This is a genomic window from Streptomyces sp. NPDC058457, assembly GCF_042720695.1.
Taxonomy (GTDB): Bacteria; Actinomycetota; Actinomycetes; order Streptomycetales; family Streptomycetaceae; genus Streptomyces.
The window spans coordinates 1-90,330 of sequence record NZ_JBHXLU010000044.1 but is presented as its reverse complement, the minus strand read 5'-3'; the positions used below and the strand labels follow the sequence as shown (position 1 = coordinate 90,330).

Genomic DNA, 90,330 nt, shown 5'->3' with positions numbered 1-90,330 from the left:
GTGGTCGCCGTCCTCATGTGCGCCCAGAAGCTGCTGCCCGCGAAGAGCGCGATCGACGTTCCGGTGGCCGTGGCGATCACCGGGCTCGGACTGGTGATCGTCGTCGCACCCTTCCTGGTCCCGGGGCTCGCACCACCACCGATGTGATGTCAGGAAAGCAAGACAAGTACATCGAAAAGAAACAGGAAACAAGACAAGGGGACAGACGATGGCGACTCATAAGACGGGGACACGCGGGGAATGGCTGGCCGCGCGGCTGGAACTGCTCAAGGCAGAGAAGGAGCTGACCCGGCGCGGTGACGAGCTGGCCCGGCAACGGCAGGAGCTGCCCTGGGTCCGGGTGGACAAGGACTACCGCTTCGAGACCGGCGAGGGCGCAGTGTCACTCGCCGACCTGTTCCAGGGACACTCGCAGCTGCTCGTCTACCATTTCATGTTCGGGCCCGAGTACACCGCCGGATGCCCGTCCTGCTCGGCGATCGCCGACGGCTTCGACGGCTCCGTGGTCCATCTCGACCACCACGACGTCGCGTTCTGGGCGGTGTCACGGGCCCCGCTCGCCAAGCTCCAGGCGTACCGGCAGCGGATGGGCTGGAGCTTCCCGTGGGCGTCGTCCTACGGCAGCGACTTCAACTTCGACTTCGGGGTGGCACACACCGAGCAGGAGTGGGAAGCGGGAGCCGTCGCGTACAACTTCGGTGAGCAGGACTTGCGGCCGGCGACGGCCGACGAGAAGGGCTCCCGCGACGCCTACACCCAGTCGATCGTAGACACGGACTGGCAGACGTACCGGCGAGAAGGCCCCGGCATGAGCGCGTTCGCCCTGCAGGACGACGCCGTCTACCACACCTACTCGTCGTACTCCCGCGGCCTGGACGGCCTGTGGGGCATGTACCAGTGGCTCGACCGCGCCCCCCTCGGCCGCAACGAAAACGGTTTCTGGTGGCGGCGCCATGACGAGTACGACAACCAGTGAGCGAGGTCACGGAAGTCGCTCACTTCGCCTCCTCCAACTTCGAACTCGCAGGTCATCGAGGCTGGTGTGAGTCGCTGAACTCGTACTCGGGCTGGTCGCGGGCGGCCGCTTGCTCCCGAGACCGGCTGTCAGCGGGCGACTTCGGTGTTGGTCAGCACGAGCAGCGCCCGCAGCAGCGTGGTGGCATCCGGAGCTGGGCGTCCTTGGCTCGGCGCGCCCGGTTCTTCTCGTCGATCGGGCACTCGACCACCCGGCCGGTCATCCGGTGAAGCTCGACCTGCGCCGCAGCTCCAGGAACAGGAAGTACGTGGTCAGTGCCTGGCCGGGGCACCCGCGGTCGATCGGATGAGGCAGGCCCTGGCAGAGGCACTCCAGGCTGGCGGGTGAATGCGGAACCTGTCGTGGCAAGGGGAGCGAACCGCCGTGAGCGACGACGCACAGGAACTGGCCGAGACCCAGCGGCAGCACTGGCAGCACACCTACACCGCACACCCGGGCATGTACGGGGAGAAGCCCTCCGCCCCTGCCGTCCAAGGTGTGGCCGAGCTGGTGACCACCGTCGTGCACGACGTGCGCGACCCGCTGCCGTTGGCCGACGCCTGCGTGGACGCGGTGTTCGCGCACATGCTGCTGTGCATGGCCCTGTCGACAGAGGAGATCCACGCCCTGGTCGGCGAGGTCCGCCGCGTCCTGCGACCGGGCGGGGTGCTCGTCTACACCGTCCGGCACACCGATGACGCCCACTACGGTGCCGGAATCGCGCACGGCGACGACATCTTCGAACACGACGGCTTCGCCGTGCACTTCTTTCCCCGCCGTCTGGTCGACGCCCTCGCCGACGGCTGGAATCTCGCCGAGGGCCGATGCACCCGCTCCGAAGCGGACCGTGACCGGGGCGTTGCAGTCGCTCGCGGCGCGGACGGTTGCCTGACCCTCGGAGCGCGCGGGGTGGCACCTGTCGAATTCCTGTCATCCCTGCGGTGTTGTTGCCCCTGGCTGTCACTCGTCACTAGCGTGCTCATTGAGATTTCACAGAGAAATCCGACGGAGGGGTCAGCCATGTCCCTGACGGAATGCCCGGATGCGCCACCCCCAGGTGCCACTCGCTGCGACTGCCTTCCGGACCGCGCCCCACGCCTGTGAAGCATCGCAGTTCGGGCCTGCCGACCGGACCGCTTCAGCCGAGACTGTCGGTGGGCCCATGTCCAGGGACTCTCCTCCTACGACAGCGCCCGGCCGCTACGCGCAACCGCACTCTCCCATTTCGCACCCCCCACCAGCCTCCAGGCATGTCTTCGCCCGAAGCATCCCGAAGCATCCCGAAGCAGCCCGGAGCACAAGGAGAGATCCATGCCCCCCATGCACAGCGAGCCTCTTGATTACCTTGTCGTCGGTGCCGGTCCCGCCGGGCTCCAACTCGGGCAGTTACTCCAGGCGGCAGGGCACGGCTATCGGATCCTGGAGAGTGGCCACGCTCCCGGCACCTTCTTCCGCGCCTTCCCCCGCCACCGCAAGCTGATCTCGATCAACAAGGTGTACAACGGCACCGATGATCCCGAGCTCAACCTCCGGATGGACTGGAACTCCCTGCTGTCCCCGGACCCGCAGTTGCTCTTCAGCCGCTACAGCAGGCGCTACTTCCCGCACGCCGACGATCTGGTCCGTTATCTCGCCGACTTCGCCGAGGCGTTCAAGCTGGACATCGCCTACGGCACCCGGGCGGAGCGGATCCGGCGCGACGAGGACGGCTTCACCGCCACCGATCAGCACGGCTGTGAACACCGCGCCCGCCGACTGGTCGTGGCCACCGGACTGACCCGGCCCAACACCCCCGACATTCCCGGCATCGAGACCGCCGAGGACTACTCCGCCGTCTCCGTGGACCCCGAGGACTTCACCGACCGGCGTGTCCTGATCATCGGCAAGGGCAACTCCGCCCTGGAGACCGCTGACAACCTTGTCGAGACGGCCGCGGTCATCCATGTCGCCGGCCCGCACTCCGTCCGGATGGCCTGGAACAGCCACTACGTCGGCCATCTCCGCGCGGTCAACAACAACTTCCTCGACACCTACCAACTCAAGTCGCAGAACGCCCTGTTGGACGGTCACGTGCTGTCCGTGGAGAAGGACCCCGGCGACGGCGGGTACCGGGTCCGCTTCAGCTTCTCCCGGGCCGACGAGGTCGTGAAGGAACTGCGCTACGACCGGGTGATCGTCTGCACCGGATTCCGCTTCGACGCCTCGGTGTTCGACCCGGAGTGCCGCCCCGCCCTCGTCATCGACGACCGCTTCGCCGCCCTCTCCCCGGCGTACGAGTCGGTGAACGTGCCGGGTCTCTACTTCGCCGGAACGCTCATGCAGCAGCGCGACTTCAAGAAGTCCACCGGCGGCTTCATCCACGGCTTCCGGTACGCCGTCCGCGCCCTGAGCCGCATCCTCGACGAACGCCATCACGAACGGCCCTGGCCCCACCGGCAGTCGGAGAGCGACCCGGGCGCACTGGCGGACGCGGTGGTGGCCCGCGTCAACCGCAGCTCTGCCCTCTGGCAGCAGTTCGGTGTCCTCGGCGACCTGATCGTCACGCCACCCGGCGAACCGGCCCGCTATCACGAGGAGATGCCGGTCGCCCACGCCCACGAACGCCAACTCGCCGACGGCGGCGATTACTTCACGGTCACCCTGGAGTACGGCCCCGACCACGACAAGGTCGACCCCTTCGACATCACCGTGCGCCGCACCGCCCAGAACTCGGTCGACGACGCCTTCGACGCGGCGTACCTCCACCCGGTGATCCGCCACCACCGCGACGGCCGGCTCCTCGGCACCCACCACATGGCCGAGAACCTGGAGAACCACTGGGACCACCCTGAGGTCCACCATGCCCCGCTGGCCGAGTTCTTCGCCCGCGAGCTGGACCGCCGGCCGAGCCCCGCGGGGCGGTGAGCGCGGTGCAGTACACCGTCCATGACTTCGAGGCCGCGGCGCGCGCCGAACTGGACCCCGTGTATGCCGACTTCATCGCCGGCGGAGCGCGGGACGAGATCACCGTACGGGCCAACGAGGCGGCGTTCGGGCGGCTGCAGCTGCTGCCGCGGGTACTGCGGGGCAGTGCGGTACGAGAGCTGGGCATCACCCTGCTCGGCAGCCGGGCGAGCCTGCCGATCCTGCTGTCCCCGACCGCCTTCCACAAACTGGTCCATCCGGAGGGGGAGGTGGCGACCGCGCGGGCCGCGGCCGCGGCCGGCGCCATCATGATCGCGTCCATGGCGTCCACGGTGGCGGTGGGCGAGGTCGCCGACGCGGCCCGCGCGGCCGGTGACGGCGTGCCGCTGTGGTTCCAGCTCTACATCCAGCCCGATCTGGAGATCACCGAGGCGCTGGTACGGCGGGCCACCGACGCCGGATGCACCGCCCTGGTGGTCACCGTCGACTCCCCGGTGCTGGGCGCGGGCGAACGCAACCGGCGCAACGGCTTCCACGACCTGCCGCCCGGCCTGCGCTGCGAGAACCTGGTGGACCTGCGCGACGGCGAGCGCGGCCACGTACGCCAGATCGCCATGTCCCCGGAGCTGAACTGGGAGCACGTCGACTGGCTGCGCCGTATCACCGCGCTGCCCATCCTGCTCAAGGGCGTACTGCATCCCGAGGATGCCCGGCTCGCGGTCCGCCACGGCGTCGACGGGCTACTGCTGTCGAACCACGGCGGACGCCAACTCGACACCGTCCCCGCTACGTTGGAACTCCTGCCCGAGATCCTCGCCGCGATCGAGGGCCGCATCCCGGTCGTGCTCGACGGAGGCGTGCGGCGCGGTACCGACGTGGTCAAGGCGCTGGCGCTCGGCGCGTCCGCGGTGGGTATCGGCCGGCCCGTGATGTGGGCGCTGGCCGAGGGCGGCGAGAAGGGGGTACGACATCTCCTTGAGCTGTTGCGCGACGAACTCGATGACAGCCTGGCCTTGTGCGGGGCGTCCGGGCTCGCCGACCTGACGCCCGATCTGGTCCGGGTGCCCACGTGGGATCCGGTACCGGGTCCCGGCGTGAGGCCGGGGGCGGACCGGCGATTCGGTGGGGTGGTCGCATGACCACCGCCGGATGGCTCGTCACGGGCGCGGCCGTGGCCCTGGTGGCCGGTCTGCCGTACTGGCTGCCCAGGTCGGTTGTCGCGCTGCGCGTACGCATCTTCGCCCGGGTCGGCGGTGAGGAGGGCATCCGAGCGCCCGGCCGGGAGGTTCCCGCCGCGGAGTTCAAGAGGGTGTACGGGCATCCGGCGGCCAACGGCCGCAGCCGGGGCGCCGCACTGTCCGACCTGTTCTGGTACTGGCTCTCGCCCGGCCCGGAGGTGCACCAGGAGCACCTGGAGCCAGGACCGCGCTACGACGACGTGGCCCGCACCACCCGTCAGATCCTGGCCGGGCTGTCCCGGGACCAGTGGACGGAGCTGGTCGGTCGCTGCACCCGCCGGGTGCTCGACGAACTCGACGGCCACGCGCGCGTGCACCGGGTCAGACTGCGCGACCTGATGATGCCCGTCTGGGCCGAGATCTACTACGAGGTGGTCTTCCGCGCACCCTGCCCGCGGCACGTCCGGGACCTGATCACCGGCAACGCGGACGACGTGGTCACCGCCCTGAAGTGCACCGGCCTGCGGCACATGGACCGCCGGGCCCGCCTCACCGCCCACCTGCGGGACCGGCTCGCGCACGACCCGCCGCCCGTGCCGCTGCCGTCCTCGCTCTCCGAGCGGGAGCAGGCGTACTACCTGCAGGGCACGTTCTTCAACACCGCGGTCGTGCAGATGTCGGAGGCGATGGCCCATCTGCTGCTGGCCCTCGCCACACACCTGCCGGTGCAGGACCGTCTGGCGGGTGGCGAGGAGGACCCGGACTTCCTCGACCGGGTCGTCAACGAGACTCTGCAGCACTTCCCGCTCTTCGGCGTGGCCCACCGGATCACCTCGGGGGAGATCCCCCGGGACGGACGGGAGCCCATCCCGGCCGGTTCGGTCCTGCTGTTCGACTACCCCGAATACCAGGGGTCCGGAGGCGACCCCTTCGACCCGGACCGCTGGCTGAACCCGGACACCAGACCGTCCGCCTCCATCCCGTTCGGCGTGACCGCCAACCGCCCCTGTCCGGCGCGCGGTTTCGCCGTCCTCACCATGCGGGTCGCGGCCGAGGCGACGCTGCGGCGGTTCCGGCTGGAGTCCTCGGCGGAGCACACCCGGTCGCTGCCCAGCCGCGGTCCCTGCCTGCTCGTCCCGCGTACCGGAGGTTCCTGGAGTCCCGTCCGTCGGCGGATCCGGCTCGCGGCGATGCGGCTGGCCGACCGCTGGGCGGCCGTCCCGCGCAGCCTCACCCAACTCGTGCTCGGCAGCTACATGGTGTGGGACGCCCGACGCCAGGGCCTGTGCCGGAACTACTTCGCCGCTTCGTCCGGCGGCTCCGCCCCCTCCGTCGTCGTCGGCCGTTGAAAGGACCGAGACCATGACTCCCGTGGAGCTCGCTCCCGCCTTCTTCCTGGCCGTCGTCGTGATTCTGCTGACGTGCCGTCTGGTCGTCCTGGCGGCCGGCCGCTTCGGCCAGCCGCCCGTGGTCGGCGAGATGATCGCCGGGGTGTTGCTCGGCCCCTCGCTGTTCGGGCTCGTCGCCCCGGGGATCTCCGCCGACGTCTTCCCGCCGGAGCTTAAGCCGGTGCTGTACGTGGCCGGCCAGATCGGCCTGGTGGCCCTGATGTTCGGCGCCGGCTACGAGTTCCGGGCGCACGCCGGGCGCGGCCTGGCCGGTACCGCCGTCGCGATCTCCTCGGCCGGGGTGGGGATCCCGCTGGCGTTCGGGGTGGGACTGACCCTGGTGGCCCACGGCCATGTCGGCATCTTCGTCGACGGCGTCTCGGTCTGGGTGACGGCGGCGTTCGTCGGCGTCGCCCTGGCGATCACGGCCTTCCCGATGCTGGCCCGGATCATCACCGAACGGGGACTGGCCGGATCACGGTTCGGCTCGCTCGCCCTGGCCTCCGGGGCCACGGACGACGCCGTCGCCTGGATCCTGCTCGCGGGCGTGCTGAGCGCGGCCTCGGGCGAGGCGGGGCCAGTCCTGAAAGCGGTCGGCGGCTCCGTACTGTTCGTGGCCGTCCTGTTCCTGCTGGGACGCCGGCTGCTGGCGTGGATCGTGACCCGGCCGGGCCTCGGCGACGACACCCGGCTTCTGTTCATCGTCGCCGTGTTGTTCTGCGCCGCCTGGTTCACTGACACGATCAACCTGTACGCCGTGTTCGGGGCGTTCTGCGTGGGGATGGCCATGCCGCGCGGTGAGGCGTCCGAACGGCTGGTGCGGACCACCCAGTCCGTGACCCAGGTGGTGTTCGTGCCGATGTTCTTCACCTACTCCGGCCTGAACACCCGGTTCGACGTCTTCTCCGACCCATCCGTGATGGCGTTCGCGGCGGTTGCGGTCGCCCTGGCGGTGGCCGGGAAGTTCGGCGGCTGCTGGGCCGCCGCCCGGCTGCGCGGCGAACCCGGCCCGGTGGCCGTCCGGGTCGGTGCCCTGATGAACGCCCGTGGCCTGATGCAGCTGATCGCTCTGAACATCGGGCTGGCGGCCGGCATCGTCAGCGAAGAGCTGTTCACCGTGCTTGTCCTCGTCGCCCTCGTCACCACGGTCATGACGGTTCCGGTACTGAGCTGGCTCGACCGCCGCGACATCGGGCCCCGGGCGGCCGAGGAGACACACGAGGGTGAGGAGGCGGAGGCGATGTCGAGTTGAGCGGGGCTCAGACGTCGATCTTCCTGCGGTGGGGGCCGGACCCGGGTCCGACCCCCACCGGGGCGGCGACGAGCCGCAGTCGCGTCTGAAACCGGTCAGAAGCCGTTCCTTTCGCCTACGGTGTGAATCTGCGTTCGCGGTCGGGTGCCGATGCCGGTTCACCGCACGCGACGGCGACCGCCGCACCGCGGTCGCTTGGCAGGCGGACGACTGTGTGACTCGTGGTCGGCCCTGGACCGCCCCGGGAGCCGACGGAAGCCACCGTGCGGACCGTGATCGTTACTTGGGTGGCAGGCTCGCCGCAAAGGCGCGGCCTTCGTCGATCCACTCGCCGAGCACGTCGTCGTCCTCCGCGACGGAGGAGCCCGCGACCACGATCCAGCCGCGCATCGGGCGGCCGACGCGGAGTGTCTCGGGCAACTGGAAGGTCGGCATCGTCATCGACGCCGGAGCCGGCGACGCCCAGGCCGACGCGCTCGGGCGCATCGTGTCCGGGCGTGGGGAACGAAGGGCCGGCGTCAGTGTTCATGGACGGACCTCGTTCTGTGTGACGGGGCGGAGGCGGCTGAGCAGGTCGCGTCGGCCCCGGGCGGACAGGCCGAGTTGGCCGGCGCGTTCGAGATCGATCACGCCGCTGAGCAGTCCGAGGACAGCACGGGGCGGTCCGTCCAGGACGAGGTCCGGGTCGGTGGCGCGGCCGACCCGGGTGTGGATCTGACCGCTTCCCAGCTCGATGACGGCCAACTCGTCGGACGCGACCAGCTGAATGACTGCCGGGGGAGCGTCGGGATCGGCGTCGGTGGTGAACCACGCCGGGGCGTAGGCCAGCCACTGCGCCCGGAACGCGTCGTCCGGCCGTTCGTCCGTCATGAACTGCAGGCCCCACAGCCCTAGCGCCTTCAGTACCGGCTCCAGGGCCAGGCCGGTTTCGCTCAGGGTGTAGAGGGCCGTGGCGACTGGCGGCGGTGCGTCCTCGCGAGTGATCAGTTCGGCGGTCTCAAGATCTTTGAGTCGGGCTGACAGCAGGTTCGTCGCGACGCCCGGCAGCCCGTTCTTCAGGTCGGTGAACCGGCACGGGCCTCGCACTAGCAGCTCCCGGACGATCAGCAGTGTCCAGCGGTCCCCCACGACGTCGAGGGCACGGGCGATCGAACAGTACTGGCCATAGCTCCGCATGCGCCCACCCTAACCTGTGGATGGTTTATTTTCCAAATTGAGCAGTAGAAAAAATAAACTAACTGTGTCTAGTCTTCCACCATGACTCGTACACCGTCGAAACCACTCGTGCTCGTCGCGCTCCTGGCGGCCTCGTTCGTGATCAACCTCGACACCACGCTGGTCAACGTGGCACTGCCGACGCTGACGCGTGAACTGGGCACCTCCACTGCCCAGTTGCAATGGGTTGTGGACGCCTACAACCTCGTGTTCGCCGCCCTGCTCCTGACATCGGGGAGCCTGTCCGACCGCTTCGGCCGCAAGGGCATGCTCATGGCCGGTCTGCTGGTCTTCGGCGTGGCCAGCTTCGTCGGGGGATACGCCAACACCCCGGGGGAGCTGATCGCGGCGCGGGCCGTGATGGGCCTGGGGGCCGCCATGACGTTCCCGGCCACCCTCTCCCTGCTCACCGGCGTCTTCATCAGCCGCAAAGAGCGGGCGCTGTCCATCGGCCTGTGGGGCGCGACAGCCGGTCTGGCCATCGCGCTGGGACCGATCGCGGGCGGCTTCCTGCTGGAGCACTACAGCTGGTCGAGCATCTTCTCCACCCTCGGCCCGGTGTCCCTGGCCGTCATCGCCCTGGTGGCACGATTCGTCCCCAGGGCGCGAAACCCGCTCCGGCACCGCCTGGACTTCTTGGGCCTCGTCCTCTCCGGCGGTTTCATGGGACTCCTCGTCTACACCATCATCGAGGCCCCGGACCGGGGCTGGGCATCACCGGCGTCCCTTGCCGGCTTCGCCGGCGCCGTGCTGCTGCTGGTCGCGTTCGTCGTCGGCGAGCGTCGCACCGGCGAACCGATGCTCGACGTGCGGCTCTTCAGCGACATGCGCTTCAGCGCCGCCAGCGCCTCGGTCACGATCGCGTTCTTCACGCTGTTCGGATTCATCTTCCTGATGACGCAGTTCTTCCAGTTCGTCCGGACGTACAGCCCCCTGTCCACCGGCGTCCACCTGCTGCCGGTCGCGGTCTCCGTCGCCGTCGGATCAACCCTCGGGACCCGGCTGGCGGTCCGGGTCGGCACCAAGGCGATCGTCACGGCCGGGCTGGCCCTCCAGGCGATCTTCTACTTCTGGGTCGCCGGCGACATCTCCCCGACACTCGGCTACGGGATCATCGCCATCCAGATGGTCGTCTACGGCCTGGGCATGGGCCTGACCTCCGCGCCCGCGACCGAGTCCATCATGGGAGCGGTCGCGGCAGACCAGGCCGGCGTAGGGTCCGCCGTCAACGACTCCACCCGCCTGCTCGGCGGAACCCTTGGTGTCGCAGTCATCGGCAGCGTGTACGCCTCGCTGTACGACGCGCGGCTCGACACCGCCCTCCCGGCGGCGCTGCCCCCCGCGCTGACGGACCTCGCCCATCAGTCCGTCGGGGCGGCGTTCGGCGTCTCCGGCCAGCTCGCCGCCCAGGGGCAGTCCGCCGCGGCCGAAGTCGTACGGCAGGCCGCGATCGGCGCCTTCGACCACGGCCTCAGCGTCGGGTGCATCGTGGCCGGAGTCGTCGCGGTCGCCGGTGCGCTGCTCGCCGGCGTCTTCCTCCCCGCCCAGCCCCCGCAGCAGCCCGAACCGGCACGCCTACCGGCCGAGTTGGCCGACACCACCAGCGACCGAAAGGACCCGGTGTCATGACCTACGGAGAAACCGCCGTCGACCAGACCATCGACCGACTCCTGAGCGACCGTCACGATCTCGACGCCTCCGCCGATGGAGCCCTGGACAACCTCGACCAGTTCCACATCGGCGGCGCCGACGCCGTCGAACGGCTCATCCCCACCCTCGCCCTCGCGCACGGTGACGTCGTCCTGGACGTCGGCTCCGGATTCGGCGGCCCCGCACGCCAGATCGCCCGCCGCACCGGCCACCGCGTCGTTGGCCTCGACATCACCCCGGCCTATGTCGACGCCGCACGCGACCTCACCGCCAGGGCCGGACTCGGCGACATCGTCCAGTTCCACGCGGGGGACATCGCCGACTTTCAGCCCGATGCGGCCTTTGACGCTGCGTTCACCATGCACGTCCAGATGAACGTGCGGGACAAGACCACCTGGTTCCGCCACATCGCCGAACGCCTCGCCCCCGGTGCGCGCCTGGCCGTCTGGGAAGTCTGCCAACCGCACCAGGCCGACCTGTCCTGGCCCATGCCCTGGTCGCTCGACGGCACCGACAGCTTCGTCGTGCCCGCCGGCACACTCCTCGCCTGCATCAAGGACGCGGGGCTCGCCGCGGCCGAATGGACGAACGAGTCGACATGGGTCCAGGACTGGATCACCAAAACCTTCGCGAACGGCCTGCCCGCCGGCCCCGCACTCCCCATGCTCCTCGACGACGGCTACACCCGCGTCATCAACTACACCACCGCGCTCGCGGAAGGCTCCCTCGAAGTCTGGCGCGGCTGCTTCACCAAGGACGCCGCCGACTGACTCGCCGGCCGGCTCCCGGGAACGGGCTGGAGGATGTCGCCGCAGTCAGTAGTGGCCGCCCGAAGTCGCCTGTCGGCCGACCTGGGAGAATCCAACTGTGACCACTCCTTACGACACCCGCGCGACTACGCTCCGCCGGGGTTTCCTGCTGGAGTACGCGACGCTCGGCTGGAACGTGATCGGCATCGCGGTCCTCGCCGTGGCGGCCGTCTCGGCGCGCTCGGTCGCGCTCGCCGGGTTCGGTCTCGACTCGCTGATCGAGATCGGCGCCTCCACGGTGGTGATCTGGGAGTTGTCCGGCACCGGCGAGGCTCGCCGGCGTCGTGCGCTGCGGTTGATCGGCGCGGGCTTCGCGGCACTGGCCCTCTACCTGCTCGTGCAGTCCACCTGGGTGCTGGCCACCGGCTTTCACCCGCGCACCTCGCCGCTGGGCATCGGCTGGACGGCGATCACTGCTGCCGTGATGTTCACGCTCGCTTTCGGCAAGGCCCGCACGGGAGCCGCGCTCGGCAATCCGGTGCTGACTACTGAGGGCAGGGTGACGCTGATCGACGGCTTCCTCGCCGCGGCCGTCCTGCTCGGCCTGGTCCTCAATAGCGCGTTCGGCTGGTGGTGGGCCGATCCGGCTGCCGGATACGTGCTCGTCTACTACGCGATCCGCGAGGTGAGAGAGATCTTCTCCGGCCACTGAACGCGCCGACGCCTCAGGAGACGGCGGGCGGGCCGGCTTGAGCCGTGGGACGGTCCCGCTCGGCGCAGGGACCGCCGACCGCGTACGGCACCCTTCGCAGCGAAGAACGGGCCGGCCGGGGCCAGATGCGTCCAGGCCGTCAGGCAGGCGAGGGCCCCGGTCGCCAGAGTTACAGAGCGATCCTGGAGACGTCGTCCTGCCACCACCCTGCCCGCTGATGCACGGATCGCTCCGAACTGCATCTCCGCCTGTGGCAGTGCAGTGGGCGGATCTGACTCGCGGGACACGGCCATTGCCGGGCGCTCGCACCACCGACCGCGACGCGGCCGGCGCTACGGTGCCGTGCCGCTGCTTGCACAGTGAACGCCGGACTATGCCGAGGGAAGAGGCGGGAGAGGGCGGCCATGGGCGGAGTGCACGGTCGGCTGCCACGCGTGTACGGGACGGCGAAGGGGTATCCCAGGTCGAGGACTGGAAGCTGGTCCTTGAGACTCCGGATGCCGCGGCGGGCGATGGCCGGCACGATGCCGCGATCACGGACCTGGTCTCGGTAGATGTCCTGGTCGTAGCCGCGATCGGCGAAGAGGGAGTCGGGTCTGCGACGCGGGCGACCGACGCTGCCGCGGACCGGCGGGATCACGTCGACCAGGGGCAGCAACTGGGTGACATCGTCAGCCGTTGTAAGTAGGAGCGCAGGTCGAGGTGGCGGGGAAGGTATTGGCGGGCAGGACCACGCACTACCTTTTAGTGAATGCGTAGCCGTCCAGGACTGCGCCGCCGAAATAGGTCAGTGGGAAGGCTCCGAACTCGACGAGGGACTGGCCGTTGACTGGGTCGAGGATCAACAGTCCTTCGCCTTGGACCCCGGCGATGACGACCACGTGTGAGCCCCCGGAGTTCCAGGTGATATCGGCGGCGACCGGGCGGCCGGCATTGATCTCGTCGGCGATTTGCGAGAGGTTCAGGCCAGCGGGCTGGTAGCTGGCGTAGTTGCCGACGGTCTTGAGAGCATCTGTCACGCCGCCGGACTTGAGATAGCGCCGGTCGATCCCGAGGAGGGGATCGTCGAGGACATACAGAGCGTCGCTGCTATACGGGTTGGCGTAGCGGTTCGCGAGGGGCGGGTTGTCGGTGAGGGCTGCCTGGGTCGGGCAGGCTTCGGTGTTCGCTGGAAACCCATTGATCTTATGCCCGATCTCGGTCATGACTTGGCACTGAGTCCAGGTGCTCGCCGGGTTGTAGAAATGGTTGACGCTGGTGCTTGCAGCGATCCAGCACCATTCGTTGCTCTCCTGGTACTGCATCCGCATACCGAGGTTGTGGCTGACGTCGGGTACATAGGTCTGTGTCTCACGGGGCTTGGCATCCAGGACCGTGATATCGGTGACAATGTTCAGGGGCGTGCCCCAGTCGACGTCCACGACGAAGGTGACGCCGTGGTTCGGGTCGTAGGGCGGCCCGTGCGGAGCGATGTTCGCCACCGTGATGGACGCCGCACCGATGAAGCGCACGTTCTGCGGCGTGTACTCCGACACGGTGACGATCACAGCCGAGTCGTGATCGATGGCGCCCCAGTTGTAGTTCAGGGTGACCCGGCCTTTGAAGGCACCCCAGTACTTCCGGATGGTCTGTGGCATCGGTGGCATCCCCGTCCTGGCGCTAGAAGTCCACCTCGACTGGCGGGCTGTCGAGAACGGTGATGTCGGTGACAATAGTCAGCGGCGCACCCCAGGCAACGTTCACCACGAAGGTGACGCCGTGGTTCGGGTCATAGGGTGGTCCGTGCGGAGCGATGTTCTCCACGGTGACGGACGCCGCGCCGATGAAGCGGTGCTCGGCGCTTGGCGGCGTGCTCACCAGGTACTCCGACGCGGTTACGATCACCACTGAGTCGTGGTTGATGGCGCCCCAGTTGAAATTCAGCGTCACCCGGCCCTGGAACGGCCCCCAGTACTTCCGAATGGTCTGCGGCATGGCCCGGTGTCCCCGTTCCGAAGTCCGCGAGCAGTGATGCCCGCCATGCATATTGTGGGATACGTCGCGCTGTCCTGTCCACGAACTGGCATGAGTTGCGAACGATTGCGTAATTCGTGTTCACTCACACGAGTGAACCCATTAACAACGGCTAGCACAATGAGCCGAGTTGTCGGTGGGCGATGAGGCAGCAGGCGAGTTTGAGCAACGCATGTCCGCACCGAAGGCCAATGTCTCCCCGGGGATGAACACGCCCGTGTTGGCCGAACGCGGCGAGACCTCGAGGGCGACGACGCAGGAACGCGGATCACCGCCCGGCCCGTTCATGACCACGCTGTCTTGCACCCCGAACGCGGAGGTGGCGGCCGTCGCAGCCGTTCGACTCGGCGGCTTTGGCCTCCGTGTCGACTGCGCGTACAACGCCGGCCGTGGGGTGGCCCGGCGACGTTGCGTAAAAGCTGAATCGACGTCAGAAGTCCCCACTCAGACGCTGGTCAGCGGTATGACCTGGCGGTACACGGGCACGGCGATCGCAGCGACGGCCACGTGCATGAGCAACCGGGCCGGCGCACCGAACCCTCCGCCGTCGCCGGAAAGGAAGAAGTCGGGAACGAAGGACAACACGACCACGGCCGGGACGAGCCACCGGAACAGGGCCTGAGGATCCCTTGCCGCCCTACGTACCACGGCCCAGCCGACCGCGCAGGGCCACGGCCCAGCCGACCGCGCAGGGCGGGTGACATACGGGCGAAGGCAGACATGACCTCCTCGGGTTCTGTTCGAGAGACATCCCGTGAATTCCCGTGAGCCCTGCCGAGTCCCTGGTCCCGTGGCCCAAGGGGGGCTCTTCCACTCTCGAGTGGCCTGCGTCTCTGTGACGAAGCTTCGGGATTCTTGAGTGTTGTCACCTCGTTCGACCGACTCGCAGCGGGCCGAAGGCTAAGAGGCTCGGGTTGCCGGAGCTAGCAGTCGTACGGGGACTTGCTGGAGCACTGGGCGCCCGCGTCGGCGGACTAACTGGAGTCCGACACGTGCGTCGTCGAGTTGGTGGAGCAGGCATTTCAGGTTGCGCCGACCCGGCGGTAAATCTGGAGAATCGCGCAATGATGATGCATTCGTCGGGGTGGACGAACCGGACGGCTGCGTCCCGGGCCGGTCTTGGACTGGTGGTGGGATGTCGAGGAAGATCGTGTGGCAGCCGACGGTGAGGCGAACACCGGCTTCTTCGGGGTGAGGGTCACGCACGAGGGCGAGCCTGTAGCCGATGAGGCGGGCGGCCATCATGGGACTCCGGCGACGAGCCCGGTCAGCCTCAGGCCCCTGGACGACCTTCAGATCGCCGAGCTATTGCTCACCCTCGGCATCCGCAATGGAGATGCCCGGCCCCATATACGCGGCAAGCTCCGCGAGTACATGGCGGTGTAGCTGCCCTGCCCCGCCAAGGGCGGTTTGTCCCGACAGGCTGTCGTCGGCAGCCACATGCCGCCACACTGTGGGGAGCGGCTTCGCGACAACTCGCTGGCGGGGGGATGGGATGCGGGACGACGCTGTGCTCAGACGCGACTACACGGTGGGCCGGGCAGACAGCATGCTCGATGTGCTGCTTCTCCTGGCGCCCGACCCCGAAATGGACCCGGAAGCGGGCGAGCGGCTGACACGCCGGTTGCGGGCCGAGATCGCCGAACTGGACATTGAATCGGTCCATCCCGCGCCCGGCGGCACGGCTCCCTATCGTGCGAAGGGCAGCGATGCGGTCATGGTGGGGGCGATCGTCGTGGCGCTGAGCGCGTCCAGTGGCGTGTTCACTGCCCTTGTCGAGACCGTGCGCGACTGGCTAGAGAGGTCCTCCGCTCGGCATCGCGTCTCGTTGACTATCGACGGTGACACGATCGAGCTGGAGCGGGCGTCCGCCGCCGAGCGGCACGACCTGATTGACGCTTACATCCGTCGTCACGCGGGCAGTTAGCCATGGGACGTCGACTGGCGCTGCTGATCGCCACTTACGACTACCAGGACACCGGGCTGCGGCAGTTGACCGCGCCGGCGCACGACGCGGACGGGCTCGCCGCGGTGCTGCGGGACCCGGCCATCGCCGGGTTCGAGGTCACCACGCTGGTCAACGAGCCGCATCATGTCGTCGGCCGGGCCATCGGTGACTTCTACCGCGACCGGCGCCGCGACGACCTGACCCTGTTGTATTTCACCGGCCACGGCCTCAAGGACGACACCGGTCGGCTGTACCTGGCGATGACCGACACCCATCGAGACAGCCTGCTGTTCACCGCGCTGTCCGCCGAGCAGATCGACCAGGCGATGGAAGGCTGCGTCTCGCGTCAGAAGGTTCTCATCCTGGACTGCTGCTACAGCGGGGCGTTCCCGGCCGGCCGCCTCGCCAAGGCCGACACCGCGGTGCACGCGCTGGAGCGGTTCCAGGGCCGCGGCCGCACCGTGCTGACCGCGTCGGACGCCACCCAGTACTCGTTCGAGGGAAACCAGCCGCACGGCGAGGCAGCGCAGTCGGTGTTTACCCGCTACCTGGTGGCGGGCCTGCGGGACGGCAGCGCGGACCTCGACGGGGACGGCGACATCACCGTCGACGAGTTGTACAGCTACGTCCACGACCGGGTCGTCGAGGAGATGCCGCAGCAGCGCCCCAAGAAGCAGGACAACGTCGAGGGCCGCACCGTCATCGCCCACAACATCAACTGGACGATCCCGGCCCACCTGCGCAATGCCATCGGCAGCCCGATCGCCAACGACCGCCTCGGCGCCCTCGACGGACTCGCCCACCTGCACCGCATAGGCAACGAGACCGTCCGTAGCGCTGTCCTCGACGAGATCCGCCGCCTCGTCGGCGACGACAGCAGACGCGTCTCCGCAGCCGCCACTGAGCGGCTGCAATCCCTCCTTCCCCAACCGGCCGAAACCTCCGCCAAGCAGCCGACCGGTCCACACCCTCACCTTCCGGAGCCGGTCCCAGAGCCAGCACCGATGCCGGCCCTGGAGCGAGAGCCAGAACAAGAACCGGAGCTGGTCCAGGAGCCTGAGCCGGAGGCGGTCAGCACGGCGCCCCATCCGGCGACCACACCACATCTCACACCCGTCGAAGCGGGCAGTCCCCCGTCACCGGATGTCTCCGTCGGCGAGAGCAACCGACCGGAGGCATCTGCCGAGCGCGCCGTCCGCAGGTCTCGCCTCGTTCTCCGGACCCGCCGGGCCAAGGTCCTCACCGTCGCTGCTTCCGTTCTGGCCCTGACGGTGGCCGCAGTGGCGGTGTTCCTGACCACCAGGGACACGAGCGAACCCAATGACCCCACCGTCCTCGCGGCGGCGGCTTTTTCGACGCAGTTCAGCCCCGACGGCAAGATCCTCGCCACCAACACCGGAACCGGCTACCCGCTTTTCGAACAGTCGGAGCCGGCGGCCACGGTGCGGCTGTGGAACGTCGCGACCGGCAAAGTAACCGCCACCCTCACCGAACAGGATTCTCGTATGGCGTTCGGGGCCGATGGTCAAACCCTCACGACGGTCGACCGCACCGACGACTTCTCCAGTGGGCCAAGCAAGATCACGGTGCGGGTTCGGAAGGTGCCCACCGGCAGGACAATCGCCACCACCACCATCCCCACAGACCCCGACCGCAGAGTGACGTTCGCGCTCAGTGCCGACGGCAAGACCCTTGCCACCGGCGGTATGGACAACGCCGACAAGAGCTACAGCAACCCGATACGCCTGTGGAATGTATCCACCGGCAAGAACCTCGCCACCCTCACCGGCCACACCAACGGCATCATGCACATCGCGTTCAGCCCGGACGGCAAGTCCCTCGCCAGCACCAGCTACGACGGCAGCGTGCGGCTGTGGAATGTGGCCACCCACAAGGCCACCACCCCCCTCAACGGCCCCAACATGTTCGATTTCGTGAAGTTCAGCCCGGACAGCAAGACCCTCGTCACGTGGTTCGAGGCCGACGCCGTGCGCCTGTGGAACGTGGCCACCGGCAAGATCACCACCCTCACCCGTGACACCAAGCACGGAGTCTCGGAGGCGGCGTTCGGCGCGGACAGCGCCTCCCTCGCCACCGTCAACGGCGACAACACGGTGCGGCTGTGGAACGTTGCGACCGGAAAGACCACCACCACCTTCACCGACCGCGCCGAAGTCAAAGCCAAGGACGAAGTCCTGAGAATGGTGTTCAGTCCGGACGGCTCATCCCTTGCCATAGCCACCTACAACGGGACCGTCCAGGTGTGGAACGTGGCCACCGGGAAGACCACCGCCGTCCTCAATGCCGTGTTTATGACGTTCAGCCCCGACAGCAAGACCATCGCCATCACCGATGGCGACCGCACGGTGCGGCTGCGCAAGGTAGCCAATCTGTCGGCCATATCAGCGTCGACCGCCACCTCTGCAGCCTCGCGCTGAGCCTCAGGGGCAGTTCACCCTCCTGGAGGCCGGGATGTACCCAAGGGCCTGCGTCGCGGGCGCGGTCGCCGGCCTGGAGCTTAAGCAAGATCGACGAAGCGTGATTGTGGACCGTCTTCTCGGCCGGCATCAGGTGTCATCCGAACTTGTGGTTGCTGTGGGCGAGCGCGGCCAGGTCGAGGACTTCCCGCTCCCGTTCGGTCAGTTCGGTACAGACCGACTTACAGCATCCCATCCATGCCAGATACCGCTCAGGAATCAGCGTCATGCAGTCCTGCAGGTGACAGCCGATCGAAGATCAACGGGCGCCCAGCGGACCTTCTTCGATCTTGCTTTGGCAAAGGGTTGTTTCTGCGAAGCGGGGACCTGTCCGGCCGGAGGCTCTGGCCGATCAGCACGTGGTCCCAACCAGCTGCCAATAGTGGCCGCTTGCCGCCACACTGTGGGGTACGGCTTCGCGGCAACGCGCTGATAGGAGGATGCGTGCAGGACGACACCGAGATGAGAAGCGGTCACGTGGACGGCCGGACGGACGGCATACTCAACGTCCAGCTCGACATCGCGCCTGACCCCGATCTGGACACCGAAGCTGTGGATCGCCTGGTACGCCAACTGCAGGCCGAGATCACAGAGCTGGACATCGAATCGGCCCGTTGCGGGCTCAGCGGCACGATTCCCGAGGGTGCGAAGGGCGCTGATCCGGTAACCCTCGGGGCGATCGTCGTAGCGCTGAGCGCGTCCGGTGGGGTGTTCACCGCCCTCGTCGAGACCCTGCGCGACTGGCTCGGCCGGTCCTCTGCCCGGCATCGGGTCTCGGTGACCATCGACGGCGACACGATCGAACTGGAGCGGGCCTCCGCCGCCGAACGGCGCGACTTGGTCGATGCGTACATCCGCCGCCACACCGGCAGTTAGCCGTGGGACGCCGACTGGCCCTGCTGATCGCCACCTATGACTACCAGGACACCGGACTGCAGCGGCTGGCTGCTCCGGCACACGACGCGGAGGCATTTGCCGCAGTGTTGCAGGACCCGGCCATCGCCGGATTTGAGGTCACCACGCTGGTCAACGAGCCGCATCATGTCGTCGGCGAGACCATTGGCGACTTCTATCGCCATCGGCGTCGCGACGACCTGACGCTGCTGTACTTCACCGGCCACGGTCTTAAGGACGACGGCGGCCGACTCTACCTGGCGATGAGCAACACCCGCCGCGACAGCCTGCTGTTCACCGCGCTGTCCGCCGAGCAGATCGACCAGGCGATGGAAGGCTGCGTCTCGCGTCAGAAGGTTCTTATCCTCGACTGCTGCTACAGCGGAGCTTTCCCGGCCGGCCGCCTCGCCAAGGCCGACACCGCAGTCCACACGCTGGAGCAGTTCCAGGGCCGCGGCCGCACCGTGCTGACAGCATCAGACGCCACCCAGTACTCCTTCGAAGGAAACCAGCCGCACGGCCAAGCCGCACAATCCGTGTTCACGCGGCACCTGGTGGCGGGCCTGCGCGACGGCAGCGCCGACCTCGACGGCGACATCACCCTCGACGAGCTGTACAGCTACGTCCACGACCGGGTCGTCGAGGAGATGCCCCAACAGCGTCCGAAGAGGCAGGACAACGTCGAGGGCCGCACCGTCATCGCCCGCAACATCAACTGGGTCCTGCCGACCCACCTGCGCAACGCGCTCGGCAGTCCGATCGCCACTGACCGGCTCGGAGCGATCGACGCACTCGCCCACCAGTACCGGATTGGCAACGACTTCGTGCGCCAGCACGTCGCCAGTGAGTTCCAGCGTCTCGCGGACGACGACAGCCGGATCGTGTCGACCGCGGCGGCGGCGCAGCTTGAGGCAATCCACCCGAAGGTATCCGAAGCCCCCTCAAGGCCCGCACCCGAACCCTCACCGGCTCCGGCACCGACATCCGCGCCGGCACCCACCATTGAGCAGCAGGCAACGCCGCCGGACATCGCTCCCAGAGCAGCGCCCTCGCGAGGACGGGGGCAGGATATGCGGCCAGGGAGGAATCTGGCTGCACTGCATGCCGAGTCAGCGGGGCGTGTGAGGAGCCAGGCTGCCGCGACGCTGGTCGCCAGCATCACCGGAGTCCTCCCGGTCCTGGCTGCCGTGCTGCTGATCGCAGGAACCGTCAAAGTAGGCGACTCCGACGGCTACTTCTCGTCGCTGTTTGACCCGTGGAGCGCGTACGTCATCACCATGGCCGCGGTCGCGCTCACTGCAGGGGTCTGCATGCTTGTGCCGCGGACGAGATCCCTGATCGGACCGGGCCTCGTACTCGGTACGGCGGCTGCCTCTGTCTGGGGCCTGGTGTACTACTCCCAGGTCAAGACACACGACTGGCTTCCGATGGATCAATTCGCATTCGCCGGCCAAGTGGCTTTGATGGTCGGCGGCTGCCTCGCGGGGTTCACGCTGAGAGGGAACCGGGTCGTTCACTTCGAGCTTTGGCAGCCGACGAATCTGCTGACCCGGGTCATGGCCTTCCTGGCCGGGATGGGTGCGGTCACCGTCGCGGTAGCCCTGCTCCGGGAGGGTAACGCCACCCGAAGTTCTCTCTCTGATCCACATGTCCCTAACGGGTGGCCCTACTTCGTGACCGCTGTGCTGGCGGTTGCTGTGCCGGTGTCGGCCGCCGCGCTAGCCCCGCGCACGTTCGGACTCTCTCTTCTCACGGGCTGGGTCGGGGGCGCCTCCGCTATCGCTCGCGACGCATACGCGTGGGCCCGAGCCTTCGACGACCCGTACGTCAACGTCATCATCTTCGGGTGCGGGGGGCTGGTGCTTACAGCCGCAGCCGTCGTCATGTTCAGGTGGTCCGCCAGGTGAGACCAGAACGCTCCTGCGCCGCACCGTACTGGTTGCAGGTTTGGCCGTGGTTCACGGGGCGGTGCCGCGGACAGTGAAGGTCGCCCAGTTGGGCAGCGTGCTGCGCGGCGGCCACTACCCTCTTGCCGAGGTACGAAATCCGCACCCCGCCAGTACCTGAAGCACCATGTAGCAGCCCGGATCACTGAGGGCGAGGTTCTTCGCGTACTGGTAGCCCAGGCTTGCGTTCCCGCCGGTGATGATGACGGTCTTGTCGACCATGACGCCTCCCGGCTTACGTTCTGCGGAGAAACCCGCGTGCAGATCGGCCTGTTGAGGGCTGTGCGCGCGGGGTGGGGCCGGCTGGTGCGGTGTCAGGCGCCGGTGAGTTTGCGGGAGGTGTCCATGAGGTGCTGGGTGGTCGTGGTGTCCAAGGTGATCGGGGTGCGCTGTTCGTAGCGGCCAGGCTTGCCCCAGTAGGTGGGGGTGCTGTGCCAGTCGTCGTGCCGGACGGCTTCGACGACGTTGCGCGCGGAGGTCTCGACAGAGTCGAGGACGAGCGGTCCGAGGACCTTCATGGCGGCCCGCATGTACCAGGGGGCGATGCGCATGATGTCGGTCTTGGCGGAACCGGCGTTGACAACGCCGGCGCCGAGGCCGGGTTCGGTGCGGGTCAGGTGGGCGGCGTAGTGGTGGTTGGCGAGCTGGATCGGCTTTCGGTCGCGGCTGAGAGCGAAGGGGGAGAACTCGGGGAACCGGGCGAAGTCCATCTCGTCGGTCGGCGGGATCGCGGCGGTCATCATGAGCACGACCGGCCGCTCGGCCTGGCGTAGGGCGGGCAGGAGGAGCTGGGTGAGGTGGTAGCGGCTGAGGTAGTTGACCGCGAAGAAGGGGTGGAGCCCGTCGGCGGTGCGGCTCTCCTGGAAGGTGAACACGCCGGTGGTGTGGACGAGAGCGTCGATGCGGTCGTGCTGGTCGAGGACGCGCCGGGCGGCCTCACGCACGCCGTCGTGGGTGGACAGGTCGGCGGCCAGGAAGGACGCCCGGTCGGCGGCGGCGCCGAAGGAGGCGAGGGCGGCCTCGCCTTTGCCCGGGTCACGGCCCAGCAGGACGAGTCGGTGGCCGTGGTCGAGGAGCTCGCGGGCTGCCTGGAGGCCGATGCCGCTGTTGCCGCCGGCGATGAGGATGGTCTTCATGATGCTCCGGAGGAGGAAGGGGGAAAGGGCGGGCGGCCGCTGGGGCGGTGACGGCATGGCCGTGCGTCGTCCGTTGATGGTGTGCCGGGGTCAGGCGCCGATGAAGTGCTCGGCCTGGGTGCGGGTGGTGTGGAGGGTCCAGTAGTCGAGGGCGATCTCGTTGGGTGAGCGGTAGGGGACGCCTTCGGGGGCCTTGGTGGCGATCATGAGGTTGATGGCCACGCAGGCCGCGTAGATGCCCTCGTCGGCGAGGGTGTTGTGCAGGTTGATCGCGAAGTTTCGCTGGCCTGCCTGGGCTATGTTGATCGTGGCGAGCATGGGGTACGGGTCGATCGCGCCGCCGCCGGTGGTGAACAGCAGGGTGCCGGATTTGGCGTCGAGCATTCCGGGCAGTACCGCCTGGACGGCGGCGACCGCACCGTAGAGGAGGCTGTCGATCTGCGGGCGCAGGGTGTCGATGGTCACCTCCTTGGGTTCGGTGATGGCCAGGCCCGCGTGCGGGGAGAACTCCAGGACATCGATCCGCCCGAACCGCGCGATCGCGGCCTGAAGCGCGGCGGTGAGCTGGGCGGGGTCGCCGGCGTCGGCGGGAAAGGCTTCCGCGGTGATCTGGGCCTCGGTGAGGTCGGCGACCAGGGCGTCGAGCTTGTCCTTGGTGCGGGAGATCAGGGCGACGTCGAAGCCATGGCCTCCGAAGACTTTGGCGATGGACAGGCCCAGGCCCGGTCCGGCTCCGACGATGGCGATCGTGGGCATGCGAAAACTCCTGGGGGGTGGCGTGGTTCCGGCTGGTCGGCCGGGCGAGAACCGTGGGGTGTGCGCGGGGTCAGTCCTGGTCGGCCGACGGGGTGGTGCCGGGCCAGTCGGCGGGCCACGGCGCCTTCATAGCGGCGAGCATGCGCTGGGAGATGGCGCCGAGCTGACGCTGCTGGGCTTTGGTCAGCGGGTCGAAGATCAGCTGGCGCACCGCGTCGACATGGCCGGGGGCCGAGGCGACGACCTTGTCCATGCCGTCGTCGGTGAGGGTCGCCAGGGTCGCGCGACCGTCCGTGGGGTCGGGGTGGCGCCGCATCCAGCCGCGCTTCTCCAGCCGGATCACCACGTTGGACAGCCGGGTGAGCGTGCTTCCTGCGTACTGGGCGAGCTCGCTCATCCGCAGGGTGTGCTCCGGCGCCATCGACAGCGCGGACATCACCACGTAGTCGAACTGTGCGATGCCCGCGTCCCGCTGCATCCGCGCCTCCAGCGCGGCCGGCAGCTGGGTCAGCACATAGGCGAACGCGTACCACTGTTGCTGCTGATCGGCGTCGAGCCAACGCGGCTCCGCGGTCTCCCGCTCCTCTTCCATACCCCCCAACGTACTCCAAGCGTGGAGCAAAAAGCCAAACCAATTTACTCCTGGCTTGAATTAAATGAACGCCTCCATTGCTCCAACCTTGAAGTTGATGGAGGGAGTGATGTGTCGATGGGCTTCTTCTTGTGGATCGTCGCGGGTGTGCTGGCGGCCGTGTTTCCGCTGTCCGGGATGATGAAGATCAGCCGCCCGCCACACCAGCCGGCCGCCTCCGGACTGGGCTGGCCGAAGACTTCGGTGCCGGACCTGTTGAGCTCATCGGTGCCGTCGAACTGCAGCTGGGCACCAGCCGCATGATCCGGGCCGGCATCCACGACGCCGGCGCACCGGAACCCCGCGGATCGACCTGGACGAATACACCGGCGACTGGTCCTTGCACATCGGGCGACCACGACAGACTGACCGGACACGAAGCCGGGCCCTCGAATGGAATCGCGCGAGCCAAGCCTTCACCCCATCGTCACAGGAATCGTCACAGGAAGGAGAACGCAGATGGATCTGTTCGTCCTGCATGAGGAAGCGGCCCGTGCCTGGCTGACCGAACTCGTCGTCATCTACGAAGTCGACGCGAGCTTTGGCGGCGACATCTCTACGCTCCGCGCCGACTCTCCGCCGATCGGGATGACCTGGGACCCTCGGCGACTGGGCGAGGAGGACGGCGTGTCCCTCCTGGTCAAGGCCGCTGAGGCCGTCCGGATGGTCGGCAAACCGGAGGAGATGACCATCACCTTCGAGTTTGTGGATGACGGAGACGAGGGCGTGGCCGGCGGTGTTCTGCACGGCGATCGTCAGTACCTGCATGGACAGGCCGATGCCGGTGCCGAGCACGAACATGTACAGCGACTCCAGCCAGGCCCCCGGTACCCGGCCCCATCAGGGACATCAGACAGAGGCCGCACCCATGACCGCGGAGCCGATGATCGGGAAGAGCCGGTACCGGCCGGTCCTGCTCACCACGTTGCCGCTGAAGACCGACGCGATGAGCAGGCCGATCACCATCGGCAGGGTCCGCACACCCGAGATCGTCGCCGAGTCGCCGTCGACGTACCGGAGGTAGCTCGGCAGATAGGTCATCGCGCCGAGCATGGGGAAGCCGACGACGAAGCTGAGGATCGAGCAGACGGTGAAGACCGGGTCGTCGAACACCCGCATCGGCAGCATCGGTTCCCGCGCCCGGGTCTCCACCCAGCAGAACAGCGCGAGTGCCATCGCGCCGCCGACGAACAGGCCGATGACGGTGCCCGAGGTCCACGGGCACTCGTTGCCGCCCCAGCTCGTCGGCAGGATCAGCGAGCTCGCGCCGACCGCTACCAGCGCGATGCCCAGGTAGTCGATGACCGGCTTCGCCGCCGACTTCACCACCGGGATGATGCGGGCGGCGGCGGCCACCACGACGATCGCGATGGGCACGTTGACGTAGAACGCCCAGCGCCACGACAGGTGGTCGGTGAACAGCCCGCCGAGCAGCGGCCCGATGAGCGTGGCCACACCGAACACCGCACCGATCGCGCCCTGGTACTTGCCGCGCTCCCGCAGCGGGACGACATCGGCGATCAGCGCCATCGCGGTCACCAACAGCCCGCCGGCGCCGATGCCCTGCATCGCCCGCCAGGAGATCAGCAGCGACATGTTGGTGGCCGGGCCGCACAGGAACGAGCCGGTGATGAAGACGATCGCCGAGACCTGGAAGACCACCTTGAGGCCGAACAGGGCGCCGGACTTGCCGACCAGGACGGTCGCCACGGTCTCCGCGAGGAGGTGGGACGTGACCACCCACGACATGTGCGCGGCACCGCCCAGGTCCGACACGATCGTCGGCAGCGCGGTGCCCACGATCGTCTGGTCCAGGGCCGCGAGCAGCATCCCCAACATGATCGTCACGAAGACGACGTTGCGCCGGCGGACGTCGAGGACGGGCGGCTGGGACACGTCAGGCAGGACGGGTCGCGCGGTCTCTGTCGCGATGTCACCTTCACACCGGCGGGCTACCGTCGCGTACCGGAAGAGGCCGCCCGGGTACAGCTCAGTCCTCCTTCGGAACCTCCGGGTGGCGGCGCAGCAGATACGTGTCCATGATCCAGCCCTTGCGCTCGCGTGCCTCGGCCCGCAGCCGCTCGATGCGCGGACCGGCCTCGGCGATCGGACCGGAGACCAGGATCTCGTCGGGGGTGCCGAGGTATGCGCCCCAGTAGATGTCCATGTCCTCGTCCGTATACCGGCGGAAGGCCTGGTGGGCGTCGAGCATCACCACCACGTCGTCCACCCCGTCCGGCAGCCCCTCGGCGAGTCGCCGGCCCGTGGTGATCTGCACCGGCCGGGCCACCCGGTTCAGCCCTGTGCGGTGCCGGGCCGCCAGCGCCGAGACGCTGCTGATCCCGGGCACCACGTCGTACCCGAACCGCACCGTGCCCCGGGCGAGCACCTCCTCCAGGATCGCCAACGTGCTGTCGTACAAGGACGGATCGCCCCACACCAGGAAGGCGCCGGTCTGCTCCGCACCCAGCTCCTCGCGGATCAGCCCCTCGTAGATGTCCGCGCGGGCGCTGCGCCAGTCGCCGACGGCCGGCGAGTACGCCCCGCCCCCCGCGGCCCGGTCCCGCTCCGGATCCCGTGCCTCGACCAGCCGGTAGCCGCCGTCCGGTATGTGGGTGTCGAGCATGTCCCGGCGCAGTTGGGTCAGGTCGCTCTTGACCTCGCCCTTGTCGAGGAGGAAGAACACGTCCGTGTTCTTCAGCGCCCGGACCGCCTGGAGGGTGAGCTGGTCGGGGTCGCCCGCGCCGATACCGATGACATGAATCTTTCGCACGCCTCCGAGTCTGCCGCATGGCACTGACAGCGGGTCACCCCGGTGCTACCGGGCGCCGCGCAGCCGGGGCGCCTCGGCTCTCGCCCCGACGCTCCGGGCACCGCCCTCCACCCGCCCGGCCAGCTCCCGCGCCCACCGCGCGAGCCCGTCGACATCGATCCCGTACGGCCGCCGCACCCCGCCCCCGGCCGCCCACGCCTCGACCGCGCCGGCGCCGCGGCGCAGCAGCCGGGCCCCGCCGGTCACGTTGCCGCGGGCCGCGTGCGTGAGCCCCACCGCGAGCTGGGCCAGCCCCCGCCACAGCGTCCGCTCCGCCTCGGGCCCCGACTTCCAGGCGTCCTCGAACACCTCGTGGGCGTGGAACGGCTTCCCGGCGTCCAGCAGCGCCTGCGCCTCGGCGACCGTCTCCTCCGGGGTCCGCACGACCCCCTCGGGCTGCCGCTCGACGCCCGGTGCGCCGTACGGCAGCGGCCGCCCCAGCCCGTCGCGCGGCCGGGCGTTGCGCGCCCGCCCCTCGGCGTCCCGGTCCCGTGCCCCTGTCCCCGCGTCTTCCATACGACCGATTGTCCCCTCCCCGCCGCCCGCCCTCTTTCTGCCTGCCCGGGCACGTGGGGTAAGGTGCTGTTCGCGCGATCACGCGGGTCACCGCGAGCGAGCGCACCGGGACGTGGCGCAGCTTGGTAGCGCACTTGACTGGGGGTCAAGGGGTCGCAGGTTCAAATCCTGTCGTCCCGACTTTACGAAGTCGCAGGTCAGAGGTCTTTTCAGAGAAGTTCTGGAAGGGCCTTTGATCATTTTTGGGGACCGGTCGGGGACCAGCCCCGTGCCCGCGCGTTCCAGGAGCCGGAAGCCGTGCTGGACGACGCGCCGGCAGCGATCCCGGCGGCTCGTGCCCGGTGCCTGCGGGAGCTGGCGGTTGCGAGGATGACGGAGCTCGTGGTGGCGGGTTCACGACGTGCTGGGCGAGTGCGCGAGCTGCAGGCGTGGTGCCGGCGGCAGCGGCGTGGGCGCTCCCGTCTCCGGTGCGGCGCGGAACGCCTCGATCACGTAGGCGGCGAAGCGGCGGGAGGCCGTGACACGGTCGCCACGCGGCGTGTCCTGGAGGCCCCGGTGGGCCATGAGCATGAGGATCAGGTCGTCGACGACGAAGCCGGGGCGGAGCCGGCCGGTCTCCTGGGCACGGCGGGCCAGTTCGGCGACCGCGTGCAGAGTGCGCTCGCGGTCAGAGGCGAAATCGATGGCCTCGGGGAAGGCCGTCATGAAGGCGTCGGCGAATCCCCGGCTGTGCGCGTGGAGTTCGCAGATGCGCTCGACCAGGCTCCGGAATCCGTGCCACGGGTCCGGGTCCGTCAGGGCGTCGCGGACGGCGGCGTGGCAGGCTCGCCGCTGCTCGGCGAAGGTCTCCGCGATCAGTGCCTGCTTGGTCGGGAAGTGCCGGTACAGCGTGGCGGGGCCGACGCCTGCCTGCCGGGCGACCTCGCGCATGGGCGCGTTCAGGCCCTCCTCGCCGAACACCGCGCGGGCGGCGTCCAGGATGCGGGCCCGGTTGTCGCGGGCGTCGGAGCGCACAGTCCGAGGCAAAGCGGCCGTCATGCTTCTCACTTTAGCCAAGTGGACGGGGGCGTCCGTTACGGTCCGATGACGGTGCTGCCGCCCTGGCCACAGCGGCTGTGACCCGTCCCGCCACCGCCCCGAGGAGCAGCAATGAAAGCCGTCGTGATCAGGACGTTCGGAAACCCCGACGGCCTGGAGGTCGTCGACCTGCCCGTGCCCGTTCCTGCCCCGGGGCAGGTGCGCATCGCCACAGAGGCGATCGGGGTGGGCGGTGTGGACGCCGTGATCCGCCGGGGAACGCTCGCCGCCTACGGCTTCCGGGAGGGCCATCTCCTCGGCAGCGAGGTGGCGGGGACCGTCACCGCCGTGGGAGAGGGCGTGGACGCCTCGTGGACGGGGCGGCGGGTGTGGGCGTTCACCGGCCTGTCGGGTGGGTATGCCGAGCAGGCCGTCGCCGCGGTCGAGGATGTCCTTCCGCTGCCCGACGGCCTGACCGGCGCCGACGCGGTGGCTCTCGGCGGCTCCGGCGTCGTCGCCCACTTCGCCCTGGACCGGGCCCGTTTCGCACCCGGAGAGACGGTGCTCGTGCGCGGTGCGGCCGGCAGCATCGGGATCACGGCGGTCCAGCTCGCAGCCGGAGGTGGTGCGGGCGCGGTGGCGGTCACCACCTCATCGGCGGAGCGTGGCGCCCGCCTGCGGGACCTGGGTGCGACCCACGTCCTCGACCGCTCGGGCGAGGGCGGCTCGGACGCACCGTCGGGCTTCGACGTGGTGATCGATGTCGTGGGGGGTCCCCGGCTTCCCCGCTTCCTGGACAGGCTGAACTCCAACGGGCGGTATGTGGCTGTCGGCGTCGTCGGCGGGCAGCCGCCCGCGGACTTCGGCACACGGCTGATGGACGCCTTCCGCAGGTCGCTGTCGTTCGCCACCTTCAGTTCCGACACCGTGCCCGGCCCCGACAGGCAGGCCGTGCGGTCGTCCCAGTTCGCCGACGCCGCTCACGGGGACCTGCGCACGGTCGTGCACGAGACGATGCCACTGGACGAGGCGGTGCTGGCCCACCGCGAAATGGACGCGGGCAAGGTGTTCGGCAGGGTCGTGCTGGCGCCCTGAACCGGGCAGACGCGGCGTTCTCCCGTGGGTTCGGACCGAGAGGGCTTCAGGAGTACCTCAGGAGCAAGTCGCCTTCCGGCCGGGGGCGGCCATGCGAGGTGCCGACGCGGTTCCGAGGTGAAGGGCGCCAGCAGCACTGATGGGGCTACGTATGTTCATCAGCACATGTATATGGCAGGACGCTGTGTACACGCACAGTGGCTTCTGGGCTGCGCGTTGCCATGCTGTGAGGTGATTCAAGCTCTCGCATCGAAAGGCAGCAGATCCTCATGTCTGGCGCTCGGCTCACGCCCTTGAAGCTCACGGCGGTCGACACGAACACCGCCCAGTGGGAGCGGCTTCCGCTTCCGGAGATCGGTGCGGTCCTCGACCGGCTGCCGTTGATGGCCGATCCCGACACCGGGATGGAGGTGCTGAAGGTGGTGTACAAGGCCGGGTTCACCAACCCCTGGCACACGCACAACTGCGCCCACGGCATCTACGTCCTCGACGGCACCCTCAGCACGCACCAGGGCGACTTCCCGGCCGGGAGCTTCGTCTGGTTCCCGGAGGGCGGCACCATGACGCACGGCGCGACCGAGGACGGCGACTGCACGTTCCTGTTCATCACCAACAAGCCGTTCGACATCCAGTACGCCGGAGGTTCCGATGATCTCGCTTGATGTGTTCAGTGACCTGATCTGCCCCTGGTGCTACATCGGCGGACGGCGGCTGCAGAAGGCCGTCGACATCGTGCAGGAGCGCACCGGGCAGGAGTTCCGGATCCGCCACCACGCGTTCGAGCTGAACCCGACGATGCCGGCGGCCGGGATGGACCGGCGCACCTACCGGAGTGAGAAGTTCGGCAGCTGGGAGCGGTCGCGGCAGATGGACGCCGGCACCGTGTCGGCCGGCCGGGACGAGGGGATCGTCTTCGACTACGAGGCGATCGCCAGGACGCCGAACACCCGGGCCGGACATCGGCTGATCGCCCTCGCCGAGCGGGAGTCGGGGCAGGGCGCGGCGATGGCCGACCGCCTGCTGGTGGCGTACTTCTCGGAGGGCCAGGACGTCGGCGACATCGCCGTACTGGCAAGGCTGGGCGCGGAGTCGGGACTCGGTGACGATGTGGCCGAACGGCTGGACGATCCGGCGCTGGAGGCCGTCGTACGGGAAGACGCGCAGCTCGCCGAGTACTTGGGGCTGAGCGGGGTCCCCTTGCTGATCGTGGGCGACAAGGCGATCAACGGGGCGGTCCCGACCGAGGCGCTCGTCGAGATCCTCGAACGCCACGCCACCGAGGTGCCGGACGGAACCACGTGCGAGGGCGGGGTGTGCTCGGCGTGAGCGCGGTGTCGGACATCAAGTCGGTGGGCGTGGTGGGCGGTTCGCTGGGCGGGCTGTTCCAGGCGGTCGCGCTCGCCGAACTCGGTCTCGACGTCACCGTCTGGGAGCGGTCCGCGGGCCGCCCCGACGACCGCGGCGCGGGCATCGTGCTCCAGCCGGGCGTCGCCTGGTTCCTGAACACCTTCTGCGGCGTCGACCCCGACAGCGTCAGTGTGCCGGTCACCCACCGGCAGTTCTTCGCCCGGGACGGGCGCAGCCACCAGACGCTCATGCGGCAGCAGATGATCTCCTGGGGGGCCATCTACCAGTCCCTCCGAGACCGCCTCGACAGGGCGCGCTACCACGACGGCCGCCCGGCCACCGCCCTTGTACCCCGTCCGGACGGCGTTGCCGTCCACGTCGGTGACACCGTTCAGCCCGTCGACCTCGCGATCATCGCGGACGGCTCCGCCTCCCGGCACCGCGGCCTCGTCGCACCCGACAGCACACCGCGCTACGCCGGATACGTCGCCTACCGGGGCGTGATCGACGAGACCGAACTCCCGGAGGATCTGAGCGCGCTCTTCCGTGACCGGTTCAGCTTCTACGACGGTGAACGCACCCAGTTCCTCTGCTACTTCATCCCCGGCGACTTCGGCGCGACCGCGCCCGGCAGCCGCCGTATGAACTGGGTCTGGTACGTACGCGCCGACGCACCCGCGCTCGACCGCGTCACCACCGACCGCGACGGCGCCGCCCACGGACTGTCTCTGCCCCCGGGGCTGATCGCCCCGCAGGTGTACGCCGAACTCCTGGACAGGGCACAGAAGGTGCTGCCCGAGCCGTTGCGCCGGCTGGTGGAGCTCACCCGCGAGCCGTTCGCGCAGGCGATCCTCGACGGGCGGGTATCCCGGATGCGCCAGGACCGGTTGCTGCTGACCGGGGACGCGGCGTTCGTCGTACGGCCGCACACGGCCGCCAGCGCGGAGAAGGCGGCCGCCGACGCCATCATCCTGTTCACCGCTCTCCAGCAACTCCCCTCCCTGGACGCGGCCTTGGCTGCGTGGGAGAACAACCGACTGGCCGAAGGCGACGCCCTTTACCGGCACGGCGTCGGGCTCGGCCAGCGGCTCGGTCTCAACGGGCCGGTGCCGGCGAGTGCCGCGGTCAGCGGTCAGAATTACTGACCTCCTGGCTCGCCCGGCCGTCCTTGTCGCGATCGCGGAGCCGTCAGCGTGAACGAGGACGGCCCGGTGCGTGGGCCTGTCATGGTGCGTGCCGGACGGGATCTGCCGATGCGTGCACCGGACCGCATGCCGTTCCACCGGTCGCCTCGTCGAGGGCCCGGTCGCATTCCGTGGGGCCGTGTCCGCGCTCGACGCCTGACCGCGTCGGTTCGCCGTAAGGCGTCCCTGGCTGATGAGGATGCCGGGCAGGACCAGCACGGCGCCTACGGGCTCTTGCCAGTGGATGGTCTCACCGAGAACGAGGACGCCCAGGGCGACGCCGGCCATCGGGGTGAGGTAGGTGGCGGCGGTGGTCGCACCGCATGCACTGATCACCCGGTTGTTGAGGATGTGCGCCAGTCCGGTGCCATCAGCGTCACCCCGTCAGTAAGATGAAGTAAATCGATGTGCGGCTTGTGGAGATTGGGTCTTTCGATGGACGTGACTCTGCGGCAGCTCGCTGTGTTCGTGGCGATCGCCGACCACGAAGGGTTCGGTGCGGCTGCCGCCGTTCTCGGTATGAGCCAGTCCTCGGTGTCGCACTCGCTCGCCGCGCTGGAGCGGACAGTGCAGGGCGAGCTGGTACTCCGTGCGGCTCCGGTGCGGCCGACCCCCCTGGGTGACGTCCTGCTGCCGCACGCCCGCGCCACCCTGTCCGCCGCCCGCGGATTCACTGCTGCCGCAGCCGCGCACACCAGCGCCACGGCCGCCGGATCGATCGGGCTCGCCGTGCCGCCGACGGCCGCCCGCGGGCTGCTGCCCGGCTTGCTGCGGCTGTGGCACGAGCAGCTGCCCCAGGTCGAGATCACCCTCTTCGAGGGCCTCGACGAGGAGATCGAGGAGTGGCTGGAGAGCGGCACGGTCGACGCGGCGATCCTCATCGACCCGGACCCGTTGCCCCGCGGTGCCCTGCATCTGGCGACCGACGCCTACGAAGCCGTCGTACGCAGCGACCATCCGCTGGCGGGGGAGGAGTCCATCGGACTGGCGGACCTGCTGGAGGATCCGCTGCTGGCCACCACCTCCGGCTGCGAGACCCAGGTCAAGCACCTGCACGCGCTGACCGGCCGGCCCTACCGCCCCACCCAGCGCATCCGCGAACTCACCACGCTGCTGTGCATGGTGGAGGCCGGCCTCGGCGTCGCCATCGTCCCGTCGCTGGCGGCGAGCATGCTGTCGGACACCCTCACCCTGGTCCCGCTCAGGCCGCGCCTGGAGCGCCGGCTGGTCCTGACCGGCCCGACCGGCCGCCCCTGGCACCCGACCGTCACCGCTGTCCGGAACCTGTCCGAGAAGCATGTGTCCGCCCCGGCGTAGGGCCGCCGGCCCTCAAGGGCGGCCGAAGGCGGCAACGGAATCGACGCGCAGTTCGAACAGGATGCGGCGCTCGTCGCGTCCTGGTTCGCGCAGCGGGTACGAGCCCTGGTCGCCGCTGTACTTGGTCCGCATACGGTCCGGACGGGCGGTGACGCGCGCGCCCTCGGCCGGATCGTCCTCGGAGATCTCCCGGACGACCGTGGCCGTGGTGCTGAGCCGGTGGCCGAACCACACCGGAGCGAGATCCGGCCGCCCCTTGGCCCCGGTCACCACGACGAGCGCCGTGACCGGCCCGTCGAGCAGTTCTCCGGACACGGGATCGAGATCGTTCAGACCGCGCGCCGCGGCGCGATCACCGATCTCGAACCGGCCCTTCTTCGTCCCGTCCCCCACATCCCGGATCTTCGACACCGCGATCGACACCGCGATCGACACCGCGATCGACACCGCGATCGACACCGCGATCGACACCGCGATCGACACCGCGATCGACATCCCACGGCTGCTTCGCCTCGGCGACAGGATGGTCATCGAATTCCTGCATAGGTTGATGGGCTGGATTGATTTGACTCATCTTTTCGGGCTGAACAGGCTGGGCACACATCGCAAGGAAGGGCGCACCATGTCCATCAGCCACCGCCAACTCGGCAACTCGGGCCTGACCGTCTCCACCGTCGGCCTCGGCAGCAGCAACCTCGGCAGGCCGAATACCGCCAGCGCCACCCAGGAGGGCAGCACCGCTGTGGTGCGAGCCGCGCTGGAGGCCGGCATCACCTTCTTCGACGTCGCCGACACCTACGGCACGCCTCCCGGGCTGAGCGAACAGTTCCTCGGCGAGGCGCTGAAGGGCCACCGCGACGACGTCGTGATCGCCACCAAGTTCGGCATGGACGCGGAGGGAGCCAATGGCCGTGACTTCGGCGTCCGCGGCTCGCGCCGCTATATCGTCCGCGCCGTCGAGGAGTCCCTGCGCCGGCTGGGCACCGACCGGATCGACCTGTACCAGTTCCACACCCCCGACCCGGTCACCCCGATCGAGGAGACCCTGGCTGCGCTCGACACCCTGGTGCGACAGGGCAAGGTGCTCTACCTCGGCCACTCCAACTTCGCCGGATGGCAGATCGCCCAGGCCGAGTACCTCGCCCGCCAAGTCGGCACCACCCGCTTCGTCGCCTCGCAGAACCACTACAACCTGCTCGACCGCCGCGCCGAGCTCGAAGTCCTGCCGGCCGCCGCCGCCTTCGGCCTCGGGGTCCTGCCCTACTACCCGCTCGCCAGCGGGCTCCTGACCGGCAAGTACTCCACCGGCAAGGCTCCCGAGGGCGCCCGCCTGACGCACTTCCGCCAGGACGACTTCGAGAACGCCGACCTGCAACAGCTCACAGCCTTCGGCGACTTCGCCAAGAGGCGGGGCCTCACCGAGGTCCAGGTCGCCTTCTCCTGGCTCGTCTCCCGCCCCGCCGTCGCCTCGGTCATCGCCGGCGCCACCCGCCCCGAGCAGGTCGCCCAGAACGCGGCGGCCGTCGGATACGAGTTCAGCGCGGAGGACCTCGCCGAACTCGACCAGATCTTCCCCCCGCTGCCGCCCATCGCGCTCTTCTGACGGGGGACGGACACTCCATGGGTCTTGGCGAGGCGCAGGTCCTCTCCCGTATACCGAACCTGAATCCCGTCCCGGCGAGCGAGCGCGAAGCGCTGCTCCGCGATCCCGCGTTCGGCCGGGTCCCCAGGGTGAACTCCCGCTCCCGCCGTTTCCACAACTCGGCGGTCCGGCGCGACATGCCTCCACTGCCGGAGGAGCTGTTCCTCGAATCGGTACGCTCCCTGGTCCGCGCCGACCAATACTGGATCCCGCGGACCGAGGGCGGGGCGCTGCAGCTACGCCAGTTCATGATCGCCACAGTGGCGGCGCTCGGCCTGAAGTCCTCGTCCGGCGGCAACTGCGCCGCGAGTCTCGCCGCTCACGCGAAAGCGGTCCGGGAGGGCTGCGAGCAGGTGGTCTTCCTCGACGCCGCCGAGCGGCGCCGGGCCGAGGAGGTCGGCAGCATGAACGTTTTCTTCGTCTTCGACGACGGGTCCCCGCTGACGCCCCCGCTCACCGGGACCATCCTGCCGGGCATCACCCGCGACTCCCTGATCACGCCGGCTGCGGACCTGGGGCTGACGGTGCGTGAGGAGCCGTACGCCGTCGACCAGTGGCAGACGGATGCCCGGAGCGGTCGGCTGCGAGAGGTGTTCGGCTGCGGCACGGCCGCCGTCGTGACACCGATCGGGCGAGTGCGAGGCCGGTCGTACGACTTCACGATCGGCGACGGGAGGCCGGCTCGTGGCGGAACGCCTGAAGGCGGCGCTGACCGACCTCCAGAACGGCCGCGGGCCGGACCCGTACGGCTGGCTCGACAAGGTCCTGTGAAGGAGCTCCCAGTTGACACACCCCGCGGGCGGCCCGTCGCCACCTGGGTCTCTGCCACACTCTCCGCTGACCGGACGCGTCACGCCCCCGGCAGCGGGCGGACCGTCAGGATCTGCGAGGCGTGTCCGACCGGGCCGTCCATGTCGTGCAGGACCGTGCTGGTCAGGCCCTGGCCGGTGGGCCCGAAGGTGACCTTGGTGTCCAACCCCGTCCAGGTGCCGCGTGGTTGGCGGTGAAGATGAATGGTCAGGTCGATGTTGGGGAACATCCACGCGGTGGGTGACTGCCGGACGGCGATGCCGTTGGCGGTGTCGACGAGGGCGAGGTACGACGCGAGCGGGCCGGCGGCCCCGCCGTCGACCAGCTCCAGCGGCGTGCGGATCCAGGCAGCCGTTCGGCCTGGCCGGGGCGGTGCGACCGGGCGGATCTCCACGGAGTTGATGTAGCCGCCGGGCCAGATGTCGGTCGCCGGCCACGGGGCGAGGAGCTCCGGCGGGGTGAGGCGGTCGTCGGGTCCGCCCGCCACCGCGCTGGTGTCGAGTTCGGCCAGGAACCAGGCGCGGGCCCGCAGGACCGGCCGGCCGGAGATCCGCACCACCGCTTCGAGCAGTTCGATGGTCCGCCCGGGGCGGACGGTCTCCACCTCGATCTCGCACTCGTCGAGGGCGAGGCGGCCGAGGATGTCATAGCTGATCCGGGACAGCAGGAGACCGCTGTCCGGGCCGGCTGCCCGATGCCGGTCGAGGGCGTGGACGACGAGCCCGGCCAGCGGGCTGAAGTGCTGCTCGTCCGCCGCCCAGGCCCCGCCCGCGTGGAGCGTCGGCTTGTAGCGGTGGTCGCCGATGGTCTCGAAATAACTGCCGAGGGGCGCGGTCGGGTCGGACAACGGACGTCTCTCCTTGCACGTGACTGGTGTGGAGGCTACCGGCGTGTGCTCGTCGCGCCGGGTGAGAAAGTGCACAGTGCAATCATCGTGCGGCCGGGCTGGTCAGGCGAGGAGGCAGAGCAGCACGACGGGCGTGTCATGACCGTCCCCCGCATCGGGAACGTCACCTCGCGCCTCGTGATGAAGACCGTGGAGCCGGGCCCGTAGGGGAGGGTGGACCCGGCTCGACGGCCTTGCCGGAGTGGTCAGTTGTTGGTGAGGACCACCTTGAGGGCGCCGGTCTCGGCGCTGCGGGTGAAGACGTCGTAGCCCCGCATGGTCTCGGCGAGTGGCAGGCGGTGGCTGATGAGCCGGGTGGCGTCGAGGGCGCCGGTGGCGATGGAGTTCATCAGCTGGGGGATGGTCAGGCCCGAGGGGATGCCGGTGGTGATGGTGACCTGCTTGGACCAGAGCTGCTCCAGGTGGAGCGTGGCCGGGCCCTCGTGGACGCCGATGTTGGCGATACGGCCGCCGGAGCGGACCAGGCCGGCGGCGAGTTCGAAGGCGTCGGGGAAGCCGACGGCCTCGATGGTGACGTCGGCGCCGTAGCCGTCGGTCAGCTTCCCTACCAGGTCGCGGACCTCGTCCTCGCCGACGGCGTGGGTGGCACCGAGCTTGAGGGCCATCTCGCGGCGGGCGGGTGTGCGTTCGACGACGACGATGTTGCGCGGCGAGAACAGCCTGGCGGTGACGGTCGCGGACAGGCCCACCGGTCCGGCGCCGACGATGACGACGGTGTCGCCGGGACGCACCTGGCCGTTGAGGACACCGACCTCGTAGCCGGTGGCGAGAATGTCGGTGAGGAAGAGCACCTGCTCGTCGGTGAGCGCCTCGGGGATCTTGTAGACGGAGTTGCGGGCGAAGGGGATGCGGGCGTACTCCGCCTGCACGCCGTCGATGGTGTGGCCGAGGGCCCAGCCGCCGTTGACGCACTGGCCGTACATGCCGGTGGTGCAGAACCGGCAGTAGCCGCAGGCGCTGACGCAGACGGCCAGGATCCGGTCGCCCGGCCGGACGTTCGTCACCGACGAGCCGACCTCCTCGACGACGCCGGTGGCCTCGTGGCCGAGGACGGTGCCCGGCTTCACCGTCGGTACGCCGCCCTTGATGATGTGCGAGTCGGTGCCGCAGATCGTGGTGTGGGTGACGCGCATGAGGAGGTCGGTGTTCTCGGTCAGCGTCGGCATCGGGTGATCCCGGTACTCGATCTTCCCCGGTCCGTCGTAGACGAGTGCCTTCATGTCCAACTCCTTTGTTGAATGGCGGTGCGGTGGTGCCGGGCGTCAGATGCCGGGCCCGTAGAGGCCGAATCGCAGGTCGGGGTCGCCCGGGGTCCAGGTGCCTGCCACCTGCGAGCGGTGACCCATCTGTGCGACGCGGTCGATCAGTTGGTTGCCCAGTTGCAGCTGGGCCGGTTCCCAGCGCTTGAGGGCGGTGGGGATGTCGCCGCCGGCCGCACTCAGGTGCTCGTGGAGCGCCCAGGCGTCGGCGGCGGCCTTGGCCGTGCCGGCGGCGGCATGCGGGCGGGCGGCGAAGGCGGCGTCGCCGATGATCGCCACCCGGCCCTCGGCCATCGCGGGGATGCGGGTGTCGAACACGACCTGGAGATACGGCTGTCGGGTGCGTACGACCGTCTCGGCCGCGGCCGGGGCCAGCAACTCCTCGGCTGTCGCCCGCATTTCGTCCACGAAGCGCTGCTGCACCTGACCGGGGTGGACGGACACCGGGCATTCGAAGCCCCGTAGATCCGTGGTGAGTTCGTCGAGCGCGGGGCCGGCCGGGACGTTGCGGTACCAGACGTAGTTGAGCAGCCGCTGCCCCTGCGCGATGCCCCCGTCCATGCCGGGGATCGGGTACAGGACGATGTGGGTGTCCCGGGCCACGCTGTAGGTGAGTGCCTCGCACAGCAGGTCGCGGCTCTGCTCGCTCACCTCGTTCTCGGGAACGGTGCCGCGCCAGCCGATGTAGCCGGAGTACGTGCCCCGCAGGTCCGGGAAGAGCCGTTTGCGGGCGGTGGAGGTGATGCCGTCGGCGAAGACCACCAGGTCGGCGGTCTCGGTCCGGCCGGAGACGAACCGCAGGGTCACGCTGTCGGCGTCCTGGTCGAAGCCCGCGCAGAACTCGCCGAGGTGGTAGCGGTCGGTGCCGAAGTCGTCGAGCAGAGCGCGGTAGATCGTCGACCAGGACGAGTAGCGCCACTCGACCGGGTCCTCGTGCAGCACCTCGTTGCCGGCGCCCAGGTAGCGCACCTGGCGTGTCACCGTGCTGAGCTCCTCGATGCGGCGGGCGCTGCGCTCGCCGAACCACTTCATGGTGACGGGCTGGAGCACGATCCCGCCGCCGCGGTTCTCCAGAAGTGCCGGAGTGCGCTCGTAGACGTCGACGGTGAAGCCCGACTCGCGCAGCAGCAGTGCGTTCGTCAGCCCCCCGATGGATCCGCCGACCACTGCGGCGCGCAGGCCCTCGTAGCTGTCCACCGTGGATTCCTCTCGCCCAGGGGGTGGTGGACGCCATGGTGGCTCCGGGCGGGACCGCCGTCGGATGTGCGAGTTCACAGTGATCCGGCACTACCATGGGTGATGGCACAGTCCGGGTCGTTCAAGGAGGCATCGATGCCGTCGTCCCCGACCTCCACCACGCCGGATCTCCTGCGCTGGATGAGCGCCATCGACGAACTCGCCATCGCCGTGAACCAGCAACGGGACCTGCCCGACCTGTTGCGGCAGATCGCCCGCACCGCCTGCGACCTGCTCGGCTACGAGAGCGCGGCCGTGCTGCTGGTCGACGGTGACCGCGCGGCCCTGCGGATCGAGGGCTCGTGGGGCCTGAGCGAGAGCTATCTGCGGCTGGTCAACGAGGAGTCCCCGCTGCTGCTGGCCCCCTCGGACGCCTTCGTCGGCAGCCCCTCCCGGCGCGCCTTCGTCGACGGTGAACCGGTGATCGTCGAGGACATCTCCCACGACCCCTCCTACGGCCCGTGGGCCAAGGCCGCCCAGGAACACGGCCACCACTCGATGGCCTCCGTCCCGCTGCGCAACCAGGGCGAGACCGTCGGCACCATGAACGTCTACGGCAGTGACCCGCGCCGCCTCGGCCCCGGCGGCCTGGAGCTGCTCCAGGTCCTCGCCAGCCACGCCGGCATCGCCCTGGAGACAGGCGCACAGCTGGAGCGCGACCGCCGCCGGGTGCGGGAACTCAGCGCGCTGAACGAGCTGCTCCGGCAGCACGCGGCCATCCACGACCGGTTCATCGGAGTCGCCCGGCGAGGCGGCGGCGTCACCGACATCGCGACCGAGCTGGCCGAGATCACGGACCGGGCCGTCGCCGTCCAGGACGTCTCCGGCCAGATCCTGGCCGTAGTGCCCCGTGCCGGGGTGTCCGTCCGGCCGCCCGACTGGCTTTCACAGCCCCGGCAGCACGGCGACGACACGCTGCTGGACCGTCTCGCGCACGCGTCCCCGGTGCTGGCCTCCGAGTCCTTCCCCGGCCTGCTGGCGGCGCCGGTCCGGGTCGGTGAGGAGACACTGGGTGTGCTCTGGCTGGCGGGGGAGGGCGACGACGATCTCCACCTGCGTGCCGTCGAGCAGGCCGCCGTGGTCCTCGGCCTGGAGATGCTGCGACGCCGGGCCGTCACCGACGCCCAGTGGCAGCTCAGGGGCGACCTGGTCGCGGAACTCGCGGGCGGACCCCTCGCCGACCCCGAGGCGGTGATGGCCCGCGCCGACCGGCTTGGCAGCGACCTGCGGCTGCCCCAGCGCGTCCTGGCCGTCCAGAACGACAGGGCCGGCGAGGCGGACGCCGCCCAGCTGCTGCGCCTGGTCCAGTCCCTCGTCCTCGCCCGCCCCCGGCCCAGACCCCTGCTCGCCCTGCGCGACGGCGCCATCGTGGTCGTCGCCCCGGCGGCCGACCCGCAGGGCGTTGAGGAGCTCGCCCGGCACATCCGCACCGTGGCCGGCCAGGCCATGGAGGGAGACGTGCGCGTCGCCGTCAGTGAGACGTCCCCGACGCCCGACCAACTGCCCGGCGCCTTCCGCCTGGCCCTCGGCCTGCTGCGGCTCATCCCGTACGCCCCCGACGAGGACATTCTCACGGTCACCACGGCCGGCATGATCGGCATGCTCCTCGCGGACGTCGACCCGCAGCGGATGGGCGTCCTCGCCGAGCGCTGGATCGGCCCCCTGCGCGACTACGACCGCCGCCGCGCCACCGACCTGGTCACCACCCTGCGCACCTACCTCGACCACGACCTCAACACCCACGCCACCGCCGAGGCGCTCTACATCCACCCCAACACCGTCGGCCTACGCGTCAAACGCATCGAGAGTCTGCTCGGGGTCTCACTCACCAGCGTCGGCGACCTGACCACCCTGCGCGCGGCCCTCGCCATCGACGACATCACCCGCAGCATCTGACCTGTCCGTACGAACAGCATCGACGGTGAACACTGTTCAGCAGCACAGGACACCCGTCGCCGAGAGCCCCTGAGCATGTCCTCACCCAGCAACGACGCGGGGAGGGCCCATGCACGACCCACAGCAAGCCGCCACCACGGCGATGGCCACTCCGGTCTCCGAACCCTCCGAACTCTCCGAACCGGGACCCGCACCGAGTGCCGCCGTCCCGTCCGCCGGCGCGACCCTGCTGATCGTGGCAGCGCTGTCGCTGGCGACCTGGTGGCTCTTCATCGACCCCCGACGGGCGGTCCTGGACGTCTACGGCAACCCGGCGAACGCGGTGATCTTCTGGACCCTCTTCGCCATCGTGTGCCTGGCCTTCAACCTGGAACTCAAGGGCTTCGACCGCCTGCCCCAGCCGCTGCGCGGGCTCGCCTTCGCCACCGCCGCCATCGGTGCCGGCATCGGGATCACCGCCCTGCTCGCTCTGGCCTGGGGCGAGGTCGACCCGAGCTTCGCCCCTGAACGGGTCGGTGGAGTCGGCTACTTCACCGGAGCCGTCTTCGTCCTGTTCGTCTTCGTGACGAACGTTCCCTTCGCGACCGTCTTCGAGCACCGCCCCTGGAAGACGCCGGGCCTTGCCCAACCCTGGTCCGGTCTGGCCGAGATCGCCGTCTCGACGGTCGCGAGCCTCGTGCTGTACGCCGTCTTCGCCCTGCCGGTGCTGGCGAGTTGGAGCAGCGTGAAGGATGCTCCGCTCAGCGTCGACGAGGTCATCGGCCTCTTCCACTCGATCGTCGTCTCGGTCCTCGTCACCAGCAACCTCACCGACAACTGGCCCTGGCAGACCGTGCGCAGCAAGGTCGGCTGGTTCCTGTGGACCGCGGTGGGCAACGCGGCCCTCGGCGCCGGCCTCTGCTTCGCCCTGTCGGGCGCGACCCGCCTCCTGCTCGGCTCCGACGCCCGGGCCGCCCTCGGCTCCGACGGACTGAGCCTCTTCCCCGCACAGCTCGGCGTCTGCTGGGTCTTCTGGATGATCTTGGGGAGAGTCCTGGCCGCTGGCACGCGCCCACCGCACACCCTGAACACTCCACCCACCACACATCCTGAAACCGGAGAGCGCACACTCATGGGCGACACCCACCCCGACCCCCGGATCCGCGTCGTGCACCACGACCAGCTCGACGGCGACACCCCCCAGACCCCCGGCCTCATCCGTGAGGTCGCCTTCGACGGCCGCAACCCCGGAGCGGCACACCTGTCCGCCTTCCGCAGCACCGTACGGCCCGGCGCGGCCACCGGCGCCCACCACCACGGCGACCAGGAGACCGTCCTCCACGTCATCAGCGGCACCGCCCGCTACCGCTGGGGCGACAAGCTGGAGAACGTCGCGGAGGCCGGCCCCGGCGACTTCGTGTTCATCCCGGCCCACGTGGTCCACCAGGAGATCAACGCCTCCCCGGAGTTCGAGACGGTCTGGGCCGTCGTCCGATCCGGCGTCGACCCGATCGTCGTCAACCTCCCCGAACTCGACGAATACGCCGAGCCCGCAGCCGTGGACTACACCCACCCCTGACCGCCGGCAGGAAACCGTCTCAGGTGACGGCCTCAAGGGCGAGGCCGTCACGGACGCCACTGGCGGAGCCGGGTCCGCAGGCACCGATGGTGTGCACCGGCCCTTCGCGGCCTTTGCCAAGCACCATGCTCAGGGCGCGCGATGTCGGCGAGGACGGCCCGCCGACCTGCCCGTCGTCGGCGGGAGGTCGTTGAGATCCCGTGCCGAGCGCGCTGATCGTCTGACAGCCGGCGGCGTGCAATCCGTCCCTCGCCGCAGCCGATGCGCATTGCCGGACGGACCGTGGTCCAGGCGGTCGCTGATCTTCCCGGATCCGCCATGTCTTGCGGTTTCCGCCGAGAACGCGTGCGACTGCTGTCTCCGGGTGTCGCCGGGCGCACAGTGAAGCCACCGGCGACGAGGCCGGACGGACGGAAGGTGCCCAGGATGCCGGAATTCAACGACGGGACCGCGGAGACCGTACTCCCGGCCGGTCCGGTCATGACCACGGACGTCGTGGTCGTGGGATCCGGACCCGCGGGCGCCGCCGCGGCCCTGCTGCTCTCCACGCTCGGCGTGGACAACATCATGATCACCAAATACCGCTGGACGGCGAACACCCCCCGGGCCCACATCACCAACCAGCGGGCCATGGAGGTCTTCCGCGACCTAGGCATCGAGGACCAGGTGCTCGCCGACGCCACGGACCACGCCCTCGTCGGCGACACGGTGTTCTGCACCAGCATCGCCGGGGAGGAGATCGGCAGGATCCACACCTGGGGCACCCGCCCGGACCGCGAGGCGGACTACCGGCTCGCCTCGCCCTGTCTCACCGTCGACATCCCGCAGACCTACCTGGAACCGATCCTGGTCCGCAACGCCGCGAAGCGCGGTACCCAGGTGCGGTTCTCCACCGAGTACCTCTCCCACACGCAGGACGCCGACGGCGTCACCGTCGACGTCCTCGACCGGCTGACCGGGAAGGCGTACCTGATCCGCGCCAAGTACCTGATCGGTGCCGACGGCGCCCGTTCCATGGTCGCCGCCGACATCGGTCTGCCCTTCGAGGGCGCGATGGACATCGCCGGCTCGATGAACATCACCTTCAAGGCCGACATCAGCCGCTACGTCTCCCACCGGCCCTCGGTCCTGTACTGGGTGATCCAGCCCGGCTCGAACGTCGGCGGGATCGGCGCCGGGCTGGTCCGGATGGTCCGTCCCTGGAACGAGTGGCTGATCGTGTGGGGCTACGACATCGCCGAGGAGCCCCCGCAGGTCGACGAGGCGGCTGCGGTCGAGATCGTCCGCACCCTCCTCGGCATGCCGGACCTGGACGTCGAGATCACCGGCACCAGCCTGTGGGGCAACAACGAGATGTACGCCACCCGCCTACACAGCGGCCGGGTGTTCTGCGCGGGCGACGCCGTCCACCGGCACCCGCCGAGCAACGGCCTCGGCTCCAACACCTCGGTGCAGGACGCCTACAACCTCGTGTGGAAGCTGGCCGCCGTCCTCAAGGGCCAGGCGGGCCCCGAGCTGCTCGACACCTACTCCGCCGAACGGGCGCCGGTGGCCGAGCGGATCGTGAAGCGGGCCAACCGGTCGAGCCGTGAGTTCGTGGACATCTTCAAGGCTCTGGGTGTCCTCGACGCCACGTCGGAGGCCGAGATGACGGCCGCGATCGAGGAACGCAAGGCCAACACCCCCGCGGGCGCCGCCAAACGGGCCGCGCTGGTGCGGGCGATGGACCTGAAGAACTACGAGTTCAACGCGCACGGTGTCGAACTCGGGCAGTTCTACGCCTCGTCGGCGATCCTCTCCGACGGAAGTGCGCCGCCCGTGTCCGAGCGCGATCCCGACCTCTACTACGAGATGTCCACGGTGCCGGGCTCGCATCTGCCGCATGCCTGGGTCGGGGACAGCGCGCACCGGAAGGCGCTGATGGACCTGGCGCCGTACGGCCGCTGGACGCTCCTCACCGGCATCGCGGGCGAGGCCTGGGAGGCCGCGGCCGAGAAGGTCGGCCAGGAACTCGGTGTGCCGCTGGCCACGGTCGTCATCGGGCCGGGGCGCGAGGTCACCGACCTCTACTACGACTGGGCCAAGCTGCGCGGGGTCGAGGAGAGCGGGGTGCTGCTGGTCCGCCCCGACAAGCACGTCGCCTGGCGCGCCATGACCCTGCCGGACGACCCGGAGGGCCGGCTGCGTGACGCCCTGACCACCGTACTGGGAAGGGCCTGAGCCGGTGCGCTTCGACCATGAGAGCCTGCCGCAGCGCGTCCGGTTCGCGTCCGGTGCGGCGGTCGCCCACCTCGTCGCCGAGGTCGAACTCCTCGGCGGCCTGCGGCCGATGGTGATCGCCGACCCGGCCGCGCGGGCCGTCGCCCGCGAGATCGCCGACGGGCTGCCCGTCGCGCACTGGCACGACCGGGACGGCGACGTCGTCATGCACGTCCCGGTCGCGGTGGCCGAGCGGGCCCGTGCGGCGGCTACGGAGCACGACGTGGACGTCGTGGTCGCCGTCGGCGGCGGCTCGACGACCGGTCTCGCCAAGGCGGTCGCCCTGACCTCCGGGATCCCGGTGGTCGCGGTGCCGACCACGTACGCCGGCTCCGAGGCCACCGCGGTCTGGGGCCTGACCGAGGACGCCCGCAAGACGACCGGCACCGACCCGCGGGTCCTGCCCCGGGCCGTCGTCTACGACGCCACCCTGACCCTGTCCCTCCCGGTCGGCATGAGCGTGGCCTCCGGGCTCAACGCCCTCGCACACTGCGTCGACTCGATGTGGGCGCCCCGCACCGACCCGATCGACCAGGCCCTGGCGGCCGAGGGCGTCCGGGCCCTGCGCACCGGGCTGCCGCTGATCGTCAAGGAGCCGGAGGGACTGGACGGCCGGGAGCGGGCGCTGTACGGCGCGTACCTCTCCGCGACCGCCTTCGCGTCCGCCGGTTCGGGACTCCACCACAAGATCTGCCATGTCCTCGGCGGCATGTTCGACCTGCCGCACGCCCAGACCCACGCCGTCGTCCTCCCGCACGTCCTCGCCTTCAACGCACCGCACGCCCCCGAGGCTGAACGGCGGCTCGCGGCGGCCTTCGACGCGCCGACGGCGACCGCCGGACTGGCGCTGCTGTACGACGAGCTGGACCCGCCGCGCGCCCTGCGCGACCTCGGTATGCCCGAGGACGGCATCACCTCGGCGGCGGAGGCGATCGTCGTCGTCGCCCCGCCCGACAACCCGCGGGCCGTCACGCTCGGACCGGTCCTCCAACTGGTGCGTGCGGCCTGGGAAGGAGCACGGCCATGACCAGCGAGACCCGGGCCGCCGTCCCCGCCGAGCAGCAGGCGCGAGAGGCCGAGATCACCCGGCAGGTCCTCGACTCGTTCGGCGACTGCACCGATCCACGTCTCAAGGAGGTCATGGAGTCCCTGGTGCGCCATCTGCACGCGTTCGTCCGGGAGGTGCGGCTGACGGAGGACGAGTGGAGCAAGGGGATCGAGTTCCTCACCCGGACCGGGCACATCACCGACGACCGGCGCCAGGAGTTCATCCTGCTCTCCGACGTCCTCGGCGCCTCCATGCAGACCGTCGCCGTCAACAACCAGGCGTACGGCGACGCCACCGAGGCCACCGTCTTCGGGCCCTTCTTCGTCGAGAACAGCCCGGAGATCACCGACGGCGGGGACCTCGCGTTCGGCGCCGCCGGTGAACCCTGCTGGGTGGAGGGCACCGTCACCGACAGCACCGGCAAGCCGGTGCCGGGCGCACGCGTCGAGGTGTGGGAGGCCGACGAGGACGGCTTCTACGACACGCAGTACGGCGACGACCGTACGGCCGCGCGTGCGCACCTGTTCACCGGGGCGGACGGCGGCTACCGCTTCTGGGCCCTGACCCCGACCCCGTACCCGATCCCGCACGACGGACCGGTGGGCGAACTGCTGGCGGCGACCGGGCGTTCGCCGATGCGGGCCTCGCATCTGCACTTCATGGTCAGCGCGCCCGGCCTGCGCACCCTGGTCACGCACATCTTCGTGCGGGGCGACGAACTCCTGGACCACGACGCGGTGTTCGGCGTGAAGGAGTCCCTGGTCAAGGAGTTCCGGCGACAGCGGCCGGACACACCGGCACCCGACGGGCGGGACCTGGCGGGGCGCGCCTGGTCCCGGGCCGAGTTCGACATCGTGCTCGCACCGGACGGCGCCTGACCTGCCCCGGGCGGGCGGCGGGTCCGGGTCCGGCTCCGCCCAGGCCGTCGGGCCGTCCGCCTTCCGTCGTCAGCTGTCAGCCGTCCGTCGTCAGCCGTCCGCCCGGGCCTCCCGCAGGACATCGGTGGCGCGCACTCCGTACCGCTCCTTGAACCGGTGCGAGAAGTGGGCGGCCGAACCGAAACCGCAGCGCGCGGCCACCTCGGCGACGGTCGGGTTCCCGCCCGCGGCCAGCAGCGCCCGCGCTCCCTCCAGCCGGCGTGCCAGCAGGTACTGCGGGACGGTCGTACCGCCGGCGGCGAACACCCGCGACAGGTGCCGCTCGCTGATCCCGACGCCCTTGGCGATCCTGGCCGCGTTGAGCCCGCTGTCGCTCAGGTGGTCCTCGGCGTAGGCCTTGGCCATCGCCAGATGGACGGCGGAGAGCGCGGCCGGACGGCCGGTCACCACGCCGGCGAGCAGATCGAGGAGGGTGTCCTCGTCGACCGGCCGGGACGTCTCGGGGTGCACGGCACGGCCGGCCAGCCGCGCCAGCGTCCTGGCCTGAAGGTCGCCGGTGCCGAAGTCGAACACCCGGGGGCGGGTCAGCGGCTCCGGCCCGGCGGCCTCCCGCCACACCTGCCGCGGCACCTTGACGGCCAGCTCCTCGAGGCCCTGGGAGAAGCCGCGCATGAAGGGCCGGTCCGCGTCGCACACGATCAACTGGCCCGGCCGGACCACCTGTACGCCGTCGTCGTGATAGAAGAACGCCTCTCCGACCAGCGTCAGATAGCAGGCGACGGCCTCGGACGGCAGCCGCCGGACGACCGCGCGGGTGCGTTCGACGACGTGGGGGTTCCCCGTCACCCGGGCCACATGCACCCTGGGCAGCTGCAGGTTGATCTCCGTCGCCTCAAGGGCCTCGTCGTCGAGCGACCGGCAGCGCAGGCCGATCAACGCGGTCGCGTTGTGGTGCTCCCACAGCGCGACACGCTGGGCCTCGGGCAGTCCGATCGTGCTGAAGCGCACGGGCCCCGACGGCATGCCGGTCGTCATCTCCCCAGAGTATTCCCTCGGTGCCGTCAGCCGGTCGTCCGCGCCTCTGCCCTCCGGTCCCCGGGCCCCGCGCCGGGCGGCCGGAGCCGGTCCGTCTCGCCGCCGGCGAGACGCTTCTCCGGGAGTACGACGGCCAGCACCACGCCGACGGCGAACAGCGGGACGAGGCAGCCGAACACCGGGGTGAGCGCGTGCTGGTAGGCCGCGATCACGGTTTCCTGGATGCGGTCCGGCAGGGCGTGGACGAGTGCGGGGGTCAGGGAGTCGGTGTCGCCGACCGCCTTGAGGTCGGCGGCGGACAGCCGGGAGCCGAGCTGGTCGGCCAGCCTGCTGGTGAAGACCGCGCCGACGGCGGCGGTCCCGACCGTCGCGCCGATCTCGCGGAAGAAGCTGCTGGCGGAGGTCGCGGTGCCCACGTCGGCGGCCGGGAAGGCGTTCTGCACGGCGAGCACGAGGGTCTGCATCATCAGGCCGATGCCCACGCCCATCAGGAAGAGGTATCCGCAGAGGAGGACGAGCGGAGTGTCCACGTCGATGCCGGACAGCAGCAGGGCCGTGACCGTGACGACGGTACCGCCCGCGATCGGGTAGGCCTTGTAGCGGCCGGTCCGCCTCATCCGCTGGCCTGCCGTGAGGCTCGCGGCCATCAGGCCGACCACCATGGGCAGCAGCCAGCCGGACTCGGTGGCGGTCACGCCGTAGACCATCAGCAGGTACGTCGGCAGATAGCTGATGACCGCGAACATCCCGACGCCGATCACGATCATGCCGATGAGGGTGGCGATGACGAAGATCGGGCTGCGGAACAGGCGCAGCGGGATGACCGGTTCGGCGGCGCGGCTCTGGGAGCGGAAGAAGAGGGCCCATGCGGCCACGCCCGCGGCGGCGAGGCCGAGGACGACCGGGTCGCTCCAGGCGTAGTCGGTGCCGCCCCAGTCCGCGACCAGGGGGCGATGCTGTAGGAGGCGCTGTTGGACACGTTGCCCGAGGCCAGGAAGCCGCCCGCGGATCCGATGGTGACCTGGTACGACCCGACGCCGTCCGTCTTCGACAGCACACCCTCGACCCGCTCGGCCGCCGTGTCGGTGGCGTTCAGGCCGGTACCGGCGGGCAGGGTCTGGGTGACGCTGAGGGAGTCCTGCCCGGAGTCGCCGGACAGTTCGGCCCGGACGTCGTCGGAGGACCTGGTCGCGCTCGCCGGAGACGGTGACCTGGTTGACCCCGTCGATCGTCTTCAGCTCGGGGACGACCTTGTCCTCCAGCTGGGCGGCGAGTTCCTGCTGGCCGGCGTCGGAGGTCGCGGCCAGCGTGATGGTGGGCTGGTCGTCGGTGCCGCCGGTCACCACCTGGGGGTCGACGCCGTCCGGGAGACCGGTGCTGGTCTTGGAGAGGGCCCGCTGCACCTCGTTCGACTTCTCGTCGGTGTCGACGCCGAAGTCGAACTGCAGGGACACCGTGGCCGACCCCTGACGCGAGGTCGAGGTCATCGTCTGGATCGAGTGGACGCCCTTGACCGCGTCCTCGGTGGGCTCGACGACCTGGTCCTCCACCACCTGGGGCGTCGCGCCCGGGTAGGTCGCCGTGACGGTGATCGCGGGGAATGACAGGTCGGGCAGCAGCTGTTGTTTCAGTGACGGGACGGCGTACACCCCTAGGGCGACGACGAGAATCGTGATCAGGGCGGCAAGCTTGCGGTTGGCGATGCTCACCCTGGACAACCAGGGCATCCGACGGATCTCTTTTCTGCGGACGGCGAAGGGCGGGCCGCCCGGTCCATGGGTGCCCGGGCGGCCCGGCCCTCACCCTCACCCGGCGGCGTCCGCCTCGTCGTCGCCCCACCGCGGTGTTCTGCGCGAACCCGCCGTCCGGCCGCGACCCGATCGCCGCCGTACCGCCGGCCGCGGCCGCCCGCTCGCGGATGCCGATCAGGCCGCGCCCGGTGCCCTCCCCGCCGCCGGCTCCGGGCCCCGCGCCGGCCGGGTTCTCGACGGTGATGCGTACGGCGTCCCGGCCGTAGCGGAGCCGTACCGTGGCGGAGTCCGTCCGCGCGTGTTTGCGCACATTGGTCAGCGCCTCCTGGACGATCCGGTATCCCGTCACGTCCACCGCCGAGGAGACCGCCTCGTGCCCGCCCTCACGGACCACGTCCACACTCAGCCCCGCCCGTGCGAACGACTTCACCAGTTCGTCCAGGCGGGCCAGCCGGGGGGGGCGGGCTCCCGCGGCGCGGACGCCTCCCCCGCCCGGCCGAGCAGCCCGACGATCGATCGCAGCTCGTCCAGGGCACCACGGGAGCCGTCCCGGATGGCGACGAGCAGTTCGGCCAGCTGCGCCGGGTCGCCCCGGCCCACGTGGGCACCGATCCCCGCCTGCGCGTTGATCAACGTCAGCTCGTGCGCCACCACATCGTGCAGTTCCCGGGCGATACGCACCCGCTCCTCCGCCACCCGGCGGGCCGCCTCCTCCTCCCGGGTGCGCTCCGCCCGCTCGGCCCGCTCCTCAAGGGCACTGATGTAGGCACGCCGGTTGTGCACCGAGTCGCCGAGCGCGGCGGCCAGGCCGATCCAGGTCACCGCGCCCAGCCGCATCGGCCCCAGCACCGGCCCGGTCTGGAACGCCGTGGCCGCCCCGACCACGGCCACCGAGACGAGGGCAGCGGCAGTCCAGGTCGAGCGGCGGTCGGTACGCGCCGCGAAGCCGTACAGCGCGGTCATCAGCGCCGACGCCGTGGCCACGATCACGCCCCCGCACGCCTGGTGGACGACCGCCAGCACCGACACCGCGGCCAGCACGGCCACCGGCCTGCGCTCACGGGCCAGCAGGACGACACAGGAACGGGCCACGATGGCGACGTCCAGCGGATCGGGCAGCCGCAGCCCGGAGGGTGCGAGGAAGTCGGCGGCCAGCGACACGAGGAGCACACAGCCGACGAGGCGGGCCCCTCTCATCCGAGGGGCACTCCTCACTGATCGGCTCGGGGGCTTCATGGCGACAGACCAGGCAGTACCCCGCGGCTCGCTCGTCCCCCAGACGCGGCAGATGCCGGTACCGCAGCCGCGGTACTCGGCGTCACCTGCAACGATACGTCGCCCGGTGCTCCGCCCCGTCCCTGGCCCGAACAGCGTCCGGTGGGCACGCGCACACCGCACCGCGGTCACGCCGGGCGCCCCGCGCACTGTGCCGTCGCTCCAGGGCGGGTGGTCCACCAGGATCCGGGCGCCGGTGCGCTACGCCCCGTACCGCACCACCGAGGTCGGGACCACCGTGCGGCGGGGCGGGCCCGCAGGGGTGTCCGGGGCCCGCTCGATCCGGTCCAGCAGCAGCCGGGCCGCCTGGCGTCCGACCTCCTCCGCGTCGTACGAGACGACGGTGACCGGTACGCCCAGCATGTCGGCCATCTCGAAGTCGTCGAAGCCCGCGAGCGCGGTGTCGGTGCCCAGGCGGCGGACCGCGCGGTAGGCGCCCAGGGTGATGCGGTTGTTGGTGCAGAACAGGGCGGTGGGCGGGTAGTCGCGGCCCAGGACGTCCAGGGCCGCCGCCTCCGCGGTGGGGATGTCGTGCGGTCCCCGGCGGATCCACTCGTCACGGGGCGCCAGCCCGGCCTCCTCGTGTGCCGCCCAGTAGCCGCGGAAGCGCTCGGCACCGGTGTACAGGGCTGGGGGATTTCCCAGGAAGCCCACAGCCCGGTGCCCCTGGGCCAGCAGCTGAGCGGTGGCCTCGCGGGCTCCGCCGAAGTCGTCCACGAGCACCGTGTCGGCTTCCGTCCCGGCGGGCGGCCGGGAGGCGAAGACCACGGGCGTCCCGCCGAGCGAGGCAGGGCCGAGGTGGCGGTGCGTGGCCCCCGCCGGTACCACGATGATGCCGTCCACCCGGCGCGAGACCAGGTCCTCCACCAGGTCGCGCTCGCGTTGGACCTGCTCCGCGGTGTTGCCGAGGACCAGTCGCAGCCCGTGCTCCTCGGCCACCTGTTCGGCGCCGAGTGCGAGCCGGGAGTAGAAGGGGTTGCCGAGATTGGTGACGACGAGGCCGATCATGCCGCTGGGGCGGCGGAGGCGCAGATTGCGGGCCACTTCGTTGCGGCGGTAGCCCAGTTCCCGTACGGCGGCGAGCACCCGCTCCCTGGTCTCGGGGCTGATCCGCTTGTCGTCCTTCAGCGCCCGCGACACGGTCATGGCGCTGACTCCGACGCGAGCGGCCACATCCCGCATCGTGGGGGTGGCGGGTCCGGACGGTCCGGGAACGCCGGAGGAGGCCACTGCGCTCGCTCTCTCTTCGAAGCCGACGGCTGCGGGCGCCTCGGCAGTGCGCCTGCGGCCTTTCATCCTATGCGCCGGTCAGCGGCAGTTCACCGGTGCGGGCTGCGGTCGTGCCGCCCACGACGCGGCACCGAGCAGCGGCGCGTCGTGGGCCCGTTCGGCGGTGCGGAACAACAGCCTGTCGACGAGGCCGGCGTCCGGGCCCGCCCCGGCCCCGGCGCTCAGCGGGCCTTCGATCAGGTCCCAGGACGCGGCGATCGAGCCGCCGACGACCAGTGCCGTCGCCCCGAACCGTGCCAGCCACGGCGCCAGGGCCACTCCCAGCGCCTGGAAGGCATGTTCCAGCACGGCCCGCGCGTCCGGGTCGCCGCCGCGGGCCAGCTCGGCGATGACATGCACATCGGGAACGTCGGGGATTCCGCGCACATCGGGGATGCCGGGGGCGCCGGCGGTGTCGGGTTTGCCGGGGACAGGGCCTCGGCCGGCGGCCGGTACCGCTCGGGCGTACGCGGCACGGATCGCGCGCCGCGACACCGTCTCCTCCAAGGGCCGCCCGTCGTACGACAGCAGATGGGCGCTGCCCTCCGGCGGTACCAGCGGTCCGTGGTTGACGGGCTCGCCCCGGTCGAGGAAGGCGGAGCCGACGCCACTGCCCAGGGTGATGCAGACGACCCGCTCATGGCCCGCGACCGCTCCCGCGACGAACTCCCCGATGCCGAAGGCGTCGGCGTCGTTGAGGAACCGCAGCGTGCCGGGCGCCGGGCGCATCCGCCGGGACAGCTCCGCGCGCACGTCCACGCCGTACAGCGCGTCGAACTTGCCGACATCCCTGAAGAGCGCGATGCCCGACTCGTAGTCGAACGGGCCGGGCACGGCCACACCCCAGGGTGCTCCCGCCGGTGCGCCGATCAGCGAGGCGGCCGCGGTGACGCCGTCGAGGATCTCCTCGGCCGTGCCCCGGGCGGGCAGCGGCCGACGCATCGCCTCGCCGACCGTCTCCCCGGCCGTCAAGTCGACGAGGGCGGCGGTGACGTGGGTGCCGCCGACCTCCAGTACAGGTACAGGTACGGATGCGGCTGTGGCTGAGGTCAGCACGTGATGAACCCCTGACGTGCGGCTCCGGCGTGGCCCGGGTACTGCGGGCGCGGGCGAACGGTACGGACGTGAGTTATCGATAACGCAAGAGGATGTCGGCCGGGCCCTGTCTCAGCGGACCAGGGACTTGACCACGTGTACCGGCCGCCTGCCCAGCGGCCGGAGCCGGTAGGGGCCGACCGCTGCGGGCACGGTCAGCGTCTCGGCGAAGACGAGTTCATGGCTGCGGCCGTCGGCGGTCTCGATGACCACGCCGTCGCCGGAGGAGACGTTCAGGATGTGGAAGCGGCCCTCGGTGTCGTCCTCGGCGGGCCGGGCGCCGTCCGCCGCCGGGTCGATGACCAGGCGCCGGACCTCGTAGAACAGCTCCGGCAGGGCGCCGATGACCTCCTCGCGCCAGCCCGGCCCCTCGCGCAGCGTGCGCGGCTCCTGGATCAGGTCGCGGACCACGTCCTCGCCCTGACGCCGGGTGTCGAGGTTGGCGAAGCCGTGGTCGTAGGGCAGCGGGCGGGAGTTGCCCTGGGCGTCCTTGCGGAGCCAGTCGTAGAACCGCAGCGAGTACAGGTACGGGGTGGCGCTGACCTCCAGGACGAGGTTGCCCGCGCCGGAGGCGTGCGGGGTGCCCGCCGGGATCATGTACAGCTGCCCCTCCCGAGAGGGGTGGCTCTGCACGAACCGCTCGACGTCCATCTCCTCGCCGCGCTCGATCGAGGCCTCGACCTGCTTGCGCATCAGGCCGGTGTCGGCGTCCTGCTGGAGCCCCAGGTAGACGCGCGCGTCCGCACCCGCGTTGGCGGTGACGTAGTAGGTCTCGTGCTGGGTGTAGGGCCAGCCGAAGCGGGTCCGCATGTACTCCTCGCGCGGGTGGAGGTGCAGCGAGAGGCTGCCGCCCGCCACCGTGTCGAGGTAGTCGTAGCGGATCGGGAAGGAAGTGCCGTACTCGGTGTGCACGGCCGCGCCCAGGAACTCCACCGGGTGCAGCACGCACAGCAGTTGGAACGGCAGCTCGACCTCCGCCTGCGGGTCGTCGCCCACCAGTACGCCGGCCTCCGGGGCGATCAGCTCGTAGCCGAGCGCGGTGTTGCCCTGCTGCGGTTCGAAACCGAGCTCGCGGACGGCCCACTGGCCGCCCCACGGCGTGGAGTTGAAGTAGGGGCGGGAGCGAACCGGGCCCTCGGCGAGCGCCGTGAGCGTGGCGCGCATGGTCGTACCGTCGACCGAGGTGGGGGCCTCGGGGTGCTGCAGGTCGAGCCAGCGGTCGATGCGGCCGGCGATGGCGTCGCGGTGCGCGTCGGCCATCGGCCAGTCCGCGTGGAAGAGCCGGCGAAGATCGCCGGGCTCGCGGTGCCGGCCGAGGTTCACGCCGAGCGGCAGCTCCTTGGCGGCGACCGCCGCCTCCGCGTACCGCTTGGGAAGATCGGCGTACCAGAGGATGTCGTGCTCGACCAGCGCCGCACCGGGTCCGTGGACGATGAGCAGGCCCTCGGCGGGACGTTCGGCCTGCGGCAGTTCGCGGTAGACGTCGGTGAGGGAGTTCTGCGCCAGCGGCAGGTAGTACGGGTCCGCCGCGGGTCCGGTGGTGTCGCCGGTGCGGTCGAGGACGGTGTCCCAGTCGGCTTCGTAGGCACGCAGGTCCAGCAGCCGGGTCGGCACCCCGCGGTCGGCGAGGGCGGCGGCCAGGGCTGCGGCGGCGCCGTCCCAGTCCAGAGCGGCGGGGCCGTCGAGGGCCAGGACGGCGGGGCCGTCCGGAAGGGCGTCCGCGGCGGCGTCCCAGCCGCGGGCGACGGTCCCCCCGACTGCGGCGTAGCGGGGATTGAGTTCGTACAGACGGGTCACGTCATGCTCCAAGGACCGGGGCTGCGCCTCACAGATTGCGTTAACGATAACATTCAGTGCGGGCGTGCTCCGGCGTCAAGAGTCCGGGAGGTGCCGTGCTGCTCGGTGGGGGAGTTCATGAGGTGGTGATGCTTTCTCGGTTCGCTTTCCAGCGGGCGTACTCGGTGGGAAGGCACACGGCGCAGGGCCGGTATCCGGCGGCGATCGCGGTGATCTCGTCGGCGAAGAACACCCGGTGCTCGACGTAGTGGCCGCGGGCGATGGCTTGCAGCGCGGACGGGCAGTCCAGCTGCCCGTACAGGCGTCCGCGGCGGTGCCCCCCGAGAGCTCCCGGAATCGGGCTCCTGTAAGGCTGTCCGTCCGGGCCGAGCAGGGTGAAGGCGCGCTCGGGCTCGCCGGCGACGGGCCGGGCGGAGGTCATGCCGCCCTACCTTCTTGGGTGCATCCCGTGAGTTCGCGACTCTGGGACTGCGCGGGTGGGGCAGATCGTGGGTGAAGTAGCGGTACTGGCCGGAGCCGAAGCGGTGGCGGGCCATGTCCACGGTCGTGCGGAAGCGGGCCGGCTCGTCGTAGAGGGCGGCGATCTCGTGGCACTCGGCGGGTGTGAGGATCTGCCCGGTCAGGGCGTTGCCGTGCCCGTTGACTTCGCCGGTCAGGGCTGCCCAGTCACTTCGGGCGACCCGGCCGGCGACCGGGCCCGCGAGCCGGGTGGTCTCGATCATGGTGGGAGATTCCTTGTCCACCCCGGGCACCGTCTCCCGGGGCGTGCTGGGCGCGGTGTCAGAGGAGGGTGGGCTGCAGGGCGCCCTCGTGGGTGAGGAGGTGGACCTTGCGGTCGACACCCGCGGCGTAGCCGCGCATCGAGCCGTCCGCGCCGATGACACGGTGGCAGGGGCGCACCAGCAGCAGCGGGTTCGCGCCGATCGCCGCGCCGAGTGCCTGGATCCGCTCGCGTGGCAGGCCGAGCTGCCCGGCGAGCGCGCCGTACGTCGTCGTCGTGCCGTACGGGATCTCCTCCAGCGCACGCCAGGCGCGCCGCTGGAAGTCCGTGCCGCCCGGGGTGAACGGGATGTCGAACCGGGTGAGTTCGCCCGCGAAGTACGCCTCCAGTTGGCGGATGACGTCCGCGAACGGCGCCTTGTCCTGGCGCAAGTCGGGCCGGATGGCCGGGGCGTTCCTCTGGCCGGGCATGGACAGCGAGGCCAGGGTGATCCCGTCGCCGGTGTCCTCGCCCACCAGGAGCAGGTCGCCGAGCGGGCTGGTGATCGTCGTGCAGGCGGTCATCGTCGCCTCCTTCTCGTCAGCATTCGTGTCACCTTCGACTCTGCTGTCCGGCGAGCACGGGTGCTGGCGGGATCCGGACGTCACGCTGCCGGGGCCCGGCGCTGATCGGCGGCGGCGTTCCAGAAGTGGTGCATGGCGCAGGTGCGCCAGGGCCGCCTCGGCGAGGGTGCCGGCGGTGGGGGGTGGGGGGCTTGCCCGTACTGCTTCCGTGCGGTGCCGCTCATCAGGCAGGGGGCCCTTCCGCATGCATCTGGGCCGCCCGCGAACGGGCGGGCGCGGGGCTCTGCGATTCAGCGGGCGTTGTGGAAGATGAGACCGAGGGTGGTGCGCCGGCCGGTCTCGACGGCGTTGGTGCCGTGACGCATCGGGTGGCGGCGGAAGCCGTTCTTGCCGCGGACCGGGCGGTGCCGCACCGGGAAGATCATTCCCTGGCCGAGCCGGGGTCTGACGACCACCGCACGGGACTGGAACCGGGGACGTTGTTCGACGAAGACGTTCTCGCCGCCGGTGAAGTCCTCGCCGGGCTGGTTGAGCATGATCGCGATCTGCAGCGGGAAGACGATGTCGCCGTAGACGTCCTGGTGCAGGCACGCATAGTCGCCGGGGCCGTACCGGAGGATCAGCGGGGTGGAGCGGTGCTGCCCGTTGTCCGCGCACTCGGCCAGCAGCTCCTCCAGCGAGTGGGGGAAGGTGCGTTCGTCCAGCTGCGGTGCCCACTGGTCGGCCATCCACGCCATCGGCGGATACAGCCGTTCGCGCAGGGTCCGAACGAGCGGGACGGTCGCCGGGTCGGCGTAGTACTTGTAGGTGCCGCGGCCGAACTGGTAGCGCTGCATGACGACCGTGGAACGGAACAGGCCGGGCTCGTCGAAGGTGTCGATGATCTCCTGACACTGCGCGCGGGACAGCAACGGCGGAGTGAGGGCCACGCCTTCCTCGTTCAACTGGGCATACAACTGTCCCCAGTCGAGTGCGCTGAGCGCGGGCAGACCGTCCGTCAGGGGTACGTGCGGTGCCCGGCCGACTGGTGCGGCAGGGGGAAACAAGGTGTCGACGGCGGGGGCGGACTGGTTCATGAAGGGTCTTTCGTAGATCTGTGGCGCCCGAGCGGGCCTGCGAGCCTCGCCGACATGCGCGCGGTCGGGCGCTGCGTCGCCAACGATCATCGTGGCCGAGCTGTCCAGGGGCTGGCGGCATTCGGACGTCACGTTTGCGTGCCGGCCACTGGCACTCATCAGGGCCCGGGGTCGCCGCGCCCCACGGGCGATGCGCAGACGGCTCAGGAGTTTGCGCGCGGAGGAAGTCCGGCGACCGCCCGCGGGCCGGAGACGCAGACGGTGTGGCTCAGGCCGAGGTGCGGTCGAGGTGTGGTGCTGGTATCCGCGTCTGATCAGTCCTGCGCGGGCATGAGTACCGCGCGGCCCACCAGCCGTCCGTGCTTGAAGTCCTCGTACGCCTGCTGCGCCGCGCTGAGCGGATAGCGGTCCACCAGGATCTTGAGTCGGCCAAGAGCTGCCAGGCCGACCACTTCCTGCAGGGCGATGCTGCCGCCGTTCAAGCTGGTCGCCAGCTGGGTGCCCGGCGGTATCTTGAAGAAGTCGAAGGGCACCGAGCCGCCGCCGGCCCCGACCATGGTGAGGCTGCCCCGCCAGGAGAGGACGGCGACCCCGAGGGCGAGCGTCGCGTCCACCCCCACGCAATCGATCACGAAGGTCGCGCCGAGCCCGCCGGTGAGCTCGCGAATCTGCTTCACGGCATCGGGACCGCTGACGAAGACCTCGTCGGCTCCCAGCTCGCGGGCGAGTTTCAGCCGGGCGTCGGAGGAGTCGACCGCGACCACGCGCGCGCCGGTCAGCAGGCGGAGGAACTGGATCGCGTAGAGCCCCAACCCGCCGGCCCCGATGACGACCGCGGTGCTGCCCGGCCAGATCTTCGGAAGTCCGGGCTTGATCGCGGCGTACGTCGTGATACCCGCGTCGGTCAGTGGTGCCGCCTGGACCGGGTCCAGGTCACCGATGGGCACCAGGAACCGCGCATCGGGGACGAGGATGTACGGCGCGTGTCCGCCGTCGAAACCGACACCGGGAGCGCGAATGCCCTTCTGGTAGAGGCAGTGGTTCTCCTCGCCGGACCGGCACAGGTGGCAGTGTCCGCAGCTTGCCCAGCCCGGGTCGATCGCGACGGCGTCGCCGGGGCGGAAGTTCGTCACACCGCTGCCCACCTCCTCCACCCACCCGGCGACCTCGTGCCCGAGGGTGAAGGGCGGCGGATTGTCCTGCCAGTAGGTCTGGTCGCGGCCGATGACGGTGAAGTCGGTGTGGCAGAGGCCGGAACCGGCGACCTTGACGACCACCTGGCCCGGTCCCGCGTGCGGATCGGGCACTTCCTGGAACTCCGGTTGCTTCTGCGCCTGCAGAAGTCGGTAGGCAAGCATCGTTCTCTCCTCTTGAAAGGGGTCACACGCAGCCGAACTCCAGGCGTCGGCGACAGCAGCCGGCGGACCGCGGGATCGGGGTTGTGCGGGTGGCCACGCGAGACGGGACCTGGCGGCCGGGCCCCTGGTCACGTGGCCCGTCCAGTCAGATGTTCGTGCTGTTCGGGATCAGCGACGGCCGCAGGTAGTCGTAGGCGTGCGGGCGGTGACGGTTGCGCCCGACGATCTCGTCCTCGGTGGCCGAGAGGTTCTGCTGGAACTCGTGCAGCCGGTCCGCGACCGGCGTGTGCTTGAAGTCGTCCTCGTAGTAGCCCAGCTTCGTCTCGTGGATGACGCCGAGAAAGCGCATGGTGCAGAGCTGTTGGACGGCCACGTCGAGCGGCGGCAGATTGGCGAACCAGTCCTGCAGGGTGTGGTCGCGGCCGCGCGGCTCCTGGGTGAAGCCCGCGATCGGGTTGGCCGGCAGATAGCTCAGGTGTTCCTCCTGAGTGAAGTTGACGGCGGCGTGCTGCGGGCCGGCCGTCCAGATCACCATGGTGAGGATCTCGGCGAGGTCGGTGCGGTCGGCGATCGTCCCTGCACCGGCACCGAAGTCGCGGATGGCGCCGGACTCGGGCGAAGCCACCTCGGCCGCCCACGCCTGCAGTTCGTGGTCTTCGCGGACCTCTGCGTCGGACCGGTAGTACGCGTTGACGAACTCGTCGGTCCACCGCCGTATCGCCGTCCACACGAGCAGACCGTCGTCGCGGTACGGGTAGTGGGGCAGACCGGTCAGGCTGTCGGTGCCCGAACGGGTGAGTTTCGTCGGGAGGTAGTTGCCGGTGAACGAGAAGTTCTTCCGGTGCTCGGCGATGAACGGGTAGGTGCTCTTGAGGTCCGAGCCGATCACGTACTCGACCGCCCGGCCCGGCTGGATCAGCACCTCGACCGCAAGCTTGTTGATCGACATGGTGCCCTCGAAGTGGCGCCGCAGCAGCACCGCGACCGGGTGCACCGCCGCGAGGTTACGAATCGCGGCCAGCAGCACGGCCTCGCTGATCAGATGGGTGAACGCGAGATGGGACAACACTCCGTGGTAGGTGTTGTGCGCGGCCAGCACACAGTTCTTGGCCAGCTTCCAGGAGTAGCCGTCGGCGGGCGTGTAGATCTCGCGCCCGGCCGGGTCCTGTCCACACTGGATGGCGAAGGGCCGGAGCGCGCCGCCCGTACGCGGAACCGCGAAGGCCACCATCGGGCTGTATATGAACTTGGGGTCCTGGTAGTGGTGTCCGTTGTTCAGAACGGACATCGGCTCGTGGTCCACCCAGTAGACCCGGCCGGCGGCCAGGGCGGACTCCAGCGTTTCGTGCGCCAGTTCGGGCACGCTGCGCAGGTGCTCGCTGGTGATCGGGAACTTGCCGGGCACCGTGTCCAGCCGGGTCAGCCGTGTCGGGTCCGGCCCGGCGACCATCATCTCGGCGAAGTACTCGTCGGTTTCGCACCAGCTCACGACGCCGGGCGGCTTGACGACCGTGAAGATCTCCTGGAACTGCTCCAGCGTGTTGACCGTGTCGGCGTCCGTGCGCGGGCCGGGCGCGGGCATGAAGTAGTCGAGGAGCCCGCCCACGTCGTAGTCGTGCACCATCGTGGCAAGCTTGCGAGGTGCCAGCGGCTGGAGTTCGTTGACGAAGTCCCACTTGCCCCGGCGCCGGAGGTTCAGCAGGTTGAGCCGGATCCGCTCCTGCTCCTCGACGGCCTTGAGCTGCCAGGCCGCGCTCGGACCGTTGCCGTCGTCGGCCCCCGCGGCCACCGGGAATCCGTACGCTTTGTCGTAGGTGTACGCCGCCTTGGCCGCGGCCATCTGCTCGGGTCGCTCCCGGCGTGGGTCATTCTGGGAGATGAGGTATTCCGGCACTGCCCTTCCTTTCCATCCTTCTTTCGCGCGTCCCGCGCGCATCCCGCGTCGATGACGAAAACGGCGATCAGAGCGTCATCAGTGGCCCGGAAGTGACAACACGTCGTCCGCGCTTACGGGTTCGCGCTGCGGTTGATCATTGATCTCCCGGCGAATCCTGGCCGACTCCGAATAGACGCGTCGTACGTCCATGATCTCGCCCAACGGCCGGTGGTCGGACGTGACGCGCCATTGATTGAACGCCAGGGCGTCAGCCTGCTCGGGATCCGCCGTGGTGATGTCCTGACGTGGGAGATGCACCCGACCGACAGTGACGAAGGGCGACAGCTTCTCCGACCATTCCACCGTCGTGTCGTTGACCGGCATCGCCGTGAGGTCCGTGCACAGCTGCACCTGAAGGTCGAAATCGAAGGCGCGTGCGCGCAGTTCGTCCACCAGGACCGGACCGAACACGTCCGGTCCATTGCTGAGGTCGAGTTTCTGATGGATCACGTTCTCGGCGTTCTCGGCCACCGCGGCGATCCGGACCTTGGCGACATAGTCCCCGTGGCGTACCGACGCCATGGTCCAGTACGTACCCTGCAGCGGATTGCGGACCTGCGTCTCGGCTGCCGTCTTCACGAAGGCGAACAGCTCTTCCCAGGCCCAGCCCGACTGCTCCAGCGTGCCTTTGCCTGTGAGGTAGTCCGCCAGAAGCTGGTGGAACCCGGCCCGCCCCTGCGTCAGGTAGTCGCCGACCCGGTCGCCGATCTCCTCGATGAACAGGTAGTGCTTTGCGGTATTCGCGATGAACGTCGGACTGTTCTTCAGTACGAGGTCGAACGTGGTCGAGTCCGGCTCTTCATCCACCAACTTGGTTCCGTCGACATCGAATATCTTCATCGCGAAACCCACGACCGGTCCCAGCTGTGCGTCCGGCCCCAAGTGGTTCGAGGAGCTGGAGAACCGGATCAACGCGTCGTGTCGGCCAGGCTTCGCATAGATGCCCTGTGCATAGGCTGCAGGGACCTCGCTCAGGATCTCCACCTCGGCCCTGACGACTCCGAATGTCTTCGCATGGGCGCCGCGCACGGCCCGCCCGCTGCCCTCCTTTACCGGCGATTCGCCGACCTTCTTCGCCCAATAGTCGAGAATTTGGGTCATATGCTCGTTGAGCATCGGATCGAAGGTCTCGATCTCCGGCGAATAGCGGACGAAATCCGATGACATGGTCAGCTCTCCTTTCTGAGTGGGGTGACACCGAAGCAGCCGTCGAACCGGGAGGCACGCAGCCGGAATTCGATGCTGCAGTCGACCGCCCTCCCCTTCGGCGCGGGACACGGCTCGATGAGACGGGTCGTGATGCCCGGGTGGCTGATGAAGACGACGTGGGAGGCGCCGGGGACCTCCACCACGGCCTTGGCGCCGGCTCGTTCGTACTCGTAGCGCCGGCGACGAGACCGGAGGACGGGATGTCGTGCCAGGCGGCGGCTGTGGTCGGCTCGTCGAATCCCGCAGCGGTGAACGGGCGCTGCTCGGCCCGCATCAGACGGGTGGTGGACTCCGGCAGGTCACCGGCGAAGGAGGCGTGAAACTTCTCGCGGTCGTGGAAGACGTTGCCGTTGTGGGGCAGCGGGATCGGCGGGACGGGCGCGCCGGGTTCCGGATCGGAGCTCAGCGTGCCGGCCGACTCGCCCCTGTCCGGGGCGACCGCCTGCAGCACCGCCGCCACGTCCCGGGTGAGGGACTGGGTCGTGTGCTGCACAGCGCTGACGCCGTGGCCCCGCTCACGAGGCGCTCATGGACGGCCTGCCGGCCGGATCCGTCCATGAATTCGCCATCTACGAGAGCCGCGTTCCGTAGGTCAATTGGCATGGTGATGCCACTCCCTTGATCAAGGAATGGTGATGATGTTCGGACGCGCCCACCGTATGCGTGTGCCAGTTGCACCACTTCGGTCAGATGACCTGGATCTGCAGCCCGGGAATCACGGAGCGGGCCGTCGCCGGAACCGGTGAACGTGCGGCTGCTTCCGTTCGCTCGGTTACCGAGCTCTTTCGACGTGGCCACTGATCGGGTGACGGGATCGATGCCCGCGATGCCCGCGATGCCGAGTACTTCGGGCACCTGAACCTGTGCCACGCCCGCTGGACCCGGGCGCCGATCGGCGGAAGCCGTCGGTGCTCTCGCCCGAAGGCTTCAGTTCCGGCTGCGGTTGAGCACCCCGATGAGAGTGGCGAGGTCGGCGGCGCCCGCGGCGTCGTCCGCGTAACGGGTGGTCTGGAGGGGACCGACCTCAGGAAGGACGACGTCCTCCCGGGCCAGGACGTGCACCAAGGTCAGCAGGGCGGCGCGGGCGTTGCCGTCGGCGAAGGGGTGGAAGAACGCCACGTCGAGGTACACGCGGGCCGCGCGGGCCGCCAGCGGGATGTCCGGGTCGGTCGCCTCGCGCAGGCAGGAGGCGAAGTCGGCCCGGGTACGCGGGGTCAGGCCGTACCGCTCGCGGCCGGCCTTCGCCCAGGCGTCGTTCGCACGGAACGGTGCCTCCGCCTCGCCGAGGAGCTCGCACTGCCAGCCGGCCAGCAGGGCGAAGCCCAGCGGGGTACGGCGTGCGGCATCGGCCAGGGCCAGGGTGTGGGCGGCGAGCAGACGCTCGGCGCGAACGGGGTCGCGTCGGCGCACCGGCCCTTCGCACCAGGTCCGGAACCCGTCGCTCGCGGGCGGAGACCGCCGTAGGACCGGTGCGTGTTGCCAGTCGGCCGCACCGCGCACGCGCAGCCAGACCGCAAGGCTGTCAGTAGCGGTCATGGAGCTCCTCCAGAGCCGCCCTCTCCCGGTGGTCCCGGTAGGGGGCGTGGCCGGTGAGGCCGACGGCGAGGTCCTCGCCGACGGAATCGATCAGCGTCTGTTCAGGGGCGATCCAGCTCTTGAACCGGCCCCCGATCGCGCTCTCCACCGCTCGCCTCGCTTCGGCTCGGTCCATGCCGGTGGTGGTGAGGAACCAGCCCAGAACCGTCGAGGCCTGCCCGTACCAGCCACCCTCCGCTCCCGAGCAGTCCAGCGCGTACGTCACGAGCCGGACGCAGGCCCGCTCCAGGTGCCAGCTGCGATCCTCGGGTGAGGCGTCCGGCGGCGGCGCCAGTTCGGCGAAGCGCTGAGCCAGCCGCTCCAACCACTCCCGCCACTCCAGCAGCGCGGCCACGACGCGTGCCGCGGTTTCGTCAGGTGTCGTCACCGAGCTCGGCCCGGTGACCCAGTTACCGATGGGCCCGCCGTGCCGGAAGCACCAGCTCCAGCCCCAGGCCCAGGTGCCGTATCGCTCCCGGACGATCGCTTCCACCTGTCTTTCACACCAGCGTTCGCCCTGCCACCAGCCGGCCATACCGGAGAGCACAGGCGGCACCCACTCGCGGACCAGCGAGCGGAGGTGGGCTTCCTCGTCCTCGTCCCAGGCGAACGGGTTCCGGGCCGGGTCGAGTTCATCCCAGTTCCGCATGGCCTCGTAGGAGAGGGGAGGCACACGGTTCTCGGGGAAGGGCAAGGTGTCACGGTTGTACGTCAGCGCCGGCCACTCTCCCTGTCCGATGTGATCGGCCCATCAGTCTCGGCTCGAAGACCCTCGGAACGCGAACGGTTTTCCGGAAAGACTGCCCATCGGCATGTACCGACTGCCCATCGGCACGTCCGACAGGTCCTGGGCGTCGTCCACCGACAGGCCACGGATCTCCCGGGCCCGGTCGAGGGTGTCGCGCATCGCGGTGCGCGACACCCGCATCGGCCCGGTCCGCAGCCGCTCCGGTTCCGGGCCCCGCTTGCCGGGAAGCGCCGTCGGCGCAGCAGCACCCGGTTGTCCACCCGCCAACGTATGGTTAACCTGACGAAATGTCGGGAGTATGACGCCACACCCAATCTTCGGGGGGTTTGCGTGCCTCGTGTTGATGCTCTTACGACCGATGTCGACGACCAGGACATCCGACTGGCCGTGGTGATGAACGGCGGGGTCAGCCTGGCGGTGTGGATCAGCGGCGTCACGCTGGAGCTGCACCGGCTGGCGACGGCCCGGCGTGGAGCATGCCGGGCATACGCGCCGCTGCTCGACCTGCTGCGGGCCAGGGCCCGGGTGGACGTGATCGCGGGTACGTCGGCCGGCGGCATCAACGGCGCCTTCCTGGCGCTCTGCCTCGCGCGGGGCACCGGTCTGGAGGCCATGCGCGACTTGTGGCGCGACGCGGCCGCCGTGGACAAGCTGCTGCGCGACCCGATGGACTCCCGCCCGCCGTCACTGCTCAAGGGCGACTACTTCCTTGCACGCGTCACCGACGCCCTGCACACGATCGCCGACGCGCCGGCGGCGAACGCGGACGGCGACGGGCTCGAAGTGGACGAGCGGTCGATCGACCTGATCCTCACCGGCACGCTGTGGCACGGCCGGACGACGTCGTTCACGGACGACATGGGTGTGCGCATCACCGAGACCGATCGCGACGCCCTGTTCCGCTTCGGCCGGCGGGCCGACGGCTTCCGCGACGGCACGGTCCGCGACCTGACCGAGCCGGCCGCGGTGGGCGAACTGGCTGCCGCGGCCCGGAGCACCTCCTCCTTTCCCGGCGCGTTCGAACCGCGCTGGACCCGTGTGTCCACTCCGGTGGCCGACCGTGACGGCTCCTGGAAGTCGGACGCCGGCGTGGTCAACTTCCGTTCCTCGCAGTACGTGCTCGACGGCGGACTGCTGCTCAACAAGCCCGTCCGGCCGGCTCTGGAGGCCGTCTACCGGCAGACCGCGCAGCTCCAGGTGCGCCGTCTCCTGGCCTACGTCGTCCCCGACCCGGGCCAGCAGCTGCCGGCGGCGGAGTCACCCGCGACCGTCCCGTCCGACGAGGAACCGCTGCCGGCGGCCCCGGAGGTGCTGCTGGGCGTGCTGACCCGGTTGCGTGCGACCGACTCCGTCGCGCGGGAACTGGAGGAGATCCGCCGCCGCAACGCCGACGCCCACGCCCGCCGCCGCACTCGCGACCGCATCGCCACCGTACTGACCCAGGGCGGCGATCGGCTGGCCACGGCCGCATGGCCCGCGTACATCGAGGTCCGCACCGAGGGCGCCGCACGAACCATCGGCCGGGTCCTGGCCGCGCACCAGACGGCTGTCGGCGACGGCCGGTGGAGTGAGAGTGACCTTGTCGCCGAGATCCGCTCGCTGCTTCAGCGCGACCGTCCCGCACCTGGCGACCCGTCATTCATCCCCGCGGGCACGCTGGACGAGGCGCTGCAGCGCACCGGGGAGGCCTGGGACTGGGGACAGAGCACCGTCCAGCGACTCCGCGACATCGTCGTAGACATGCTCAAGCGGGCGGTGTGGTTGGCCCGTATGAACTCGCCTGAACGGCAGATGATCGTTGCCGCGCGGGGTGACGTCAGCGACGTCTTCCGGGACATCCAGGACACGTGGAGCGCGCTCGACAGGCACTGGGCGACCGCCCCTGTTGCCCCTGACCTGTCGATCCCCGTCCGGGTGACCGACTCGCTGGGGCGGGCGACCAACACCGGCGAGCTGCGCACCTGGCTGACCGCTGTGCTCACCGCCTGGGACGGGGCGGCGGACGGCGGAACGGTCGGTCGCCGCCGACAGCAGAACGCACAGGCCGAACGTCTCGCCCGTCTGCTGGCGGCCTGCGCCGGCCCCATCGACGCAGTCCTGCGCGACAGCAACAGTGTTCTCGACCCCGACGGTACCGAGCGGGCCCGGTTGCGGGCCCTGTACGACTGCCTGCTCGCTCCGGCCGACGGTGCACCCGCCGATCAGGAGACCGTGCTGCGGCGGCTGCTCCGGCTGGAGGTGGTGCAGCTCGCCTTCTCGGGGGCAGCGATGGAGGTCGAGCAGGAGGTCGAGCTGATCCAGGTCTCCGCCACGTCACCTGATCTGGTGACGGGAAGACAGCTGCACCACTTCGGCGCCTTCTGGCGCACCTCCTGGCGGGTCAACGACTGGATCCACGGGCGCCTGGACGGCGCTGAGCACATCGTACGGATGCTGCTGGCACCGGACCGGCTCCGCCAGCTCGGTTCGGTGCTCGGCCCGGAGGCGCTCGTGGAAGGCATCCACGCCTGCGCCGTGGCCGCGGACCAGCAGGAGGACCGCGAGTGGCTCGAACAACAGTGGCACGCGGACAGGGAGCACATCCGTACCTACGTCCGCGACCATCTGGTCTCCACGACCGATCGGCGGGCCTCCGGGCCAGACGCGGATCCGGCCGCGGTCGCTGGGCTGAAGAGGTGCGTCGAGGCGATCGCCCGGCCGCTGAGACTGCGCATCCTGCGCGAGGACCTGGACTCCCTGGCCACGGCCGTCCGTGGTGAGCGCGCCCGTGAGAGGGACGGTGACGAGCGCGGCGAGGACGCCACAGAAGCCGGCCGGGCATGGCTGGCCGGCTACGACGCGGCGCGGTCTCCGCGCCTGACGGCGCCGGCTCTCATGGACCAGTGGCGGACGGCCGAGGCGATCGGCAGGCAGACGATCGTGGACGACGTCGGCACGGACTACTTCGCCCGCACCGTCACCCGGGCGGCGGCCGTCACCGCGAACACGGCGGATGCTGCCGGGCTGACAGGCTTGAAGCAGTTCAAGCCTGTCAGCACGGTGTTCGCCTCCCTGCGCGGCTACACCCTGGCCGTCTGGGCCATGGTGACCTTCATGACCAAGGGGAGCGGCATCAGCAGGAACGCCGTGCACCTGGCCGTCGCCCTGGGCGGCGCCCTCCTCGGCATCTCACTCGTCGTCCCCGCCGTGCCCCTCGTGTTTCCGCTGCTGGGCGCCCTCGTGCTGACGGCCGGCTGGTCGGCGGCAGCACTGCTCACCCCGGACACCCGGCCCGTGGGGAGACAACTGGTCACTCTGGCCGTGCTGGCGGCTGTCGTACTCGCCGGGTATGTGACCTGGGAGGTTCACCACGACGGCGCGGACGCTCTGCTCGGCTTCCTGCTGAAGGCCGCCCTTGTCGTCCTGGTCATTCTGGTCGGCTGGTGGGTCGCCCGCGCAGCGCCACCCACTACGAAGCGGAAGTAGGAGCGGCTCGATCATTCCGGCCGCAGGCCTGAGCCCGGTTCACCGCGCGCCGAGCCGGCGGCCTGGACGGTCCGGACGCCGATCAGTGCTTCGACCAGACGACCGTCGGCGCCTCCGGTGACGACAGGACCGGTGACCGATTCAGCGGTGGCGTCACCGGTGGCGGACGTGAACGGCGACGGCTACGCCGACGCCGCGATCGGCGCACCGGCGAACGACATCACCAGCCTCACCGATCCGGGCACGGCGTGGGTGGTGCGCGGTACCGCCCACGGGCTCACCCCGCGGGGCACCGTCAGCACAGCCGGTGGTGGAACTGTCGGCCTGCCCGCACTCGTCAACAGAACCAGGGGCCCTGTCGTGGCCGGCTCGCTTGACTCTCAGGTCGCTTGAGATCCCATAGTGAGCGGTATGAACGAGCTCTACTCCATCGGGGAGGTCGCCCGCCGCACGGGCCTGAGCGTGAGCGCGATCAGGTTCTACGCCGACGAGGGCGTCGTCACGCCCACCCGTCTCACCGAGGGCGGGTTCCGGCAGTACGACGTGCACGCCATCGCCCGGCTCGAACTCGTGCGCACCCTGCGCGACCTGGGTGCCGGCCTGGACGACATCCGCCGGGTACTGGCCGCGGAGACCACCCTGCACGACCTGGCCGCCACACATCTGCGGCTGGTCGAGGACCAGTTACGGCAGTTCCGGGCGCGCCGCGCCGTGCTGCGCACCATCGTCCGGCAACACACCACAACGGAACAGGTGAGCCTGATGCGCAAGCTCGTGTCGATGTCCGACGACGACCGCGACCGGCTCGTCAACCAGTTCTGGGACTTCGTGACCGACGGCCTGGACGTCCATCCCGGCTACGTCGAGCGGCTGTACAGCCTGCGGCCGCACCTGCCCGAGGATCCGTCCACCGAGCAGTTGGAGGCCTGGATCGAACTCGCCGAGACAGTGCAGGACGAGGAGTTCCGCACGGCGCTGCGGGACTTCTTCCACCGTGTCTTCGGCACCGAACAGGGCAGGCTGGTGGCTTCACCGGAGATGATGGACCGCGTGGAGAGGCATCGGAGACTTCTCCTGGAGGCACGGGCCTCCCAGCAGGCCGGCGTGCCCGCGGATTCGCCGCAGGCCCGGGACATCGCCGAGCGTGTGGCCGCCGACTCGGCCAGGCTGATCGCCGCCATGACCGGGGAGTACGACGTCGACAAGGCCCGGCGCGGCATCGTCGAGTTCGACCGGAACGGCACGGCGGCGCAGCGGCTGGCCGACGTGAGCGGCCTGAAACTGCTGACCAGGTACCAGTCCCTGGTGGCGACGGTCAACGGTACGCCCGTGCCGGACCCGGGCCGGGCGGCGGAAATCCGGGAGTGGATGGCCGCCGCCCTGCGCCAGGGCGCGTAGCGAGCCTGATCGACCTGCGGATTCGCGTGCTGGAACGACGACATCCCCAAGGGGGGTCAGTTCTCCGCAGGGTGCCAGCCGACGGGCGGCGGCAGCGTGCCCTGCTGGATGACGTTCGCGTACACGCTCTCCAGGGCCTCGGTGAGCGGCCCCAGGAGGCTGCTCGGCAGCCCGCCGAAGAACAGGCACCGGACGAGGTCGACATGTCCGGGCGCCGCCTCTTGGAGAGCACGCCGCCCGCTGTCGGTGAGGGCCACTTCGGTGACCCGCCCGTCGGTGGCCGAAGGGCCGCACGTCACCAGTTCCCTGGTGCTCATCCGTCGTACGTGGTGGGACAACCGGCTGCGCTCCCAGCCGATATGAGCCGCGAGCCTGGTGATCGACATCCGCCCTCCGTCGGCCACGCTCAGAGCCGTCACCACGTCGTAGTCGGGCAGCGACAGGCCGCTGTCCGCGACCAGTTGACGGTTCATCTCGTACGACATCCGCAACTGGAGCCGGACGTAGGCCAGCCACGCCCGCTGCTCGTCGCCGTCGAGCCACCCGCCCTCGGGGAGAGTCTCACCCTTGTTGTTGCGTGACATGTCACCTAAGCTCTCTGTCGGCCGCTACCGCGTGCCGTATTCACCCGACACCATCCCGCGGAGGCCGTCATCATGCCGTACGCATCGGTGCTCACCGGCTATGGGAAACCCGAGGCGCTCGCCTGGTCTCCCGTCGCCATGCCCGAGCCGGGACCCGGTCAGATCAGGATCCGTGTGCACGCGGCCGGGGTCGGCCCCACCGACCTCAAGATCCGTCGCGGAGACCTGCGGCAGGTGTTCCCGCTGCCGCCGTCCGCGGTCCTCGGCTTCGAAGCCGCGGGCACGGTCGACGCCCTCGGACCCGCCGTCACCGGAGTGGCGACAGGCGACGAGGTCGCGGCCATGCTGCCCGCCCTCGGCGGGTACGGCGAGTACGCCCTCGCCTCCTCCTGGACGGCCAAGCCGGCCAACGTCGGCTGGGCAGACGCCGCGGCACTGCCGGCCTCGGCGGAAGCCGCCGTCGGTGTCCTGCGACAGCTGGGACTGACTGCAGGGGAGACCCTGCTCATCCTCGGCGGAGGGGGCTCGGTCGGCCTCATCGCCACTCAGCTGGCGCTGTCCCAGGGCGCCACGGTCATCGGCGCCACCGGTCCGCGCGACGAGGAACTCCTCCGGGAACTCGGCGCGATCCCCGTCCGATACGGGCCCGACCTCCTCGCGCGGGTGCGCGACTCCGCGGACGTCGGAAAGGTCGACGCCGTCCTCGACGCCGGGGGGAGAGGCGGGCTCGGCGACGCCGTCGCACTCGCCGGCGGCCCCGCGAGGGTGATCACCCTCGCGGACGAACACGCGGCCGACTTCGGCGTCGTACTCTCCGCGCCGACGCCGGACCGGGCCCCGGACGCCCTCGACCTGACCATGCCGCTCCTGGCGTCCGGCGAACTCCGGCTCCGCACCCAACGGCTCCTGCCCATGTCGGATGCCGCGCACGCACATTCCCTGCTGGAATCCGGCCAAGTGCACGAGAAGCTGGTTCTCACGGCGGGATAGACGCCATCGAGTTGCCGGTCCAGGGCCTCGGATCCGGCGGGGGCCGGCCGACGAAGCGGCCGGGCAAGCCCGACACCGACTCTGTTTCATGGTGTGCTGGTGCGGGCGGCGTTGTAGCCCTCGACGCGCAGGCTCGGACGGGTGACCGGCGGACCGGCCGGGTGGGTCGCGGTGATGGTCCGTGACTCTCCGGGGAGCAGCCACAGGTAGTTGTCGCTGTAGAGCGTCGGCAGCACGCGGTTTCCGGTGTGGGCGTCGAGGAGGGAGACCCGGAGCATGGCCGCGACCGCCGGGCCCCGGTTGGTCACCCGGGCGGTCGTCGTGCGACCGTCGGTGCGGGCGGGGCCGACGGAGATCCGTGTCCGCTCCATCCGGTCGAGGGCCTGCATGGCCTCGGGGGAGCGGTAGCGCCAGTACGTGTTCTCCGAGAGCAGCGTGCCCCGCGCGTCCGTGAGGCGCAGCCGCAGCAGGTGGAAGTCCGGCAGGCCGTCCTCGACGGGCGCGGTGAACGCGGTGGTGGTGGCGGACGGCGCGATGTCGACGGTCGACTGCCGCTCGGGGGCGACCTGCCGGCCGGCGAGGTCGTACCAGCGGGCGGTCACGGTCGCGCCGCCGACCGGCCGCGGGGTGTGGTTCACGGCGATCACCCGGCCTTCGACGGGATCGGCCTGCACATGGACCGGCTCGGCGGCCTTCCGGGCGCCGTAGTAGGCGCCGTTGACGTCGAAGTCGTAGTCGTAGGTCTGCCAGACCGTGCTGTACCAGGCGGGGTGCGACATCCACAGCATCAGCCCGCTCGCGTCGTCCCAGAGCCGGGCGTTCCAGGCCTCGAACATGGCGCGGATGTTCTCGTAGTTGACGAACTGCGCCTTGCGGCAGAAGTCGTCCAGGTCCGTCGCCGTGCCGAGGCGGGACTCGATGGCGGCCCGGTAGCTCTGCGGAGCCTGGTTCCCCTTGGTGCTCCAGTCGTGGAGGTACCAGGCACCGCCGACGGGCCACTCGGGCTCGTCGCCGACGAGGCGTCGCATCGTCTCGGCGACCGGCACCACCGGCATGCCGATCTCCGTGTGGAAGCCGAAGCTCCCGCCGCCGTAGGTCGAGGGAGAGGAGTAACGCTCGGGCTCGACCCAGCCGTACGGGCCGCCGCCGGAGACGATCCCGCCCGCGGAGTTGTTCTGGTACAGGACTCCGGGTGCCTCCTCGCGGACCGCGGCGCGCATGCCGTCGTCCACCGGGCCGGGCGGGTTGCCCTCGTTGGCGCCGCACCACACGACCACGCAGGGGTGGATCCGGTAGCGCCGTACGGTGTCCCGGGCGAGGTCGAGGAAGGCCTGGTGGTCCGGCGGGTCCATGGCCCAGGCGTTGGGGAAGTCGTTCCACACGAGCAGCCCGTGTTCGTCGCAACTGGCGTAGAACTCCTCGCGGTTGCTGCTGCCCACCCAGTTGCGGACCATCGTGAAGTTCATGTCGCGGTGCATCCGCACGGCCGTGTCCGTGCGCGCGGCCGGCATCCGCCGCAGCAGTTCGTCCCAGCCCCAGTTGCCGCCGCGGCAGAACACCCGGACGCCGTTGACGCTGATCTTCAGCGGCACGGTGGAGTTGTCGACGGACCGCGCGTCGGTCCAGTCGGAGCCGTCGTCGGAGACCTGGACGGTGTACGTCCGTGCGTACGCCGTCTCCCAGGTGATGACGACCCGGTCGAACGACACCGAGCTCCCCAGGTCGACCTGGATCCACTGGCCGTCCTCGTAGGCGGAGGACCAGCGGGTGCCCGGGTCGCCGTCGGTGGCGTTGCCCGGCCCGTGCCCGGGGTCGTCGACGGAGGACGCGGTGGCCGCCCGGTGCAGGGCCAGGTCGGTGTCCGGCGCCGCGCTGTCCAGCACCGCCAGGCTCCACATCGACGCCCCCCAGCCCGTGGCGCGCGTGCCGCACAGCACGCGTACGTACCGTGCCGTCCGCCGGGTGAGGTCCACCGTCTGCGCGACGGCGTTGCCGCCCGGCGGGAAGGTGAGCGGGACCTCGTACTCGTAGCCGAACTGGCGTATCCCGAAGCGGGTCGTGCGCCGGTCGCTCTCCTCACCCGCGACGGAGGCGGTGAGGGTCAGCCGGTGCAGGGTCGGCTCGCCGTAGCCGTTGGGCCACCACAACTCGGGCTTCTGGAGGCGCAGTCGGGGGTGGTCGGCAGGGGAGAGGACGACGTCGGTGGAATCGCCGGCGGGTACGGTGACCGTCTGCGACACCCGTACGTCCCCGAAGGCGGCGGTGACGGTGACGCGTGCGGACCCGGTGCCGGCGTTGCGCACCGGGGCCACGACGGTCAGTTCGGCCGTACCCGTGTCGGGCAGGTCGGGCAGGCTGGTGTCCACCCGGGGGTCGCCGAGGACCACCGGGCCGGTCGAGCGAAGCCGGACGTGGTTCCAGATGCCGGCCGCCCGGTCCCGGACCGCCGGCATCCAGTCCCAGCCCGAAGCGGCCAGGTACGTCGGCGAGTTGCGGTTCATCATGTTCGCGCCCGCGTCCACGAAGGCCAGCCCGGCCGGACCCTTGTCGCCGGGGCTGCCCGGGAAGGGCATCGGGGTGATCCGGACGGCGAGGGCCTGCGCCGGGCCGTCGGCGAGCAGCTTCGTCACGTCGAAGGCGGCACGGGCGAAGGGGAAGGTCACGTCACCGACCCGGCCGCCGCCCAGCCAGACCTCGGCCCGGTGGTTGATCCCGTCGAACTCCAGCCAGACCCGGCGTCCGGCGCCGGTGCGCAGGCCCCCGGGCAGGCGGAACTCGCGCCGGTACCACCAGGAGTGCCGCGAAAGCGCCTCCGGGATTTGGAGGTTGTGCAGGCCGGAGACCGGGTCGGGCAGCTTGCCCTGGTCCACCAGGGAGGTCAGTACGGTGCCGGGCACCGTGGCCGGCAGCCAACGGCCGGTGTCCACCGAGGGCCTGGACAGCGCGGGGCCGTCGCCGCCGGCCCAGTCGTCCAGGGTCAGGTCCCAGCCGGACTCCAGCGGGACGGTGCCGTCCGCCGCGACATGCAGGGGTTCGGGGGAGCGCGGATGCGTGCCCCAGTCCGTCCAGCCGGTGGCTCCGGGGCGCGGGGCGTCGCACGTGCCGTACACCTGAAAGCCGTTGAGGCCCAGCGGGTTGGCGTTGGAGCGTTTGTGCACCGTCATGCGCACCCAGCGTGCGTCCACCGGCTCGGACAGGGTGATCTCCATGACCCCGCCGGTGCCGGAGTCGGTGCGGTGCACCGCGGTCCAGGTACCGCCCTCGCGCGAGGTCTCGATGACGAAGCCGACCGCGCAGCTCGACAGGATCTCCTGCCCCGTCGTGTCGTTGCGGGGGCTGCCGCTCGGCGAGTCGGTGAACGGCGGGTCGTCCACGGTCGCCTCGAAGACGAGCCGCACCGACTCGACCCGGCACACGGCCTGGAGGTCCACCTGGATCCACTGCGGGTCGCCGGCGGCGGCGCGCCATCCGGAGCCCCGGACACCGACCGTGCCGAGACCGTCCACGGCGAACTCCGCGGGCGTGGCCGCGTAGTCCGTGGAGGACACCGAGACCGGCCGGTAGGCGGCGAGTTCGCCGACGGAGGAGCCCCGTGGCGGCTGTCCGGATCCGGCCGTGGCGGTGGTGGCGAACGGGCCCGTGCCGAGCCCGAATCCGGCCAGCAGGGTGGTGCCGGCGGAGAGAACGGCACGGCGGGACGGCGGAGTTGACTGATCCGACATGGACGAGGGCTCCGATCAGGGGAGTTCGAGCCGGGTACCAGGCTGATGACAACGTTGCCATCGCCTCTGACAACGTTGCCGAACACTGCCTTCGCGAGGTGGGCCTGTCAAGACTCTGTGCATGCCTCCGTCCTGCTTCTATTAAATTAGTAATTATTCTTGACATGGTTTCGGCCGCGGGCCACAGTCTTCGCCGTGACGCCGTAGGCCCGCTCCGGCAGAGCGGCCCGCGTCCCGTTCTCCTGCTTCCCGACCCCTGGGAGACGTACGTGACCTCGCACCCGCCCGCACCCAGACCCCTGCACCACCGGTTCACCCGGCCCGCCCTCGCGGCCGCCGTCGCGGTGGTCCTGGCCGCCACCGTGACCCCCGACGCCGTCGCGCGGACGGCCGTCGACCAAGGCGCACCCGCCGGCTACGACAGCGGCCTCGCGCCGACGCCCTACATGGGCTGGAACACCTACTACGGGCTCGGCGCGCCCACCGAGAAGGAGGTGCGCGCCGTCGCCGACAAGCTGGTCAGCAGCGGTCTGCGGGACGCCGGCTACGACATCGTGTGGCTGGACGGCGGCTGGCAGGCCGACAACCCCCGGGACGCCCAGGGCCGGTTGACGGCCAACCCGGACCGCTTCCCCTCCGGTATCCCGGCCCTCGTCTCCTACCTGCACAAGCGCGGACTCCGGGCCGGCATCTACACCGACGCCGGTACCTACGACGGCGGCAAGAGCTGCGGTCTCGGCAGCCGTGGGTACTACGACCAGGACGCACGGCAGTTCGCGAGCTGGAAGATCGACGCGATCAAGGTCGACTTCCTCTGCGGGATCGGCGCGAAGCTCGATCCCGGGCCCGCCTACAAGGAGTTCAGCGACGCGGTCGCCAAGTCCGGCCGGAAGATGCTGCTGAACCTCTGCAACCCGCTCACCGACGACTGGGGCCTGCCGCACACCCCCGAGCAGGACGCCCACAACACCTACGTCTACGCTCCGGCGATCGCCGACTCCTGGCGCACCGGCACCGACATCGCCTGGGGTACCCCGAGCCCCGGCGAGTGGCCCGACATCCTGCGCAACATGGACGCCAACGCCTGGCACCCCGAGGCGCAGGGCCCCGGCCACTACAACGACCCCGACTACCTCATCCCCATGCGGAAGATGACCGACGGGACGTACGAGCTCACGCAGGAGGAGTCCACCACCCAGTTCGTGATGTGGGCCGAGATGGGCTCGCCGCTGATGCTGGGGTCCGACCCGCGCACCCTGTCCGACTCGATGCTCAGGACCCTCAGCAACCCGGAGATCATCGCCGTCGACCAGGACCCCCTCGCCGTGCAGGGGGTACGCGTCGCGACCGACTCGGTCGGCGACGTCTACAGCAAGGTGCTGCGGGGGAGCGGCCGGCGCGCGGTCGTGCTGCTCAACCGCTCCGACCAACCCGCCCAGCGCACCGTCCAGTTCGCCGACACCGGCCTCGGCGGTCAGGTGCGGGTCCGTGACCTGCGGGCGCGTGCCGACCGGGGCATCCACACCGGGTCGTACACCGTCGAGGTGCCCGCGCACGGCACCGCGTTCCTCAAGCTCACCGGCGCCGACGCCCTGCCGGGGACGGACCTGGGCGTGACGGCCACGGCGAGCCCGGCCGTGACGAGCGACGGATCCACGTTCTTCCGGGGGCCGCACGGCTCGCTCGTGGAGAACACCGACGGCCGGACGCAGGACCTCGGCGGCCCCGCGCAGGGCAGGATCCTCGGCCAGCCCGCCGCCTACACCTCCGCCGGAGGCCGGATCGACGTGTTCGTACGCGGCGCCGACTCCCGGGCCTACCGGCGGGTCTACGCCGACGGCCGCTGGGGCCGATGGCAGTCCCTGGGCGGCGAGTTGACCGACGCACCGTCCGTCGCCTTCACCGGTCCCGCCCACTGGACGCTGTTCGCACGCGGCGCCGACGGCACGGTCGTGCAGCGCGGTCCGGCGTCCGGCTGGTCCTCGCTCGGCGCACCCGCCGGACGGCAGGTCTCCGGCCGTCCGTCCGCCGCCGTAGACGCGCAGGGGCGCGTCCACGTCGCCGTACGCACCGCGGCGGACGACGTGTGGACGCGGTCGCAGGACACGTCGGGGCAGTGGTCCGACTGGACGTCCGTCGGCGGGACCGTCAGCGGCAGCCCGACGCTGGTCGCAGTCGGAGACACGGTGCTGCTCTACGTGCGGGCCGCCGACTACACCCTCTGGCAGCAGCGGTACGCCGACGGCGCCTGGCAGGGCTGGAGCAAGCGGCAGGAGTTCCCGAGCGCCGCGTTCGACGGATCGCTCGGCGCGGTCGCCGGCCCGGACGGAGCCGTGGACGCGGTGTTCCGCGGAGTCGACGGCCACGTGTACCGGACCCAATTCAAGTGAACGAGGAATCCACCATGGCCAACCCCCAGACCAGCAGACGGCGGTTCCTCGCCGGACTCGGTGCCGCCGGGACCGCGGCAGTGCTCAGCGGCTGTGTCACCTCCACCTCCACCGGCAAGGGCTCCTCGAAGGGCGCGGTGACCCTCCAGTCCAACCTGTCCGCCCCGCAAGCCAAGTCCGCGATGGAGGACCTGGTCGCGGCGTACGCCAAGAAGGGCTCCGGCAAGGCCAGTCTCAACACGGTCGCCGCCGAGACCTTCCGCACCCAGCTGCCGACCTACCTCACCTCGGCCAACCCGCCGGACGTGTACACCTGGTACCCCGGCTCGGTGGCGGACGCCTACGCCAAGAAGAACCTGCTGCTCGACCTCGACGAGGCGTGGAGTTCCTCGCCCGACCTCAAGCGGTACACCAAGGCCCTGCACTCGCTGTGCACCGCGAGCTCCGGCAAGAAGGTCTTCGTGCCCAACACCTACTACTGGTGGGGCATGTTCTACCGGAAGTCCAACTTCGCCAAGTGGGGCGTGAGCGCGCCCACCAGCTGGGACGGCTTCCTCGACCTGTGCGACAAGCTCAAGAAGAAGGGCGTCGCCCCGATCGGGCTCGGCGCGGGCGGCAACACCCCCTGGGTGGCGTCGGCCTGGTTCGACTACCTGGACATCCGGATCAACGGCGCCCAGTACCACCGTGAACTCCTCGCAGGGAAGCACCGGTTCGACGACCCAGAGGTGCGCAAGGTCTTCGACCGCTGGCAGGAGGTGCTGCCGTACTTCGACCCGAACGGCACCGCCCTCGCCTTCCAGGACGCCACGACCGCGCTGCTGGGCGGCAAGACCGGCATGATGCTCATCGGCACCTTCTTCGCCGACTCGGCACCCAAGAGCGCCCTGGACGACATCGACTTCTTCCGCTTCCCCGTCATCGACTCCAAGGTCCCGCTCGCCGAGGAGGCGCCCGTAGACGGCTACTTCGCCAGCGCCCGCACCGGACGCCGCGACCAGGTCCTCGACCTGATGAAGTACCTCGCCACCGCCGAGGCCCAGGAGATCTACATCAAGGGCTCCTCCGGCACCGTCCTGCCCTGCAACCCGGACGCCAAGGACGCCGGCACCGCGCTGGTGAAGAAGGGCCGCGCGCACGTCGCCGAGGCAGCCGAGATCACCCAGTTCTTCAACCGCGACTCCAGCGACGCCCTCCAGCCCACCGCGGACACCGCCCTGACCAAGTTCCTGGCCAAGCCGAAGCAGATCGGCAGCATCCTGACCGACTGGCAGCGCGATGCCCAGAAGATCTGGAACGCCTGACGTGGCTGTGCTCACCGCCCCCGACCGGAAGTCCCCGGCCCGCCTGCCCGTCAGCGGCAGGCGGCCCCGGGGCCCCCGGCGCACCCCGCCGCTGGTCCTCGCGTTCGTCCTGGTCCCGCTGCTCGCCGAGGCCCTGTGGGTGTTCTGGCCCGCGCTCCAGGGCTTCTACCTCGCTTTGACCAAGTGGGACGGCGTCTCCCCGCCGCAGTTCGTCGGCCTGGACAACTTCCGGGAGATGGCCCACGACGACGTCTTCCGCAGCGCGCTCGGCCACACCGTGCTGTGGCTGGTCCTCTTCGGCGGCCTGTCCGCCGTCCTGGGGCTCGCCGCCGCGCTGCTCCTCCAGCAGGAACGGCGCGGGGTCGGCTTCTACCGGGCCGCCCTGTTCCTGCCGGTCGTCTTCTCGCTGGTCGCCACCGCCCTGGTCTGGCAGGCGATCTACCAGCCCGACGGCGTCCTGAACCGGGTCCTGGACGGGGTGGGCCTCGGCAGCCTCCAGCACGCCTGGCTCGCCGACCAGGACACCGCCCTGTACGCGGTGATCGTGCCCGCCCTGTGGCGCCAGATCGGCTACGTCATGGTCCTGTACCTGGCCGGCCTCAAGGGCATCGACCCGGTGCTCTACGAGGCCGCCAAGGTCGACGGCGCGAGCGCCCGGCAGCGGTTCCGGCACGTCACGCTGCCCCAACTGCGCAGTGTCAACGCGGTGGTCCTGTCGGTCATCGTCATCGACTCGCTGCGCTCCTTCGACGTCGTCTGGTCGCTCACCCGCGGCGGCCCCTACCACTCGTCCGAGCTGCTGAGCACCTACATGTACTCGACCGCCTTCCAGTCCCTGCGCCTCGGCTACGGCTCCGCCCTGGCCGTCGTCATCTTCGTCCTCGCCTTCGGGGTCATCGCCTCCTACCTCGTGCGCGCCTTCCGGGAGGCCGACTGATGTCCGCCGACGCCACGGCCAACTCCACGGCGTTGCGCCGCAGAAGAGCGGCCACCGCCGGATTCCACCTCGGCGCCGGCGCCCTGGCCGTCCTGTGGCTGCTGCCGATCGCCCTGGTCCTGGTGACCAGCCTGCGCTCCTTCGACGACATCGCCGCCCACGGCCTGGGCAGCCGGCCGCACTCCTTCACCCTGTCCAACTTCGGCCAGGCCTGGACCGGCGGCGGCCAGCAGCGTGCCCTGATCAACAGCCTGCTCGTCACCGTCCCCTGCGTCCTGGTGACCCTGGCCCTCGCCGCGATGGCCGCGTTCGCCCTCAGCCGCTACGAACTCCCCTTCCGGCGCTCCCTGTTGCTGCTCATGCTCGGCGGCAACCTGCTCCCGCCGCAGATCCTGCTCATCCCGGTGTCCAAGCTCAGCGAGGTGATGGGCGTCTACGACACCCTGCCCGCCCTGATCGGCGTGCAGATCGGCTTCGGCGTCGGCTTCTACGTCTTCGTCCTGCACGGGTTCATGCGGTCGATCCCGGTGGAGATCCAGCAGGCGGCGGTCGTCGACGGCGCCGGGCCCTGGCAGATCTTCTGGCGGATCATCCTCCCGCTGACCCGCCCCGCCCTGGCCGCCCTCAGCGCGCTGTCCTTCACCTGGATCTTCAACGACCTGCTCTGGGCGATCACCGTCCTGCGCAGCGACACCAAGATGCCGATCACCGCCGCCCTCATCGGACTCCAGGGCCAGTACGTGTCGATGTGGAACGTGATCGCGGCCGGGTCCGTCATCGCCGCCGCACCCACGGTCGCCGTCTTCCTGCGCTTCCAGCGGCACTTCGTGGCCGGCCTCAACCTGGGAGCGGTCAAGTGACGTACCGCCGCTGGACCTTGCGGACAGCCCACACCAGCTACACCGTCCGGCTGTCGCCGGACGGGCCGTGGGCCGAGCTCGACGCCTGGGGCCCGCTGGGCGTCGAGGACGGGCCGTCCGCCCTTGACTGGTCCCACCGCACCCACTTCGTCACCCCCGCCGACGCGGCCCCCGCCGAGTATCTTCCGCACGGGCTGCGGCCGTTCACCGGATCCGAGCTCGTCGCCGGTGCGGGCCGGGGCCTGTGGTGGGAGTTCGACGGCGCCGAGGAGACGGACGGGGGCCTGCGGCTCGCCTTCGTGGACGAGCTGATCGGCCTGCGGACCGTCCTCTGCTACGAGACCGTCCCCGGCACCGACGTGATCCTCCGCTGGACCGAGTTCACCGCCACGGCCGAACTTCGCCTGGAACGGCTCGACTCGGCGGCCGTGAACATCCCGGTCACCGGTGCGGCCCGGCTGACGTACCTCGCCGGACAGTGGTCGCAGGAGTTCCAGCGCACCCAACTCGACCTCGCCCGGGGCACGTTCACCATCGGTAGCCTGCAGAGTGTGCCCGGCCACGCCTACGCGCCCTGGCTCGCGGTGCAGGACGGGGACGCCGCGTACGGTGTCGCCCTCGAATGGCCGGGCAACTGGCACATCACGGCGGAGGCCGAGCCGGGCGGAACCGTCCGGGTCCGGGCCGGCCGGGTCCCGCACGAGGGCGCCGTACACCTGACCCCCGGGGAGACCCTCGCGACCCCGCGGCTCGCCTGCGCCTTCAGCCCGGACGGACTCGACGGCCTGTCCCGGGTCTGGCACCGCTACGAGCGCCGCCTCTCCGGCGAACGGCTGTACCGCCCCCGCAAGGTGCTCTACAACTCCTGGGAGGCCACCGGCTTCGACGTCGAGGCGGTGGGGCAGCTGGAGCTGGCCAAGGTGGCCGCGGACATCGGGGCCGAGCTGTTCGTCGTGGACGACGGCTGGTTCACCGGCCGCGCCGACGACACCGGGGGACTGGGCGACTGGTACCCGGATCCGGAGGCGTTCCCGCAGGGCTTCGACCGGTTCGTGGCGGACGTCCGCGCCCTCGGCCTCGACTTCGGACTGTGGGTGGAGCCGGAGGCGGTGAGCCCCGGCAGCCGGCTGTACGCCGAACACCCCGAGTGGGTCTACCGCATCGACGGCCGCCCGGCCCGTCTCGTCCGCAACCAGCTGCTGCTCGACCTCGGCCGGACCGACGTCCAGGACTTCGTCATCGGCACCCTCGACCGGCTGCTCGGCGCCCACGGCATCGGCTATCTGAAGTGGGACATGAACCGCCCGCCCACCGAACGCGGCCGCCCCGGCGCCGGTCCGGCCGACCTGGACGCCGAGCACGTCGCCGGATACCTGCGGGTCCTCGACCACCTGCGCGCCGCCCACCCCGACGTCACCGTCGAGGGCTGCGCCGGCGGCGGCGGGCGGATCGAGCACGCCACCCTCGCCCGCACCGACGTCGTCTGGCCCAGCGACAACACCGCGCCCCTGGACCGGCTGCGCATCCAGCACGGCTTCCTGCACGCCCACGCGCCCCACGTCATGAGCTCCTGGGTCACCGACGCCCCCGGCATCTTCGACCCGCGCCCGCGCAGCCTCGCCTTCCGCTTCGTCAACGCCATGTGCGGCGTCCTCGGGATCGGCGCCGACCTGCGCGCCTGGACCCCGGAGCAGCGGGCCGAGGCCGCCCGGTGGATCGCCCGGTACAAGGAGGTACGGGACGTCGTCCACCACGGGGAGGCCCGGCTGCTCGGCACGCCGGACGACCCCACCTGCGGCGTGCAGTACGACGCCGGTGACCGGACCGTCGTCGCCGCGCTCTCCACCGGCCGCCTCGACGGGGCACCACTGCTGCCCGGCCGCCCCGCGCGGCTCCGGCTGCGGGGCCTGGACCCGGCGGCGCGCTACCAGGACACGGCGACGGGAACGTCGTACGGCGGAGCCCATCTGCTCCACCACGGCCTGCCGTTCGCGTGGAGTGCCGAGCACGACGCCGACCTGGTGGTGCTGAGACGCCTGTAGGACGCATATGTTGCCAGCAGCTCACCCTCTAAGGAGCCCGATGGACCAGTCCGTACCACGGTACGGTGCCCGCTTCACCGGCCGTACCGCCGTGGTGACCGGCGCCGCCTCCGGCATCGGAGCCGCCACCGCCGCACGCCTCGCCGGGGAGGGCGCCGCCGTCGTACTCGCCGACATCGCGGACGAACGCGGCCAGGCCGTGGTGGACGGGATCGAGAAGGACGGCGGCCGGGCCCGGTACGTGCACGCGGACGTCGCCGCCGAGGACGACTGGGCGCGGATCGTGACCGCCGCCCACGCCTACGGACCGGTCGACGTGCTCGTCAGCAACGCCTACACCGTCGAGGTCCTGCCGGCCCACGAGATGACCCTGCCGTCCTGGCAGCGGCAGCTCGCCGTCAACCTCACCGGCGGCTTCCTCGGCGTGAAGGCGGTCCTGCCCGACCTGCGGGCCCGCCACGGCGCGGTGCTGCTCACCTCGTCGGTGCACGCCCACGCGGGCATCCCCGGCCACCCCGCCTACGCCGCGGCCAAGGGCGGCCTGCTGTCCCTGTGCGGGCAGCTCGCCGTCGAGTACGGACCCGAGGTGCGCGTCAACGCGGTACTCCCCGGGCCCATCCTGACCGGGGCCTGGAACCGGGTGCCGCCCGACGAACGGGAACGCAGCATCGCCGGAACGGCCGCCCGCCGCTTCGGCACCCCCGAGGAGGTGGCCGCGGCGATCGCGTTCCTCTGCGCCGACGAGGCCTCCTACATCACCGGGTCCAGTCTCGTCGTCGACGGTGGCTGGAGCGTCGTGAAGGCCTCCGCATGATGCCCTTTGAACAGAAAGGCTGTACGACATGACGCCCTACGCCCGCCGCGGTGTGCACGGCCAGACCGTGGAGGCCCTGGCGCGCCGCATCCTGGGCGGCGAGATCCCGGAAGGGGCCACGCTCGACCTGGTGGCGCTGCAGAGCGAACTCGACGTCAGCCTCACCGCCCTGCGCGAGTCCCTCAAGGTGCTCGCCGCCAAGGGCATGGTCGACGCCCGCCAGAAACGCGGCACCTTCGTGCGGGCCCGCGCCGACTGGAACCTGCTCGACGCCGACGTGCTGCGCTGGCAGTTCGAGGGCGGCCGCACGACCGGCGCGGAGTGGTCGCTGCTACGCAACCTCGCCGAGGTCCGCGCCATCATCGAACCGGCCGCCGTCCGGCTCGCCGCGGAGCGCCGCACCGAGGCCGACCTGCTGTTGCTGGAGACGGCCGTGGAGGCCATGGCGCGGGAGGACACCGACCCGGGCCACGCCGTCGACGCCGACCTCGCCTTCCACCGCGCCCTGCTCGCCGCCACCCACAACGAACTGCTCGAACGCATGGAGATGGTGATCGAGTCGGGGCTGGCCCACCGCGACCGGATCGTGCACAGCTCCCCGCACAGCGAGGACCCCGTCCCCGCCCACCGCGCCGTCCTGGACGCCGTACGCGACCGCGACCCACAGGCGGCCGAGACCGCCATGCGGGCCCTGCTCGACCAGGCGGGCCGCGACCTGGCGCGGCTCGACGGCCCCGAGGACGGGACCGGGACGGACAAGGCGACAGGGTCCGACGACACGAAAGGCAGCGGCGGCCAGTGAAGATCGACCGGATAGAGACCTTCCTCGTCCCGCCGCGCTGGCTGTTCTGCCGCGTCGAGACCGACGACGGAGTGGTCGGCTGGGGCGAGCCCGTCGTCGAGGGGCGCGCCGAGGTCGTCCGCACGGCTGTCGACGTCCTCGCCGAATACCTGGTGGGGCAGGACCCGCTGCGCATCCAGGACCACTGGCAGGTGCTCACCAAGGGCGGCTTCTACCGGGGCGGTCCGGTGCTCTCGAGCGCCGTCGCGGGTCTCGACCAGGCCCTGTGGGACATCGCAGGCAAGACCTACGGCGCGCCCGTGCACGCCCTGCTGGGCGGTCCGGTGCGCGACCGGGTGCGGGTCTACGCCTGGGTCGGCGGCGACGAACCCGCCCAGCTGACCGAGCAGATAGCGGCCCAGGTCGAGGCGGGCTTCACCGCGGTGAAGATGAACGCCGCCGGGGCCACCTCGCCGCTGGCCACGGCGGCGGAGACGGCGGCCGTGGTGGCCCGGGTGAGCGCCGCCCGGGACGCGCTCGGCCCGGACCGGGACGTCGCCGTCGACTTCCACGGCCGTTTCACCGCGGCGAGCGCCCGCCGCGTCCTCACCGAACTCGCCCCGCTGCACCCGCTGTTCGTGGAGGAACCGGTCGTCCCCGAACAGGGCCACCTGCTGCCCGGCCTGGTCTCCGCGAGCCAGGTGCCGCTGGCCACCGGCGAACGCCTGTACTCACGCGCCGAGTTCCTGCCCGTCCTGGCCGCCGGCATCGCCGTCGCCCAGCCGGACCTCTCCCACGCCGGGGGCATCTCCGAGGTGCACCGCATCGCCTCGCTCGCCGAGACCTACGGCGCGCAGCTCGCCCCGCACTGCCCGCTCGGCCCCATCGCCCTCGCGGCCGGCCTCCAAGTAGCCTTCGCCACGCCGAACTTCCTCATCCAGGAACAGAGCCGCGGCATCCACTACAACAAGGACGCCGACCTTCTCTCCTACCTCCTCGACCCCGAGCCCTTCCGCTTCGTGGACGGGCACGCGCACCGCGGTGACGCCCCCGGGCTCGGCATCACCCTCGACGAGTCGGCCGTACGCGCGGCCGACCGTACGGGGCACCGGTGGCGCAACCCGGTGTGGCGGCACGCCGACGGCTCCTTCGCGGAGTGGTGACCATGCCGCTCGACGTCGTCACCGACCTCGCGCACGGCGGCCGCTGGACCTCGCTGCGCCGCGGTGGCCGCGAGTGGCTGTGGCGGCGCGCGAGCTCCGAACGCCACGGCGTGGCACCGGGCGACGCGTTCGTGGACGCGGGGGGACTGGAGGAGTGCGTCCCCACCGTCCGCGGCACCCCCGACCACGGGGACGCCTGGTCCCGGCCCTGGACCCGCGACGTGGACGGTGACGGGGAGACCGTCCGCTGCGACCGCTTCACCCTGACGCGCAGGCTGCGCGACACGGCCGGCGGTGTCGAGGCCGCCTATGTGCTGACGGCCGAACCCGGCTTCCGCTTCCTCTGGGCCGCTCACGCGCTCCTCGACCTCTCCGAGGAGGCCGTCCTGCGGGCCCGGGAGGGCGCGCCCACCCGGCTGTTCCCGGAGGCCGCGCCCCTGCTGGGCCGTCCCTGGCCGGACGGCGCCCCCTGGGTGACGGGCACCTGGCCCGCGCCCCTGGGGCTGGGGCTCGACCGGTTCGGGCCGGACGACGGTACGGCGGTCGGGGCCGTGGTGGACGGCGGCCGGTGCTGTGTGCACGACGGCGCGGACCGGCTCGCCCTGACCGTCGAGGCGGAGGGGCAGCCGCTCTCCGTCGCCCTGTGGCGCAACCTCGGCGGCTTCCCCGCCGACCGGCCCTACCGCAGTACGGGCGTCGAGCCGATGCTCGGCCGCGTCTTCGACCTCACCGACGCGGGCCCGGACGACGCCGCCCGCGTTCCCGCCTCGGGCGAGGTCCGCTGGCGGCTCACCGTCGGCGCCGACTGCCGCTGCCCCCGCTGATCATGGAAGGAGCCCCGCTCGTGGATCTGCGAGCCGCCCTCGCCACCCGCCGCCTGCTCGCCATCGTGCGCGGCGGCGACCCGGAAGCCGCCCTGCGCACCGTGCTGACCCTGGCCGAGGAGGGCATCGAACTGATCGAGGTGTCGCTCAGCGGCGCGGACGCCCTCACCGTCATCGCCCGGGCCCACAAGGAACTCGGCCCCGGCCGGCCGCTGGGCGCCGGCACGGTGCTGACCGCCGCCGACGCGCACGCCGCCCACCACGCGGGCGCCACTTTCGCCGTCACCCCCGGCCTCGGCGCCGGTGCCGACACCGCACGGCAACTCGGCATGCCGGTCCTGGCAGGCGTGCTGACCCCCACCGACGTGATCGCGGCGCAGGCCCGCGGCGCGGCGGCCCTGAAGCTCTTCCCGGCCGCCGAGGCCGGGGGAGCGGCGTACCTGAAGGCGCTGCGCGGACCGTTCCCCGACGCCGCGTTCGTCCCGGTCGGCGGCGTCGACGTGGCGGCCGCGCGGGCCTACCTGGCCGCCGGGGCCACCGCCGTCGGCATCGGCTCACCCCTCGTCGGGGACGCGGCCGACGGCGGCAGCATCACCGCCCTGCGCGAGCGGGCCCGGGCGTTCCGGGCCGCCGTACCGGAGGAGGGACCGGCATGACGGGCCCCTGGCGCCCGGCCCCGGGACCGGTCGTCTGCCTCGGCGAGACCATGGCCGCCCTCGCCCCCGACCCGCCCCGGCCGCTGGCGGACGCCGAGCAACTACGGCTGTCCGTCGCGGGGGCGGAGTCCAACGTGGCCATGTACCTCGCGGACCACGGTGTCGAGGCCCGCTGGCTCTCGGCCGTCGGCGACGATCCGCTGGGCCGCCGGGTGCGCGCCGCGGTCGCCGCCGCCGGGGTCGACGTGACGCATGTGCGCACCGACCCGCACCGCCCCACCGGCCTCCTCCTCAAGAACCCGGGCCCCGCCGGAACCCGCGTCCACTACTACCGCGCCGGGTCGGCCGCCTCGGCCCTCGGCCCCGGCCTGCTCGACGGCGAACCCCTCGGCTCGGCCGCCCTTCTGCACCTCACCGGCATCACCCCCGCCCTCTCCGCGTCCTGCCGCGCCCTGGTGACCAGGGCCCTCGGCACGCCCGCCGTCGAACGGCCGTACGCCGTCAGCTTCGACGTCAACCACCGGGCCGCGCTGTGGCCGGACGGCACCGCGCCGGGGGTGCTGCGCGCCCTCGCCGACCGCGCTGACATCGTTTTCGTGGGCCTCGACGAGGCCCAGGAGCTGTGGGGCGCCGACCTGACCGTCACCGGCCTGCGGGACCTGCTGCCCGGGCCGCGGATCCTCGTCGTCAAGGACGGTGCCCGGGCCGCGACCGCCGTGACCGCGAACGGCGCGTGCACGGTGCCCGCGCTGCGGACGGCGGTGGTGGAACCGGTCGGCGCGGGCGACGCGTTCGCGGCGGGCTTCCTGGCCGGGCTGCTGCGCGCGGAGACACCGACCCGTGCCCTCCGGCTCGGCCACCTCACCGCCGTCTCCGCCCTCAAGGTGACGGGGGATCACGGCCCTTTGCCCGAGCCACCGGACATCACCCGGCTCCTCGAACTCACGGACCGGGACTGGCGGCGAGAAGGCTTCGAGGCGGTTCGGAGTTAGTTAGTCAAGGCGATGGAATAACCACGGGGCCGTCGCTGGACTCGCCGGCGCGATCGGCGGGCAAGGGACGGCCTCGCCGGTCGGGCCACGTCGGCTGCCTGCCGGGCCGGGGAGGGATGCGGTTGATCGTGTTGCCGGGACGGAGCCCGGTGGGTGGCTCCGTGCGGTGCGGATGGTCGTAGCGGTGAGCGCGTCTCCAGGGCGTGGGGTGCCTGCTCGGTGAGGTGATTCCGCCTTCGTCCGTGAGCCCCCGTGGCGGTCGACGGTGTTTCCGCGCGCTTCGTCCTTCCGGTGTCGGCATGGGGATCCGGGTCACCTCCGGGGCCGCCGGCACCGGGACCTTCTCCGGCAACACCATCCAGAACCTGCGCTCCGGCCGGGTCGCGACCCGGCACGACTCGACGTCCACTTTCGGTTTCACCGGCTGAGCGGCATCAGCTTGCACTTCGCGACCGTGCGCACGGTAGGCGCCCCGGCCGTGGGCACGGTCCGGCGCGGGCGGGCTCCCGCCATAGTTCGTAAAACGTATTGACAAACTATGGGGGCATTCATAGGTTCACATCGCCCCTCGTCCGACCCGCCCTTTCACTACCGACCGCCGTGCGAAGCCGTGCGGCGCCGATGGGAGCGTGCGATCACCTTGACCACCGACATCCGGCGGGCGCTGGTCGTCCGCGGCGGCTGGGACGGGCATCAGCCCGTGACGATCAGCGACGGCTTCGTCCCCTTCCTCAAGGAGAACGGGTTCGTCGTCGACACCTCCGAGGACCTCGCGGTGTACGAGGACACGGAGCGCCTGGCCGCCACCGACCTGGTCGTGCAGTGCTGGACCATGGGCACCATCACCCGGGAGCAGAGCGACAACCTCGCCGCCGCGGTACGCGCCGGCACCGGCCTGGCCGGCTGGCACGGCGGCATCGTGGACAGCTTCCACGACCACGGCTACCACCTGCTGACCGGCGGCAAGTTCGTGATGCACCCGCCGGGCTTCCACGACCACACCGTGCACCTGCTGCCCGAGCGGGCCGGCCACCCCGTCATCGCGGGCCTGGACGACTTCGCCGTGCACACCGAGCAGTACTGGCTGCTGACCGACCCCCACATCGACGTCCTCGCGACCACCACCTTCCCGCCGGACGAACTCCGGGACCGGCCCGCGGTGATGCCCGCCGTGTGGACCAGGACCTGGGGCGCGGGACGGGTCTTCGTCTCGGCCATCGGGCACAAGCCGGACGACTTCGACGTGCCCGAAGTGCGCACACTGACCGAAAGGGGACTGCTGTGGGCGAGCCGCTGAAGCCCTTGGGCATCGGCATCGTCGGCGCCGGGAAGATCAGCGGCGCCTACCTCTCGACCCTGGAAGGGCTCAGGTCCCTACGGCTCACCGCCGTCACCGACCTCGACCCCGCCCGCGCGCGGAGCGCCGCCGAACGGACCGGGGCGGCCGAGGCGCCGGACGTCGCCGCGCTCGTGGCCCGGGACGACGTGGACGCCGTACTCAACCTCACCATCCCCGCCGCCCACGCGGAGGTCGCCCTCACCGCGCTCGCCGCGGGCAAGCACGTGTACGGCGAGAAGCCGCTGGCCGCGAACCGCAAGGAGGCCGACGCCGTGCTGGCGGCGGCGCGGGAGGCCGGGCTGCGGGTCGGCTGCGCGCCCGACACCGTCCTCGGCACCGGAACGCAGACCGCGCGCAAGGCGGTCGACGACGGTCTGATCGGCCGGCCGGTCGCGGCCACCGCCTTCATGACCAGCGCCGGACACGAGAGTTGGCATCCGGACCCGGAGTTCTACTACCGGCCGGGCGGCGGCCCCCTGCTCGACATGGGCCCCTACTACCTCTCCGCCCTGGTCCACCTGCTGGGCCCGGTGGTCAGGGTGACCGGCGCCTCCTCACGGCCGCGGGCCGAGCGGACCATCGGCAGCGGCCCGCGCGCCGGGACCGTCTTCCCGGTGGAGGTGGACACCCACATCACCGGCGTCCTGGAGCACGCCGGCGGTGCCCTGTCCACTCTGGTCATGAGCTTCGACGTGCGTGCCGCCCGGCTGCCGCGCATCGAAGTGCACGGCACCGAGGCCTCGTTGTCCGTGCCCGACCCGAACGGCTTCGACGGTGCCGTCGAACTCCACCGTGGCGACGGCTGGCAGACCCTGCCCGTCTCCGCCGGTTACCGGGACACGGGCCGCGGCATCGGCCTCGCCGATCTCGCCGAGGCCCTGGCACAGGGGCGCCCGCACCGCGCGTCGGCCGAACTCGCCGCCCACGTCCTGGACGTCATGCTCACCCTCACGGACGCGGCGGACCAGGGCCGCGCACTCCCGGTGACCAGCACCTGCGAGCGCCCCGCTCCGCTCCACTGACCCGCACCACGCAACAGGAGACCCCCGTCATGCACGACGACCGGAACCTGGTCGAAGCGCGTCTGGAACGCGTCCTCAGGGAGCGCATCCGTCCCGCCGTCCACCCCGTCACCACACCCCTGACCGTGGAGATCTTGTCCACCCCGGACGAACCCGTCCCGGTGGCCGAGGGGCTGGCCGCCCCGACCCGCCCCATCGCCCCGGGCACCCCGTGGGGCACGCCGTGGGGAACCAGGTGGTTCAAGGTCACCGGCACCGTCCCCGCCGAGTGGGCCGGCCGGACCGTCGAGGCCGTCCTCGACCTCGGCTTCACCCCGCGCACCCCGGGCTTCCAGTGCGAGGGACTCGTCCACCTGCCCGACGGCACGCCGCTGAAGGGCCTCCACCCGCGCAACTCCTACGTCCGCGTAGGCTCACCCGTGGCCGGTGGGGAGCAGGTCCACTGGCGCATCGAGGCCGCCTCCAACCCGGACCTGGACGCGAGCGGCGTGCCGTTCCAGCCCACCCCGATGGGTGACCGGGCGACCGCCGGTGACGCACCCCAGTACGTGCTCGGCGAGCTGCGGCTGGCCGTCTTCGACGAGACCGTGTGGAACCTGGTCATGGACCTGGAGGTGCTCGGCGAGCTCATGGCGGAGCTGCCCGTCGACGGGGCCCGCCGCTGGGAGATCCTGCGCGCGGTCGAGCGGGCCCTGGACGCCGTCGACCTCCAGGACGTGAACGGCACCGCGGAACGGGCCCGTTCGTGTCTCGCCGGGGTCCTGGCCGTCCCCGCCGCGCCCTCCGCGCACCGGATCAGCGCGGTGGGGCACGCGCACATCGACTCGGCGTGGCTGTGGCCGCTGCGCGAGACGGTCCGCAAGGTGGCCCGCACGACCGCCAACATGACCGCCCTCATCGAGGACGAGTCCGACTTCGTGTTCGCCATGTCCCAGGCCCAGCAGTGGGCGTGGGTCAAGGAGCACCGGCCCGAGGTGTGGGCGAAGGTGAAGAA

At 70.6% G+C, this 90,330-nt stretch carries 77 protein-coding genes, 1 tRNA gene and 4 pseudogenes; 47 read left to right on the top strand and 35 right to left on the bottom strand.

The genetic code is table 11. The features are described from left to right. The first annotated feature begins 208 nt into the window (after window positions 1-208). From ACFWPS_RS29945 to ACFWPS_RS29920, 6 genes are all read left to right on the top strand, one after another. A complete protein-coding gene (locus ACFWPS_RS29945) occupies window positions 209-976 on the top strand; it encodes a DUF899 domain-containing protein (protein WP_383710289.1) in 768 nt (255 codons plus the stop codon). 423 nt (window positions 977-1,399) lie between these two features. After that, complete coding sequence (locus ACFWPS_RS29940) at window positions 1,400-2,119, top strand: methyltransferase domain-containing protein (RefSeq protein ID WP_383710286.1); 720 nt, start codon at window positions 1,400-1,402, stop codon at window positions 2,117-2,119. Window positions 2,120-2,326: 207 nt separating this feature from the next. After that, window positions 2,327-3,919 carry an NAD(P)-binding domain-containing protein gene (locus ACFWPS_RS29935; RefSeq protein ID WP_383710284.1) on the top strand — a complete coding sequence of 531 codons (1,593 nt, stop codon included), beginning with the start codon at window positions 2,327-2,329 and terminating at the stop codon, window positions 3,917-3,919. 5 nt (window positions 3,920-3,924) lie between these two features. After that, window positions 3,925-5,058: an alpha-hydroxy acid oxidase gene (locus ACFWPS_RS29930; protein WP_383710281.1), complete on the top strand. Its 1,134-nt coding sequence runs from the start codon at window positions 3,925-3,927 to the stop codon at window positions 5,056-5,058. Beyond that, window positions 5,055-6,446, top strand: a complete 1,392-nt coding sequence (locus ACFWPS_RS29925; RefSeq protein WP_383710279.1) for a cytochrome P450 — start codon at window positions 5,055-5,057, stop codon at window positions 6,444-6,446. The genes ACFWPS_RS29930 and ACFWPS_RS29925 overlap by 4 nt, the downstream gene beginning before the upstream one ends. A gap of 13 nt (window positions 6,447-6,459) precedes the next feature. Beyond that, the gene (locus ACFWPS_RS29920; protein ID WP_383710276.1) at window positions 6,460-7,737 is read left to right on the top strand and encodes a cation:proton antiporter; all 1,278 of its coding nucleotides are present in this window, start codon (window positions 6,460-6,462) and stop codon (window positions 7,735-7,737) included. A gap of 279 nt (window positions 7,738-8,016) precedes the next feature. Here the strand turns inward: ACFWPS_RS29920 and ACFWPS_RS29915 are convergent, their stop codons facing one another. Both ACFWPS_RS29915 and ACFWPS_RS29910 read right to left on the bottom strand, forming a co-directional pair. Then, a complete protein-coding gene (locus ACFWPS_RS29915) occupies window positions 8,017-8,178 on the bottom strand; it encodes a hypothetical protein (RefSeq protein ID WP_383710273.1) in 162 nt (53 codons plus the stop codon). 84 nt (window positions 8,179-8,262) lie between these two features. After that, a complete protein-coding gene (locus ACFWPS_RS29910) occupies window positions 8,263-8,913 on the bottom strand; it encodes a winged helix-turn-helix transcriptional regulator (RefSeq protein ID WP_383710270.1) in 651 nt (216 codons plus the stop codon). An 81-nt stretch (window positions 8,914-8,994) separates the two neighbouring features. On the opposite strand from ACFWPS_RS29910, the gene ACFWPS_RS29905 reads away from it, so the two are divergent. The 3 genes from ACFWPS_RS29905 (at window position 8,995) to ACFWPS_RS29895 (ending at window position 12,063) form a co-directional block, all read left to right on the top strand. Continuing rightward, window positions 8,995-10,581, top strand: coding sequence for an MFS transporter (locus tag ACFWPS_RS29905; protein WP_383710268.1), 1,587 nt, complete (start codon window positions 8,995-8,997; stop codon window positions 10,579-10,581). Next, a complete protein-coding gene (locus tag ACFWPS_RS29900; protein ID WP_383710265.1) occupies window positions 10,578-11,372 on the top strand; it encodes an SAM-dependent methyltransferase in 795 nt (264 codons plus the stop codon). Before ACFWPS_RS29905 ends, ACFWPS_RS29900 begins: the two co-directional genes overlap by 4 nt. A 97-nt stretch (window positions 11,373-11,469) precedes the next feature. Then, the gene (locus ACFWPS_RS29895; RefSeq protein WP_383710263.1) at window positions 11,470-12,063 is read left to right on the top strand and encodes a cation transporter; all 594 of its coding nucleotides are present in this window, start codon (window positions 11,470-11,472) and stop codon (window positions 12,061-12,063) included. A 499-nt stretch (window positions 12,064-12,562) separates the two neighbouring features. Here the strand turns inward: ACFWPS_RS29895 and ACFWPS_RS29890 are convergent. The 4 genes and pseudogenes from ACFWPS_RS29890 to ACFWPS_RS29875 form a co-directional block, all read right to left on the bottom strand. Continuing rightward, window positions 12,563-12,736 (bottom strand): annotated as a pseudogene (locus ACFWPS_RS29890) (IS5/IS1182 family transposase); the annotation flags it as partial. A 64-nt stretch (window positions 12,737-12,800) separates the two neighbouring features. After that, window positions 12,801-13,700 carry a papain-like cysteine protease family protein gene (locus ACFWPS_RS29885; protein ID WP_383710260.1) on the bottom strand — a complete coding sequence of 300 codons (900 nt, stop codon included), beginning with the start codon at window positions 13,698-13,700 and terminating at the stop codon, window positions 12,801-12,803. A gap of 22 nt (window positions 13,701-13,722) precedes the next feature. Beyond that, on the bottom strand, window positions 13,723-14,037 hold the full coding sequence (locus ACFWPS_RS29880; protein ID WP_383710258.1) for a hypothetical protein: 315 nt from the start codon (window positions 14,035-14,037) through the stop codon (window positions 13,723-13,725). Between the two features lie 483 nt (window positions 14,038-14,520). After that, window positions 14,521-14,724 (bottom strand): DUF6069 family protein, encoded by a 204-nt coding sequence (locus tag ACFWPS_RS29875; RefSeq protein ID WP_383710255.1) that lies wholly within the window; start codon window positions 14,722-14,724, stop codon window positions 14,521-14,523. Between the two features lie 504 nt (window positions 14,725-15,228). Here ACFWPS_RS29875 and ACFWPS_RS29870 point away from each other — a divergent pair. The 3 genes from ACFWPS_RS29870 to ACFWPS_RS29860 all read left to right on the top strand — a co-directional run bounded on the left by ACFWPS_RS29870 (window position 15,229) and on the right by ACFWPS_RS29860 (window position 18,462). Continuing rightward, complete coding sequence (locus ACFWPS_RS29870; protein WP_383710252.1) at window positions 15,229-15,462, top strand: hypothetical protein; 234 nt, start codon at window positions 15,229-15,231, stop codon at window positions 15,460-15,462. 163 nt (window positions 15,463-15,625) lie between these two features. Next, window positions 15,626-16,003 (top strand): hypothetical protein, encoded by a 378-nt coding sequence (locus tag ACFWPS_RS29865; RefSeq protein WP_383710250.1) that lies wholly within the window; start codon window positions 15,626-15,628, stop codon window positions 16,001-16,003. 2 nt (window positions 16,004-16,005) lie between these two features. Beyond that, the gene (locus ACFWPS_RS29860) at window positions 16,006-18,462 is read left to right on the top strand and encodes a caspase family protein (protein WP_383710248.1); all 2,457 of its coding nucleotides are present in this window, start codon (window positions 16,006-16,008) and stop codon (window positions 18,460-18,462) included. A gap of 136 nt (window positions 18,463-18,598) precedes the next feature. Here the strand turns inward: ACFWPS_RS29860 and ACFWPS_RS29855 are convergent, their stop codons facing one another. Continuing rightward, on the bottom strand, window positions 18,599-18,730 hold the full coding sequence (locus tag ACFWPS_RS29855; RefSeq protein ID WP_383710245.1) for a hypothetical protein: 132 nt from the start codon (window positions 18,728-18,730) through the stop codon (window positions 18,599-18,601). A gap of 215 nt (window positions 18,731-18,945) precedes the next feature. Between ACFWPS_RS29855 and ACFWPS_RS29850 the strand changes: the two genes are divergently transcribed. Further along, window positions 18,946-19,377, top strand: a complete 432-nt coding sequence (locus tag ACFWPS_RS29850) for a hypothetical protein (protein WP_383710243.1) — start codon at window positions 18,946-18,948, stop codon at window positions 19,375-19,377. 2 nt (window positions 19,378-19,379) lie between these two features. Continuing rightward, complete coding sequence (locus ACFWPS_RS29845; protein ID WP_383710241.1) at window positions 19,380-21,302, top strand: caspase domain-containing protein; 1,923 nt, start codon at window positions 19,380-19,382, stop codon at window positions 21,300-21,302. Window positions 21,303-21,416: 114 nt separating this feature from the next. Here ACFWPS_RS29845 and ACFWPS_RS29840 read toward each other — a convergent pair whose 3' ends face one another. From ACFWPS_RS29840 to ACFWPS_RS29825, 4 genes are all read right to left on the bottom strand, one after another. Beyond that, a complete protein-coding gene (locus ACFWPS_RS29840) occupies window positions 21,417-21,563 on the bottom strand; it encodes a hypothetical protein (protein WP_383710238.1) in 147 nt (48 codons plus the stop codon). A 92-nt stretch (window positions 21,564-21,655) separates the two neighbouring features. After that, window positions 21,656-22,477 carry an SDR family NAD(P)-dependent oxidoreductase gene (locus tag ACFWPS_RS29835; protein WP_383710235.1) on the bottom strand — a complete coding sequence of 274 codons (822 nt, stop codon included), beginning with the start codon at window positions 22,475-22,477 and terminating at the stop codon, window positions 21,656-21,658. Window positions 22,478-22,567: 90 nt separating this feature from the next. Beyond that, complete coding sequence (locus ACFWPS_RS29830) at window positions 22,568-23,233, bottom strand: SDR family NAD(P)-dependent oxidoreductase (protein ID WP_383710233.1); 666 nt, start codon at window positions 23,231-23,233, stop codon at window positions 22,568-22,570. A gap of 70 nt (window positions 23,234-23,303) precedes the next feature. Then, window positions 23,304-23,825: a MarR family winged helix-turn-helix transcriptional regulator gene (locus ACFWPS_RS29825; protein WP_383710231.1), complete on the bottom strand. Its 522-nt coding sequence runs from the start codon at window positions 23,823-23,825 to the stop codon at window positions 23,304-23,306. Window positions 23,826-23,846: 21 nt separating this feature from the next. Between ACFWPS_RS29825 and ACFWPS_RS29820 the strand changes: the two genes are divergently transcribed. Beyond that, window positions 23,847-24,128 (top strand): hypothetical protein, encoded by a 282-nt coding sequence (locus ACFWPS_RS29820; protein ID WP_383710228.1) that lies wholly within the window; start codon window positions 23,847-23,849, stop codon window positions 24,126-24,128. Between the two features lie 459 nt (window positions 24,129-24,587). Here the strand turns inward: ACFWPS_RS29820 and ACFWPS_RS29815 are convergent. From ACFWPS_RS29815 to ACFWPS_RS29805, 3 genes and pseudogenes are all read right to left on the bottom strand, one after another. Beyond that, window positions 24,588-25,703 (bottom strand): annotated as a pseudogene (locus ACFWPS_RS29815) (MDR family MFS transporter); the annotation flags it as partial. 151 nt (window positions 25,704-25,854) lie between these two features. Next, window positions 25,855-26,637: a precorrin-6A synthase (deacetylating) gene (gene cobF / locus ACFWPS_RS29810; protein WP_383710225.1), complete on the bottom strand. Its 783-nt coding sequence runs from the start codon at window positions 26,635-26,637 to the stop codon at window positions 25,855-25,857. Between the two features lie 45 nt (window positions 26,638-26,682). Continuing rightward, complete coding sequence (locus ACFWPS_RS29805; RefSeq protein WP_383710223.1) at window positions 26,683-27,192, bottom strand: DUF309 domain-containing protein; 510 nt, start codon at window positions 27,190-27,192, stop codon at window positions 26,683-26,685. A 106-nt stretch (window positions 27,193-27,298) separates the two neighbouring features. Here ACFWPS_RS29805 and ACFWPS_RS29800 point away from each other — a divergent pair. Then, window positions 27,299-27,372: transfer RNA gene (locus ACFWPS_RS29800), tRNA-Pro, on the top strand. Window positions 27,373-27,585: 213 nt separating this feature from the next. Here ACFWPS_RS29800 and ACFWPS_RS29795 read toward each other — a convergent pair. Continuing rightward, complete coding sequence (locus tag ACFWPS_RS29795) at window positions 27,586-28,230, bottom strand: TetR/AcrR family transcriptional regulator (RefSeq protein ID WP_383710219.1); 645 nt, start codon at window positions 28,228-28,230, stop codon at window positions 27,586-27,588. 111 nt (window positions 28,231-28,341) lie between these two features. Here ACFWPS_RS29795 and ACFWPS_RS29790 point away from each other — a divergent pair, with 111 nt between their 5' ends. The 5 genes from ACFWPS_RS29790 to ACFWPS_RS29770 all read left to right on the top strand — a co-directional run bounded on the left by ACFWPS_RS29790 (window position 28,342) and on the right by ACFWPS_RS29770 (window position 33,152). Next, window positions 28,342-29,304, top strand: a complete 963-nt coding sequence (locus tag ACFWPS_RS29790) for a zinc-dependent alcohol dehydrogenase family protein (RefSeq protein ID WP_383710216.1) — start codon at window positions 28,342-28,344, stop codon at window positions 29,302-29,304. Window positions 29,305-29,597: 293 nt separating this feature from the next. Then, the gene (locus ACFWPS_RS29785; protein ID WP_383710213.1) at window positions 29,598-29,966 is read left to right on the top strand and encodes a cupin domain-containing protein; all 369 of its coding nucleotides are present in this window, start codon (window positions 29,598-29,600) and stop codon (window positions 29,964-29,966) included. Further along, window positions 29,953-30,630 carry a DsbA family oxidoreductase gene (locus tag ACFWPS_RS29780; protein ID WP_383710210.1) on the top strand — a complete coding sequence of 226 codons (678 nt, stop codon included), beginning with the start codon at window positions 29,953-29,955 and terminating at the stop codon, window positions 30,628-30,630. Before ACFWPS_RS29785 ends, ACFWPS_RS29780 begins: the two co-directional genes overlap by 14 nt. After that, window positions 30,627-31,796: a hypothetical protein gene (locus ACFWPS_RS29775; protein ID WP_383710207.1), complete on the top strand. Its 1,170-nt coding sequence runs from the start codon at window positions 30,627-30,629 to the stop codon at window positions 31,794-31,796. The genes ACFWPS_RS29780 and ACFWPS_RS29775 overlap by 4 nt, the downstream gene beginning before the upstream one ends. 474 nt (window positions 31,797-32,270) lie before the next feature. Then, entirely contained in the window at window positions 32,271-33,152 is an 882-nt protein-coding gene (locus tag ACFWPS_RS29770) for a LysR family transcriptional regulator (protein WP_383710204.1), read from the top strand. Between the two features lie 12 nt (window positions 33,153-33,164). On the opposite strand, the gene ACFWPS_RS29765 is transcribed toward ACFWPS_RS29770, so the two are convergent. Then, complete coding sequence (locus ACFWPS_RS29765; protein ID WP_383710201.1) at window positions 33,165-33,647, bottom strand: hypothetical protein; 483 nt, start codon at window positions 33,645-33,647, stop codon at window positions 33,165-33,167. A gap of 127 nt (window positions 33,648-33,774) precedes the next feature. Between ACFWPS_RS29765 and ACFWPS_RS29760 the strand changes: the two genes are divergently transcribed. Continuing rightward, entirely contained in the window at window positions 33,775-34,755 is a 981-nt protein-coding gene (locus ACFWPS_RS29760) for an aldo/keto reductase (protein WP_383710199.1), read from the top strand. A gap of 17 nt (window positions 34,756-34,772) precedes the next feature. After that, window positions 34,773-35,369, top strand: a pseudogene (locus tag ACFWPS_RS29755) (aminotransferase class IV); the annotation flags it as partial. Between the two features lie 275 nt (window positions 35,370-35,644). Here the strand turns inward: ACFWPS_RS29755 and ACFWPS_RS29750 are convergent. From ACFWPS_RS29750 to ACFWPS_RS29740, 3 genes are all read right to left on the bottom strand, one after another. Next, entirely contained in the window at window positions 35,645-36,451 is an 807-nt protein-coding gene (locus tag ACFWPS_RS29750) for a thioesterase family protein (protein ID WP_383710196.1), read from the bottom strand. 245 nt (window positions 36,452-36,696) lie between these two features. Beyond that, window positions 36,697-37,731: an alcohol dehydrogenase catalytic domain-containing protein gene (locus ACFWPS_RS29745; protein ID WP_383710194.1), complete on the bottom strand. Its 1,035-nt coding sequence runs from the start codon at window positions 37,729-37,731 to the stop codon at window positions 36,697-36,699. 42 nt (window positions 37,732-37,773) lie between these two features. Then, entirely contained in the window at window positions 37,774-38,967 is a 1,194-nt protein-coding gene (locus ACFWPS_RS29740; protein ID WP_383710191.1) for an FAD-dependent monooxygenase, read from the bottom strand. A gap of 135 nt (window positions 38,968-39,102) precedes the next feature. Between ACFWPS_RS29740 and ACFWPS_RS29735 the strand changes: the two genes are divergently transcribed. From ACFWPS_RS29735 to ACFWPS_RS29715, 5 genes are all read left to right on the top strand, one after another. Next, a complete protein-coding gene (locus ACFWPS_RS29735) occupies window positions 39,103-40,902 on the top strand; it encodes a helix-turn-helix domain-containing protein (RefSeq protein ID WP_383710189.1) in 1,800 nt (599 codons plus the stop codon). Between the two features lie 109 nt (window positions 40,903-41,011). Then, window positions 41,012-42,460, top strand: coding sequence for a cupin domain-containing protein (locus tag ACFWPS_RS29730; protein ID WP_383710187.1), 1,449 nt, complete (start codon window positions 41,012-41,014; stop codon window positions 42,458-42,460). A 426-nt stretch (window positions 42,461-42,886) separates the two neighbouring features. After that, window positions 42,887-44,680 (top strand): FAD-dependent oxidoreductase, encoded by a 1,794-nt coding sequence (locus tag ACFWPS_RS29725; protein ID WP_383710185.1) that lies wholly within the window; start codon window positions 42,887-42,889, stop codon window positions 44,678-44,680. Between the two features lie 4 nt (window positions 44,681-44,684). Then, the gene (locus ACFWPS_RS29720) at window positions 44,685-45,746 is read left to right on the top strand and encodes a maleylacetate reductase (RefSeq protein WP_383710182.1); all 1,062 of its coding nucleotides are present in this window, start codon (window positions 44,685-44,687) and stop codon (window positions 45,744-45,746) included. Further along, entirely contained in the window at window positions 45,743-46,645 is a 903-nt protein-coding gene (locus ACFWPS_RS29715; RefSeq protein WP_383710179.1) for an intradiol ring-cleavage dioxygenase, read from the top strand. The genes ACFWPS_RS29720 and ACFWPS_RS29715 overlap by 4 nt, the downstream gene beginning before the upstream one ends. A 90-nt stretch (window positions 46,646-46,735) precedes the next feature. Here ACFWPS_RS29715 and ACFWPS_RS29710 read toward each other — a convergent pair whose 3' ends face one another. The 14 genes from ACFWPS_RS29710 to ACFWPS_RS29645 form a co-directional block, all read right to left on the bottom strand. Continuing rightward, complete coding sequence (locus ACFWPS_RS29710; RefSeq protein ID WP_383710176.1) at window positions 46,736-47,680, bottom strand: AraC family transcriptional regulator; 945 nt, start codon at window positions 47,678-47,680, stop codon at window positions 46,736-46,738. 26 nt (window positions 47,681-47,706) lie between these two features. Then, window positions 47,707-49,407, bottom strand: coding sequence for an efflux RND transporter permease subunit (locus ACFWPS_RS29705; RefSeq protein ID WP_383710173.1), 1,701 nt, complete (start codon window positions 49,405-49,407; stop codon window positions 47,707-47,709). A gap of 450 nt (window positions 49,408-49,857) precedes the next feature. Next, window positions 49,858-50,628 carry a histidine kinase dimerization/phosphoacceptor domain-containing protein gene (locus ACFWPS_RS29700; RefSeq protein WP_383710170.1) on the bottom strand — a complete coding sequence of 257 codons (771 nt, stop codon included), beginning with the start codon at window positions 50,626-50,628 and terminating at the stop codon, window positions 49,858-49,860. A gap of 279 nt (window positions 50,629-50,907) precedes the next feature. Further along, window positions 50,908-51,888 carry a LacI family DNA-binding transcriptional regulator gene (locus ACFWPS_RS29695; protein WP_383710297.1) on the bottom strand — a complete coding sequence of 327 codons (981 nt, stop codon included), beginning with the start codon at window positions 51,886-51,888 and terminating at the stop codon, window positions 50,908-50,910. A gap of 126 nt (window positions 51,889-52,014) precedes the next feature. Next, window positions 52,015-53,031, bottom strand: coding sequence for an ROK family protein (locus tag ACFWPS_RS29690; RefSeq protein ID WP_383710168.1), 1,017 nt, complete (start codon window positions 53,029-53,031; stop codon window positions 52,015-52,017). Window positions 53,032-53,142: 111 nt separating this feature from the next. Next, window positions 53,143-54,858: a class I mannose-6-phosphate isomerase gene (locus ACFWPS_RS29685; RefSeq protein WP_383710295.1), complete on the bottom strand. Its 1,716-nt coding sequence runs from the start codon at window positions 54,856-54,858 to the stop codon at window positions 53,143-53,145. A 124-nt stretch (window positions 54,859-54,982) separates the two neighbouring features. Beyond that, window positions 54,983-55,288, bottom strand: a complete 306-nt coding sequence (locus ACFWPS_RS29680; RefSeq protein ID WP_383710165.1) for a metal-binding protein — start codon at window positions 55,286-55,288, stop codon at window positions 54,983-54,985. Window positions 55,289-55,647: 359 nt separating this feature from the next. Continuing rightward, complete coding sequence (locus ACFWPS_RS29675) at window positions 55,648-56,151, bottom strand: methylated-DNA--[protein]-cysteine S-methyltransferase (RefSeq protein WP_383710162.1); 504 nt, start codon at window positions 56,149-56,151, stop codon at window positions 55,648-55,650. 290 nt (window positions 56,152-56,441) lie between these two features. Then, window positions 56,442-57,227: a 2OG-Fe(II) oxygenase gene (locus tag ACFWPS_RS29670; RefSeq protein ID WP_383710159.1), complete on the bottom strand. Its 786-nt coding sequence runs from the start codon at window positions 57,225-57,227 to the stop codon at window positions 56,442-56,444. Between the two features lie 314 nt (window positions 57,228-57,541). After that, the gene (locus tag ACFWPS_RS29665) at window positions 57,542-58,585 is read right to left on the bottom strand and encodes an NAD(P)-dependent alcohol dehydrogenase (protein ID WP_383710156.1); all 1,044 of its coding nucleotides are present in this window, start codon (window positions 58,583-58,585) and stop codon (window positions 57,542-57,544) included. A 145-nt stretch (window positions 58,586-58,730) separates the two neighbouring features. Continuing rightward, the gene (locus ACFWPS_RS29660; RefSeq protein ID WP_383710153.1) at window positions 58,731-60,479 is read right to left on the bottom strand and encodes a lipoxygenase family protein; all 1,749 of its coding nucleotides are present in this window, start codon (window positions 60,477-60,479) and stop codon (window positions 58,731-58,733) included. 78 nt (window positions 60,480-60,557) lie between these two features. Next, window positions 60,558-61,688 carry a catalase family protein gene (locus ACFWPS_RS29655; protein WP_383710150.1) on the bottom strand — a complete coding sequence of 377 codons (1,131 nt, stop codon included), beginning with the start codon at window positions 61,686-61,688 and terminating at the stop codon, window positions 60,558-60,560. 969 nt (window positions 61,689-62,657) lie between these two features. Further along, on the bottom strand, window positions 62,658-63,266 hold the full coding sequence (locus ACFWPS_RS29650; RefSeq protein ID WP_383710148.1) for a Fic family protein: 609 nt from the start codon (window positions 63,264-63,266) through the stop codon (window positions 62,658-62,660). Next, window positions 63,253-63,999, bottom strand: a complete 747-nt coding sequence (locus ACFWPS_RS29645) for a hypothetical protein (protein WP_383710146.1) — start codon at window positions 63,997-63,999, stop codon at window positions 63,253-63,255. Before ACFWPS_RS29645 ends, ACFWPS_RS29650 begins: the two co-directional genes overlap by 14 nt. A 384-nt stretch (window positions 64,000-64,383) precedes the next feature. Here ACFWPS_RS29645 and ACFWPS_RS29640 point away from each other — a divergent pair, with 384 nt between their 5' ends. From ACFWPS_RS29640 to ACFWPS_RS29630, 3 genes are all read left to right on the top strand, one after another. Next, on the top strand, window positions 64,384-67,518 hold the full coding sequence (locus ACFWPS_RS29640) for a patatin-like protein (protein ID WP_383710144.1): 3,135 nt from the start codon (window positions 64,384-64,386) through the stop codon (window positions 67,516-67,518). Between the two features lie 132 nt (window positions 67,519-67,650). Then, entirely contained in the window at window positions 67,651-67,911 is a 261-nt protein-coding gene (locus ACFWPS_RS29635) for a hypothetical protein (RefSeq protein ID WP_383710142.1), read from the top strand. An 18-nt stretch (window positions 67,912-67,929) separates the two neighbouring features. After that, complete coding sequence (locus ACFWPS_RS29630; RefSeq protein ID WP_383710139.1) at window positions 67,930-68,916, top strand: MerR family transcriptional regulator; 987 nt, start codon at window positions 67,930-67,932, stop codon at window positions 68,914-68,916. A gap of 56 nt (window positions 68,917-68,972) precedes the next feature. Here the strand turns inward: ACFWPS_RS29630 and ACFWPS_RS29625 are convergent, their stop codons facing one another. Then, window positions 68,973-69,500 carry a MarR family winged helix-turn-helix transcriptional regulator gene (locus tag ACFWPS_RS29625; RefSeq protein ID WP_383710136.1) on the bottom strand — a complete coding sequence of 176 codons (528 nt, stop codon included), beginning with the start codon at window positions 69,498-69,500 and terminating at the stop codon, window positions 68,973-68,975. A 72-nt stretch (window positions 69,501-69,572) separates the two neighbouring features. Between ACFWPS_RS29625 and ACFWPS_RS29620 the strand changes: the two genes are divergently transcribed. Then, window positions 69,573-70,490: an NADP-dependent oxidoreductase gene (locus ACFWPS_RS29620; RefSeq protein WP_383710133.1), complete on the top strand. Its 918-nt coding sequence runs from the start codon at window positions 69,573-69,575 to the stop codon at window positions 70,488-70,490. Between the two features lie 86 nt (window positions 70,491-70,576). Here ACFWPS_RS29620 and ACFWPS_RS29615 read toward each other — a convergent pair whose 3' ends face one another. Beyond that, window positions 70,577-74,212, bottom strand: coding sequence for a discoidin domain-containing protein (locus tag ACFWPS_RS29615; protein ID WP_383710131.1), 3,636 nt, complete (start codon window positions 74,210-74,212; stop codon window positions 70,577-70,579). A gap of 269 nt (window positions 74,213-74,481) precedes the next feature. On the opposite strand from ACFWPS_RS29615, the gene ACFWPS_RS29610 reads away from it, so the two are divergent. The 15 genes and pseudogenes from ACFWPS_RS29610 to ACFWPS_RS29540 form a co-directional block, all read left to right on the top strand. After that, on the top strand, window positions 74,482-76,602 hold the full coding sequence (locus ACFWPS_RS29610) for a glycoside hydrolase family 27 protein (RefSeq protein WP_383710292.1): 2,121 nt from the start codon (window positions 74,482-74,484) through the stop codon (window positions 76,600-76,602). A gap of 14 nt (window positions 76,603-76,616) precedes the next feature. Then, window positions 76,617-77,906, top strand: a complete 1,290-nt coding sequence (locus tag ACFWPS_RS29605; RefSeq protein WP_383710129.1) for an ABC transporter substrate-binding protein — start codon at window positions 76,617-76,619, stop codon at window positions 77,904-77,906. Window position 77,907: 1 nt separating this feature from the next. Beyond that, window positions 77,908-78,843 (top strand): carbohydrate ABC transporter permease, encoded by a 936-nt coding sequence (locus tag ACFWPS_RS29600; protein WP_383710127.1) that lies wholly within the window; start codon window positions 77,908-77,910, stop codon window positions 78,841-78,843. Then, window positions 78,843-79,703, top strand: coding sequence for a carbohydrate ABC transporter permease (locus tag ACFWPS_RS29595; RefSeq protein ID WP_383710124.1), 861 nt, complete (start codon window positions 78,843-78,845; stop codon window positions 79,701-79,703). Before ACFWPS_RS29600 ends, ACFWPS_RS29595 begins: the two co-directional genes overlap by 1 nt. Then, window positions 79,700-81,745, top strand: coding sequence for an alpha-galactosidase (locus ACFWPS_RS29590; protein ID WP_383710121.1), 2,046 nt, complete (start codon window positions 79,700-79,702; stop codon window positions 81,743-81,745). Before ACFWPS_RS29595 ends, ACFWPS_RS29590 begins: the two co-directional genes overlap by 4 nt. 40 nt (window positions 81,746-81,785) lie before the next feature. Then, the gene (locus tag ACFWPS_RS29585) at window positions 81,786-82,559 is read left to right on the top strand and encodes an SDR family NAD(P)-dependent oxidoreductase (RefSeq protein WP_383710118.1); all 774 of its coding nucleotides are present in this window, start codon (window positions 81,786-81,788) and stop codon (window positions 82,557-82,559) included. 28 nt (window positions 82,560-82,587) lie between these two features. Then, a complete protein-coding gene (locus ACFWPS_RS29580; RefSeq protein ID WP_383710115.1) occupies window positions 82,588-83,361 on the top strand; it encodes a FadR/GntR family transcriptional regulator in 774 nt (257 codons plus the stop codon). Then, complete coding sequence (dgoD, locus tag ACFWPS_RS29575) at window positions 83,358-84,503, top strand: galactonate dehydratase (protein ID WP_383710112.1); 1,146 nt, start codon at window positions 83,358-83,360, stop codon at window positions 84,501-84,503. The genes ACFWPS_RS29580 and dgoD overlap by 4 nt, the downstream gene beginning before the upstream one ends. A 2-nt stretch (window positions 84,504-84,505) precedes the next feature. Beyond that, window positions 84,506-85,327 (top strand): hypothetical protein, encoded by an 822-nt coding sequence (locus ACFWPS_RS29570; protein ID WP_383710109.1) that lies wholly within the window; start codon window positions 84,506-84,508, stop codon window positions 85,325-85,327. A 20-nt stretch (window positions 85,328-85,347) separates the two neighbouring features. Then, entirely contained in the window at window positions 85,348-85,983 is a 636-nt protein-coding gene (locus ACFWPS_RS29565) for a bifunctional 4-hydroxy-2-oxoglutarate aldolase/2-dehydro-3-deoxy-phosphogluconate aldolase (protein WP_383710106.1), read from the top strand. Further along, complete coding sequence (locus ACFWPS_RS29560; RefSeq protein ID WP_383710103.1) at window positions 85,980-86,975, top strand: sugar kinase; 996 nt, start codon at window positions 85,980-85,982, stop codon at window positions 86,973-86,975. The genes ACFWPS_RS29565 and ACFWPS_RS29560 overlap by 4 nt, the downstream gene beginning before the upstream one ends. A 299-nt stretch (window positions 86,976-87,274) precedes the next feature. Next, window positions 87,275-87,403, top strand: coding sequence for a hypothetical protein (locus tag ACFWPS_RS29555; RefSeq protein WP_383710100.1), 129 nt, complete (start codon window positions 87,275-87,277; stop codon window positions 87,401-87,403). A gap of 212 nt (window positions 87,404-87,615) precedes the next feature. Beyond that, entirely contained in the window at window positions 87,616-88,272 is a 657-nt protein-coding gene (locus tag ACFWPS_RS29550) for a ThuA domain-containing protein (RefSeq protein ID WP_383710097.1), read from the top strand. After that, the gene (locus ACFWPS_RS29545) at window positions 88,257-89,336 is read left to right on the top strand and encodes a Gfo/Idh/MocA family protein (protein ID WP_383710094.1); all 1,080 of its coding nucleotides are present in this window, start codon (window positions 88,257-88,259) and stop codon (window positions 89,334-89,336) included. The genes ACFWPS_RS29550 and ACFWPS_RS29545 overlap by 16 nt, the downstream gene beginning before the upstream one ends. 29 nt (window positions 89,337-89,365) lie before the next feature. Beyond that, window positions 89,366-90,330 (top strand): annotated as a pseudogene (locus ACFWPS_RS29540) (alpha-mannosidase); the annotation flags it as partial.

Excerpts from the sequence above, each read along its gene's own strand:
- ACFWPS_RS29700 (WP_383710170.1), bottom strand. The coding sequence starts at position 50,628 with ATGAGAGGGGCCCGCCTCGTCGGCTGTGTGCTCCTCGTGTCGCTGGCC.
- ACFWPS_RS29605 (WP_383710129.1), top strand. The coding sequence starts at position 76,617 with ATGGCCAACCCCCAGACCAGCAGACGGCGGTTCCTCGCCGGACTCGGT.
- ACFWPS_RS29825 (WP_383710231.1), bottom strand. The coding sequence starts at position 23,825 with ATGGAAGAGGAGCGGGAGACCGCGGAGCCGCGTTGGCTCGACGCCGAT.
- ACFWPS_RS29780 (WP_383710210.1), top strand. The coding sequence starts at position 29,953 with ATGATCTCGCTTGATGTGTTCAGTGACCTGATCTGCCCCTGGTGCTAC.
- ACFWPS_RS29715 (WP_383710179.1), top strand. The coding sequence starts at position 45,743 with ATGACCAGCGAGACCCGGGCCGCCGTCCCCGCCGAGCAGCAGGCGCGA.
- ACFWPS_RS29560 (WP_383710103.1), top strand. The coding sequence starts at position 85,980 with ATGACGGGCCCCTGGCGCCCGGCCCCGGGACCGGTCGTCTGCCTCGGC.
- ACFWPS_RS29760 (WP_383710199.1), top strand. The coding sequence starts at position 33,775 with ATGTCCATCAGCCACCGCCAACTCGGCAACTCGGGCCTGACCGTCTCC.
- ACFWPS_RS29730 (WP_383710187.1), top strand. The coding sequence starts at position 41,012 with ATGCACGACCCACAGCAAGCCGCCACCACGGCGATGGCCACTCCGGTC.
- ACFWPS_RS29725 (WP_383710185.1), top strand. The coding sequence starts at position 42,887 with ATGCCGGAATTCAACGACGGGACCGCGGAGACCGTACTCCCGGCCGGT.
- ACFWPS_RS29670 (WP_383710159.1), bottom strand. The coding sequence starts at position 57,227 with ATGAACCAGTCCGCCCCCGCCGTCGACACCTTGTTTCCCCCTGCCGCA.
- ACFWPS_RS29915 (WP_383710273.1), bottom strand. The coding sequence starts at position 8,178 with ATGACGATGCCGACCTTCCAGTTGCCCGAGACACTCCGCGTCGGCCGC.
- ACFWPS_RS29770 (WP_383710204.1), top strand. The coding sequence starts at position 32,271 with ATGGACGTGACTCTGCGGCAGCTCGCTGTGTTCGTGGCGATCGCCGAC.
- ACFWPS_RS29625 (WP_383710136.1), bottom strand. The coding sequence starts at position 69,500 with ATGTCACGCAACAACAAGGGTGAGACTCTCCCCGAGGGCGGGTGGCTC.
- ACFWPS_RS29555 (WP_383710100.1), top strand. The coding sequence starts at position 87,275 with ATGGGGATCCGGGTCACCTCCGGGGCCGCCGGCACCGGGACCTTCTCC.
- ACFWPS_RS29935 (WP_383710284.1), top strand. The coding sequence starts at position 2,327 with ATGCCCCCCATGCACAGCGAGCCTCTTGATTACCTTGTCGTCGGTGCC.
- ACFWPS_RS29765 (WP_383710201.1), bottom strand. The coding sequence starts at position 33,647 with ATGTCGATCGCGGTGTCGATCGCGGTGTCGATCGCGGTGTCGATCGCG.
- ACFWPS_RS29650 (WP_383710148.1), bottom strand. The coding sequence starts at position 63,266 with ATGACCGCTACTGACAGCCTTGCGGTCTGGCTGCGCGTGCGCGGTGCG.
- ACFWPS_RS29905 (WP_383710268.1), top strand. The coding sequence starts at position 8,995 with ATGACTCGTACACCGTCGAAACCACTCGTGCTCGTCGCGCTCCTGGCG.
- ACFWPS_RS29595 (WP_383710124.1), top strand. The coding sequence starts at position 78,843 with ATGTCCGCCGACGCCACGGCCAACTCCACGGCGTTGCGCCGCAGAAGA.
- ACFWPS_RS29865 (WP_383710250.1), top strand. The coding sequence starts at position 15,626 with ATGCTCGATGTGCTGCTTCTCCTGGCGCCCGACCCCGAAATGGACCCG.
- ACFWPS_RS29795 (WP_383710219.1), bottom strand. The coding sequence starts at position 28,230 with ATGACGGCCGCTTTGCCTCGGACTGTGCGCTCCGACGCCCGCGACAAC.
- ACFWPS_RS29675 (WP_383710162.1), bottom strand. The coding sequence starts at position 56,151 with ATGACCGCCTGCACGACGATCACCAGCCCGCTCGGCGACCTGCTCCTG.
- ACFWPS_RS29680 (WP_383710165.1), bottom strand. The coding sequence starts at position 55,288 with ATGACCTCCGCCCGGCCCGTCGCCGGCGAGCCCGAGCGCGCCTTCACC.
- ACFWPS_RS29835 (WP_383710235.1), bottom strand. The coding sequence starts at position 22,477 with ATGAAGACCATCCTCATCGCCGGCGGCAACAGCGGCATCGGCCTCCAG.
- ACFWPS_RS29880 (WP_383710258.1), bottom strand. The coding sequence starts at position 14,037 with ATGCCGCAGACCATTCGGAAGTACTGGGGGCCGTTCCAGGGCCGGGTG.
- ACFWPS_RS29860 (WP_383710248.1), top strand. The coding sequence starts at position 16,006 with ATGGGACGTCGACTGGCGCTGCTGATCGCCACTTACGACTACCAGGAC.
- ACFWPS_RS29805 (WP_383710223.1), bottom strand. The coding sequence starts at position 27,192 with ATGGAAGACGCGGGGACAGGGGCACGGGACCGGGACGCCGAGGGGCGG.
- ACFWPS_RS29665 (WP_383710156.1), bottom strand. The coding sequence starts at position 58,585 with ATGCTTGCCTACCGACTTCTGCAGGCGCAGAAGCAACCGGAGTTCCAG.
- ACFWPS_RS29945 (WP_383710289.1), top strand. The coding sequence starts at position 209 with ATGGCGACTCATAAGACGGGGACACGCGGGGAATGGCTGGCCGCGCGG.
- ACFWPS_RS29885 (WP_383710260.1), bottom strand. The coding sequence starts at position 13,700 with ATGCCACAGACCATCCGGAAGTACTGGGGTGCCTTCAAAGGCCGGGTC.
- ACFWPS_RS29655 (WP_383710150.1), bottom strand. The coding sequence starts at position 61,688 with ATGTCATCGGATTTCGTCCGCTATTCGCCGGAGATCGAGACCTTCGAT.
- ACFWPS_RS29855 (WP_383710245.1), bottom strand. The coding sequence starts at position 18,730 with ATGACGCTGATTCCTGAGCGGTATCTGGCATGGATGGGATGCTGTAAG.
- ACFWPS_RS29920 (WP_383710276.1), top strand. The coding sequence starts at position 6,460 with ATGACTCCCGTGGAGCTCGCTCCCGCCTTCTTCCTGGCCGTCGTCGTG.
- ACFWPS_RS29695 (WP_383710297.1), bottom strand. The coding sequence starts at position 51,888 with ATGCGGGATGTGGCCGCTCGCGTCGGAGTCAGCGCCATGACCGTGTCG.
- ACFWPS_RS29910 (WP_383710270.1), bottom strand. The coding sequence starts at position 8,913 with ATGCGGAGCTATGGCCAGTACTGTTCGATCGCCCGTGCCCTCGACGTC.
- ACFWPS_RS29735 (WP_383710189.1), top strand. The coding sequence starts at position 39,103 with ATGCCGTCGTCCCCGACCTCCACCACGCCGGATCTCCTGCGCTGGATG.
- ACFWPS_RS29790 (WP_383710216.1), top strand. The coding sequence starts at position 28,342 with ATGAAAGCCGTCGTGATCAGGACGTTCGGAAACCCCGACGGCCTGGAG.
- ACFWPS_RS29830 (WP_383710233.1), bottom strand. The coding sequence starts at position 23,233 with ATGCCCACGATCGCCATCGTCGGAGCCGGACCGGGCCTGGGCCTGTCC.
- ACFWPS_RS29925 (WP_383710279.1), top strand. The coding sequence starts at position 5,055 with ATGACCACCGCCGGATGGCTCGTCACGGGCGCGGCCGTGGCCCTGGTG.
- ACFWPS_RS29630 (WP_383710139.1), top strand. The coding sequence starts at position 67,930 with ATGAACGAGCTCTACTCCATCGGGGAGGTCGCCCGCCGCACGGGCCTG.
- ACFWPS_RS29620 (WP_383710133.1), top strand. The coding sequence starts at position 69,573 with ATGCCGTACGCATCGGTGCTCACCGGCTATGGGAAACCCGAGGCGCTC.
- ACFWPS_RS29745 (WP_383710194.1), bottom strand. The coding sequence starts at position 37,731 with ATGAAGGCACTCGTCTACGACGGACCGGGGAAGATCGAGTACCGGGAT.
- ACFWPS_RS29840 (WP_383710238.1), bottom strand. The coding sequence starts at position 21,563 with ATGGTCGACAAGACCGTCATCATCACCGGCGGGAACGCAAGCCTGGGC.
- ACFWPS_RS29900 (WP_383710265.1), top strand. The coding sequence starts at position 10,578 with ATGACCTACGGAGAAACCGCCGTCGACCAGACCATCGACCGACTCCTG.
- ACFWPS_RS29710 (WP_383710176.1), bottom strand. The coding sequence starts at position 47,680 with ATGACGACCGGCATGCCGTCGGGGCCCGTGCGCTTCAGCACGATCGGA.
- ACFWPS_RS29585 (WP_383710118.1), top strand. The coding sequence starts at position 81,786 with ATGGACCAGTCCGTACCACGGTACGGTGCCCGCTTCACCGGCCGTACC.
- ACFWPS_RS29615 (WP_383710131.1), bottom strand. The coding sequence starts at position 74,212 with ATGTCGGATCAGTCAACTCCGCCGTCCCGCCGTGCCGTTCTCTCCGCC.
- ACFWPS_RS29705 (WP_383710173.1), bottom strand. The coding sequence starts at position 49,407 with ATGCCCTGGTTGTCCAGGGTGAGCATCGCCAACCGCAAGCTTGCCGCC.
- ACFWPS_RS29570 (WP_383710109.1), top strand. The coding sequence starts at position 84,506 with ATGCCGCTCGACGTCGTCACCGACCTCGCGCACGGCGGCCGCTGGACC.
- ACFWPS_RS29580 (WP_383710115.1), top strand. The coding sequence starts at position 82,588 with ATGACGCCCTACGCCCGCCGCGGTGTGCACGGCCAGACCGTGGAGGCC.